The 109,366-nt window shown below is 63.9% G+C and carries 115 protein-coding genes, 3 tRNA genes and 1 pseudogene; 76 read left to right on the top strand and 43 right to left on the bottom strand.

Annotated elements, in window-relative coordinates; translation table 11 throughout:
• Positions 1 to 88 precede the first annotated feature (88 nt).
• Positions 89 to 580 carry a hypothetical protein gene (locus JL37_RS11145; protein ID WP_043544063.1) on the bottom strand — a complete coding sequence of 164 codons (492 nt, stop codon included), beginning with the start codon at positions 578 to 580 and terminating at the stop codon, positions 89 to 91.
• A gap of 239 nt (positions 581 to 819) precedes the next feature.
• On the opposite strand from JL37_RS11145, the gene JL37_RS11140 reads away from it, so the two are divergent.
• The 4 genes from JL37_RS11140 to JL37_RS11125 all read left to right on the top strand — a co-directional run bounded on the left by JL37_RS11140 (position 820) and on the right by JL37_RS11125 (position 4,146).
• Positions 820 to 1,020 (top strand): hypothetical protein, encoded by a 201-nt coding sequence (locus JL37_RS11140; protein WP_043544061.1) that lies wholly within the window; start codon positions 820 to 822, stop codon positions 1,018 to 1,020.
• 111 nt (positions 1,021 to 1,131) lie between these two features.
• Positions 1,132 to 1,449, top strand: a complete 318-nt coding sequence (locus JL37_RS30665; protein WP_165359207.1) for a hypothetical protein — start codon at positions 1,132 to 1,134, stop codon at positions 1,447 to 1,449.
• A gap of 10 nt (positions 1,450 to 1,459) precedes the next feature.
• Positions 1,460 to 2,422, top strand: coding sequence for a replication protein (locus JL37_RS30050; RefSeq protein WP_197064595.1), 963 nt, complete (start codon positions 1,460 to 1,462; stop codon positions 2,420 to 2,422).
• A complete protein-coding gene (locus JL37_RS11125) occupies positions 2,419 to 4,146 on the top strand; it encodes a toprim domain-containing protein (RefSeq protein WP_052097086.1) in 1,728 nt (575 codons plus the stop codon). Before JL37_RS30050 ends, JL37_RS11125 begins: the two co-directional genes overlap by 4 nt.
• Positions 4,147 to 4,178: 32 nt before the next feature.
• Here JL37_RS11125 and JL37_RS11120 read toward each other — a convergent pair whose 3' ends face one another.
• Positions 4,179 to 4,445, bottom strand: a complete 267-nt coding sequence (locus JL37_RS11120; protein WP_043544056.1) for a hypothetical protein — start codon at positions 4,443 to 4,445, stop codon at positions 4,179 to 4,181.
• Between the two features lie 224 nt (positions 4,446 to 4,669).
• Here JL37_RS11120 and JL37_RS11115 point away from each other — a divergent pair, with 224 nt between their 5' ends.
• From JL37_RS11115 to JL37_RS11095, 7 genes are all read left to right on the top strand, one after another.
• On the top strand, positions 4,670 to 5,041 hold the full coding sequence (locus tag JL37_RS11115) for a hypothetical protein (protein WP_129528817.1): 372 nt from the start codon (positions 4,670 to 4,672) through the stop codon (positions 5,039 to 5,041).
• Positions 5,038 to 5,628 carry a hypothetical protein gene (locus tag JL37_RS11110; RefSeq protein ID WP_043544053.1) on the top strand — a complete coding sequence of 197 codons (591 nt, stop codon included), beginning with the start codon at positions 5,038 to 5,040 and terminating at the stop codon, positions 5,626 to 5,628. The genes JL37_RS11115 and JL37_RS11110 overlap by 4 nt, the downstream gene beginning before the upstream one ends.
• Before the next feature lie 627 nt (positions 5,629 to 6,255).
• Entirely contained in the window at positions 6,256 to 6,462 is a 207-nt protein-coding gene (locus JL37_RS11105) for a cold-shock protein (RefSeq protein ID WP_043544052.1), read from the top strand.
• A gap of 36 nt (positions 6,463 to 6,498) precedes the next feature.
• Complete coding sequence (locus JL37_RS30875) at positions 6,499 to 6,756, top strand: hypothetical protein (RefSeq protein ID WP_081955035.1); 258 nt, start codon at positions 6,499 to 6,501, stop codon at positions 6,754 to 6,756.
• 69 nt (positions 6,757 to 6,825) lie between these two features.
• The gene (locus JL37_RS11100; protein WP_043544050.1) at positions 6,826 to 7,059 is read left to right on the top strand and encodes a hypothetical protein; all 234 of its coding nucleotides are present in this window, start codon (positions 6,826 to 6,828) and stop codon (positions 7,057 to 7,059) included.
• 65 nt (positions 7,060 to 7,124) lie between these two features.
• Positions 7,125 to 7,242: transfer RNA gene (locus JL37_RS30420), tRNA-OTHER, on the top strand.
• Positions 7,243 to 7,317, top strand: a tRNA-Gly gene (locus JL37_RS11095).
• A gap of 221 nt (positions 7,318 to 7,538) precedes the next feature.
• On the opposite strand, the gene JL37_RS30415 is transcribed toward JL37_RS11095, so the two are convergent.
• On the bottom strand, positions 7,539 to 7,805 hold the full coding sequence (locus tag JL37_RS30415) for a hypothetical protein (RefSeq protein ID WP_156124280.1): 267 nt from the start codon (positions 7,803 to 7,805) through the stop codon (positions 7,539 to 7,541).
• 194 nt (positions 7,806 to 7,999) lie between these two features.
• On the opposite strand from JL37_RS30415, the gene JL37_RS11085 reads away from it, so the two are divergent.
• Positions 8,000 to 8,072, top strand: a tRNA-Ile gene (locus JL37_RS11085).
• Between the two features lie 3 nt (positions 8,073 to 8,075).
• Here the strand turns inward: JL37_RS11085 and JL37_RS11080 are convergent.
• Positions 8,076 to 8,354 carry a BrnA antitoxin family protein gene (locus JL37_RS11080; RefSeq protein ID WP_043544046.1) on the bottom strand — a complete coding sequence of 93 codons (279 nt, stop codon included), beginning with the start codon at positions 8,352 to 8,354 and terminating at the stop codon, positions 8,076 to 8,078.
• The gene (locus JL37_RS11075) at positions 8,341 to 8,607 is read right to left on the bottom strand and encodes a BrnT family toxin (RefSeq protein ID WP_043544044.1); all 267 of its coding nucleotides are present in this window, start codon (positions 8,605 to 8,607) and stop codon (positions 8,341 to 8,343) included. Before JL37_RS11075 ends, JL37_RS11080 begins: the two co-directional genes overlap by 14 nt.
• Positions 8,608 to 9,058: 451 nt before the next feature.
• Here JL37_RS11075 and JL37_RS11070 point away from each other — a divergent pair, with 451 nt between their 5' ends.
• From JL37_RS11070 to JL37_RS30030, 29 genes are all read left to right on the top strand, one after another.
• A complete protein-coding gene (locus JL37_RS11070; RefSeq protein ID WP_052097080.1) occupies positions 9,059 to 9,847 on the top strand; it encodes a hypothetical protein in 789 nt (262 codons plus the stop codon).
• A complete protein-coding gene (locus tag JL37_RS11065) occupies positions 9,844 to 10,341 on the top strand; it encodes a terminase small subunit (RefSeq protein ID WP_043544043.1) in 498 nt (165 codons plus the stop codon). The genes JL37_RS11070 and JL37_RS11065 overlap by 4 nt, the downstream gene beginning before the upstream one ends.
• A 77-nt stretch (positions 10,342 to 10,418) precedes the next feature.
• A complete protein-coding gene (locus tag JL37_RS11060; RefSeq protein WP_081955045.1) occupies positions 10,419 to 12,407 on the top strand; it encodes a phage terminase large subunit family protein in 1,989 nt (662 codons plus the stop codon).
• A 31-nt stretch (positions 12,408 to 12,438) separates the two neighbouring features.
• Positions 12,439 to 12,645: a phage head-tail joining protein gene (locus JL37_RS11055; protein ID WP_043544039.1), complete on the top strand. Its 207-nt coding sequence runs from the start codon at positions 12,439 to 12,441 to the stop codon at positions 12,643 to 12,645.
• Positions 12,642 to 14,162, top strand: a complete 1,521-nt coding sequence (locus JL37_RS11050) for a phage portal protein (RefSeq protein ID WP_052097077.1) — start codon at positions 12,642 to 12,644, stop codon at positions 14,160 to 14,162. The genes JL37_RS11055 and JL37_RS11050 overlap by 4 nt, the downstream gene beginning before the upstream one ends.
• 11 nt (positions 14,163 to 14,173) lie before the next feature.
• The gene (locus JL37_RS11045) at positions 14,174 to 15,322 is read left to right on the top strand and encodes a head maturation protease, ClpP-related (RefSeq protein WP_043544037.1); all 1,149 of its coding nucleotides are present in this window, start codon (positions 14,174 to 14,176) and stop codon (positions 15,320 to 15,322) included.
• Between the two features lie 11 nt (positions 15,323 to 15,333).
• Entirely contained in the window at positions 15,334 to 15,684 is a 351-nt protein-coding gene (locus tag JL37_RS11040; RefSeq protein ID WP_043544036.1) for a head decoration protein, read from the top strand.
• A 76-nt stretch (positions 15,685 to 15,760) separates the two neighbouring features.
• A complete protein-coding gene (locus tag JL37_RS11035; RefSeq protein ID WP_043544034.1) occupies positions 15,761 to 16,762 on the top strand; it encodes a major capsid protein in 1,002 nt (333 codons plus the stop codon).
• Positions 16,763 to 16,784: 22 nt separating this feature from the next.
• Positions 16,785 to 17,072 carry a hypothetical protein gene (locus tag JL37_RS11030; RefSeq protein ID WP_156124278.1) on the top strand — a complete coding sequence of 96 codons (288 nt, stop codon included), beginning with the start codon at positions 16,785 to 16,787 and terminating at the stop codon, positions 17,070 to 17,072.
• Positions 17,069 to 17,488, top strand: coding sequence for a hypothetical protein (locus JL37_RS11025; protein ID WP_043544031.1), 420 nt, complete (start codon positions 17,069 to 17,071; stop codon positions 17,486 to 17,488). Before JL37_RS11030 ends, JL37_RS11025 begins: the two co-directional genes overlap by 4 nt.
• A gap of 15 nt (positions 17,489 to 17,503) precedes the next feature.
• Complete coding sequence (locus tag JL37_RS11020) at positions 17,504 to 17,698, top strand: hypothetical protein (protein WP_043544030.1); 195 nt, start codon at positions 17,504 to 17,506, stop codon at positions 17,696 to 17,698.
• 54 nt (positions 17,699 to 17,752) lie between these two features.
• Entirely contained in the window at positions 17,753 to 18,688 is a 936-nt protein-coding gene (locus JL37_RS11015) for a phage tail tube protein (protein WP_043544028.1), read from the top strand.
• An 83-nt stretch (positions 18,689 to 18,771) separates the two neighbouring features.
• Positions 18,772 to 19,182 carry a hypothetical protein gene (locus JL37_RS11010; RefSeq protein WP_043544026.1) on the top strand — a complete coding sequence of 137 codons (411 nt, stop codon included), beginning with the start codon at positions 18,772 to 18,774 and terminating at the stop codon, positions 19,180 to 19,182.
• A gap of 68 nt (positions 19,183 to 19,250) precedes the next feature.
• A complete protein-coding gene (locus JL37_RS11005; RefSeq protein ID WP_043544025.1) occupies positions 19,251 to 19,568 on the top strand; it encodes a DUF1799 domain-containing protein in 318 nt (105 codons plus the stop codon).
• 20 nt (positions 19,569 to 19,588) lie between these two features.
• Entirely contained in the window at positions 19,589 to 22,588 is a 3,000-nt protein-coding gene (locus JL37_RS11000) for a phage tail tape measure protein (protein ID WP_043544024.1), read from the top strand.
• A gap of 2 nt (positions 22,589 to 22,590) precedes the next feature.
• Positions 22,591 to 22,923, top strand: a complete 333-nt coding sequence (locus JL37_RS30035) for a phage tail protein (protein WP_081955032.1) — start codon at positions 22,591 to 22,593, stop codon at positions 22,921 to 22,923.
• A 112-nt stretch (positions 22,924 to 23,035) separates the two neighbouring features.
• Positions 23,036 to 23,692, top strand: coding sequence for a hypothetical protein (locus JL37_RS10995; protein ID WP_043544022.1), 657 nt, complete (start codon positions 23,036 to 23,038; stop codon positions 23,690 to 23,692).
• On the top strand, positions 23,689 to 25,026 hold the full coding sequence (locus JL37_RS10990) for a hypothetical protein (protein ID WP_043544020.1): 1,338 nt from the start codon (positions 23,689 to 23,691) through the stop codon (positions 25,024 to 25,026). The genes JL37_RS10995 and JL37_RS10990 overlap by 4 nt, the downstream gene beginning before the upstream one ends.
• On the top strand, positions 25,023 to 25,367 hold the full coding sequence (locus JL37_RS10985; protein WP_043544019.1) for a hypothetical protein: 345 nt from the start codon (positions 25,023 to 25,025) through the stop codon (positions 25,365 to 25,367). The genes JL37_RS10990 and JL37_RS10985 overlap by 4 nt, the downstream gene beginning before the upstream one ends.
• A 93-nt stretch (positions 25,368 to 25,460) precedes the next feature.
• Positions 25,461 to 26,201: a phage minor tail protein L gene (locus JL37_RS10980; protein WP_255352893.1), complete on the top strand. Its 741-nt coding sequence runs from the start codon at positions 25,461 to 25,463 to the stop codon at positions 26,199 to 26,201.
• Positions 26,202 to 26,204: 3 nt separating this feature from the next.
• Positions 26,205 to 26,990 carry a C40 family peptidase gene (locus JL37_RS10975; RefSeq protein WP_043544018.1) on the top strand — a complete coding sequence of 262 codons (786 nt, stop codon included), beginning with the start codon at positions 26,205 to 26,207 and terminating at the stop codon, positions 26,988 to 26,990.
• A gap of 5 nt (positions 26,991 to 26,995) precedes the next feature.
• Entirely contained in the window at positions 26,996 to 27,637 is a 642-nt protein-coding gene (locus JL37_RS10970) for a tail assembly protein (protein WP_043544016.1), read from the top strand.
• 2 nt (positions 27,638 to 27,639) lie between these two features.
• Positions 27,640 to 33,213, top strand: a complete 5,574-nt coding sequence (locus JL37_RS29700; RefSeq protein WP_052097074.1) for a phage tail protein — start codon at positions 27,640 to 27,642, stop codon at positions 33,211 to 33,213.
• Between the two features lie 2 nt (positions 33,214 to 33,215).
• Positions 33,216 to 33,782 (top strand): hypothetical protein, encoded by a 567-nt coding sequence (locus JL37_RS10960; protein WP_043544014.1) that lies wholly within the window; start codon positions 33,216 to 33,218, stop codon positions 33,780 to 33,782.
• A gap of 61 nt (positions 33,783 to 33,843) precedes the next feature.
• On the top strand, positions 33,844 to 33,987 hold the full coding sequence (locus JL37_RS10955) for a hypothetical protein (protein WP_156124277.1): 144 nt from the start codon (positions 33,844 to 33,846) through the stop codon (positions 33,985 to 33,987).
• Between the two features lie 28 nt (positions 33,988 to 34,015).
• A complete protein-coding gene (locus tag JL37_RS10950; protein ID WP_043544012.1) occupies positions 34,016 to 34,363 on the top strand; it encodes a putative holin in 348 nt (115 codons plus the stop codon).
• Position 34,364: 1 nt separating this feature from the next.
• Entirely contained in the window at positions 34,365 to 34,664 is a 300-nt protein-coding gene (locus JL37_RS10945) for a phage holin family protein (RefSeq protein ID WP_052097072.1), read from the top strand.
• On the top strand, positions 34,661 to 35,158 hold the full coding sequence (locus JL37_RS10940; RefSeq protein WP_043544009.1) for a hypothetical protein: 498 nt from the start codon (positions 34,661 to 34,663) through the stop codon (positions 35,156 to 35,158). The genes JL37_RS10945 and JL37_RS10940 overlap by 4 nt, the downstream gene beginning before the upstream one ends.
• Positions 35,142 to 35,408, top strand: coding sequence for a hypothetical protein (locus JL37_RS30030; protein WP_081955031.1), 267 nt, complete (start codon positions 35,142 to 35,144; stop codon positions 35,406 to 35,408). Before JL37_RS10940 ends, JL37_RS30030 begins: the two co-directional genes overlap by 17 nt.
• A 194-nt stretch (positions 35,409 to 35,602) precedes the next feature.
• Here JL37_RS30030 and JL37_RS31025 read toward each other — a convergent pair whose 3' ends face one another.
• Positions 35,603 to 35,836: a CrpP-related protein gene (locus JL37_RS31025; protein ID WP_081955030.1), complete on the bottom strand. Its 234-nt coding sequence runs from the start codon at positions 35,834 to 35,836 to the stop codon at positions 35,603 to 35,605.
• A gap of 58 nt (positions 35,837 to 35,894) precedes the next feature.
• Entirely contained in the window at positions 35,895 to 36,071 is a 177-nt protein-coding gene (locus JL37_RS30410; RefSeq protein WP_156124276.1) for a hypothetical protein, read from the bottom strand.
• 199 nt (positions 36,072 to 36,270) lie between these two features.
• Between JL37_RS30410 and JL37_RS31050 the strand changes: the two genes are divergently transcribed.
• The gene (locus JL37_RS31050) at positions 36,271 to 36,408 is read left to right on the top strand and encodes a lysis system o-spanin lipoprotein Rz1 (RefSeq protein WP_129528847.1); all 138 of its coding nucleotides are present in this window, start codon (positions 36,271 to 36,273) and stop codon (positions 36,406 to 36,408) included.
• Between the two features lie 105 nt (positions 36,409 to 36,513).
• Positions 36,514 to 36,741 carry a DNA-3-methyladenine glycosylase gene (locus JL37_RS30400; RefSeq protein ID WP_156124275.1) on the top strand — a complete coding sequence of 76 codons (228 nt, stop codon included), beginning with the start codon at positions 36,514 to 36,516 and terminating at the stop codon, positions 36,739 to 36,741.
• A gap of 48 nt (positions 36,742 to 36,789) precedes the next feature.
• Here JL37_RS30400 and JL37_RS31020 read toward each other — a convergent pair whose 3' ends face one another.
• Positions 36,790 to 37,008: a CrpP-related protein gene (locus JL37_RS31020; RefSeq protein ID WP_304413497.1), complete on the bottom strand. Its 219-nt coding sequence runs from the start codon at positions 37,006 to 37,008 to the stop codon at positions 36,790 to 36,792.
• 1,633 nt (positions 37,009 to 38,641) lie between these two features.
• On the bottom strand, positions 38,642 to 39,109 hold the full coding sequence (locus JL37_RS30865) for a hypothetical protein (protein WP_081955043.1): 468 nt from the start codon (positions 39,107 to 39,109) through the stop codon (positions 38,642 to 38,644).
• Between the two features lie 520 nt (positions 39,110 to 39,629).
• Here JL37_RS30865 and JL37_RS30005 point away from each other — a divergent pair.
• The 3 genes from JL37_RS30005 (at position 39,630) to JL37_RS30395 (ending at position 43,253) form a co-directional block, all read left to right on the top strand.
• Positions 39,630 to 39,932, top strand: a complete 303-nt coding sequence (locus JL37_RS30005) for a hypothetical protein (RefSeq protein WP_081955028.1) — start codon at positions 39,630 to 39,632, stop codon at positions 39,930 to 39,932.
• Positions 39,933 to 40,978: 1,046 nt separating this feature from the next.
• The gene (locus tag JL37_RS10925) at positions 40,979 to 42,097 is read left to right on the top strand and encodes a hypothetical protein (RefSeq protein ID WP_043544006.1); all 1,119 of its coding nucleotides are present in this window, start codon (positions 40,979 to 40,981) and stop codon (positions 42,095 to 42,097) included.
• Between the two features lie 244 nt (positions 42,098 to 42,341).
• On the top strand, positions 42,342 to 43,253 hold the full coding sequence (locus tag JL37_RS30395) for a hypothetical protein (RefSeq protein ID WP_129528850.1): 912 nt from the start codon (positions 42,342 to 42,344) through the stop codon (positions 43,251 to 43,253).
• Between the two features lie 16 nt (positions 43,254 to 43,269).
• Here the strand turns inward: JL37_RS30395 and JL37_RS10915 are convergent, their stop codons facing one another.
• Positions 43,270 to 44,694, bottom strand: coding sequence for an integrase arm-type DNA-binding domain-containing protein (locus tag JL37_RS10915; RefSeq protein WP_043544002.1), 1,425 nt, complete (start codon positions 44,692 to 44,694; stop codon positions 43,270 to 43,272).
• 671 nt (positions 44,695 to 45,365) lie between these two features.
• Between JL37_RS10915 and JL37_RS10910 the strand changes: the two genes are divergently transcribed.
• The 3 genes from JL37_RS10910 to JL37_RS10900 are packed head-to-tail and all read left to right on the top strand — an operon-like array spanning position 45,366 to position 49,860.
• Positions 45,366 to 47,486 (top strand): AAA family ATPase, encoded by a 2,121-nt coding sequence (locus JL37_RS10910; RefSeq protein WP_156124274.1) that lies wholly within the window; start codon positions 45,366 to 45,368, stop codon positions 47,484 to 47,486.
• On the top strand, positions 47,483 to 49,366 hold the full coding sequence (locus JL37_RS10905) for a hypothetical protein (RefSeq protein ID WP_043543999.1): 1,884 nt from the start codon (positions 47,483 to 47,485) through the stop codon (positions 49,364 to 49,366). The genes JL37_RS10910 and JL37_RS10905 overlap by 4 nt, the downstream gene beginning before the upstream one ends.
• A gap of 44 nt (positions 49,367 to 49,410) precedes the next feature.
• Positions 49,411 to 49,860, top strand: coding sequence for a YbjN domain-containing protein (locus tag JL37_RS10900; RefSeq protein ID WP_052097070.1), 450 nt, complete (start codon positions 49,411 to 49,413; stop codon positions 49,858 to 49,860).
• A gap of 14 nt (positions 49,861 to 49,874) precedes the next feature.
• Here the strand turns inward: JL37_RS10900 and JL37_RS10895 are convergent, their stop codons facing one another.
• Positions 49,875 to 50,141, bottom strand: a complete 267-nt coding sequence (locus JL37_RS10895) for a hypothetical protein (protein WP_043543998.1) — start codon at positions 50,139 to 50,141, stop codon at positions 49,875 to 49,877.
• Between the two features lie 129 nt (positions 50,142 to 50,270).
• On the opposite strand from JL37_RS10895, the gene JL37_RS10890 reads away from it, so the two are divergent.
• Positions 50,271 to 50,606, top strand: a complete 336-nt coding sequence (locus JL37_RS10890) for an outer membrane protein assembly factor BamE (RefSeq protein WP_052097069.1) — start codon at positions 50,271 to 50,273, stop codon at positions 50,604 to 50,606.
• A 141-nt stretch (positions 50,607 to 50,747) separates the two neighbouring features.
• On the opposite strand, the gene JL37_RS10885 is transcribed toward JL37_RS10890, so the two are convergent.
• The 3 genes from JL37_RS10885 to JL37_RS10875 form a co-directional block, all read right to left on the bottom strand.
• Entirely contained in the window at positions 50,748 to 51,677 is a 930-nt protein-coding gene (locus JL37_RS10885) for a transporter (protein ID WP_052097067.1), read from the bottom strand.
• Between the two features lie 79 nt (positions 51,678 to 51,756).
• Positions 51,757 to 52,914, bottom strand: a complete 1,158-nt coding sequence (locus JL37_RS10880; RefSeq protein ID WP_231570331.1) for an NAD(P)/FAD-dependent oxidoreductase — start codon at positions 52,912 to 52,914, stop codon at positions 51,757 to 51,759.
• Between the two features lie 45 nt (positions 52,915 to 52,959).
• Complete coding sequence (locus tag JL37_RS10875) at positions 52,960 to 53,952, bottom strand: hypothetical protein (protein WP_043543997.1); 993 nt, start codon at positions 53,950 to 53,952, stop codon at positions 52,960 to 52,962.
• 262 nt (positions 53,953 to 54,214) lie between these two features.
• On the opposite strand from JL37_RS10875, the gene JL37_RS10870 reads away from it, so the two are divergent.
• On the top strand, positions 54,215 to 55,360 hold the full coding sequence (locus JL37_RS10870; protein ID WP_052097065.1) for a hypothetical protein: 1,146 nt from the start codon (positions 54,215 to 54,217) through the stop codon (positions 55,358 to 55,360).
• Positions 55,361 to 55,374: 14 nt separating this feature from the next.
• Here JL37_RS10870 and JL37_RS10865 read toward each other — a convergent pair whose 3' ends face one another.
• From JL37_RS10865 to JL37_RS10845, 5 genes are all read right to left on the bottom strand, one after another.
• Positions 55,375 to 56,256, bottom strand: coding sequence for an alpha/beta hydrolase (locus tag JL37_RS10865; protein WP_043543996.1), 882 nt, complete (start codon positions 56,254 to 56,256; stop codon positions 55,375 to 55,377).
• Between the two features lie 217 nt (positions 56,257 to 56,473).
• Positions 56,474 to 57,631, bottom strand: coding sequence for a porin (locus tag JL37_RS10860; RefSeq protein WP_197064593.1), 1,158 nt, complete (start codon positions 57,629 to 57,631; stop codon positions 56,474 to 56,476).
• Positions 57,632 to 57,666: 35 nt separating this feature from the next.
• The gene (locus tag JL37_RS10855; protein ID WP_043543993.1) at positions 57,667 to 59,322 is read right to left on the bottom strand and encodes a 3-(methylthio)propionyl-CoA ligase; all 1,656 of its coding nucleotides are present in this window, start codon (positions 59,320 to 59,322) and stop codon (positions 57,667 to 57,669) included.
• A gap of 103 nt (positions 59,323 to 59,425) precedes the next feature.
• A complete protein-coding gene (locus JL37_RS10850; RefSeq protein ID WP_043543991.1) occupies positions 59,426 to 60,973 on the bottom strand; it encodes a PA domain protein in 1,548 nt (515 codons plus the stop codon).
• A 144-nt stretch (positions 60,974 to 61,117) separates the two neighbouring features.
• Complete coding sequence (locus JL37_RS10845) at positions 61,118 to 61,918, bottom strand: helix-turn-helix transcriptional regulator (protein ID WP_081955026.1); 801 nt, start codon at positions 61,916 to 61,918, stop codon at positions 61,118 to 61,120.
• Here JL37_RS10845 and JL37_RS30390 point away from each other — a divergent pair.
• Positions 61,917 to 62,066: a hypothetical protein gene (locus JL37_RS30390; RefSeq protein WP_156124273.1), complete on the top strand. Its 150-nt coding sequence runs from the start codon at positions 61,917 to 61,919 to the stop codon at positions 62,064 to 62,066. The two genes, JL37_RS10845 and JL37_RS30390, sit on opposite strands and share 2 nt — an antisense overlap.
• 12 nt (positions 62,067 to 62,078) lie before the next feature.
• Here JL37_RS30390 and JL37_RS10840 read toward each other — a convergent pair whose 3' ends face one another.
• Both JL37_RS10840 and JL37_RS10835 read right to left on the bottom strand, forming a co-directional pair.
• Positions 62,079 to 62,681, bottom strand: coding sequence for a LysE/ArgO family amino acid transporter (locus JL37_RS10840; RefSeq protein WP_043543987.1), 603 nt, complete (start codon positions 62,679 to 62,681; stop codon positions 62,079 to 62,081).
• Between the two features lie 84 nt (positions 62,682 to 62,765).
• A complete protein-coding gene (locus tag JL37_RS10835) occupies positions 62,766 to 63,707 on the bottom strand; it encodes a LysR family transcriptional regulator (protein WP_043543986.1) in 942 nt (313 codons plus the stop codon).
• 115 nt (positions 63,708 to 63,822) lie between these two features.
• On the opposite strand from JL37_RS10835, the gene JL37_RS10830 reads away from it, so the two are divergent.
• From JL37_RS10830 to JL37_RS10820, 3 genes are all read left to right on the top strand, one after another.
• Positions 63,823 to 64,776 carry a hydroxymethylglutaryl-CoA lyase gene (locus JL37_RS10830; protein WP_043543984.1) on the top strand — a complete coding sequence of 318 codons (954 nt, stop codon included), beginning with the start codon at positions 63,823 to 63,825 and terminating at the stop codon, positions 64,774 to 64,776.
• Between the two features lie 31 nt (positions 64,777 to 64,807).
• Entirely contained in the window at positions 64,808 to 66,031 is a 1,224-nt protein-coding gene (locus tag JL37_RS10825; RefSeq protein ID WP_369798538.1) for a CaiB/BaiF CoA transferase family protein, read from the top strand.
• An 81-nt stretch (positions 66,032 to 66,112) separates the two neighbouring features.
• Positions 66,113 to 67,099, top strand: coding sequence for a tripartite tricarboxylate transporter substrate binding protein (locus tag JL37_RS10820; protein WP_043543983.1), 987 nt, complete (start codon positions 66,113 to 66,115; stop codon positions 67,097 to 67,099).
• Positions 67,100 to 67,105: 6 nt separating this feature from the next.
• Here the strand turns inward: JL37_RS10820 and JL37_RS10815 are convergent, their stop codons facing one another.
• Entirely contained in the window at positions 67,106 to 67,330 is a 225-nt protein-coding gene (locus JL37_RS10815) for a YdcH family protein (protein WP_043543981.1), read from the bottom strand.
• Positions 67,331 to 67,587: 257 nt separating this feature from the next.
• Between JL37_RS10815 and JL37_RS10810 the strand changes: the two genes are divergently transcribed.
• On the top strand, positions 67,588 to 68,736 hold the full coding sequence (locus tag JL37_RS10810) for a sterol desaturase family protein (protein WP_043543980.1): 1,149 nt from the start codon (positions 67,588 to 67,590) through the stop codon (positions 68,734 to 68,736).
• Positions 68,737 to 68,782: 46 nt separating this feature from the next.
• Here the strand turns inward: JL37_RS10810 and ycaC are convergent, their stop codons facing one another.
• Both ycaC and JL37_RS10800 read right to left on the bottom strand, forming a co-directional pair.
• A complete protein-coding gene (gene ycaC, locus JL37_RS10805; RefSeq protein WP_043543979.1) occupies positions 68,783 to 69,409 on the bottom strand; it encodes an isochorismate family cysteine hydrolase YcaC in 627 nt (208 codons plus the stop codon).
• A gap of 178 nt (positions 69,410 to 69,587) precedes the next feature.
• Positions 69,588 to 70,526 carry a LysR substrate-binding domain-containing protein gene (locus tag JL37_RS10800; RefSeq protein ID WP_043543978.1) on the bottom strand — a complete coding sequence of 313 codons (939 nt, stop codon included), beginning with the start codon at positions 70,524 to 70,526 and terminating at the stop codon, positions 69,588 to 69,590.
• A gap of 134 nt (positions 70,527 to 70,660) precedes the next feature.
• Between JL37_RS10800 and JL37_RS10795 the strand changes: the two genes are divergently transcribed.
• Positions 70,661 to 71,479, top strand: coding sequence for a 2-keto-4-pentenoate hydratase (locus JL37_RS10795; protein ID WP_043543976.1), 819 nt, complete (start codon positions 70,661 to 70,663; stop codon positions 71,477 to 71,479).
• A 50-nt stretch (positions 71,480 to 71,529) separates the two neighbouring features.
• Here JL37_RS10795 and JL37_RS10790 read toward each other — a convergent pair whose 3' ends face one another.
• Positions 71,530 to 72,492, bottom strand: coding sequence for an AraC family transcriptional regulator (locus tag JL37_RS10790; RefSeq protein WP_043543975.1), 963 nt, complete (start codon positions 72,490 to 72,492; stop codon positions 71,530 to 71,532).
• A 288-nt stretch (positions 72,493 to 72,780) separates the two neighbouring features.
• On the opposite strand from JL37_RS10790, the gene JL37_RS10785 reads away from it, so the two are divergent.
• Both JL37_RS10785 and JL37_RS10780 read left to right on the top strand, forming a co-directional pair.
• Positions 72,781 to 73,827 (top strand): aldo/keto reductase, encoded by a 1,047-nt coding sequence (locus JL37_RS10785; protein ID WP_043544138.1) that lies wholly within the window; start codon positions 72,781 to 72,783, stop codon positions 73,825 to 73,827.
• Between the two features lie 81 nt (positions 73,828 to 73,908).
• A pseudogene (locus JL37_RS10780) lies at positions 73,909 to 74,661 on the top strand (YoaK family protein); the annotation flags it as partial.
• A 12-nt stretch (positions 74,662 to 74,673) separates the two neighbouring features.
• Here JL37_RS10780 and JL37_RS10775 read toward each other — a convergent pair.
• Positions 74,674 to 75,444, bottom strand: a complete 771-nt coding sequence (locus JL37_RS10775) for a hypothetical protein (RefSeq protein ID WP_043544137.1) — start codon at positions 75,442 to 75,444, stop codon at positions 74,674 to 74,676.
• A gap of 142 nt (positions 75,445 to 75,586) precedes the next feature.
• Here JL37_RS10775 and JL37_RS10770 point away from each other — a divergent pair, with 142 nt between their 5' ends.
• Positions 75,587 to 76,246 (top strand): thiopurine S-methyltransferase, encoded by a 660-nt coding sequence (locus JL37_RS10770; RefSeq protein ID WP_043543972.1) that lies wholly within the window; start codon positions 75,587 to 75,589, stop codon positions 76,244 to 76,246.
• A gap of 6 nt (positions 76,247 to 76,252) precedes the next feature.
• Here the strand turns inward: JL37_RS10770 and JL37_RS10765 are convergent, their stop codons facing one another.
• The 6 genes from JL37_RS10765 to JL37_RS10740 form a co-directional block, all read right to left on the bottom strand.
• A complete protein-coding gene (locus JL37_RS10765) occupies positions 76,253 to 77,047 on the bottom strand; it encodes an SDR family NAD(P)-dependent oxidoreductase (protein WP_043543971.1) in 795 nt (264 codons plus the stop codon).
• The gene (locus JL37_RS10760; protein ID WP_052097063.1) at positions 77,044 to 78,039 is read right to left on the bottom strand and encodes an NAD(P)H-quinone oxidoreductase; all 996 of its coding nucleotides are present in this window, start codon (positions 78,037 to 78,039) and stop codon (positions 77,044 to 77,046) included. Before JL37_RS10760 ends, JL37_RS10765 begins: the two co-directional genes overlap by 4 nt.
• A 19-nt stretch (positions 78,040 to 78,058) precedes the next feature.
• Entirely contained in the window at positions 78,059 to 78,763 is a 705-nt protein-coding gene (locus tag JL37_RS10755) for an ABC transporter ATP-binding protein (RefSeq protein WP_043543970.1), read from the bottom strand.
• Positions 78,756 to 80,537, bottom strand: a complete 1,782-nt coding sequence (locus tag JL37_RS10750) for an ATP-binding cassette domain-containing protein (protein WP_043543968.1) — start codon at positions 80,535 to 80,537, stop codon at positions 78,756 to 78,758. The genes JL37_RS10755 and JL37_RS10750 overlap by 8 nt, the downstream gene beginning before the upstream one ends.
• A gap of 22 nt (positions 80,538 to 80,559) precedes the next feature.
• The gene (locus JL37_RS10745) at positions 80,560 to 81,426 is read right to left on the bottom strand and encodes a branched-chain amino acid ABC transporter permease (protein WP_043543966.1); all 867 of its coding nucleotides are present in this window, start codon (positions 81,424 to 81,426) and stop codon (positions 80,560 to 80,562) included.
• Between the two features lie 110 nt (positions 81,427 to 81,536).
• Positions 81,537 to 82,736: an ABC transporter substrate-binding protein gene (locus tag JL37_RS10740; RefSeq protein WP_043543964.1), complete on the bottom strand. Its 1,200-nt coding sequence runs from the start codon at positions 82,734 to 82,736 to the stop codon at positions 81,537 to 81,539.
• A gap of 326 nt (positions 82,737 to 83,062) precedes the next feature.
• On the opposite strand from JL37_RS10740, the gene JL37_RS10735 reads away from it, so the two are divergent.
• Genes JL37_RS10735 through JL37_RS10725 form a run of 3 tightly spaced genes read left to right on the top strand, consistent with a single transcriptional unit; the run spans position 83,063 to position 85,729 of the window.
• Positions 83,063 to 83,845 carry an SDR family oxidoreductase gene (locus JL37_RS10735; protein WP_043543961.1) on the top strand — a complete coding sequence of 261 codons (783 nt, stop codon included), beginning with the start codon at positions 83,063 to 83,065 and terminating at the stop codon, positions 83,843 to 83,845.
• On the top strand, positions 83,845 to 84,801 hold the full coding sequence (locus tag JL37_RS10730) for a 3-hydroxyacyl-CoA dehydrogenase (RefSeq protein ID WP_043543959.1): 957 nt from the start codon (positions 83,845 to 83,847) through the stop codon (positions 84,799 to 84,801). The genes JL37_RS10735 and JL37_RS10730 overlap by 1 nt, the downstream gene beginning before the upstream one ends.
• Positions 84,794 to 85,729 carry a 3-keto-5-aminohexanoate cleavage protein gene (locus JL37_RS10725; RefSeq protein ID WP_043543958.1) on the top strand — a complete coding sequence of 312 codons (936 nt, stop codon included), beginning with the start codon at positions 84,794 to 84,796 and terminating at the stop codon, positions 85,727 to 85,729. Before JL37_RS10730 ends, JL37_RS10725 begins: the two co-directional genes overlap by 8 nt.
• A gap of 51 nt (positions 85,730 to 85,780) precedes the next feature.
• Here JL37_RS10725 and JL37_RS10720 read toward each other — a convergent pair whose 3' ends face one another.
• On the bottom strand, positions 85,781 to 86,851 hold the full coding sequence (locus JL37_RS10720) for a glycerol dehydrogenase (RefSeq protein WP_043543957.1): 1,071 nt from the start codon (positions 86,849 to 86,851) through the stop codon (positions 85,781 to 85,783).
• Between the two features lie 9 nt (positions 86,852 to 86,860).
• Positions 86,861 to 87,565 carry a GntR family transcriptional regulator gene (locus JL37_RS10715; protein WP_043543953.1) on the bottom strand — a complete coding sequence of 235 codons (705 nt, stop codon included), beginning with the start codon at positions 87,563 to 87,565 and terminating at the stop codon, positions 86,861 to 86,863.
• Positions 87,566 to 87,690: 125 nt separating this feature from the next.
• Between JL37_RS10715 and JL37_RS10710 the strand changes: the two genes are divergently transcribed.
• From JL37_RS10710 to JL37_RS10695, 4 genes are read left to right on the top strand one after another with little or no spacing between them, the layout of a single operon-like run.
• On the top strand, positions 87,691 to 88,548 hold the full coding sequence (locus tag JL37_RS10710) for a transketolase (RefSeq protein ID WP_043543952.1): 858 nt from the start codon (positions 87,691 to 87,693) through the stop codon (positions 88,546 to 88,548).
• Entirely contained in the window at positions 88,549 to 89,535 is a 987-nt protein-coding gene (locus JL37_RS10705) for a transketolase family protein (protein WP_043543950.1), read from the top strand.
• A gap of 15 nt (positions 89,536 to 89,550) precedes the next feature.
• A complete protein-coding gene (locus JL37_RS10700) occupies positions 89,551 to 90,354 on the top strand; it encodes a shikimate dehydrogenase (protein WP_043543948.1) in 804 nt (267 codons plus the stop codon).
• A gap of 34 nt (positions 90,355 to 90,388) precedes the next feature.
• A complete protein-coding gene (locus JL37_RS10695; RefSeq protein WP_043543947.1) occupies positions 90,389 to 91,984 on the top strand; it encodes a GMC family oxidoreductase in 1,596 nt (531 codons plus the stop codon).
• Between the two features lie 202 nt (positions 91,985 to 92,186).
• Here JL37_RS10695 and JL37_RS10690 read toward each other — a convergent pair whose 3' ends face one another.
• The 5 genes from JL37_RS10690 to JL37_RS10670 are packed head-to-tail and all read right to left on the bottom strand — an operon-like array spanning position 92,187 to position 96,989.
• Complete coding sequence (locus JL37_RS10690) at positions 92,187 to 93,200, bottom strand: proline racemase family protein (protein WP_043543946.1); 1,014 nt, start codon at positions 93,198 to 93,200, stop codon at positions 92,187 to 92,189.
• A 37-nt stretch (positions 93,201 to 93,237) separates the two neighbouring features.
• Positions 93,238 to 94,029 (bottom strand): ABC transporter permease, encoded by a 792-nt coding sequence (locus JL37_RS10685; RefSeq protein WP_043543944.1) that lies wholly within the window; start codon positions 94,027 to 94,029, stop codon positions 93,238 to 93,240.
• A complete protein-coding gene (locus tag JL37_RS10680) occupies positions 94,026 to 94,874 on the bottom strand; it encodes an ABC transporter permease (RefSeq protein ID WP_043543942.1) in 849 nt (282 codons plus the stop codon). The genes JL37_RS10685 and JL37_RS10680 overlap by 4 nt, the downstream gene beginning before the upstream one ends.
• Complete coding sequence (locus JL37_RS10675) at positions 94,871 to 95,923, bottom strand: ABC transporter ATP-binding protein (protein ID WP_043543941.1); 1,053 nt, start codon at positions 95,921 to 95,923, stop codon at positions 94,871 to 94,873. Before JL37_RS10675 ends, JL37_RS10680 begins: the two co-directional genes overlap by 4 nt.
• A gap of 13 nt (positions 95,924 to 95,936) precedes the next feature.
• Positions 95,937 to 96,989 carry an ABC transporter substrate-binding protein gene (locus JL37_RS10670; protein WP_043543940.1) on the bottom strand — a complete coding sequence of 351 codons (1,053 nt, stop codon included), beginning with the start codon at positions 96,987 to 96,989 and terminating at the stop codon, positions 95,937 to 95,939.
• Between the two features lie 137 nt (positions 96,990 to 97,126).
• Between JL37_RS10670 and JL37_RS10665 the strand changes: the two genes are divergently transcribed.
• From JL37_RS10665 to JL37_RS10645, 5 genes are all read left to right on the top strand, one after another.
• On the top strand, positions 97,127 to 98,209 hold the full coding sequence (locus JL37_RS10665) for a GlxA family transcriptional regulator (protein ID WP_052097062.1): 1,083 nt from the start codon (positions 97,127 to 97,129) through the stop codon (positions 98,207 to 98,209).
• A 24-nt stretch (positions 98,210 to 98,233) separates the two neighbouring features.
• Positions 98,234 to 98,944 carry a glutathione S-transferase gene (locus JL37_RS10660; protein WP_043543937.1) on the top strand — a complete coding sequence of 237 codons (711 nt, stop codon included), beginning with the start codon at positions 98,234 to 98,236 and terminating at the stop codon, positions 98,942 to 98,944.
• Positions 98,945 to 99,055: 111 nt separating this feature from the next.
• Complete coding sequence (locus JL37_RS10655; protein WP_043543935.1) at positions 99,056 to 99,280, top strand: DUF1653 domain-containing protein; 225 nt, start codon at positions 99,056 to 99,058, stop codon at positions 99,278 to 99,280.
• Between the two features lie 4 nt (positions 99,281 to 99,284).
• Positions 99,285 to 99,905 carry a PolC-type DNA polymerase III gene (locus JL37_RS10650; protein ID WP_081955025.1) on the top strand — a complete coding sequence of 207 codons (621 nt, stop codon included), beginning with the start codon at positions 99,285 to 99,287 and terminating at the stop codon, positions 99,903 to 99,905.
• A 27-nt stretch (positions 99,906 to 99,932) separates the two neighbouring features.
• Complete coding sequence (locus JL37_RS10645) at positions 99,933 to 100,292, top strand: nucleotide pyrophosphohydrolase (protein ID WP_043543933.1); 360 nt, start codon at positions 99,933 to 99,935, stop codon at positions 100,290 to 100,292.
• Positions 100,293 to 100,295: 3 nt separating this feature from the next.
• Here the strand turns inward: JL37_RS10645 and JL37_RS10640 are convergent, their stop codons facing one another.
• On the bottom strand, positions 100,296 to 100,586 hold the full coding sequence (locus JL37_RS10640; protein ID WP_043543930.1) for an antibiotic biosynthesis monooxygenase: 291 nt from the start codon (positions 100,584 to 100,586) through the stop codon (positions 100,296 to 100,298).
• Positions 100,587 to 101,053: 467 nt separating this feature from the next.
• Here JL37_RS10640 and JL37_RS10635 point away from each other — a divergent pair, with 467 nt between their 5' ends.
• Together JL37_RS10635 and JL37_RS10630 are read left to right on the top strand one after the other, a co-directional pair.
• Positions 101,054 to 101,524: a hypothetical protein gene (locus JL37_RS10635; RefSeq protein WP_043543926.1), complete on the top strand. Its 471-nt coding sequence runs from the start codon at positions 101,054 to 101,056 to the stop codon at positions 101,522 to 101,524.
• 44 nt (positions 101,525 to 101,568) lie between these two features.
• Positions 101,569 to 102,231 (top strand): hypothetical protein, encoded by a 663-nt coding sequence (locus JL37_RS10630; protein ID WP_043543923.1) that lies wholly within the window; start codon positions 101,569 to 101,571, stop codon positions 102,229 to 102,231.
• A gap of 27 nt (positions 102,232 to 102,258) precedes the next feature.
• Here JL37_RS10630 and JL37_RS10625 read toward each other — a convergent pair whose 3' ends face one another.
• Both JL37_RS10625 and JL37_RS10620 read right to left on the bottom strand, forming a co-directional pair.
• Positions 102,259 to 104,676: a DUF3772 domain-containing protein gene (locus JL37_RS10625; protein WP_043543921.1), complete on the bottom strand. Its 2,418-nt coding sequence runs from the start codon at positions 104,674 to 104,676 to the stop codon at positions 102,259 to 102,261.
• A 235-nt stretch (positions 104,677 to 104,911) separates the two neighbouring features.
• Complete coding sequence (locus tag JL37_RS10620) at positions 104,912 to 105,829, bottom strand: LysR family transcriptional regulator (protein ID WP_043543914.1); 918 nt, start codon at positions 105,827 to 105,829, stop codon at positions 104,912 to 104,914.
• A 246-nt stretch (positions 105,830 to 106,075) separates the two neighbouring features.
• Between JL37_RS10620 and JL37_RS10615 the strand changes: the two genes are divergently transcribed.
• Complete coding sequence (locus JL37_RS10615; protein WP_043543913.1) at positions 106,076 to 107,593, top strand: acetyl-CoA hydrolase/transferase family protein; 1,518 nt, start codon at positions 106,076 to 106,078, stop codon at positions 107,591 to 107,593.
• A 43-nt stretch (positions 107,594 to 107,636) separates the two neighbouring features.
• Here JL37_RS10615 and JL37_RS10610 read toward each other — a convergent pair whose 3' ends face one another.
• Positions 107,637 to 108,575, bottom strand: a complete 939-nt coding sequence (locus JL37_RS10610) for a LysR substrate-binding domain-containing protein (RefSeq protein WP_043543912.1) — start codon at positions 108,573 to 108,575, stop codon at positions 107,637 to 107,639.
• Positions 108,576 to 108,699: 124 nt separating this feature from the next.
• On the opposite strand from JL37_RS10610, the gene JL37_RS10605 reads away from it, so the two are divergent.
• Positions 108,700 to 109,029, top strand: a complete 330-nt coding sequence (locus tag JL37_RS10605) for a hypothetical protein (RefSeq protein ID WP_231570330.1) — start codon at positions 108,700 to 108,702, stop codon at positions 109,027 to 109,029.
• Positions 109,030 to 109,366: the final 337 nt, after the last annotated feature.

The raw sequence follows: 109,366 nt of genomic DNA, 5'->3' as shown, positions 1-109,366 counted from the left end.
GCTTATCGGCCGTGCGGAAGAGGTCGGCGTGTTGCTCGCACCTCGACATCGAGTATGCCGCCCGTTCGGGAGGCGCGTGCGCCGTACGTTAGGCAATCCAGCAGGCCAATCGGCCAAGGAATGGAACGTCGACCACCCAATCGTCAAATCCGTTCGTGCGCAGATTGGCATTGTGGGCTGGGATAGCCAGCGCGGTGATCGTGTCAGGGCCATTCGCCTGAAGGCGCCGCAATTCGCGGTCGATCTCGGCCAAAGTCATCTCAGGGGCCCGCGCGGCCAAGTCACCGAATTTCTCTCGTTGGACAGCGCAACGGACAGCCTTTTGCGCGGGTCGGATCTCTCGCTCGAGGTATGCCGCGGCAGCGATTACGCCGCCGATTACTCCGGCAATCACCCCCCGGCCGCCTGCGACCGCCGCCACTGCTGCCGAGCCGCCGACCATGTTGATCAACGAAAAGACACTATCGATTCGCCGATAAAAGCGCTCGTTCATGTCGTTGAACGTCACGCCGTAGAGGACATCAAGGACCGCCTCGGCGTGGTTCCTTTCAACGGTCGTTATGGCCTGCTTGGTAGTCATTCCGCATCCTTTGAGGTTGAGGCTGCGGCGTCGGATTGCGCCGCGGGGGTGCCTGATTTCTCTTTTCCATGGTCAGTCCCTTGTGAGCAGGTTGGGGGTGTAGGAGCCAACATTCTGTCACAAGTGGACTCGACCGCCCATATCGAGTCGGAGGATGTGGCCGAAGTGCACATCCCCGGCGTCACCACCACGCCGCCGGCACCGGGTGCCGTCCGCATCGGCCCGGAGGACGTGTAGCCATGAACACGGCAGTTTCCATCTTGATCCTAATGGCCGCGTTCACGTGGCTGCTGATGCTGATCGTCGGTTGCTGCGTGGGCCTCTGGCTTCTGTGGCGCCGGCGCGGCATGCGCAAGTGGATTGCCGATTTCGATCGAGGTCTGGAGCGCGAAGAACGCACCCGGGTCAACTTTCAACGCCGCCACCGGCTCAGGCCGTAGGCGGATAACGGTGTGCACACGGCTAGGGTAGCTCCCGAAGAGATGGACTCCTCCACCCATCCTGCCGAAGTGCCTTCTTTGTGGAGTGATGGAGGTTCTATGGCCCCTCGCATGATCGTGCCTTTGCTGCGCTACACGGACGCACGTGGCACGGAACGGGAAATTTCCCTGGTGCAGCACCAGCCCGACCAGCCGCCCAGGATCGTCAGCGGCTCAGGCCCCGACGCGCTCGATGTGCCGCTGTCGGCCTTGTTCGGCGTTCAGATCACGCACGATCCCATCCGCCAACTGATCGGTGATGGGCCGGAGTTCGCAGAACTGCCCGCCGACCGAGTACGTGAGGCCGCTGCCCTGGCACTACGGGCGCTGCCCGCGTCCGCAGGCTGCTTCCGCGTTGTGTGGATACCCGACGACGGATTGCCGTTCTGAGGCGCACACATTGACACACGACAACACGTCGCCGCAGGTCGAGGACGGCCATACGCGCATCGCAAACGAGCTCCTTGAGGGCTTGTGCCGTGCCGGCCTTTCAGCGCGCCAGTGGGCCGTTGTGATGGCCGTGGTTCGCAAAACCTATGGGTATGGAAAGAAGGCTGACGACATCAGCCTGGGACAACTCTCATCTATGACTGGCATCGCCAAGCCCCACGTCAGCCGTGCTGTAAACGACCTCATTGCCGCAGGCGTCCTACGCCGGACGGCCGGCACATTCAGCAACTCGCTGTCCCTCAACAAGCGCTACAAACAATGGACGCTTGGGGGCGCTGCTCAAACCGTTACGGATTCGGTTGCGGAGGGGTTACCGAAAGAGCAACGGGGGTTACCGGAACAGCAACCCCTTGATGGGGTTACCGAAACGGCAACCCAAGTTACTGATTCGGTAACCACTACTGGGGTTACTGATTTGGTCACTGGGGTTACTGATTCGGTAAGGGTTACCGATTCGGTCACGCAGGGGTTACCGATTCGGGAACCACAAAAGGAAACTATACAAAAGAAAGAAAAACCCTTGTCGGGCAAGCCCGACTCGGCGGCTCATCCCGAAGCCGAAAGCGACGCCGCCAAGACCATCATCGCCCATCTCAACGAGGTGACTGGATCGGCGTTTAAGCCCGTAGAGTCCAACCTCCGCCTCGTGCGCGGCAGACTCGGCGAGGGCTACACCGCGGAGGAAATTCGCGCGGTGATCGACGCCAAGCGCGCCGAGTGGTTCGGAAATCCGCGTTGGGGGAAGTACCTGCGGCCTGCGACCTTGTTCAACGCGACGAACTTCGCGCAGTACGCGGGGCAGCTGAGCAACGTCGTGATGCCCGAGGATGGGCGCGTCGATCTGGGCAATGGTCGCTATCGGCTCAATGGCCGAATTTTCGGCGCTGATGGCCGTCCGGAGGTGGTGCTGTGAAGACCTTCGATGACTTCGGGATCGACCTGCGGGGCCGCACGGGCGTGGAGGTCAAGACCACGTGCCCGAAATGCTCGCCCAGTCGCCGGAAGAAAAACTATCCGTGCCTGTCGGTCAACACCGAGAAGGGCCTGTGGAACTGCCACCACTGTGGTTGGGGCGGGTCGCTGGGCCACGGCGAAGAGCGCCGGCCCGAGGCTCCGAAGATCTACCGCAGGCCGGACTACGTGCTGAACCGCACCGATCTGCCCCAGGCCGTCGTGGACTACTTCGCCGGGCGCGGGATCAGCCAGGGCACGCTGCTGCGCAATTGCATCGGCTACGGCTCACAGTACTTCCCACAGGTCGAAGAGGAACGCACCTGCGTGATGTTCCCGTACTTGGACGGCGACGAGGTGATCAACGTCAAGTACCGCACCGGCGACAAACTGTTCCGTCTGGCCTCGGGGGCGCAGCGCGTGCTGTACGGCTTGAACGATGTGGATGCAGTCCTGATCTGGGTCGAAGGCGAGATGGACAAGTTGTCGGTGGAGGAGGGCGGTTTCAAAAACTGCGTCTCGGTGCCCGATGGCGCGCCCACGCCGGACACGAAGAACTACGACAGCAAATTCGATTTCCTGGATTGCGAGCAGTTGGCCAGCGTCCGCGAACACATCATCGCTGTGGACGACGACGCGCCGGGCCGGCGCCTTCAGGAAGAGTTGGTTCGCCGCCTCGGTCGCGATAAGTGCCTGATCGTGACCTGGCCAGAAGGCTGCAAAGACGCAAACGACGTGCTGATCAAGCTTGGCCCCGAAGCCTTGCAGAAGTGTATTGAAGACGCACAGCCGGTGCCGATCGAGGGAACGTACTCCGTGACGGACTTCCGCTCGGAAATTCTGCGCCGCTACGAGGGTGAGGTCAGGCGCGGTGTGTCGACCGGCTGGCCCGGCATGGACGGGCACTATACGGTGCTGGAAGGGGAGTGGACCCTGGTGACCGGCATCCCCGGCCATGGCAAATCCGAATGGCTGGATGCCCTGGCTGTCCATCTTGCGCAGCAGCATGGTTGGAATTTCGGAATGTTCTCGCCCGAGAACTTCCCTGCGGACTATCACAGCGAGAAGCTGATGGAGAAGTTCATCGGCAAGCCGTTTGCGGCGGGGCCGAACGACCGTATGGACGTGGCGGAGTTGGACAGGGCAATGGATTTCTTGGCCGACCACTTCACTTTCATGATGCCGGAGTCGCCCAGCCTTGATGCGCTGCTGGAACAGGCTAGCCGGTTGGTGACCCGCAAGGGCATCCGCGGGTTGATCATGGACCCGTGGAACGAGATCGAACACGGGCGGACCGCCGGACAGACGGAGACGGACTATATCTCCCTAGCTTTGTCCAAAATCCGCAAGTTCTGCTGGGCGCACGGCGTGCACACATGGGTCGTGGCGCACCCGGCGAAGCTCTACAAGGACAAGGATTCGGGCGACTACCCGATCCCCACGCCATACGACGTGTCAGGTTCCGCGCATTGGCGCAACAAGGCCGACAACTGCATCACTGTGTACCGGCACGTCAAGGACGAGAACAAGCCGGTGGAGATCCATATTCAGAAAATCCGCAAGAAGTTCGTCGGTCGCGTGGGTATGGTGGAACTGCAGTATGACCGGGTGACAGGTCAGTACCGCGATTATGCGCATTTCACGCGGGCGCCCATCTACTCGCTGCAAAACCGGGGATCGGCGTGATGACTGTTCTGCCATATCGGACGGTCGTCAATCTAGAAACGAGAATGCTTGCCGAACGGCACCTCTTCGTCACTCGGCTTTTCAAACGCCGCGGTATCCCCGTTCAGATCCGCGACATGGATCTGCGCAAGGCGAGTCGCTTCGTCGATAGCGATTTGTGCGGAAGGGTAGCGCTCCTCGATGGCGATGCGTTCGCCGGCAGTTCCATCTGTGCCCGGAATCAACGTGTAGCCAATGCGCCAGTGCCCGTCATCCTGGAAAGGGCGTTCTATCTGGAAGTCCCATTTTGCTTTTTCCATAGCATCTCCTGGTCGGGCCTTCATGCTACTGCGGTCAATCCGGCCCTGAAAAATCTGCGGGTATTCGCCTGATGGCGATTGCCTGCCGCAATACATCGTCCCCGCTTGCCGGAGGACGTTGCGCTTCACCGAGAGCACTGTTCACGACGGCTCTGCGGTTGAGCTTGTGGCGCGCTTGCTGCGCGTCCCTCCCTACAACCCTGGAATCGTTTGAGGACTTGATCATGCTCGATCACAACGACCCCGAAACTTGGCTGGAGCTCCCTGTTGAGGAGGCAGCCGGCGCGATCATCGCGCGAACGCATCAAATCGCGGACCCGATCTATGACACAGGCATGACGTATGCACCGTGCCGCTGCTGGCGTTGCCGTGGGGGCGTGGCGCTTGCGGACCGCGCCACCCTTGACCGTCTGCTGGCCAAACACCTGATGACGCTGAGCGAGTCCGAGCGCGGCCAATGGATGCTGTTGTGGGCCGGGCACCCGCGCCACGATGCTGACGCGCGCGAGCAGCTGAACACCTGGCTGCGCATAGCGGGTGGCAGCAATGAACCGGCGCCCTTGTATCCCGTCTACGCGATGCCGGAGGAAGCATGACCGAACGCAATGCGCCGTTTCCGCGGCTCGCCGTGGCCTTGGCCTACGCATTCAGCGAAGAACGGCATACCCTGAACCGGCCGGCTGTGGCCCGTGCGGCAGACATGCGCTTGGGCGAGCCGGGACCCCTTGCGGGCGTCGATGGATGCGCCGAAATCGCCCAGGTCCGCCAGTTCCTGGAGCGCGGCTTGGAGCCATTGCACTTGGCTGTGCTTTGGGCGCGCTATGGACAACGCAAAGTTTGTTGCAAGCATTGCCAGTCCGAGGGTGACCATCCGGGCTGGGTGGGCGCTTTGCAAAGGATCGCGGTAGCGCTGGGCGCGCATCTTTCGATGCGTACCGCACATAGCGCGCTCCTGCACGCTCTTGTACGTCGGTACTACGACAGAGGCAGTGTACGCACCTTGCAAGCGATCGCTGACGAGTACGCTTGCAACGTTCGAAGCGTGGAAAGGGCTAGCGCTAAGGCCAACGAATGGCTGCGCGGCGCACGAGAGAAGAAGGGTGCGGAACCGATCTACGGTATCGAGCAAGCGGCGCATGCCGCTGCAGAAATGCTGCTGCGCGGCGGGGGGTTTATCCCGTAGCGCTTCCTCGCCGCATCCCATGGCAAAAAACAGCGTCCTGGACCGGGAGGCCATTTCATGGAGTCGAACAAATGAAAATGTACGAAGTCGAGGTTTCGATCATGGGCGGAAACATCTATATCACGTAGCAGGACAGCGGCAGTGACGATCCCAATACAGTAGTGATCACAGCAGACCAAGCTGACTTTGTCGCTGCAGGGATAAAAGGAGCTGCAGCGAGCCTGCGGAAGGTGGAAGTCTAGCCGCACCAAGATGATCCTTGACGGTGCGGAAAACCACCGCCATAATTAGCAATAACGGATTTCCTAAGAAGTCCGTCCCGCAAAACCCGTTACGCGAAAGCTGGCGGGTTTTTTTGCGCGCAATGCTCGTAGTGTGGCTTGATTAGAGGTTCTGCTCCGAATTCGGACAGACACAGCGACATGCGTGCCATGTTCCAAGTCTGCTCTGGCGCTAAATGGAAACGCTGGTTGACTTTCTGGGCGGGTGCGCCCATAGTGAATTAGCGGCTTTTCGAGCATCGCGATTTTCGTCCGGTTTTGCGCCCTCAAGGGTGCTTCATTGTTCGCAGTCCTTTCCTTGACTAGCTCCCTTTCGGGCGATGCCCGCGATTTAAGGAGTAGAAGAATGGAAACCGGAATTGTTAAGTGGTTCAATGACGCAAAGGGCTTTGGATTCATCATGCCTGAGAACGGCGGCAAGGACCTATTTGCTCATTTCTCTGAGATAGTCAGCGACGATGGCCACAAGGTTTTAGTTGAAAACCAACGCGTCAGCTACGTTTCGGCGCCAGGCGCCAAAGGCCCACAGGCTACGCAAATTCGCGCGTTGTGAAACAGAGCCCTAGGTAAGTGAAAGATAGGAGGGCTTATGTTTCACAACAACATGATCTACAAAGGGTATCGTCTAACGGCAAACGTCTCCCGTATATCGGTTGGGAGAAGCCGTCGGCCAGCGTTCACAGCCACTGTGGCACTGGACGTCATTGCGGATCAACATGGGTTGAACGTACCCGAAGAAGTGCCGCTGTTTGCGTCAGGAGGGTTTGTTTCAAGCCCTGTAATGGCCGTAGATGCTGCTATAAATCATGGGCGTCATCTGGTCGATGCTCATGTGCGACCTTCCTGAGCAACATTCGCTAGATTGCCCACGCGTGAAAGTGGACGGTATTTTTCACATGTGCCGAAAGGCGGCGCAATGCTGATTCAGCAAATGAGCAGGTACGATCTGGCAAATCGGCTGCGCGAGATGGCAGATGCGATAGAGCGAAACATACTCATTCATTGGGCCACGCTTGAGATGAGCGCGATGTCTGCTGGGGAGTTTGCGTCGGGTGAATGCCCCGGGGCTGAAGGGCAAATGCAAGGTCCAACAATGCCAGAGAGCTTGGCCGAGCAAACTATTACGATCAGGCTGACACGCGAAAACTGAGTGCTTTGCCTGCCTAAACCACAGTGCTAGATCTGAATCCGCCAAGCGCAAGCTGGCGGTTTTTTTGCGCGGTGCCCGAGATGCCGAAAGGTCTGGACGAAGGGTGAGGCCGCTACAAACAGTTCAGTGGGGCGCACACCCAATACTGGGAGTCCCTGGGTTCGAATCCCAGCCGCGCAACCAGCGGGCTTGGCCGAGTGGTCAGGCTGCGGCCTTCCAAGCCGCCTACGCGGGTTTCGATCCTCGCAGCCCGCTCCAGATAATCGAAAGCCCCGATACGGATATTCCGGTCGGGGTTTACTACTTGGAGATCTCAATGCTGAAGAAATTCTGGGGGCGCGTCGTCCTCTTTTTCATTCGGCCAGGCTTGGACGCCTTGGAAGAGGAGCGGCGCCCGTTGCGCGAACAAATGATGGCCGCAGTAATAAATACTGACGGCCACGTAGTGCTTTCGAAGAGCTCAGTGGAGCGGGCAGCGGTCAAGAATTGCCAGATTGCTGACGCTTGAGCAGTTCAGCATATGCCTCATCGCTGAGCGCGATCGGTAGTGGCGAGCCAGGGAATGTTTTTTGGTACACCTCTTCCAAATAGGCGCTACTAATTCCCTGTTGCTGGGCTGCCAAAACGGCACGGCCAATGTACCCCATCGTGATATCCCGGTTCGAATGTGCTTGAGCTTGGGCTAAGGCGAGCCCAAGCATAGAAATCTGGGGGATGATGTCTTGCAGACTTTGTTCCTGAGTCATACGTCCGTCCTATGGTTGTTGAAGTGTAGGAACTTGTAACCATAGCAGATGATGATCAACATCTGCCCCGACCAGGAAACTGGCCGGGGCTTCTTCATTGGAGCTCCATATGTTTGGTGGACACGACCCCGAAAACTGCCCCTTCACGCCCAAGCGTAAGCGTGGTCTGGGCGGGCAGTAGCAAGGCTAGCTTTCGCGGCGTAGCTCAGTGGCGGAGCGCCGGGTTTATACCCCCGGAGGTCGCAGGTTCGAATCCTGCCGCCGCAACTATCAGCGAGGCGCGTGCGTCTTCAGCCAGTCCCGCAGGGCCGCATCTACGCGCGTCTGCCAGCCATTGCCCGTAGCGCGGAAGCTCTCCAGCACGTCGGGCGACAAGCGGATGGTGATACGTTCCTTCGTGACTTCAGCCTTAGGCCGGCCGATCTTCTTCATGTGCTTCAGATCAGCAGCGCCCAGTTCATAGGTGTCAGGATCGGCAGCAATGCCGCGGCTGATGGCTTCGTCCTCTTCGCGGGTGGGGACAATGGTCCCCGGCTTAAGCTTCGGCATAAAGATTCACCTCTCTCGAATTTGCCTTGCGCAGGCTGATGATGCGCCGTTCGTTGTTGCGGTCCACGTACACCACGCAATACAGGCGCACATCGATATAGCCCAGGGCGATCATGCGGCGCTCGCCGTACTCGCGGCGCATGTCTTCACGCACCAGGGCGTCATCCCATTCGAACTCTTCGGCTTCGGCCAGCGAAACGCCATGCTTGCGCTGGTTGCTCAGGTCTTTGGCGGCGTCGAATGTGATGTCCATATAGTTATTGTATGTACATTAATTCGATTCCGCAAGGACTTTTTGTGCATACGTTTATCTGTTTACCTTCTCGCTACCGCGGACCGGACGCTGGACATGGCGTGTGGGATTCGGCCATCGCGGTCGGGTGGTGTGCAATAGGTTGCACCCGCCATCGGCGCGTGCACGGGACGGGCTTACAGGGCGTAAGCCTTACACCGTATAAGCGCGAAAACGGCGCAGAAGCATGGCGGAAAAAAAGCCGATACGGCGAGGGCTTAAGCCGGGGGCCCCTAGGAAAATCGGTCCGGTAAGGGTAATTCGAACCCCGAACGCTCGCTAGTCACGGGCGCGCTAAGGGGGGTAATAATAATTTCGGCCTCCAAGCCGCGATTCGTGCGGGTTTCCGGCCGCTGTTGAATGTGTTCCGCCGAGAATTTCCCTCGGCGGCGGGCTTATATCTGAGGGCTTTATGAAGCTGCGCCATCACTCGTCGATGAGGGAGGGTGTGGATTTCTTCGGCCAGGCCCAGCGCCAGTTGCCATATGCCACGTCACTGGCTTTGAACCGGGTTGGGCAGCACATCCTGGAAGCGCTGGCTCGCGTCACCGGCGAGGTATTCGACCGGCCGACGCCGTACACGATGCGCGCCTTGCGGTTGGCCCGGGCCACCAAGGACAACCTGGTGGCCACCGTCGACTACCGCGACGGCGCCGGCAAGGGCCTTTCTGCTGATAAGTACTTGCCGCCCCAGGTATTGGGCGGCGGCCGCCGATTCAAGCGCTCTGAGAGGGCCCTTTCTCGGGTTGGATTGCCTGCCGGCGCCTATACGGTGCCGGCGGCGGCCGCCGAGATCGACGCCTACGGCAACATGTCGCGCGGTCAGATCGTGCGATTGCTGTCCTACCTGCAGGCCTTCGGCGAGCAGGGCTATCGGGCGAACTCTACGCCCCGCAGCCGCGCGCGAACGGCGAAGGTGAGAAGGACGGCCGAAGGCTACAAACGCGTCAACGGCGTGCAGTACTTCGTTTCCCGTGGCAAGGGGTCTATGTCTGGCAACCGTGAACAGCGGCTGCCCGCCGGCGTGTGGCAGAAGACCGGCACGCATGGTGCCGATGTGAAGCCGGTTCTATTGGCGGTGGCCCTGCCTTCGTATACGCAGCGATTCCCCTTCTACGAAACGGCCGAGGCGGTCTACAGCGAACGCTACGACGCCGAGTTTTCCACCGCCTTAGACCTGGCCCTGTCCACCGCACGATGATCGACCTTGAGAAGAAGACGACCCAGGCCCGGTTCGGGCAACTGGTCGGTATCACACAGCCTGCGGTAAGCGGCTTGCTCATGCGCGGTGTCATGGTCGCGGGCGACACGCTGGGCAATTGGCTGCTTTCGTACTGCGGGCACATACGTGACATTGCGGCTGGCCGCCAAGCAGGGGAGGACGCCAGAACGCTGGATCCGGCTGAGGAAAAGGCGCGGCTGTATGCCGCGCAGGCGGACAAGATTGAGATGGAGAACGCGGTCGCGCGCGGCGAGCTTGCCCCAGTCAGCGTGCTGGAAGATGTGCTGACGCGGGCCGGAACTAAGGTCAGCGCCGCGATGGATGCGATTCCGACGGCGTTGAAGCGCCGGCTGCCGAATCTGACTGATGCGGATTTGACCATTGTGCGGCGCGAGCTTGCCAAGACCCGCAATGCGGTTGCATCCCTGTCGCTGGAAGACCTGGAGGCTGACGAAGAGAACGAGGGTGAGTAATGCTCGTAGAGTCCAATCGCGCCGCGGTCGCGCGCGCGCTGAGACGCGGGCTTGCATCCTTCGCCGCTCCGGAGCCCATGACGCTGCGCGAATGGGCCGAGCGCCATTTCTATCTATCTGCGGAATCGTCCTATGTCGAGCAGCGCTGGGAGGCCTGGCCGTTTCAACGAGGCATTCTCGCCTGCGTCGGCAGCGACGACGTGCACGAGGTCGACGTAATCAAGTCGGCCCGCGTCGGCTACACCAAGATCCTGTTGGCCGCCGTCGGCTATTTCGCCGAGCACAAACGGCGAAATCAGGCGCTGTGGCAGCCGACCGACAGCGCGCGCGACGAGTTCGTCAAGACCGAGCTGGAGCCGATGCTTCGGGATGTGACGGTCATGCACCCGATCTTCCCGACGCGGCTGGCACGGCACAAAGACAACACGCTGCTGGTGAAGAAGTTTCGCGGCAGCGTGCTGCATCTTCGCGGTGGCCGGTCGGGCGACAACTACCGGCGACTATCCATCGGCGTGGCGTACCTGGACGAGTTCAGCTCGTTCGATTCGAACATCGACGGTGAAGGCGATCCCGGCCAGTTGGCAGCCAAGCGCCTCGAAGGCGCAACCTTCCCGAAGATGGTGGTCGGATCCACTCCGAAGCTGAAAGAGACCTGCCTGATGGATAAGCGCGCAGCCGGCGCCGACGCGCGATACGAGTATCACATCACCTGCCCCCACTGCGACGAGCATCATGCGCTGACCTGGGGTGGCAAGGACGAACCGCACGGGCTCAAGTGGGTCGACGGCGATCCGGAATCGGTGAAGCACCTATGTCCGCACTGCGGTTGCCTTATCACCCAGAGCGAATATCTGGAGGCATCGGAGTCCGGATTCTGGTACGGCTCGGACGGCACCACCATCGACCGCGATGGAGTCTTCCGTAATGCGGCTGGCGAGGTAATACCGGCTCATCGGCGCGTCGCCTTCCACGTGTGGACTGCGTACAGTCCCATGGTCAGCTGGGCCAAGCTGGTCCGCGAGTTCCAGGAGGCCTACGCCAAGGCAAAGCTGGGCGACGACGAGCCCCTGAAGACCTTCTGGAATACCACCCTGGGCCAGGCCTGGGAGGGCGAGGTCGAGAAGATCGAGGCGGACGAGCTGAAGCGCCGGGCAGAGATTGAGGCCTACCGTCTTCCAAGCTTGGCCGAGAACCTCGTTCCGATGGGCTGCACGTTGTTGCTCGCAGGTTGCGACACGCAGGGTAATCGCGTGGAGGTCGGTGTCTGGGGATTCGGCCGTGGCGGACAAATGTGGACCGTGGATCACCAGATATTCCACGGCAACCCGGCGGAGGACGAGGTCTGGTCCAACGTGGCGGCATACCTGTTCGAGCGGCGCTTCCAGCATGAAGGCGGCCAGCAGATGAGCATCTACGCTACGGCTATTGACAGTGGCGGCCATCATTCGAATGCGGTTTACGACTTTGCGCGCCGCAACAAGGCGCGCCGGGTCTTTGCCGTCCGTGGTCGCCCCTTCGGCGAGAAGGCCATCAAGGATGGCGCTGGCCAGGTGGATATCGACTGGCGAGGCAAGCGGATCAAGAAGGGCGTGATCTTGTGGCATGTCGGCACGAACCTGGCCAAGGATCTGCTGCACAGCCGCCTGGCCATCGAGACGCCGGGCCCAGGCTATGTCCACCTTTCCGAGGACTTGTCGGACGAATGGTTCCGCCAGTTTTCGGGCGAGGCGCGGGTATCGCGCAAGACGGCTACCGGCGTTCGAACGCTCTGGACGGCGTTGCGCAAGCGCGTCGAAGCACTGGACTGCGCGGTGTATGCGCTATGGGTGGCGGAGCATCTGAGCCTGTCTCGCAAGACGGACACCTGGTGGGACGCCATGGCGGCAAAACTCGATGCGCTGCCGCCACCACGGGACGAAGAGCCGGACCCGCCATCGCCATCAACCACGCGGCCAGCCGCCCCGGCGAAGGTCGCGCCTGCGGCGCCAGTGGCGCGTGCCGTGCCGGCCGTCAAGCCGGCGCGCCGGCGAGTTGCGGCTTCCAGCTACCTCCGGGGGCGCCGGTAGGCCGCAGAACAGAAACCAATAAGGCAAGGTCATGGCATACACCCAGGCGGACCTGGAAAGGCTGGATCGCGCGATAGCGAACAGCCAATTGGAGGTCCAGTACGACGGCAAGCGCGTGCGCTTTCGCAGTACGGACGAATTGATGCGCGCCCGCGCCCATGTGGAGCGGGAACTCAGCAAAGGAAAGGGGCGCTCGCGGCAGTTCAGGCTGCGCAACGCCGGCAAGGGGATCCGATGAGCTATCTGAAGCATCGTGGTTCCAACTTGCTTTTGCCTCGTCGCCTTAGCGCGCAGATGAGCAGCAGCTACGAAAGCGGCAGCGCCACGGGCAGCCGGGCCCGGAATTGGAATCCCTCGGGATCGGGGCCGAACGCCGCGGCGACGCAAAACCTGAGCTTGCAGCGTCGCCGCGCGCGCGACGCCGTGCGCAACGATCCGTGGGCGCTGACCGCGACCACACGTTGGGTATCCAACGTGATCGGCACGGGGATCCAGCCGTATCCCAAGCACCCGGACCCCAACGTCCGGCGGGCGCTGAAGGAACTGTGGGCTGACTGGGTACAAGAGGCTGACGCTGACGGCCGACTGGATTTCTACGGGATGCAGGCTCTGGCTGTGCGCAGCATCTTCCAGGATGGCGAAACCTTGTTCCGTTTGCGCCCTCGGCGGCCTCAGGACGGATTGTCCGTGCCTCTGCAATTGCAGCAGATGGAGGGAGACCAACTGCCGGTCGAGCGGTCGCTTACCTTGCCGAACGGTGGCGAAATCGTGAATGGCGTGGAGTTCGATGCTATCGGACGGCGCGCTGCCTATCATATGTGGCGCCGCCATCCTGGCGAATTCGGCCGAAACGCTGCCGGGCAGGACATGGTCAGGGTACCAGCCGAGCAGGTCATCCACGCCTATCCGATGCTGCGTCCAGGGCAGGTGCGGGGAGTGACCGCTCTGGCGACCGTCCTGCTCCGATTGAAATCCATCGACAACTTGGACGATGCCGTCATGTATCGGCAGGAGGTGGCAAACCTCTTCGCTGGCTTCATCACCAAGCCCGACCCCGACGCCGATCCGAATAATCCGCTTACGGGCGAGGCCGATGGCTACGAGATCGATGACGATGGCACGCCGCTCGTCTCCATGGAGCCCGGCACCATGCAGGAATTGGCGCCAGGGGAAACGGTGACTTTCTCCAGCCCGCCGGATGCTGGCGATAACTACGAGGGGTTCATGCGGCAGCAGTTGATGGGGGCGTTTGCCTCTGTCGGCGTGCCCTACGAGATCGCGACAGGCGACCTGCGCGGCATCAGCGATCGGACGCTGCGGGTGGTGGTCAACGAGTTCCACCGGCTCATCGAGCAATACCAGTGGCACTGCGTGGTTCATCAGCTTTGCCGCCCAGTCTGGAATGCCTGGATCGATGCGCTGGCGCTTTCGGGCACGTTTTCCATGCCAGATTTCCACCGCCGCCGCCGTGAATGGTTGCGCGTGCTGTGGGTTCCCCAGGGATGGCCGTACTTCAATCCCGTGCAGGACGTGCAGGCCGACAAGGAGTCGGTGCGAAGTGGCTTTGCCAGCCGGTCGTCAATCATCCTCAAGAAGGGCGACGATCCGGACCACATTGCGGCGGAGATTCGCGCCGACAACGAAACGGCCGACGCCGAGGGCTTTGTATTCGATAGCGATCCTCGGCACACGACCAGCGCCGGCAAGGCGACGGGATCTGACGGGGGAGGCAACCCCGACCCTCTCAATCAATGAATGGAGCCAATATGGCAAAGAAGGCTTGGTATTCGATCACCGTCAATGCGCAGGCGGATAAACCCGTGGTCGAGATTCGCATTTATGGCGAAATTGGATTCTGGGGAACTACGGCCGAAGCGTTCGTCGCAGAACTGGACGCAGCAGCGGCAGGTGGTGCCGACATCTTGGTGTCGCTGAACAGCCCAGGGGGCGACGTTTTCGACGCCTTTGCAATCTACAACGCGCTTCATCGGTACGCCGGTCGGGTAACCACGCGGGTGGATGGCGTCGCCGCCTCTGCTGCCTCATTGATCGCGATGGCCGGCAAGCCGACGATCATGCCCGAGAATACGCAGATGATGATCCACAACGCTTGGATCATCACTGGTGGTACGGCCGAGGATCTGCGTACTACCGCAGAAATGATGGACCGGATCCGAGATGGTGTGGTCGCAGCCTACTCCCGTAAGAGTGGGTTGGACAGTGACAAGATCATCGAAATGATGGACGCGACCACGTGGATGTCCGCGCTCGAGGCGCAGGCGTTGGGATTTTGCGACCTGATCGAGGAGCCCGTTCGACTGCAGATGTCGGATAGTGCAGCGGCTGTGCTGCAAAAGCACAAGAATCTGCCCGACGACGTGAAAGCCATGCTCAAGTCCCTGGAAGAGGGCGACCCCGAGCCCGCGCCGGATCCGAAGCCCGAGCCGAAGCCCGAGCCGAAGCCTGAGCCCGAACCCGAACCCGAACCCGAACCCGAACCCGCGCCAGAGCCGGAGCCGGAGCCCGTCCCGGCTCTTCCGGCGGATGTGCCGACGGCATCTGCGCTGGCCGCCCGTGTCTACGCATCCTGCCGGCAAGAGGGTATTGCCGAACTCGCGGAAGGCGTTCTGCTCAGCGGCGCGCTGGAAAGTCGCGAACTGGCGGATCAGCGCGTAGCCCAAGCCAAAGATATCGCTGGCATCTGCCTGGCCGCCAAGTTGCCGGAGAAGGCCGCTGGGTTTGTGTCCGCAGGTCTCAATGTGGAGCAAGTTCGCGCGCGTTTGTTCGATCAGCTTCTCGCCAGTGAGGCTGCCCCAATCAACAACCGTCAACCCACCAATTCATCGGCCCCGAAGCAGAGCGGGCCGAATCCTCAGGCGATCTACGCCAAACGAAAAGCCCTCTCTGCCAACTAGGAGCTAGCACCATGCCCTTCATCCATCAACAGGCCCGAACGGCTGATTTCATCCTCTCCGAAGCTAACGGCCAACGCTCGCGCGAAAACGCGCTGCTCGCCGCCACCCTCGTCACCCTGGCCGCGGGCCAACTCCTCACGCTGGGGGGCGACGGCAAGTATGTCGTTTACTCCGGGCCGGGGGCGGACCCCGATGCACCGATCACCGCCGACGCCGTGCTGTACAGCAATGTCCCCGCGTCCGACGCGGATCAGCAAATTGTCGTCATCGCGCGTGACGCGGAGCTGGCCGGCGAGCTGCTCGTCGGCGTGGACGCGCCCGCGCGCGTAGCCCTGGGGGCGGCCGGCATCATCGTTCGCTGATCCTCACCTATACAAATCCATCTTTCCAACATCTGCGGCCGCCTCCGGGCGGCCGTTTCTATTTCTGGAGCCTGACATGGCCGATATCAATATCTTCCAAGACGAGAAATTCACGGTTTCCGCCTTGACCGCCGCCATCAACGAGCAGGAGAGCATCCCGGGCCGCATCGGCAAGCTGGGCCTTTACTCGGAAGAGGGCGTTTCGTCCACCGTCGTGCAAATCGAATACGACGGTCAGAAGCTGGGTCTGGTCTCGGCCAAGCCCCGTGGCGGCGTCGGCGAATCCGTCATTCTGGCTGGCCGCAAGATGATTCCGTTCAACACCGTGCACTTGCCGGCACATTCCACGATGCTGGCGGACGAAATCCAGGGCATCCGCGCGTTCGGGAGCCAATCGGAGCTGGAATCGGCCGAAGCGCGGGTCGCCAAGTACCAGAAGAAGCACCGCCAGCAACTGGACCTGACGCACGAATATCAGCGCGTGGGCGGCATCAAGGGGCAGATCCTGGATGCCGATGGCACGTCGGTGTTGCTCGACGTTTACCATTCCTTCGGCATCGTCCAGCAGGAATTCCCGATGGAGCTCACGAGCGCAACCACCCTCGTTCGTCAGAAATCGGACGATGTCGTGGATCTGGTCGAGGATGCCCTGGGCGCGACCCCGGCCAGCGGCGTTCGCGCGCTGTGCGGCAAGGACTTCTGGAAGACGCTGATCAACCACAAGAGCGTGCGCGAGACGTACCTGAATACCGCGCAAGCAGCCGAGCTGCGGGGCAAGCCGGCCGATTCCTTCGAGATCGGCGGCATTACCTACGAACGCTACCGCGGAAAGCTGGGGGGGACCCCTTTCATCGGCGACGAGGTTGCCTACGCCTTTCCCGACGGCGTGCCCGAGTTTTTCATCACGCGCTTCGCGCCGGCCGACTATATGGAAACCGTCAACACTGACGGCCTGCCGTACTACACGCGGGTCGAGCCGCTGCCGTTCGGGAAGGGGCTCGAGATCGAAAGCCAGTCCAATCCGCTGCACCTGCCGACCCAGCCCAAGGCCATCATCAAGCTGAAGATGGGCGCCTAAAGCCATGGAGTGGGATAACTCCGTGTTCGACGAAGCCTTCGATGCGGTGGGTCTGCGCGAGCCGGCGTTGCTGCTGGATACGGAGCCTCCCGTTCCATTCAAGGTTCGGTTCGATCGCCCGCAGGTCATCGATGAAGGGGAGTTGGTGCACTCGACCGACTACGAGATCGAGTACACCACTGCCGATGTCCCCGACATTACGTACCACAGCCAGGTGGAAATCGGGGGCGTCCGCTACCGGGTCCGCCAGGAGCCAACCGCGATAGGCGACGGTTTCTGGTCGCGCGCGATGCTGGAGCGTCTGCCATGACCACCCTAGCAATGCAATACGTCGAGGACCTGCGTGCCTCCCTTGAGGAGGCGCCAGGATTCCTCGCGGAGGTCGAGCCATCGCCTGTACGTGCAGTCGCCAGGGAGGCCTCGATGGTGATCTCCGTGCAGTTGGGCGGGGAGTCCGTGGAGAGCGTTCACCCGCCGCGGGCCACCCGCGTACGCGAGATCCACCTCCTTGTCCACACCGCAGGCGATGACCATCAGGCCCTGGCCGAGATGGTGTTCGAGCAGGCCCACCCGGTCGTCATGGCATACGCCGGCCCTAATGTGGTCGAGGTTGCCGAGTTCGGTACCGATGAGCCCAAGTACGTCAACGGCGACCTGCGGCGGCAGGTTGTGAACAAGCGATACCGGATCACCTATCAGACCGACGAGCACGCGCTGGACCGGTGACTTCCTGGAGAAAACATGAGCAAAACCAAGACGGTGGCCACCGGTGGAAAGGGCGCGCCTGTCGAGAGCACATCGGCTGCGCCGGCGCCCGAGTTCGCTACCCCCGACGAACACCACGGCCGCGGCGGCACCTATCTGCGCGATCCGGTCACCGGCGAACGTGTCTTGGTCCAGCGGACTGCGCCCTGCGCTAATTGCCAGGCCCGGTAGGGCTGGCGCTTCACAATCAGGCCCCGCCGGGGCCGTCATTCTTTGGAGCCCATGATGGCTAAGAAAACCCGAAAGTCCGTCGTGCTGGCGAAGCTGCAGGCCTCCGGCGGAACCGACGCCCAACCGGCAGGCGCCACCGACGCCGTGTTGGTACGAAACCTGACTGCAACGCCGTTGTCGGCCGAGTTCGTCGAGCGTGAACTGCTGCGGCCTTACATGGGCAATTCCGGTCAGGTCGCCGTCACGCAGTACGCGCAACTGGAATTCGAGGTCGAACTGGCAGGTTCTGGCACGCCCGGTACTCCGCCGGGGTGGGGCCAACTCTTGCGTGCCTGCGGCTTCGCCGAAACTGTCACTGAAGATACCGACGTTCGCTATCTGCCCATCTCGGACGATTTCGAGCTGATCACGCTGCACTACTTCCTGGACGGGTTGTTCCACAAGATCGTAGATGCCCGTGGGACAGTGGCGTTTGATCTGACCGCCAAGAGCATCCCGGTCTTGCGATATCGCTTCATGGGCGCCTACCTGCCGATCACCGACGGGGCGATGCCGGCGGGCGTGGATTTCAGCGCCTTCCAGATCCCGAAGGCGGTCAACAAAGCGAATACCCCGGTTTGGTCCCTCGGTGCTTACACGGGCTGCTTGCAGTCCATGTCGTTCGATATCGCGAACCAACTGGTATGGCGCACGCTCATCGGGTGCGAGGGCGCCGAGATCACCGACCGCAAACCGACCGGCAAGCTGGTTCTGGAGCTTCCGCGCATCGCCGATTTGAACTGGCCGACCATGGTGCTGTCCGGTGCGGGTTCTCCGCTCTCGGTTACCCATGGGGTGGCCGCAGGCCATATCGTGCAGATCAACGCGAGTGCCGCCCAACTGACCAACCCGACGTACTCCGACCAGGACGGCGTGGCGATGCTCAACCTGGATACGAACATCAACCCCGGCGCCGTCGGCAACGACGAGCTGGAGATCGTCGTCAAGTAGCAACTCGCCGCATCGGCATCCATTCCTCACTTATTCAATGGCGCCCGGCCTATGCCGGGCGTTTCTCATTCTGGAGAGCATTCATGTCTTTCGTCGTTACGCGTCGCCCCATTGCTGCCATCGAAGTGGACGTTAGCGTCCACGGAGCGGATGGCAAGCCCGTCGCAATCAATTTCGTCGCGCAATATCACCGCCATTCCCCGGAGCAGTTGGCCGATTTGCGGGACGGCATGGTGAGCAAGGCCCGTGCGGCCCAGGGCTTGGGCCCCATCGTTCGCGAAGATGGCAGCGTCCCGGCCTACTCCTATGCCAGCGATATCGATTTCATCAAGGAAAAGATGGCCGGCTGGCTCGGCGTCAAAGACGCGTCCGGCGATTCGGTTCCCTTCAGCGCGGGATCGCTGGGCCAGGTGCTGGAAGATTGGCCGGAACTGGTGATCCCCCTGCACAACGGATTCTTCGCCGCCCATGAAGGGGCAAAGAAAAAAAACTAATCGAGGCCGCCAGGTACTGGGCCGGCGGGGCTCGCTCATCGGGCGATGAATTCGATACCGACGATCAGGTGCTGGCGGCACTGAGGGCGGCCGGAGCGTCGCCGGAAGTCATCGAAGCGGCCCGGCCGGCTGGCGAGTCCCAGGCGCAGGCCTTCGAGATCTGGCCAGAGAACTGGGCGACGTTCGAAGCGTTTCTAGCGCTTGGGCGGTGCTGGACCTGGGTCGCACCCGCAATGGGCGATCCCGTTCGGGTTGGCATCGCATCGGCAGAAATCGAGGCCACGCTGCGCTTGCTACAGGTGAAGCGGCGCGCGCGCCGCGAGATGTTCATGGAGCTCAGGGCGATGGAACAGGCCGCCATAGAGGTCTTTGAGAACAAGGGATAGGCGCAACGCCGGAAATCAAAATGACGGATAAGACTCTTGGCGTTCGGTTGACGGGCGACGAGGCGGATCTGTTGCGCGCGTACGGCGCGGGCAGTGCCGCATCGGCGCAATTCGCCGCCGCGACGGAGACTTCGCTAGGTCGGGCTGCCGCCGCCGCGGAGCGCATGGGAGCATCCTCCTCCCAGATGTCAGTCTCGGTGAACGCAGCCTCCGCCGGCGCGCAGGCATACGCCACCGCCGGTGGGCGCTTTCTTCAGAGCCTCGAGCGGCAGGCACAGGCGATTGGGAAGACTCGCTCCGAACTGCTGGAGTTGCGCGCCGCGGAACTGGGTGTGGCCGGCCGGGCTGCGCCGCTGATTAATCAGCTGAAGGCCCAGGAAGCTGCATTCAACAGCGGCGCGGAAGGCTTGAACCGCTACGGGATGTCGGCGAAGCAGATGGACGCGGCCATGCGTGGCGTGCCGGCGCAGCTCACCGACATTTTCGTATCGCTGCAAGGCGGGCAGCAGCCGATGACCGTCATGCTGCAGCAGGGCGGTCAGCTGAAGGACATGTTCCATGGCGTCGTGCCCGCAGCCCAGGCCCTCGGTTCTACGCTGCTGAAGTTGGTAACTCCGTACACAGCCGCGGCGGCCGCTGCGGTCGCACTTGGCTTTGCGGCGTATCAAGGCCACGAAGAGACTGAACGGTTTAATCGGACGATCAGGCTCACGGGCAACTACGCTGGAGTCACTGCGGGCGGTATCCGGGAAATGTCAGCGGCCGCCGCTGAGCTGGGCGGCGGAGGGCTGGGCAAGGCGCGTCAGGCGGTGGAGTCGCTCGTCGCTACTGGCCAAATCTCGAAGGACACCATTACCAGTCTGAGCGCCACGATGGTGGAGCTGCAGCGCGCGTCTGGCCAGTCCATGGATGATATATCCAAGGACTTTGCACGGATGCCGGAGGGCGTCACGAAGTGGGCGGAAGAGCACAACCGCTCCATGAATTTCATGACGCTTGCCCAGTGGGACTACATCCGCACGCTGGAGGAGACCGGTAACCGCGAAGCTGCGATGCAGGCAACGTCACGTGCCCTGCATGACTACCTGGGTACGGAGGCACCCCAGAAGCTGGGTTTCCTTGAGCGCGCATGGAGGGGCGTTAAGAAGGAGGCCGAGGGCTATTGGGAGGTGCTGAAGTCTGTTGGCCGCGATGCGACGCTGGGCGAGGACATCCGAGAGGTCGAGGAGCGTATTCGGCAGCGGGAACAGCGGTTGGAGCGTGGGGCGCTCTCCGACGTGAACCGGCGGCGTACCGAAATGAACTTGGCAGCCGATCGCGCCGAGCTGGCCTCGCTCCAAGATAAGAAAGGCATAGAGGATGCCACGGCACAGGTCAAGGGTCTCAACGCAGCGGCCAATGCCGCGGCCATAGCGGCTGGCAGGGCCCTTGACGATCTGGACGCCGCGGCCGACAAGAAGCGACAGTTGGCCAAGGCGCTGGAGGAGAACGCCAAGTACGAGAAAGACATTCGGTCTGTGGATCCGAATGACAAACGGATTTCCGCCGAGAATATCAAGGCGCGTGAGGCTGCGACCCGAAAGCGGTTCGAAGACAAGGACGCCACCTCGGCCGGCCAGAACGGCATTTCTGCCCAGTTGGCTGCGATGCAGGCGCAGGCGCGCCTTCGGGAAGAGGCGCTGCGGCAGGAAAACACTCGCCTGGAAGGTGAGCGTGCCCGCGGCCTGTTGTCGGAAGAGCAGTTTATTCACCAGCGGGCCGAGGCCCAGCGCGCCGCCTTGCAGGACGAACTCGAGGTCGTACGCAAGCAGGCCGAGCTCGCCGGCGGGAAGAAGCAGCTGGCGGAGCGGGAGCGTTACCTCGGTAGGGTGAAGGAGCTCGAGGCCCAGATTGTGCGTTCGCACGCGCAAGAGGCGACGGAGATCGAGAAGTACCAGGAGAAGATCCGAGGGGCGCTGCGCGCCACGCAGCTCGATATCCAGAACTACCGTGAGACGCGCGATCTGCAGGCCGGCCGGCAGATCAACGCGATGACGCTGGGCGCGAACGACCGTGCGTTGGTCGATTCGATCAATCAGGCGCAAGACCGCTTTCGGCGTATCCGTGATGGTTTCACGGACAAGATGCTGCGCGAGGGTGGGGCGGGCGCGCTGGACTCCGAGCAATACCTGCAAGGGATTGCTCAGATCGATGCGGCGATGCTGGAGCAGGTCGAGCGAGAGCGCGGCTATATGCAGCAGCGCGTTGCTCTGCAGGCCGATTGGAAGAACGGCGCGCTGCTGGCCGTCAATGAATGGGTCGATGGCGCCGCCAATCTGATGGGCCAGTCCCAACAGGTTTTTTCATCCCTCTTTTCAGGGATGGAGAACCTGGTCGCCAACTTCGCAATCTCGGGCAAGGCCAATTTTGCCGAATTTACCCGGAGCGTCCTGGCCGATTTGGCAAAGATTGCCGCGCGCCAAGCCATGATGGGGCTTGTCACCAGCGTTGCCGGAAGCCTCTTCGGCCTTGGGTCAGGAGCTGCCGCTGGAACTGAGGCAATGGCCAGCAGTGTTCAGGCTGCTGGAGGGGATGGGATTGGATCCCTGATCGCCTCAAACGGTTGGGTGGCGAACGCAAAAGGAAATGTCTACTCGTCGCCCAGCTTGTCCGCCTATTCGAACGGGGTCTATGACACGCCGCAGGTTTTCGCTTTCGCGAAGGGCGCCGGTGTGTTCGCGGAGGCAGGCCCCGAAGCAATCATGCCGCTCCAGCGCGCGCCGGACGGGAGCCTAGGCGTCCGTGCGCAGATTCCGAACTGGCAAGGCCAGTCGCAAGGTGGATTGGGGGCAGCCGAGATCAACATCATCACCACGATCACGATTGCCGACGGCGCAACTACACAGCAGACAAGTGATGGGCTCGGTTCCCAGGAATCCGCCAGGCAGCTGGGTGATCTAGTGGCGGCGCAGGTGAAGGCCACCATCTCCAACGAAATGCGATATGGCGGTCTGCTTTACCACGCGACAAAAGGGGGCTAGCGATGGAAGTGTTTACGTGGCTCCCGAGGACCAAGGCTAGAGGAAAAGTCGAATTCAACACGCTGAGTGCCCAGTTTGGCGATGGATACGGGCAATTCGCGCCGGATGGACTTAATCCTAGGAGAGAGACCTGGCCGCTGGAGTTCTTCGGAAAGGAATCGGAAATCAAACCGATAAAGGACTTCTTGGACCGCCATGGAGATTGGAAACGGTTTCTGTGGTCGCCGCCTCTGGGAAGCCAGAGGCCGTTCCGGGTGCGCGGAGGGTATGAAGCGGTGCCGCTGGGAGGCGGCTGGTACACGCTTTCGGTGGTCTTCGTGATGCATCCGGCGTGAGCGAGCAGAGGGCACCAGCGGCGCCCAGTCAACTGAAATACAAAAGCGATTTTGAGGGAAATATGGCCAGTATTTGCATTTGCTCGTGGCCCGCGCCCAAGGAGGTAACGCCGTGATCACGGACTACAGCATCATGGGTGCCACCACCGGCGGATCTGTCGCGCTGGTCATTGCCAGCGCCGGTCAGATGCCGACCAGCATCCTTGCCACGGCAAACGCGGGATCGGATGCGGTTATTGAAGTGGGCTGGATCAATACGGCCGACGCAGCCTTGTGGATCCCCATTCTGGCTCCCAGTATCCTGCCCGGCGGCCTTAGCACGCGCATACGCATCCCGGCGATGCGGCCACCCCAGGGTTCGTCATTTCGCTTCGCGGTTCGCTCCAGTCAGCCGGTGGACTGGGTGGCGACCGGGGTGGAGTTCTCCACGCCGAACACTGCAACAACAACACTGCGTGTTGCGACCGTGCGCCCCGGAATTCGGACGGCCATATTCGGGCCGTCTACCGGGAGCCCGCGGTGGCGCGGCGTGTCGTGCATGTTCAGCAACGCCAGCGCCGCGTCCAGCCTAGTGAAACTGGCCGTTCGCTACCAGCTTGCGGACAGCTCCCTGGTCTACAAGGATTTCGCCGGCCCCGTGCTGGTGCCGCCATACGGCAGCGTCCGAATCTCTCCGTTCCCCGATGTGGACTTCGACCTCAGCAGCGCGCTGTATGGGCAGTCCGAAACCGTGGGCACGTTCTTTTCCTATGGGGTGCAAAAGCCATGATTGCCTCAGCTTTCGGGGCGGTGAGCAACCTGGCTCCGGCCATTCGCGCGGACTACGTGCTGGACTTCTCCAATGGCAACCAGCCGGCTGAACTGATCGGCCCCGACGCCGACAGCGTGGGCCCGCGTACGTACTGCGATCAGGAGCGCATGTACATCGCTCATCCTGGTCAGCCCCGGATCGGTTACGACCACGACCGCATGAGATGGGGTCTTCGCCGCGACGTGGGGTCGGTCAACTTGCTGCCGCGCTCGCAGTATGCGCAGGGTTTTTGGACGGGGCACTCCAACGGCCTGACCGCTACCACCTGGGAGGCCGCGCCATTCATCCTAGCGGGTGAAATGGCCTGCATGATGGATTACCAGGCCCAGCCTTCCTGCTACATCCTGTTCGGCTCCAGCGCGAACGCGCAGGCGTACGAGGCGGGGAAGCGCTACACGGCGTCCATGTTTTTCAAGAACCTGGATCCCATCGGCGTGGATGTCCGTCTGCGCTTGCATCAGAACGCATTCGACGGATACCAGGGCGCGGTTTTCGTCGCGGCCACTGGCGCGGTGGTAGGCGAGTCCACGAACAAATCGGATACGGTCATCGGCGTGGAGAAATATCCCGATGGCTGGATGCGCCTGTATGTGACGGCGTTGTGCGCCACTTCCACGAGCACCTCCCCGCCGATGTTGTGGCCGGGCGGCTCGCGGACGGGGCGCTTCCTGTTTGGCGGCCCGCAACTGGAGGCCCTGGGCTTTCCCACTTCCTACATCCCCACCAAAGGCGCGGCAGTTACGCGCGGCAACGAGCGCGGTGTCATGGCCAGCATGCCGAAGGATTTCTTCCTTGGCGGCACCGCTGGCCAGCCGGTCACATTGTGGGCCGACTACCAAATTCAGACTCTTTTCCATGGCAGCGCAACCGGAATCTTCGGCCTGGATCGCTTCAGCTCTACTGGCGACCCTTACGCCTCGCTGGCCGTGACCGTCAACAGTCAAGCGGCTCAGCAGGCCTGCCGGACCTACTACACGGCCAGCTCCACGTCCACCGGTAGTCCCGCGGTTAACGGGTATATCCCGACGAACCAGCGCAGCGTTCATGCCTCCACATGGCAGAACGACCCGCCCATTCTGAAGCAATCCCACCTGGGGGCCTCGGCCAATCCGAATCCGATTGCCACCTGGGGCAGTTTCCCAGGGATGGCCGCAGGCATGACTACCCCTCGCGTGCTGCTGGGCTCCATGATGAACCCAACCACCTACATTCTGACCGGGTGGATTTACGAGGCCCGCGCCTATCGCCGTTTCATGACGGACGATCAACTGAAGGAGCTTGTTGGAATATGAGCGAATTTCAAAACCCGAAAGGCCGATTCCTCCTCATCCAGTGCGAAGACATGACCGAGGTCGTCCGCATCGGCCAGGCCAACGGCCTGCTGCGCGAAATCAATCCCGGCTTCGGGATGGAGTGGCCGCCCGAAATCATGGTGCTGCCTGAGCAGCGCGGATTCCGCAAGACGGGCCGACAGCTGTTCGTAGAAGGCGAGGGCTATCAGGACGAGCTGCAATTCTCGCCGCACCTGTACGTGGTGATCCTTGACGCTGATATGTCGGATCCACGCTGGCAGGACTTCCGCATCGTCCGCGAACAGCCGGAGTGGGAAGTCGATCACTTCTGGGGGCAATAAGCCTTCGTCGAGGGGCGATGGTAGGAACTGCCGCCCATTAGGCACGGGCCAGCAGCCTGAGCCGGCAATGACGGCAAACTGAGGAGTACTGGGGTGGCAAAGCGCATATATGCCGAGATCCAGAAGCTGGATATGGATGGCCCGGTGGATTTATACACGCTGGACCTGACCCAATTCGGTGGGGAGTTCTTGCGGTTTCATGGGTATTTGAAGATCGGGCCGATTTACTGGCAGGGTGAGGAATACAACCCATGGCCGATTGTCCTGGATGGGCTTGAAACAGTTGGTGAGGGGCCGCCGCCCAGTCCGACGCTTTCGGTCGGCAACATTGGTGAGGATCACGAAGGCAATCCATTGCCCGGTCTCATATCAGGCCTGTGCATTCAATATCAGGACTTGGTCGGCGCCAAGGTGGCGATGATCCGCACCCTGGCTCAGTTTTTGGATGCGGAGAACTTCCCTGAAGGGAACCCGTCCGCGGATCCTACGGAATATTTGCCGCCTGAGGTGTGGGAGATCGAATGGAAGCAATCCGAGACTCCCCAGATGGTCGTATTCGAGCTCTCCAGTGTGATGGACGCCGAGGACATTCAGGTGCCGGACCTGGTAGTCCAGACGAGTGTCTGCGCCTGGACCCGGAAGGGCGGCTATCGCGGGCCGTACTGCGCTTACGCGGGTGCGGCTATGTTCGACGAGGACGACAACCCAACTACGGACCCGGCCAGGGATAAATGCCCTGGCCTTTTTTCATCTTGCAAGGCGCGCCGTCAGGGGTTCCCTGATGCGGTGATGAACTTCCTCGCATTTCCCGCCGCTGATCGAGTGCGGAGCTAGACAATGTTGAAATCAACTATTCAGGCCATGCAGGCGCATGCCGTGGCCGAGTTTCCGCGCGAGAGCTGTGGCTTCGTTATGCGGACGATGGCCGGCGAGGTGTACCGTCCTGTCGTTAATGAGTCGGCCACGCCCGAGAAGTCTTGTCGGATCAGCGGCGAAGCATACATCGCAGCGGAAGAAGAGGGAGAGATTCTTGCCGTCGTGCATTCTCACCCGAACGGCCCTAACGGGCCAACAATCGCTGATCGTGTCGCTTGCAACTGGTCAGAGCTTCCTTGGTATGTCGTCCCCGTGCACTGCGACGCCCCAGGAATCGGGCCCCGTGCCCTTGCTCCGGTGGGGTTTGTGCCGGATGGCTACGAGGCGCCGCTCATTGGTCGCCCATTCGCCCACGGCGTTCTCGATTGCTACACCCTGATCCGTGACTGGTTTCAACGTGTTCGCGGTGTCACGTTGATGGACTTCGACCGCGCGGACGATTGGTGGCATCACGGCGGTGATCTCTACGAGCAGAATCTGGCCCGAGCGGGCTTTCGGAAAGTCGCCAAAGGGGAGCCACTGAAGGCCGGCGACATGATCGTCATGCAGGTGCGCAGCCCAGTCGGGAACCACGGCGGCATCTACCTCGGCGACGAAGGGTTGAGCGAGCCGCATGCGGGCGGCGCGTTCATTCCCAAGCCGGGCGTACTTCATCACTTCTACGGCCACCATTCGGAGGTCACTGTTTACGGCGGAATGTGGGAGCAGTGCACGCTGTTCGCCGCGCGCCACAGCAGCCAGGAGTAAATGCGATGCAGATTCATAAAACGGGCTTCAGTTTTGATCGCCCGGTGGTCAACGTTCGCCTGTACGGCCCATTAGGCGCGCGCTTTGGTCGGTTGCATCGCCTAGCTGTATCGAGTGTAGGGGAGGCCGTAAGGGCGTTGTCGGCGATGGTGCCGGGATTTGAGCAATACATGGCAAGGGCTGCGGCACTGCGACAGGAATTCGCTTGTCTGCACGGGACGCGGCGCATCGGTGAAGCTGAGCTGAAAGATGATCTTCCCGCCGATGCGGACATTCGCATCGCCCCAGTAATCAAAGGGCACAAGCGGGGCGGTCTGTTTCAGGTGATTTTGGGCGCTGTGCTCATCGTCGCCGGTGCAGCCATCAACTATTTTTCGATGGGTTCGCTGTCATGGCTCGGCACACCGATGATGCAAGCCGGATTTGTCTCGGTTGCTGGCGGAGCGATTCAGATGTTGTCTCCGCAAGCCAGAGGCCTCTCCGCAAAGGATAGCCCCGAGAACGGCGCGTCTTACAACTTCAATGGCCCCGTCAATACACAGGCTCAGGGGAACCCAATTCCGATTGTTTACAGCGATCCGGACGGATATGCCTGGTGTGGGAGCACCGTGGCATCGCAAGCCATCATGGCAGAGGACAAGGTATAGGAATGGATAGCACGGTGCGCGACTTGATCGGGTACGGTGGGGGCAAAGGTGGTGGTGGTGGCCGCGTGGCTAAAGAGGCACCGGACAGCCTTCACAACACCCAGTACGCCCGCATTCTTGATCTGATCACGGTGGGGCCATCGGGAGGGCCATATACCGGAGACATCCTACGGGACACGTTCCTGAACGGAACGCCAATCCGTAACGAGGACGGCTCGGAGAACTTTCCAGGCGTCGAGGTCCACTTCACGCTTGGCACGCAGAACCAGGATCCTATTCCTGGTTTCCCAGGCGCGGAGAACACCGTGCCTGTGGGTGTGCGGGTAAAGCAGGCTCAGGCTTGGACGCAGCAGATAACGAACCGCGATCTGGACGCGGTGCGCGTCACACTGATGACCGACCGCTTGATGTCACAGAACACCAAGAACGGCGATCTTGGCGGTGCTCGCGTGGACTATGCCATTGACCTTGCGGTGGATGGGGGCGCGTTCCAGGAAGTGCTGCGGGAGGCGATGGACGGGAAGACCACGCAGCGTTACGCACGCCCCCGCCGAATCGACTTGCCACCTCGTGCCACACAATGGTCGATCCGCGTTCGCCGCCTCACCGCGGACTCTAACAGCCAGGCGCTGTCGAACGATCTTTATATCGAGTCGTACACGGAGGTGGTCGACCAGAAGCTGCGATACCCGATGATCGCAATGGTCGGGTACAAGATTCCCGCGACGCTATTTACGCAGGTCCCAAACCGGGCTGTGCGCTGGAGAGGGCGCGAGATTCGCGTGCCCAGCAATTACGACGCCCTTACGCGTACTTACGTTGGCCAGTGGGATGGATCCTGGAAGCTATCGGTGTGCGCGAATCCGGCCTGGGTGCTGCTGGATCTAATCACGAACGATATTTTTGGGCTTGGGAGCCGTGTCAATATCGGCATGGTCGATCCCTGGGGCCTCTATCGCATCGCACAATATTGCGACGAGATGGTACCGGACGGCCAAGGGGGAATGGAACCGCGTTTTCGGGTGGTCGGTCAGATCGCTAAGAGGCAGGATGCATATCGGGTGCTCCAGGACGTGGCTGCGGCATTCCATGGCATGAGCTACGTGTACGCCGGCACGATTTCGACCATTGCGGATATGCCCGGGACCCCGGTTCACACCTATACCCAGGCGAATGTCACGAAGGAAGGGTTTGTCTATAACGGTACGCGGCGACGCACTCGCTACACGGCTGCTCGCGTGTCGTACTCAAACATGGATGACTTCGGCCGCGCCAAGGTAGAGCCTGTGGACGACCTTGAGGGCATTGCACGCTACGGGGTGCGGGCAGTTGATGTGTCAGCATTTATGTGTCCATCGCGGGGTCAAGCTCAGCGTATGGGTCGATGGATGCTGATGACCTCGCGTGCGCAAACACGCGGTGTGCGTTTTTCCACTGGGATGGAGTACGCCACGGTGCGTCCTGGCTCCATCATCGCCATCGCCGATAACGTACTGGCGGGCGCCAACATTGGTGGCCGTGTACGAGAGGTGGTTAGCACAACCACCTTGATGCTTGACCGGCTGGCACGTGTAAAGACTGGCGACTTTATTACGGTCAACCTCCCATCGGGGCTTTGCGAGGAGCGCAGAGTGTCCGGGGTGGAGGCGTTGACGGATGTGACCAAGATCACAGTGGCGTCGGCATTCAGCGAAGCGCCGCAGGTTGATGCCGGCTGGAGCGTGTCTGCAGACGATCTGAAGCCGCAGTTGTTCAAAGTCACGAATACTGTCACGAAGGATCGGATTACCGCAGAGATCACGGCGGTGGAAGACAATCCGGGCAAGCATTCCTTTATTGACAGCAAGACAAAGCTGGATCCTCTGCCCATCACCGTCATTCCCTCGCGGGTGATGAAGCCACCGCGTAATGTTCGAATTTCTTCGTTCACGTTGGTGGACCAGAACCTTGCCATCCATGCGCTCCGTGCTGAATGGGAGGGAGCGCCGGACGCCAAGGGATACAACGTGCAGTGGCGCCGGGAGGGCGGCAACTGGATTGCGCTTCCGGGCACGACGTTGACCTCCGTCGACGTGGAGGGCATTCGCGCGGGACGCTATCAGGCCCGCGTGCAGGCGGAAAGCGCAACGGGCGTTGTGTCGGAATGGGCGGTTTCGGAGTTCGAAGACCTCGAGGGCAGCCTGGAGCCGCCGCCTACGGTGGCATTCCTGACGGCCTCGGACAACGAGCTGTATGGCATCACTGCGCGATGGGGCTATCGTGACTCGATCAGCCCTGTACGGCGCGCTGAGCTGTGGTTTTCGCCGAATCAAGGCTTTCAGGATGCCGCGCTTCTGTCCGAAATTGCCTACCCGGGCGATACCTTCAAGCTGCCGGGCCTGCCGGCGGGCACCGAGTACTGGTTCTGGATACGCTTGGTGGATTCTCTGGGTGAGAAAGGTCCTTTCTACCCGGCTGAAAATGTTACGGGTGTCCACGGCATCACGAACACGAACGCCGGCGATTACCTGGAAGCCATCAAGAACGAGGTGATGGCCCACGAGGCGGGACAGCAGCTCATCAGCGAAATGGAGGGCCTGGATGAGCGGCTGGGGAACCTTGGTCAAGTCGTTGATGACCAGGGAACGACGCTGACGCAGCACACCCAGGAGCTGATCGCGCAGGGCGAAGATCTGCGCAGCGAGGCTCAGGCTCGGATCGCGGGCGACCAGGCGCAGGCGGCTGCACTTGCCCAACAGGCCGGCGATCTGTCCGAAGCCATCGGGCAAGTATCACAGGACCTTCAGACCGAGATTCAGAACCGGGTTCAGGCGGTGGACACGACTAACCAGTCGCTCCAGGCGCAGATCGACGTTCTGCAATCGCAGGTCGCGGACATTGAAGGCATCCAGCCTTGGGACGCGGAAAAGGCTTACGTCAAGGACGATATCGTTTCTTGGAACGGCGGCCTATATCGGGCGAAGGGTCCGAGCACGGATGTGCCGCCCAGCAGTGCCGCAAGCTGGGAAAAGATCGGCGATTACTCCAGTCTGGCGGAAGCCGTCGGGCAAAACACGTCGGAAATCTCCGGCATGAAAATCGTGCAGGCCGGCCAGGCCACACGACTGGATACGCTGGAGACGAGCGACGGGCAGCAGGGCAGCAAGATCCAGACCCTGGAACAAACGACGGCGACCCAGGCCCAGCGGTTGGACACACTGGAAACTACGCAAGGGGAGCACGGCAGCAAGATCCAGACGCTGGAAACGACCACCACCGAGGTGGCGGCCCGCACATCGACGCTGGAGACCACGACCGCCGAGACCGCCAGCAAGGTCACAACGCTGGAGCAAACCACGGACGGCCTGGCGCAACGCACCAGCACGCTGGAAACGGTGCAAGGGCAGCAGGCCACGAAGATCACCAATCTGGAGGAAACCACCACCGATTACGCGCTTCGAATCTCGGAGCTCCGTGCCACCGCCACCGACCAGGACGCCAGTATTTCGTCCATGGAGAAGGTGACTGCTTCTAACGTCCAGAGTATCCGTCGTGTCCAAGTGCGACAGGACGGTATGGCCTCGTCCATCGAGCAGATCGAAACGGTGAGCGCCGGGATGGCTCAGCAACTCACGACGCTGGAGACGACGCAGGGTGAGCAGGCCAGCAAAATCACCGGCGTCGAACAGACACAGGCCGACCAGGCCCAGCGCCTGACGACGCTGGAGACGAGCGACGACGAGCAGGGCGGCAAAATTCAGGTTCTGGAGACCACGACCGCGGATCTTGCCCAGCGAACCAGCACGCTGGAGACGACCACCGTCGACAACAGCAACCGGGTGGCCTCGCTGGAAACGGCCACCACGGACATGGCGCTGCGCATGGCGGAGGTTCGGGCCATGACGGCCGATACGGACGCCTCCGTTTATGAGGCCATGCAGGCCACGAAGAACAACGCGCAAATGTCCATCCGCCTGTCGGCGCGGGCGGACCAGAACGCGGCCGACATCGTGGTCGAACGCGAAACGCGGTTGACCGAAAAGGCGGCCACGGCCACAGCGCTGCAAAATCTTGACACCAAGTTTGAGCAGAATGAGGCGGCCATTCGGGATGAGGCGCTGACGCGCACCACAGCCGATAGTGCTCTGGCCAGCCGCATTGATGTGATGGAGGCGAAAACCGCTGATGGCTTTGACTCCGAGCGGTCCTGGTCGTTCGACTCAGGCCTGGATGGCTGGACGGCATTTAACCCAGCCAATGCGGCCATTTCCTGGCTGGACCAGTCTCCGTACTTCATCCGTGCCACGAAGTTGACGGACGCAATCGGCCGTGTCGATCGCATCATGGCTGTGGCTGAACGGTACGACCCGCGCCAGTTCCCCATCGTGCGTGTGCGCGTTCGGTTTCCCAGCACCTATGCGGCCAACCTGTTCACGTTGTACGTGGGCATGGATTCCACCGGCACGGGGACGAACGTTATCCAGCGTCCGGTTGATGGAAGCAGTACGGCTTGGCAGGTCGTGGACTTCGATCTTTCGTCGCTCGCCGGCTTTGCCACCACCGCCACTGTCCAGCGGCTCATCCTGGGCGATACCCGCTCAGGGGCTTATGAGATCGACTATGTGGCCGTGGGCCGCTACGGCGTGCCGATCAGCCGCGGGGTGTACTCGCAAGACATAAACGTCCTCAGCACGGCGACGCAAGCGAATACGCAGGCGGTGCAGCGGCTGGATGCGGAAATGGGCGATGTGACCGCATCGGTTCAGACGACCAACGAGGCGGTTGCACAGTTGGACGGCAGGGTAGCCGCCAACTGGGGCGTCAAGACGCAAGTTGTGGATGGCGAGCGTGTCGTGACAGGCGCAGTCAGCCTGGGCGCGGATGGCGAATCCAGTGTCTTCGCTGTTGCGGTTGATAAGTTCGTCGTGTTCAACAGCACGGGCACTACGCCCGCCGCAAAGAGGGTCTTGCCGTTCGCGATAGTTGGCAATCAGGTGTTCATGCAGTCCGCCTTGATACAGGACGGCACGATCACCAGCGCCAAGATCGGCGACGCCCAAATCACGGGCGCAAAGATTGCCGACGCTACGATCGATGGGGCGAAGATTGCCTACGCCTCGATCCACGCTGCGCACATCATTGATGCTCAGATCAACACCGCCAAGATTGGGATCGCACAGATTGATACCCTGCGCATCGCTGCCGGAGCTGTTGTGGCTGGCACGGCCAGTTCCTGGTTGATGCAAATCGGTGCATCAAGCGGTAGCGGGCTGTCTGAGTTTAGCCATTGGTCCCCTAGCGGAGTTGGTGGCGCCGTCATCTTCTTCTGCACGGTGAATTGCACTGAATCTGGAGTCAATACCGGAAATAAGCGAGTGCAGATCACGACTAGCACGGACGGGCTCATCTACGACAAGGTGATGCTGGGCAACGCGGATACCCAAGCTCAGATGAAAGATTTTTACAGCCCAAATCTTTCTTGGATAGGCGGCTGGGTGGGGTCTGCGGGAGCTTCGATAACGCTGTCTATGCCACGGCCAAGCAGCGGATACATCTACGGAATCGTACGGCTCGCTGCGTTTACTTTTCAGAGGTAGAAATGACGCAACTTTGTAGGACCTTTCCAGTTCAGGAAATCAAGGAGCAATCCTATTGGGATGGGTGGGACGCCGACGCCCCTGTCATCCCAGTTCGGCTGACCGTTTTTCGCGATGGGTTTCCTTTCGGTGTTGCCGCTTTCGACTACACCCCGAGGGTAGAGGATGGGGTCCGCGTCCTCGATGACGGGGACAAAGAATTCATCCGGAGTTCACTGGCCTCTGGTGTGCAGATGACCCTGAAGAATTCTGGGCTGCAGGCGGACGCTGTGGTCTGCGCTGTTGGGGCGCACAACCACACCGCACCGCCTCGCGCGGCCGTCGATGGCTGGGTAGTGGAGCAGCGGCCGCTGTCCCTGACTGTGAGCGCGGCCGGGGTTGTTTCTGCGCTGGAGAGCGGGGGGCCGCTGAGCATCAGGAATCTCGACACTGGCCTGCAGTACGACGACATGGAGGTTCCCAGTGGCGAGGCCTTCTCGCTGGACCTCCCGGCGGGAAGCTATTACGCGGGGATCTATCCGCGCGATCTGCGCTATGCATTTACGGGGACGAACTTTGAGATCGCTTAAGCCCATTGTCTCTAACGTGGCAGACCTGCGGGCCGGGCAGTATCCGCCCATCGGTGATCAGTTGGATGCGATCTATAAGCTGGCCGCCGCCCTGCAGCAGCAGGGGATTTCGCTGCCCGATGAGGTCCAGCAATGGATCGACCGGTGCGCCGAAGTAAAGCGCAGATTCCCGATCCCGAAGCCCGACGACAACCAGCCCGCCTAGCGCGGGCATTTTTTTGGAGTGCAGATAAATGGCAGAACCTGCAAGCACAGGTGTGGTGGCGGCGGCGGCCGCGGGCGTGACGCTCGCGGGCCTGCTGCCGGGAATTGATGGCAACGCGCTCATCGGTGCGTTCGCCGGGGCGTCGCTGTTCGTCGTGTCGCGCAAGGAAGGTGGTTTGCTGTCGCGCGGCATCTACTGGGCCATTTCTTTCGTGATTGGTTACCTGGCCGCACCGGATGTTGTGGCGCTGACGCCCATCAAGGAAACCGCCATCGCGGCGTTCGGTGCTGCGGCGCTGGTCGTGACTACTGCCCTGGCGGCAATCGAGCGCATCAAGACGTTCGACTTCACCGCGGTCTTCAAGAAGGGGAGCTGAAATGCAACCTGCCGAAATGATCAGCATGGGCCACCAGCATCTGGTGGCCCTTTTGTTTGTGGTGGCGAATTTCGCTTCGGCGGTGCGGCTCCTGCTGTATCGCAGGAAGGGCGCCCGGTTCCGCCGTGGAATGTCCTGGCTGGCCTACCTGCTCATCGTCGGCACGGGCGGTCAGGCCCTGGATGTGCTCGTGCGGCATGAGCCTGTGACGGTATGGCAGGCGGTGGTGGCGGTCTTGATCGCCGTGTTGGTGTATCGCGCTCAGGGGAATGTGGCGTGCATTGTGAGGATCAATTCATGACGCTGAAGGAGGTTATCGCCGGGGCGATCAACCCGGCGCTGGCGCTGCTGCCGGCCAAGATGGACACGGCTGCGGCGCGGGTCCAGCTCCTGGCCATCGGCCTGCAGGAGAGCCGCTTTCTGCACCGCCGACAGCTTGGCAATGGACCGGCTCGCGGGCTATGGCAATTCGAGCGTGGGGGCGGCGTGCGAGGGGTGCTGACCCATCCGGCCAGCCGTGAGCATGCATACAGGATCTGCGGCATTCGCGGCGTGGAGGCAGTTGCTGCGGCTGTGTATCCGGCGCTGGAGGCTGACGACGTTCTGGGGGCGGCCTTGGCCCGACTTCTCATGTGGACGGATGCCTGGCGGCTGCCGGCCGTCGGTGACGTGCAGGGCGCCTGGAACATGTACATCCGTACGTGGCGGCCGGGCAGGCCGCACCCGGAAACTTGGGCGGGCCTGTACGCCCAGGCGGTGACCGAAGTGCGAGGTGCCCATGTTGGCGTGGCTTGAACGTATCAAGGGATGGTTGCTGCTTGCCGGTCTGGCGCTGGCGGCGCTGGCCAGCGTCTTTTACCGGGGGCGAGCGACGGGGAGTCAGGCGGAGCGGCAGGAGCGGCAGGATCAAATCAACGAACAGGCGGCCCAGGCCCGCCAGGAGGTGCGCGATGTGCAGGACCACGTGGCCCGTCAAAATGATGGTGCTGTCGTTGCTGATCTCAAGTCTCGCTGGGTGCGCGGCCCTGGTTCGGGTGGGCGTTGAGTATTGCGACCATGCCCGGCCGATCTACTTTGATTCGGAGACTCAGGTCGATCAGACACCGGCGGCAATTAGACGCGAAGTGCTGGAAGGGAACGAGACTTGGCGCCGCCTGTGTAGTGGGAGGTAAGTCCCTACGATATGTTCGAGACAGCGCTTTTCCTGGAGGCCGACTCATCGGGCGAGGAGTGTGCTGGTCAGTGCAAACGGCGCATGGCGCATAGGGCAGCTGCACGTTCAGCCTTAGCCCGGCGGTTGTCAGTCTCGGCTTGCCAGCCCTGCTCCCAGGCGTCGACCTTTTGTTTCCATGTCGAGATGGATTCACCAGTGTAGCTGGGCAACGCCCTCGCACGAAAGTATGGGCAATCGAACAAAGTCAAACCATCCCACGCCGCCTGTGCTCCAAGCTCTTGGATGTCGTCGCGCGGCATTGGCCGTCCTTCAAAAGTACATTTGGGGGGATTCATTCTCGCGTCCTCGCTGCGTGACTTAGTGCTGACCGGCCGGAGGAGTCTTTTTGTCGTTTTGGCCTGCCTGAGTAGCCTTGCGGGCTGCATCTTCCTTCTGTTGCTGGCTTTGCTGCTCGGCTTGCTTTTGGGTGCGGGTGCCTTGGTCGGGCTGCGTGGATGAATTGGATGATGCATGTTGACGAACGGTCGAAGACATTTTGCTCACCTTTACAGTTGATGTGACGAAGATGCCACCCGTCCAACGTACGCCGGTCTGATGACATTCCCTAGGCTTCAATTGAAACAAGCTCTGTTGAGCCCGGGGCCGGAACATGATGAGGGCGGCGCAGTGCGCAAGTTGAAGATAACTCCCTGCGGGCTGACGTTGATGCCCAGGCGCCGACGGCTGCACGTCCGTGCCATCTAGCCCGCCGTCCGCGGTGGAGTGCCAGAAGCCCGAGCCGCCGCCAGCGTGGTTAACGGAGCCGGCGTCGAACTTGATGCCGCTGCTTAGTCGGATTTCTTCGCCCTCCGGGCGGGAATTCGACGGCTAACGGCGCAGCTGGAGGCTTGTCAAATTCGTTGAAGACCGGGTGACGCATAGTGCGGTTCCGGCACGGCGCTTGCTGCACAAAATTCACATCGTTGGGAGGGATGCCATGACGCGCGACGAATTTGTTTCTAAGATGATCCTTTTGCCCCGTCTGGAAAAATTGGAATTTGGTGACTGGGCAGATGTTTTGGACGCGTATGCGGAGATTCTGGTCCGTATTGAGGGGAGGCTAAGTGCCAGTGAAACTGCGGATTTAATGGGCGTAGGAGCGGAGTTCTATCGCACACTGGCCCGGTGTGAAGACTATAGGCGGTATGCAATTCCCCTCAGATGAAAGAAAGGCGCCCCTAAGATGGAGAGCCTTTTTTGGTGTTGCAGAGAATTATGCCCTCTTAGGGCCGGTCGAGCTTCGGCGCCAGCTCGTCGTGCATCGCTTTTCAACTTCCGATTTCCATCCGTCCTCCCAAGCTTCCACCTTGGTTCGCCACTCCCACGGGCGTTCCCCTGTATGGCCGGGCATGGCCCGCGCACGGAGGAAAGGGCAATCGAGCAACGTTAAACCAACTTGCGCCGAAAGCGCGCCGAGCTTCTGGATGTCCATTTTCATGGTAGTACCCTCCAAAAGTTGCGAGCCTTCAGTATGCAATTCAGGCTACGCCATGCGCAATAGTGTATTCGTACAGAGATGTAGGTATTTTTTTCTAGGCCATCGAGTGTCCGTGCCACAGTTTCAGGCCTGACGAAATAAGGTGTCGCAGCTCGAAGGTGGGACGCCAGGCGGGAGATGCCGATCAGTGTTTTCGGTGGGTGTGTTGCAGCAGGTTAACTAGGTGGCCATAGCCCGGACGGCGGCTCACCTGCCTCATGTGCTGGTGTAGCTCCTCTTCAGCCGACTGGACTTGCACCCTTCCGGCTGGCCTAACAAGCGTGGCGTATGGATCTTGCAGTTTGTCCTTCCATTCTGCCGATTTTTCACCTCGCAAAAAGGGGGAGTGTGGGTCGTACTTGCCCATAGCCATCTCCTAAGTGATTGGTGAAAGCGAGCGTCAAGAAAGGTCTCCCGAATGAAAATCCCACTGCGCCCTCGAGCGCGATGTCAAACCCTTCCGCGCCCGCCACATTGGCGACTCATCTGCACTACCCCTTTCACAAGAAAGAAGGCAGCGGACGCTGCACCAAAGCACATTGTCAGCACCAAGAAAATGCGTGGCGCAAAGCAGGGAAACGGCGTTAACTTTCACTTTCAGGCCGCTTGTGCGCGACGGCGATACCTAGGGTTCCATCGGGCATACGGTATTTGCCGCCGGATAGCCACGTAACGAGGTCTCCGGTTGGCAAGGTACAGACATAGTGTGTGACAGGCTTGCCATCTGCGCTGCGGTTGCTTACGAGCCTTCGCTCAACACGGCAGGTAGAACGATCCGGCATTTTGACAATGACATCCGATAGTCGAGGTCCCGGCGCCATAATGCATTCCTCCAGAAGCCAATCCTCTGAGGCCAATTCGGCCAACGTAGATGGGCGAATCAGAAGTGTCGTCAGTGCGTACGGCTATCTATTTATCACATGTCGTGTCACGACACAATTATCCTTGCCGCCCACAAGTAGCTGGCTCGGGTGCTACGCATCGTTCGCAACTCAAATGTATCGTCCGATACCAATGGTGAGGGTTGACTTCTCGGATTTCCCCGAAGCAAGATTGAGAATTGGACTGTAAATTCTTGTCGAATTGTGCGGCCTCTGTCGGCCTAATGTCTCGGCGAACAATCCGCTTGCGAGGCACCCGATGAAAAAGTCAAATTTGCTTTGCCTGGGAGTTCTCCTGGGCTCAGTCACTCTGTCTATGCCGGTGGTGGCTGATCCTTGGAAAGACGAATCCGGTCATGGGCGCCCCTACTATGGTGGCCACTACGAAGGCGGAGACCATAAGCAGGAGTATTGGGATGGAAACTGCAAGGTCGAGCGCAAGTGGAAGGGCAATGGCGATTACAAAGAAGAACGAAAATGCAAGGGGCCTCGGTACTATGGGCGCCCCGATGTTGCGTACCCAGCCTACCCGCAATCGGGAATCTCTGTTGAGCCTGGGATCATCATCCAGGGGACGGCGGTGATCCGCTAGGTCGTGCCAACGATCTTTGTAAGACGGCCGTGTAGCTAAGCCATTACTCCCCGTTCCGTTTCATCCACCATATCGTAGTAGGACTTCCGACAATCTCCTCAAAGCCCGAGACCAGTTAGCTGCGAATTGGATCAAGTGCTAGCCTATTGCGCGTCAACTTCATCGAGACGTCGGCGTGCGTACCGCGATCCAGATCGGTTCCTGGCCCTGCCGTACACTCGGGTAGGTCAAGCAGTTCCCCCGCAACCTCTCCTGCTTCAATTCGACGAGTGATGTCGTCGAGCAGGAGCGTGCGCGAAGCGAACCCTCGGCCCGTGAGGCCTCGTGCGAACAGGCGGTAGGCCAAATTGGGCTCGGCCCCTTTCATGACGCCGAGGTCAAAAATTCTGCCTTGTTCATTCCGAAGGAAGAGGTGTCCGGGCCGAGCGTAGATTCTGTACACCCGCCAAGGCGACAAGGTCACTGAGTGCGGAATTGGCTGACGTTCTCGGCGGCCATCTTGATGATGAAAAGATGCCGTGGGTGGGAGGATCTTTCTGCAAGCGGTGATGACGCGCGCAAATGATGTACTGACAAGCTTCATCATGATGTAACGGCCTAAAGGAATCGAAGCGCGGCGTAGCCACGAGATAGTAGCGTACAGATGTGGTGGATCGGGATCGGTACACGACAACGCTGGCTCTCGCAACCACGCGACGAGTCAGCGTCTACTCACAAACTTTCCAGCCTCCATCAGCAGCTAGCCAGCTGCGTTTTTGTGGTAGAAATAGGCTGAAAGTGTGTGACTCGCTACTGTGGGGTACGTTGCTTCAGCGGGTCGTTCTGCGCTTGCTTGCGAGCCGCCTCGTCTTTTTGTTCCTGGCTTTGCTGCTCTTGCTGTTTGTTGGGTTGGTCACCCTGGCCAGGTTGGGTAGGAGGGCCTGCAGCGCTGAAGCGGGTAGGGAATGTCATGATGTTTACCTTTTTGGTTGCCGTGGCGAGTGCCACATACCTACAGTACGCCCTGCAGTAGCTCTGACCTAAGACTAAATTGAAACAGGGCTAAGTCGTGGAGTGGTGCTAGGCCTACAATAATTTCGTGCAATCCTGTCGGAGGCCGCGCCATGTCACAGACAACGGGTGCTAAAGCGCTGGAACGCTGGGACGATGAGGGAGGCTCGCAATTGGTTTCGCTAGCCCAGTCGTTCGCCATCGAGGAATTTGAGGTGTCGGAGCGCCGAATACTCGCCTTTCTAGGGGCATCGGTATTGAGCCTATGGGACGAACTCCCAGCTGATGCGCGGCAGCGGGTATTGAATCGCGAGGTCGCTCAAGCAGCATTCGACAGGTCTGCACTCAAGGCGAGGATCGCACGCATTGCCGGGGAAGATCCTCTTTCAGGAGAGAAGCATGACTCGCGATCCTGAGGACTCGGACATTGAGCGCTGGCTTAATGAAGGTGGCGTGCGACTGCCCACGTCAGTTGACATGTTAGATGCAGGGAGGCTTGACGAAGGCGAGCGGCGGGTCATCGCTTGCCTCGGGGCCGCAACCTTGAGCATCTGGCACGAAATGCCGGCTGAAATTCGGAGGAAGGTGCTACAGAGCGCCCTTAGCGCGGCTACCTATAACGCGGCATTGCTAAAAGAAGAGGTTGCGTTGTTCCTAAGGAGAGGCCAAAACTCTTAATAAAAACGGGACGTGCGCGTACAAAGAGTGTGTCTTCACGGTATCCGCCTTGTTCAAGCAGCTGAGAGATTTGACGACCGCGAGGTTTAATTTGCTCGTCGTCCCAATTAATTGCCAGGCGATTGAGAACTTTTCGGTCGATACCACACATTCGCGCCCAGCCACTTTCCGTCAAGTATGGGATGCCGTATCCAGGACTCCCATTTCGACCCCATCAATTTCAGCCTGGGCTTCGACCTTAAATAGGGGGGGCTGCGCCTTCAACGTACCCCGGGACTGGTCCGCCATAACAACCTCCTAAGCCTTTGATCTAAAGAAACTTTGGGGTGGGCCTAAGCCCGTGCAGATTGGGCCACTTCACCCAGTTACTAAAAATTCCCAGCCTTTCAGTATGTGCGAAGCGGATAAGGTCTGTGGACTCTGTCAAAGGTTGGTTCAGCTAGCCTATTGCTACGACCGCGCCCACTGCCCCACCTCATCGTCCCGGAGCCTGGCGCCAGTCTGGACGAAAACGCCCAACCCGTGAGGGGGCTGGGGCGAATGACGTGCAGCCAGCCGGCGTCGGAGTTGCAGGAGTTCAAAATGTAACACTATGAAAAGGTGGGCCAAGCCTGCTTCTTGAGCGCGGCTAGTGGATGCACATCGGCCCTCCAGTTGGGAGTGCCTGCATAGGGCCGGCCTGCCGGTAGACGTCACAAGGAAGCTAGAGTGGCGCCGCGCCGGTGGCTTTGATGTAGGCTTAGTCTTCGCATGAAATGCCGCCGTCATATGGATCGGAGCTGACATGAGGGTATTGACCTACGGCTGGGCCCAATCAATTGAAACGTTGTTAGAGCCGGAGCAGGAAACGTTGGCTCGGCTGATAGCGGCGGAGGCTCGCGTCCCACCATACATCCGTGATGAGCGCAAAGCCGTCCATGTCGCCTTGAAAGAACTACAAGAATATCTTCAAGCGCGCGCCAATGAATTGCTCGAGGCTCAAGCTGTTCATTTGAATGAGGGAAAGAAAAAGCGTAATTCACAAGGCCCCTCCCTTGTGCTCGGCCATACCTGGAAAGCCGCGATACGTGAAGGGCTGCTGCTATTTCCGAAACACAAGGCGCATGCACTGCGGGTCACGCTTCGCGGGTGGGAACGGGCGCTGAATCTCGCTGACGATTTGTTTACCATGGCCTCGCTTCGCGGCTATGAGCCTGTGCCGTGGAAAATGTGGGACAAGACTTTTAAGATTCGCGCGGTGGAGGCTGAGCTTGACCTAAGGATTATGGAGAAGCTGGCGCGAGTCCAGGACGATGGCGAGGGTTCGGCGACGGGGACACCTTACGAAAACTACTTCACAACTACCCGCTCACTGTCGATTTATCTCAACCGCGCCGGCGGGGAAGTCGAGGTGGTCGAAAAGGAAGGGGTACCTCTTGAAGACCAGCTGGAGGAGCTATTTGATCAGATTCCCCGCGAGCTCGTACTCGATCTCGCGCAGAATCGAAAGTGGCAACGAGACAAGGAAGCAGACGCCGAAGCACGTCAAGCAGAGTTAGAGCTGAAGCGGCTGAAGGATGCAGAGGCCGCTAGGCGAAGCAGGTTGGAAGACGAAGCGCAGAATTGGCACCGTGCGATCATGATTCGGCAGTACGCTGAAGAGATAGAGCGGGCCATGCTTCCCGATATGGGTGATGCAGCGAAAGAGTGGGTTAAGTGGGCGCGTACGGTTGCTGATGAGGTCGACCCAACCTCAAAGCGTTGCAATCAACTCAGGCATACGGCAGGGATGACGTCCCCAGATGGCAAGGAGGATGCCAGTGCGTCGAACAATACAGCGCGCGGAGCTATACGACAGGGTATGGAAAGTCCCGATTTCGAAGCTTTGCCAAGAGTATGGCCTCTCAGACAATGGACTGCGTAAAGTTTGCCGCAGGTTGGGCGTGCCTGTACCAGAAAGAGGGTACTGGGCAAAGCAGGCCGTTGGAAAGGCGCGTGCGCGGCCGAAGCTTCCTGCTTTGGCAGGAAAGCCCGCTTCAGAGACCGTGACCACTAGGGATGAGACCGCACCATCTCGTGCTATGAGGTCCGAGACGAAGGCGATTCTTGAAAGGGACCTAGTATTCGAGAAGGATTCAAGCAATCGCGTGGATGCCCATGATCTGCCTATGCATAAAGCAATATTGTCTGTGCAACAGCGACTCGTTCGACGGGTGAAGGAGTGGCAGAAGGCTCGTAAAGATCACGAGGCGGCCCTGCGAAGATCTGAGAATAGGCCTTGGGAGCCGAATTGGTCCGCGTTGAACTCCGGGCTGAGGTGGCCGGATTTTGAAGAAAAGGGCGGCTACCTGTTCTTAAAGAACGAGCCATGCGTGGCAAGGGTGACCGAAAAACAGATAGGCCGCGCGGTGGCAATTTTGAACGCAGTCGCGCATGCGGCTTCCAGCCGCGGGTATACGTTCTTGGTGCCAGAGGCTAAGGCAGGAGCTTTAACTCTAAGACGAAGAGGTGTCGATACGCTCTTGCGATTGACCGAGCATGCAACGGTCAAGGAGGTAAAGGATAAAAGCATCTTCTATGCGCACCTGGGCGGTATACGGAAAGAGCCTCATCCGACGGGGAAATTACGGATTCATTTCAGGATATCGACACGCCCTGAGAAGTTCGTGTCCGATGAAGACGGGCCGCTGGAAGAGCAGTTAAACGACATTTTCGCCAGACTCGCTAAGGCCGAAGCTGCATATGCTGAACATCTTCATCGCGAGGCCATCCAAGAGAAATTGCGCGAGGAGGCGCAAGTTCGATGGATTGAAAGGCAGCAACAGTTGGAGCAGGAGCGGAAGGCACAGCAGCTCATCGAGACGCAGTTGCAGCGGGAAAAAGAGGAGAGGGAAAACTTCTTGCGGGACCTATGCGCAGAAGCTGACGCTTGGCGGAAGTCGCAATCAGTGGAGTGTTATTTGAGACATCTTCGCGAGGCATCGGGGAATTCGGCTTCAAGCGAGTTGAGAGAATGGCTCTCTCGAGCGGAAGAAGCTATGAGAGAGCTTGATCCCACCACTCGGCGCCTTGGTAGTTGAGAGTTTTGGCAGGCGACTACAAAGCGGGTCCTGCGGAAAGCGCCGTTTCCAAAGCTGAGCCGAGCGCCTTCCAAGCCTCGCGCATTTGGCTCGAGTGATCGCTGTGTAGATAGTGCCGTCGAATTTTGGCGCTGCCCGTATGAATGACATGGTTCTGGCAAAGGTCGATAACCTTGTCTTCAATTCCGATTGTCTCCATTAGAGTGGCTCCTGTCCGGCGCAGATCGTGCGCAGTCCAGTTTCCGTTTCGTCCACTCGCGAGAACAAGACTGTTGTCGTTGCGCCGCCCCTTCAGGGCTTTGCGGTTCATGAACATCACCTGACGGTCGCCTATCTGCTTGCCCACAGTCGATTCTGATACGTGCCCCTCTGCTTGCTTGGCTGGGAAGCACCAAATTCCTTTGCCGGTCTTTTCATACAAGCGCTCAAATTGCATTTTCGCGAATGGCGACAGAAACACTGTGAGCGCGCGCTGCCCGGCTTTTGTCTTCTTGACGTTTTCTTTGGGTATATACCAAGTGCCCACGGCCAGGTCGACATGTTCCCAACGGGCCTTGAGCGTTTCGCCGATGCGGGAAAGTGTGGAGAGGCAGATCCATACCGCCACCTGGGTTTCAAGTGCGATAGGACGTATGGCGCGCCGCCTATCCTCGGCGGTGGCGTACTCACACTCCATGCGCTCGAAGATTGCCTGCAACTCTCGGATCTCGTCCAGGCTTAGAACGCGGTCGCGTATGTTCGCCAAGTCGTAGTCCTTCTCCACTATCTTGGGGATCTCGATGAGGTCTGTAGGATTGCCCTCTATGAGTAGGGCTCGCCAGGGCTTTCTTTTTTCGCCCCAGACCAGCATTTGTCGTATGGCGGTAAAGACCACTACAGCAAGCCTGTTCGCTCCTCGCGCCACAATCAGCCTCAGCAGCGCTCTGATGCCGTGCTCATCCAGATTCCGCAGCGCTGTGGTTCCGATCTGTGGCAACACGTCCTTCTGAAAAACGCGCTTGAGTTCTGCATTGTCGTCCGAGCGCCGCACACCGTCGGTGATCCAGGCGTCATAGAGGTCCTTCACTGTAAGGTCATCAGCTTGACGTCGATCTTCTTCGGCGAGGGTTGCTTCAATCTGACGCTGAGCCTCAATCCGAACAACCCGCTTTTGATCGCTTGGATTCACTCCGGTCCTGACCCATTCACGGGCTTGGTCGCGAGTTACGCGGATCTGATCCAGCGATAGGCTTGGCCATGTGCCGCAATAGTGGCGCTTCGTCTTGCCCTCCCACTTATAGGCGTACCTCCAAGCTACGGAGGTTTTTGCGCCGTGCTGTCGAACCTCTCCCTGCAGGCCGTCACCGTCGGCCAACGTGTCGCCTTTCCAGGAAGGTGGGATAGCTTCTAGTTCCTTGACGGTCCAGCGGAAGCCTTTACCTCGTTTCGGATATCTGTTCATCAGCAGAGGGTCGCAAGTCGATTTCTATGGGGCAACTCATGGGGCAACTTTTCGCCGGCTGGTAGCGTACAGTAGCGAACGGTAGCGAACAAGTCGATCCTGGGAAATACTTAAAATTCAATGGCTTATATGTTCGTTGCCGTCCGCTGCCGTTCGTGATTAATTAATTTGGGAGCAGAGGGTCGCGAGTTCGAATCCCGCCGCCCCGACCACATTGCATCATGGGCTTACAGAGACTTTTCTCTGTAAGCCCTTTTGTTTTCTGGCTGCTCCGCTCGGAAGAGCATCCATGCCTCGATCGCCGAGACACCTGTATTTTTTTCCTTTCGTCACATTCAATTTTCAGATGTAATACGGACCTCGCATGATGTCCGCCAGGCCCCCAGGCCTGGAGGCGCGTCCTGCTTGGCAGTTTCTTCACGCATTCGATTTGGGCCGAGGGCCGCCTAGGAGTTGTGTTGGGTCGTATAACGGATTGGATTCAGGGCGACGGCAAGCTGCCGGCAAGCAACCCACCGCCTGGCCGGCCTTCGGCGCCGGCACCGGAATCCGCAGCCGCATCGGCCTCCGTAGACCGGTCCGGTCCGCAGCGCCCGCATCGCGGCCACGCGGAACTGCTGCGCCAGTTGACATCCAGGCCCAGAAGCCAGCCGTCGCCGGCCGAGCCGCCAGTGGAAGCGCCTGCCGCGGCAACGCCTCCGGCCGCCCCCAAGGTCTCGCCCGGGCCCGCCGCCGAACCGCCCCCGCCGGCCGCCGAGGCCCCGGCGCCGGCCAGCGCCGGGGCCGCCAAGGAGCCGCTCCGCACGCCTCCCGCCGCAGCATCCGAGGTGCCCGCTCCCGGGACGCCGCGTGCGATATCGCAACACCTGATGGCCCGGCTGCGCCGCAGTCCGCTGCCGGGCCTGTCGCGCGCGCCGGATGACCCGGATTCGGTGAATGACGCCGACGAGCCCATGGATCCCAACACGCAGGATGTCTGGGAGTTTTTCGTCATGCCGGTGGCGGAGCAGATTCAGCAGCGTTTGCAGGCCAATGCCTTGCTGCCGGTCTTCATCGTCGAAAATCCGTTTCCGCGCTATGCCAAGAACCTGCGCAGCGCGCTGGCCAATCTCTGCCCGGCGTTGAATACCTATCAACTGGACACGCGGGTCACGGCGGATTTCCAGGATCTGGTGATACGCATGGCGGAGCAGCGCGCTTTCGGCATGATCCTGTTCTGCACCTCGCGCAACCAGTTGCCGCGCGAGTTTCTCTCGCTGGTGCGCAGCGATGGCTATCTCAGCATCCCCCTGATGAATGCCGAGCGGCTCGCCGATTATGCCGGCCGCCGCTTTCCCGGAGCCGATCTGAGCGTGATCACGCCCGCATGGGCGCTGGCCATCGGGCCGCAGGAGCTGCTTTGCGTCAATACGCTCAAGGGCGAGCGCGACTGGCTGACCGGCCTGCGCCAGCTTGCCGACCAGCGCACCCAGGTGCAGTCGGCCGGCGCGTCGATCCGCCTCGACGAGCTGCACGGGGTGGAGAGCGCCAAGCGCTGGGCCCGGCAGCTGTTCAACGATCTGCGGCTGGCAATGCGTGGCGAGATCCGCTGGAAGGAGGTGGACCGGGGCGCCCTGTTCGCGGGGCCGCCGGGCACCGGCAAGACGACGCTGGCGCGCGCGATCGCGCTGGAATGCGGCATCGCCTTCACGGCGGTGGCGCCGGCCAAGGACTGGATGATCGGAAACGGGCTCGACGAGTGCATTCAGCTGATGTCGGCGACCTTCGCGGCGGCGCGCCAGCAGGCGCCCAGCATCCTGTTCGTCGACGAGATCGACACCCTGGGCAACCGGGACAGCTTCCAGGGGCAGAACGCCTCGTGGAACACCGCTTTCCTGAATGCCCTGCTCAGCGAACTCGATGGCTTCGACGACCGCAGCCAGGTGATCGTGATTGGCGCGACGAACTACGCCGACAACGTCGATCCGGCCCTGCAGCGGGCAGGTCGCCTGGACAGGGTGATTCCGATCAGCCGTCCGGATGTCGCCGCGCTGCAGGCCATCTACCTTGCCAAGCTCAAACCCTATTCCCATGCGATTTCGGCGGAAGAGCTGCGAAGCTGCGCAAGCCTGTCGCTGGGGCTGACGGGCGCCGATGTAGAACTGCTGGTGCGGGGCGCGCGCCGGCGCGCCCGCATGGATGGAAACCGCGCCATCACGGCGGATGACCTGCAAGGCGAGATTTTCCGTATTCCGCCACAGGCCGTCCGCAATCCCCTGCATGGCCCGCAGCTCGCGCGGACGGCCTACCACGAAGCCGGCCACGCGGTCGTCGCGCTCGTGCTGCCCAGCTTGCGGGAACACCTGCAGCTGGCTTCGGTCGTCGCGGACGACCAGGGGGCGTTGGGCTTCGTCGGCATCAAGAATGCCGACCATAACCAGACCCGCGCCGAATTGATGGACCGGATCTGCATGGTGCTGGCCGGCCGTGCCGCCGAAGCCCTGGTTTTCGGGGAGGACGAGGTGAGCACGGGCGCGGGCGGCTACGGTTCGCACAACGACCTTTCCGTGGCGCGCAGGCTGGCGGAGGCGGCTCTCGGCGTATACGGTTTCAGCACGGCGCATCCCAATTGGCATACGGCCACGCCCGACGAGGCGGAGACGAAAGCGCTCGTTGCCGAGCAGTACGCCCGGGCGAGGGCTTTGCTGGAAACCCGGCGCGCCCTGCTTGTCGCCCTGAGCGAGAAACTGCAGGCCGAGCACGTGCTCGACAGGTTCGCGCTGCTAGCGCTTCTTGAGGATCAGGCCGCATGAACCCCGACGTCGCCGATGGCGCCACTCCCGTGACGAAGTGGCTCGATGAACTGGCCGCCTGGTACAAAGGCATCGCCGAAAACAGCCACTACCAGGAGAAGGTCTATTGCTATTTCGATTCGGCGGAGGGGAAGCCGGATCTGAAGTTTGCCGTTGTGCTCGAGCCTACTCCCGCAGCGGGAGAGAAGGCGGCGGATGTTGAACCGCCCGCGCAAGAAAAGCGGGGCGCGGCCGAAAACACGGCCAAGCGGACTGCCGAGCTGCCGTCTGCCGTCGAGCGCTCCAATCTCAAGAATCTTCTGCCGACTCGGGCCGAGGCGCGGGGGCGCGTGGCGCTGCGCGCGCTGCCGCCCGCGGTCCGGACCCCGCAGCAAGAGGCGAAAAGTCCGCCGCCCGACGGCAACAAGGCGCTGCGCATGCCGCAGGCGGGGGGCGGCGCTTCGGTCAGCGATTTCAAGAGCACTGCGGCCCGCAGCTTCTCGATCAACAATACGCCGATCGATTATGCGTTCCACATGGCCAGCAGCTCAGCCTTGAACGAAGACCTGCTCAAGTTGCTGGTGCGTTCTCCTCCTCCGGCCAATTCGCCCAACTGCATTTCGCTTGCTGTGGACCTGGCGTCCGACGGCCTCAGGCAGGATCCCTGCCTGCGGACGGATGCGGGGCGCTACGGCATTCTGCTGCGCGCGGCGCTCGTGGCCAAGGTTGCCGGCAGCAAGGGCAACCTGGCCCTGTACATCAATCGCCTGGAAGACTTGCGGGAGATGTTCGGCAAGGCCGAAGAGCTGCCCCTGTCCGCCATCAAGCGGGCCCGCCTGACGCGCGCATTGTGGAACCTGCTCGAAGACGTGCGCGAGAAAGCCCCTGTCATTCCTGCCGCGCTCCAGCAGCTGCCCGCGGAGCTGCGCCCGGCGCTGACAGGTTCGTCGCGCTCCAAGCTGCGCGACCTGGGCGATCTGGCTTGGTATCGCTGGAACCTCTCCCTTCCGGTCTGGATCGGCAGGCATGTGGGCCGGCTCACGAAGCTGGGGCACTTGCTGGCCTACGCGGCGTTCGCGTCGCTTTTGCTCCTGTCCTTGCATCCGGCCCTGGCGCCCGTCGATGGGGCGTTCGCCGATTGGCTGGCGCATGTCGCGGCCTGGCGCAGCCGCGTGCTGCCGGACGGGGCCACCCTGGCCATGACATTCGCGGCGGCGGCCGGCGTCATCTACGCCTTGACGACGCAACGGCTCACCATGCCCGAGCGGGTCGCCCTGTCCATCAACGACAAGATCGAGGCCGTTCTGGACAGCGCCATCGCCGACCTGATGAAAGCGAACATGGACGTCCAGATCGGCCGCCTGGGCCGCGGCGAGCCGCCCGGCCTGATCCCGGAAAGCGTCGCGCGCAGGCTGGACGACGCCTTCGCCCTCAAAGAACTCGTCAACAGCTACGAAAGCACGGTTCGAGCGCGCCTGCGCCATGTCGCGCACGAGGTGCGGAAAGCGCAGAACATCCGCCTCGAAAGCCACCAGCGGGTGCGCAACGCCGCGCTCGGCGTCACGGCGAGCTTCGTGTTGCTGGAGATCGGCAGCCGCATCCAGGACCATCGCGATCTGCAGGCGGGCACCGACGCCATGTCGTACGCCTATTGGCTGCATCGGCAGGAAGCGGGCGCGGCCGGCGGCGGTCCGCAGGCACAGGCCGCGCCGTCGGCCATCCTGGACTGCGCGCGCACCGAGATCGTCCAGCACAGGCCTTCCAGCCCGGAATGCCTTGATCAATGGCGCGAGAGCTCCCTGGCCTCGTCGTCCCAATTGCTGTTTCTGGTATTTTTGATTGCCTTGCTCATGTTCGTCGTCCGCGTCATGCGCCGCGCCGGCAATCAGGATGAGTCCTGAACAGTACCTTTTCCAATCATCCACCCAACGGAGTTTCCATTCCAATGAGCCGTGAATCCGCCGAACGCATGACACGCTATTTTCAATCCTTGCTCGAAAGCGAAGGATTCAATCGCGGCCAGATCCAATGGGACGACCAGTCCCAGACCTCGGACCTGATCTTCAAGGTCGAGGGCCGCAACTACCTCCTGATCTCCGACGCCGACGACGAGGATTTTGCGCGCCTGGTGTTTCCGAATTTCTGGCCCCTGGACAGCGACGAAGAGTTCGCCGCGGCCCTGCAGGCCATTTCCCTGGTGAACGGCCGTTGCAAGGGCGTGAAGATCTACGCCTCCAACAAGAACGACAACGTCGTGGCGGCGGTGGAATTCCTGATCTCGGCAAGCAACCCGCAACTGAGCGCAGCCCTGTTCATCCGTTATATCCGCATGCTCAACAGCGGAGCGGAAGAGTTCGCCCGCATCATGCGCGAGTTCGCCAACCAGCAGTCCTGAAGGCGCCTGGCGCGCTAGAAACGCGGATTCTTGCCGAAGGGGACCTCGGTCTCCGTCGGCTTTTCGAAGGCGGCCGTGTCGCCGTTCAAGTCCGCAACGTGAATCTGGGCCAGGCGCGTGGCCTCGTCGATCGCGATCTGCGCCGACGAATAGCGTTCGTCTATGGCGATCCGCTCTTGTTCGGCTCCTCCGGCGAGCGGAATCAACGTGTATGCGATGCGCCATGACCCGTTGTCATGGAATGGGCGCTCTATCTGGAAGTCCCACTTGGCGTTTTCCATATGGCCTCCTGCTTTGACACTACATGCTACCGCCGCCGAACCGGCCCCAGAAAGCCCCGGGCGCGCCATGTCCGCTAGAATCCGCAATTGCGCCGGCCTTGCGGCGGCCTACGAAACCAGGGGAATCGAATGAGAATGTCATTGCTGTTCGTGGCAGCCGTGGTGGCGGGATGCGCCAGCGGTTCCAGCAACTTGATCACGGAAGCAAAGGTGCAGGCGATCAAGCTGAACGTCACCACCTATGACGAGATGCTCCGGGATTACGGGCCGCCCCGGTCCCAGCATTTCGGCCAGGACGGCCTGCTGACCGCGACCTGGTTCTATTTCTACGACGGCGATTACGATGCGATGGACGATCAGCAGAAGCTGACCGTGATTTTCAACAAAGACCGCACCGTGAAGGACTACATGAACGCCTCGGCCGCCGGGCTGGCCGAAGGCAAGGGCGCGGGTAGGCGCCGCTAGCGGTCAGCGGCCGAGTCATGGACGTGGCCCATCTTGTTGCGCTGTCGCGCGTGACCATGGCCAACATTCACCAGAACGTGGTCTTCGCGCTTGTGCTCAAGGGCCCGTTCCTGATCATTGGTCGCGCTGCCGCCTGCCGGTTCAGAAGCTCGCGGCCAGGCGCAGCGCTGCCGTGTAGCCCTCGGCGCGGTTGCGCGCGCCGAATTCCTTATAGATGTGCAGCCAGACGGGCGGCAGGCCCGGTTTGTAGAAATGGACGGCGGGTCCCAGGGCTATCACCCGTGAACGGTTGCCGCCTTGAAGGCCGGGCGCGTCGTCGTCGGTGAACTGGCGGCTGTAATAGCCGCCCACCCCCAGGGTCCACGGCCCCATGTGCTGACCCAGCGCGAACTCATGGCGGTACTCGATGCCGTTGCGGTAGCCGGTGGCTTGATTTCGCGTGCTGATGTCGATCTCGAAACTGGAGGACACCTCGAAGCCGCTGTCGGTGACGTAGGTGAAGTTAAAGATGGGAGAGAAGGCCCAGTGGTTCAGGCCCGGGTTCACCAGGCGCTTCCTGTCATAGTCGCCAGTTGGGACCAGCACTTGGAACTGCGTATTCAAGTGCAGGTTCGGCGAGGGATTCCATTGCAGGATTAGGGGCAGCAGCAGGGTGTCGGCGATCCGGAAGGTTTCACCGCGTAATCGCAGTGGCCCCCCGGCCGTCGGCACGTCGAAGGCCGCGTCCATCTTGAAGAACGGCTGCACGATGCCGAAGCCATAGGCGCCGCCCAGCAGCGTGGCATGGGTCATGCGAAGATAGGCTGCGCTTACGGTGAAGACGCTGAGCGAGAAGTTGTCGTCCAGCGACTCGCCATACTGGTTCTTGCGGACGGTGGCATGGTTGTACGAGGAACGCAGCGAGATCGTTCCGAACGGCGTCGGCGGCGGCGACATGCCGGCACCGAAATCATAGAAGCCGTTGACCGTGGTGGGTATGCCGTTCTCGGTGGCGCCTGCGTTCCCGGCCAGACCCAGCGCAGCCAGGATCAGCGGCGCCGCAGCAGCCGGCATTGTATTGCGGATGTTCATGGAATTCCTCTTGTGCCCGGATGGCGGACATGGCGCCGCCCGGGCCGGAAAAGGCCAGGCCCTAACTGGGGCGCAGGCTTCAGCGGGCGGCCGCCGGTTGCCAGTCGGTGGCGCGGATGGGGGTGGAGGCGGATGCCACCGTCACTTTGGACAACACCCAGGGCTCGCTGAACACGCCCCGCACGATGCGCGGACGCACCTCGTTGGGCAGGTTGGCGAGTTCGCCCCACAGGCAGGACCAGCGCTGGCATTCCTCGGTCAGCGGCCGTGTCGCGGCCTCCCACGCGCCCAGCGCTTCCGGTATGTCCCGCCGGTCCTTCACCCTGTCCATATAGGCGGCCAGCGCCAGGCCGTTCTGCATGGCCATGCCGCCGCCCTGGCCCAGGTTGGGCGGCTGGGCATGGGCGGCGTCGCCGAGCACACAGGCATGGCCAGCGGACCAGCGCTTGCACCGCACCACGGTGTAGACATTCCAGAGCACGCTGCCATGCGCGATCCGGTCGAGCAGGAATGCCCAGTCCGGAAAGGCCTCCCGCCAGCACGGCAGCACGCGCGTGTCGCGCGCCGCGTCGTCGTCCTCGCGGCAGGTCAGCGCCAGATAGATTTCCCGGGCGTTGATGGGGGTAATCAGCAGACGCCGCGTGCCATTCCAGATTTCGACGCACTTGCCGCGGGCGGCCGGTGGCAGTTCGTCCTGGGTCGCCTGTACGATGGTCCGCAGCGCGCCTTCCTCGGCCCGTTGGTGCACCTGTTCAAGACCCAGCGCGCGGCGCACGGGCGACCAGACGCCGTCACATCCAATGGCCAGGTCGGCTCTTGCGCGGTCGCCGTTTGCGAACGTCAGGGTGCCGTCGGTGTCGGCCTCGACGACCTCGGCGCCGGTGACGATGCGCGCGCCGGCCGCGCGCGCGGCCGACTCCAGGCCCGCGTGCAGTTCGCTGCGCGCGATCGCGACCACGCGCAATCCCGGCGGAAGCAGCGCGGGAACCAGCACTTCGCCGGCATGGTCGCGCTGCTCGATGCCTTCGGGCAGGAAGGCGTTGCGCATGGAGCGTTCATAGGCACCTATCTCGGATAGCGCCGCCAGTCCGTTCGACCACAGATAAATGCCCGAGCCCGAGACGCGCAGTTCCGGCCGGCTTTCATAGACGGTTACGTCCCAGCCGCGCCGGGCGAGCGCCGCTGCGGTCGCCAACCCGCCGATGCCGCCGCCGCTGATGATGGCTTGCATGCTCATGGTGTGTATTCCCCTTTTTCGTTGCGTGCGCGCTTGTGGCCGCACTCAGGCGCGGCCCAGGCTGCGCGCGTAGCTGAGTACGCCTACGCCTCCCATCCATTCGGGCACCGTTTCGTAGGTCACGATGTCCGCCTGCGCGTCGCGCATCGCGCCCATGAGCGCCGTCCACATCAGCATTTCGGCGCCGCCCGGGCCGGCTTGCGCGCGGACCGTCTCGTGCGTGAGCGACAACAGGAAATCGCGATCGCCGACGGCCAGCTTCTGCAGGATGTTCCGGTCCCATTCGGCATTGACGAGTTCGCGGCCGGACGCGGCCATCGCGGCTTCGCGCTGCAGGATGGCCAGCGGCAGCCCGGGATCGTCACGCAGGGCGGCCGCGCCCAGGATCTGCCATCGCTGCACGCGCTGCATCAGCGGATCGTCCAGCGCGTCTTCGTCCACGGTGATGGGAGGCCAGTGCGACAGGCCGCCGCTCGCCATGAGCGCGATGCGCTCCGGCCGCCGGTCGAGAACATTGCGCACGCTGGCGCCCAGTTCGTACGCGCGGCGCCACGTGGGCAAGGGGGGCGCGAAGCAGTTCAGGAAGATGGGCACCACCGGAATGCTGACGCCGGGCCATAGGTACTTGGCCGGCATCAGCACGTTGTGCACGAGTTCAGCCGATTCGCTGCGGAACAGCTCGAAGCCGTCTTCCACGGCACCCCGGTAGATGTCCCAGGCCAGCGCCGCGTGGCCGGAGCGCGGCGCGCGCGGCATGCCGATCCAGTCCTGCGTGGCTTCGGTGGGCCCCCAGTGAGTGTCGCCGAGCGCGATGGCCATGCCCGGCATGGCGTGCAGCGTGTACATGTCGAAATGGTCGTTGACGAAGGCGACGATCACATCGGGCCGGGCGGCCTCGATCTGCCGGCGCACGATGTCGAAGCCGTCCAGGATGCGGCGCAGCGTCTCCGGCTGCGCAAGCCCGGTCTGGTTGCCCAGCCCCGGTGTGTGCGTCATCGCGAATGCGGCGACGATCCGCGTGTCCGTGTTGTCTCTCATGGCGGTTCCTGTTCTTCCTGCCCTCGAAGGGCGGTGAGTGGGCGTGCCTTCCGCGCCGCCCGCTCCTCCTCGAGCGGCGCGGAATCCGGCGCGGGCATAGCCATCCCGGATGGGCACGCAATGGAGTATGGGAGCCGGGCCGAAGGCGCGTCATCTCTCAAATGCGATATGCCGGGCCTGTTTCATGGCAAACCCCAGTTGCCGTGCCGGCATGCTTGCCGGACGATGAGCGCTTTTCATTCAGATAGTGTGGGTGTCTTCCATGGCTCTCGGCGCAGCATCTGATTCTTTCCTGCTGGACCTCTATGCCTGCTGCGCGGACGCGAGCCGCTGGGCCGGCGTGCTGGACCAGTTGTGCAGCGATGTCGGCGCGCATTCCGCCGTGCTGCAGTGCCTGGACATGGAGGGCGCGCGCGCCGTTCCCTATTGGGGGGCGTACGACACGCACATCGATATGGATGCCTATCGGGCGGAGGTATCCGATGCCCGCAATCCCCGGCTGGAAGCCTGGCGCCTGCAGCGGGTGGCGCGACGGCCGGGCCGAATGGCCACCGACGGCGAACTCTTTTTGCCGGAAGAGGCGCCTGTGCGCGACCGCCTCCATCTGCAATTGCGCCGAGCAGGGCTGGGACGTTTCATGGGAGCCATGGCGCCCATGGGCGGCACGCGCTGGGTGGCCATCGCGGTGCACCAGGATCCGCGCGAAGAAGGCGGTTTTTCGCCGCGCCGCATGGAGCGGCTGCGCAAGCTCACGCCGCACCTGCTGCAGGCCGCCACGCTGGCGCAGTCGGTGGGGCTCGATCGCTGCGTGTCCTCGCTGGTCAGCCGCTACCTGGAGGCTTGGCCCTGTGCGCTGCTGCTGTGCGATGGCTCTGGCGGGCTGTTCTGGTCGAACCGCCGCGCCCGGGAAGGGCTGGACGGCCGCGGACGCCTGCTGTTGCGCGACCGACGGATCTGCGCGGACGCCGCAGGGCAGCCGCGGTTCGCGCGCGCTCTTGCGCAGGCGTCGCAGGACGCCGCGCCGGTATTCCTGAGGCTGGAGAACGGGCAGGGTCGCACGCAGCTCGCTCTGCAGCGCCTGGAAGCGCCACAGGCGGACGGTGCCGGCCTGGTGCTGGTGTCGCTGGTGGACGAGTCGCAGGCCGGCGCCCGGTTTCCCGTGGCGGCGTTGCGCGCGCTGTTCGACCTCACCGAGGCCGAGGCGAGGCTCGCGAGCGCGCTGGTGGCGGGAAAGACGGTGGAGGAATACGCGCGGAGCCGCGGCATCACGGTGGGCACCGCGCGCTACCAGTTGAACCAGGTGCTGGGCAAGGCAGGCGCGCACCGGCAGGCCGATTTAGTGCGGCAGGTCCTCTGTTCGGCCGCCGCCCAGATGATGGGCAGCCACGAGGGCGAAACGCAGGCCTGAGCGGGCGCGCGCCTTTACATCGGGCTGCCGCTGCGCAAGAAGGCGCGCGCCCGCGCGATCCACGGGTGCCCATCGTCCACGCAGCGGCTGCTGGCGGCGAAGTGGTCGTGGCCTGCATAGACCTCCGCTGCCGCCGCCACGCCAGCCTGACGCAGCAGATCCTGCATGGCGAGCGCTTCGGTGGCGAGCGCGCCCAAATCATGTTCGCCTGCGCCGAGATAAAAGGGAGGAGCCTGCGGTCCGACATGCCGTATCGGGCAGGCGGTCGGCACGTCGGCGTCGTCCGGAATGAAGCGCCGCCGTATGGCGAGCGCTGCGGCGCCGATCGCGGTGCCGCCGTCGTAGTCCAAATCGTACAGGCCGCTGATGGGCAGCGCGCCCTTGAGCACGCGTGCGGGCAGGCCGCGTTCGTCCAACCAGCGGCGGTCCAGCGCTACCAGGCTGGCCAGGTGGCCGCCCGCGGAGTGGCCGCCAAGAAACAGACGCTCGGGATCGCCGTCATATGCGCTGACGTTGCGCCAGGCCCAGTCCACCGCGGCTGCGACGTCGCGCACCGCGGCGGGATACACATGTCCGGGCGCGAGCCGGTACGAGATTGAGATGAAGAGGGCCGGGGTCGCCGTCACCGCCGGCGCCATGAATCCCATCCATTCCTTGCAGCCCAGCGAGAACGCTCCCCCGTGCACGAAGATCAAGCAGGGCAGGCCCTCGCGTCCGCCCTTCGGCGCGTAGAGGTCCAGGCAGCAGCCCGTGGCGTCGTCGTAGGGGATGTCGGGATGGTAGTGCAGGCCGCGGTTTGCGGCGGCGAGGCGGGAGCGCTCGAGCACTTGCGCGGCGTAGGCGTCGCCGCCGGGAAAATTGGCGCGCGCGGGCGCTTGGGGAAGATCGAAGGCCATGGCTTTCCTCAAGGTCAAGAACGGGCAGAAACCCCGCGGGCCTTGCGGCCACGCGGCGAGACGTTGGGGCCGGCCTGTGCGGACGGCCCTCTGGCTGTCGGTCTTGCGGCAGGAGGAGAGCGGCGCGCCGTGGAACTGCCGAGCGGCGCCGTGCCGTCGATGACGTAGCGGCAATTTTAGGCTTGAAGCATTTTGCCCGCAAGACCTGCGCGAGGGCTCAGAACACATAGCGCATCCCCACGCCCAGCGCCCGGATGTCCCCGCCGCGCGCCGCCGGCGCGACTGCGGTGTCGCTCGACAGCAGCGAGAAAGCGCCAGCGGCGCCGTTGTTGACCATGCCGTAGGATGCGTACAGGGAAACGCGCCGCGAAAGCGCGTGGATGTAGCTGATGCCCAGCACCATCGCCTCGCCTGGCCGGCTTCTTCCCGGCACGTCCTGCCGCATGTGCTGGACGTTGAACGCCAGCACGCCCGCGCCCAACCGCAAGGACGCGCCTGCCCAGATATCGCTGCCGTCGCCGCTGCGGCCGGGATGGCTCACCCGGAAATAGCCGCCCGCAAGGGTGTAGTCGCCGCTGGTGTACTTGAGCCCGACCAGCATGTCGCGGCGCAGCCCCGTGGCGCCGGTATAGGCGGGCGGGGAGCCACCGATTTCGGGCAGGCGTAGCAATTGGTAGGAGCCGTTGAACGTCAGGGCGCCCTGCGTGTAGTCCAGGGATACGCCGATCATGCGGCTCGCGCTGCGGGGCTGCCCTGGCGGCGAGCCTTGTGATGCGCCGTGCGCCGCCGCGGGCCCCAGGCTGACCATCAACCGGCCCCGCAGCCCGGCGACGCGGGGCGACGTGTAGAACACGGCGTTGCTGGCGCGCCCGAACCGGTCCGACCCGGTGCCAGATAACAGCACGATCTGCTGCATGTTCCCGTAGGATCCCAGTTTCAGCGGATCGCTGTCCAGCACCGCCCAGTACAGCGGCGTGTAGTCGCGGCCCAGTTGCAGCATGCCGTAGCGGCCTTCCAGGCCGACGAACGCGCGGCGGTTGAAACCCTTGCCGACCACGCCGTTGGGCGCCTGCGGCGTGGCGCTAGACGGGTCGCCGAAGTAGGGTTTGTAGGCGCCGGAATTGGATTCGAAGCTGGTTTCGAGCTGGAAAAAGGCGCGCAGCGACCCGCCCAGGTCTTCCGTGCCGCGCATGCCGAACTGCGATCCGCTGACGATGCCGGACTTCATGGAGGCGGACGTCGCGGATCCGTTGTCGATCAGGTTCAGGGCCGCGTCCACGACGCCATAAAGGGTCAGGCCGGGTTCTGCGCGGCAGTCGGCGCCGGCCGCGGCGGCGCAGAAGATCGTCGCGATCCGCAGGGCGCGCACTCTCATGGCCTGCCCCTTCCGGTCCTGGCGTTCTGCCAGCATCAGCCGGCCGCAGGCCGATAGCCGCTGTATTGCTCGCGCAGCTGTTTCTTAAGCACTTTGCCCGTGGCGCCCAGCGGCAGGGCCGGCACGAATAGCACGTCATCGGGCATCCACCACTGAGCGATACGCCCTTCGATGAAGCGCAGCAGTTCCTGTTTGCCGATTTCCGCGCCTTCGCGCGGCACCACCAGCAGCAAGGGGCGCTCGTCCCATTTGGGATGTGCAATGGCGATGCATGCGGCCTGCTGCACGCCGGGATGTTCCATGGCGGCGTGCTCGATCTCGACCGAGCTGATCCATTCCCCGCCCGACTTGATCACGTCCTTGCTGCGGTCGACGATCTGCATGTAGCCGTCCGCGTCTATCGTGGCCACGTCGCCGGTGGCGAACCAACCCGCGCCGGCGGTTCCGGCGCCATGGTCCTCGCCGAAGTAGCGCTCCATCACCCAGGGGCCGCGCACCAGCAGCTCGCCCCGGGTTTTGCCGTCCCAGGGCAACTCGTCGCCGCGTCCGTCCGTGATCTTCATGTCGATGCCGAAGACGGCGTGCCCCTGTTTACCCAGGATGGCCAGCCGCTTGTCTTCCGGCAGCGCGAGATGCTTGCGCTGGACCACAGCGGTCGTGCCCAGCGGCGACAGTTCCGTCATGCCCCAGGCATGCAAAACTTCCACGCCATGGCCGTCGCGCAGGCCGCGCAGCAACGCGGGCGGACACGCGGCCCCGCCGATGACCGCGTGGCGCAAGCCCGACAGGATCAGGCTGTTGCGTTCCGCGTGGGCGAGCAGGCCCAGCCACACGGTCGGCACGCCGGCCGCCGACGTTACGCCTTCGTCCGTCATCAGCGCATGCAGCGAGGCGCCGTCCAGCGCGGGGCCGGGCAGCACCAGTTTGCAGCCGGCGAGCGGGGCGGCATAAGGTATGCCCCACGCATTGACGTGGAACATGGGCACGGCAGGCAGCACCGCCGTGCGCGAGGACAGATTGAGCGCGTCGGGCAGCGCCACCGCGTAGGCGTGCAGCACCGTGGACCGGTGCGAGTACAGCACGCCCTTGGGCTGGCCCGTGGTGCCGGACGTATAGCACAGGCCGCAGGCGGATTCTTCGTCCAGCGCCGGCCAGTCGTAGGTTTCCGGCTGGGCGGCCAGCAGATCCTCGTAGCACAGCAGATCGGGCAGGGCGGCGGAGGACGGCATGTCCTCGCGGCCGCATAGGGCGACATAGCCTCGCACGCCGGGGCATCGCGTCGCCACTGCTTCCAGGAGGGGAAGGAAGCCCACGTCAAAAAAAACGTATTGGTCGTCCGCGTGGTTGAGCAGGTAGGCGATCTGGTCGGCGTGCAGCCTGGGGTTGACGGTGTGGACCACGGACCCGGTGCCGGACACGGCGTAATAGAGCTCCAGGTGCCGGTAGCCGTTCCAGGCCAGCGTGGCCACACGCTGGCCCGGACACACGCCCAGCGCCGCCAGCGCATGGGCCAGTCGCTGGCAGCGCCTGTGGCAGTCGGCATAGGTGTAGCGGTGCACGTCGCCCTCCACGCGGCGCGACACGATTTCCACCGCGGCGAAATGGCGGGCGGCATGGCGCAGCAGGTTGGAGACGAGCAGGGGCTGGCGCATCATCAGGCCGGCGAGCGCAAGCGGGGGATTAGGGGGCATGTGGAGCTCCATATCGTGGGCGGCGCGCAGACGCGCCGGGGCCGGCGGCGCCGGGGCCGACGGGGGCATTGCACAGGGAAGCGGGCGAGGAAGGCCCGCGCGTTCACGGAGCGGGGGGCTGCTCGTCGCGCAGCGCCTCGTAGGGCTCGCGCGAAAGGTCCAGCAGGAGCTGCGTGATGGCGGCGGTCTCCCGGCGCATGCGGCCGTAGTCCACCTTGTCGGCCGTGGTGACGCCGTAATTCAGCAGGTAGTCCGGCCCGGTGATGTAGTTGAGCGTGGGCAGGCGGGCGCCGCCCCAGAAGTACTGGCCTTCGCCCGGCCATGAGGCCGAGTTGGGGCCTCCATCCGCGTCCGGATTGAGCGGGGGCATGACGAAGGCCGGCGCCGCCTGCGCGTTGCGCAGCATGGCCGAGGCGGCGCGCACCAACGCGGGAATGCGGGGCAGGAAGATCGCGGCGGGTTCGTCGCGGCCGGTCGGCGCCAACCTGCCGTCGGGCCCGGGCAGCCATTCCGTGGCGCCCAGGTGTTCGATCGTGACGATGCTGGCGATGCGCCCACGCAAGCCATCCTCGCGGTGCCGGGCCAGGAAGCCCTGTATGCCCACGCCGCCCGCGAAGTGGCCGCTGGAGAGCATGATCATGATGCTGCGGGGCAGCGCCTCGCGCGGGAGGCGGGCCAGGTACTGAGCGATGTCGACGATGGCGTTGGGGCCGTTGTCCTCGATGCCGTTGGTGCCGTCGGTATGGCTGTTGATCACGGTCAGCTCGCTGCTGGCGCCGGGAATGATGCCGATCAGGTTGCGCGTGACGACCTCTTCGGCCTGCGCGTCCAGCACCAGGCGCAGCCGGGCGCCGGACGCCGCCAGCGCTTTCAGGCGCGCGCCGGCCTCGCGGTCCACGTATACGCCGGGCAGTTTGCGCAGTTCGCGGTCGTAAGGGGCGTACAGGCCCGCGGCGAGATCGGCGGGCTCGTCCAGGACGGCGACCACGCCCGCAGCGCCAGCGGCCTGCAGCGCATCCAGCGTCTGCACCAGCACTTCCAGTACCTGGTAGGGACGCGCATACGGCGCGCCGGGCGGCAGTGCGTTGGCGGGGTCGTGTTTGTACAGCGCCATGGCATGGAAGAAATCGCTGGTCAGCGCGGGCTTGGGCAGCTCTACCACCACGATGCTGCCTGCTACGCCGCGGTCCGGGTGCTGGCCGGCCGACAGGTAGCGCATCGGCGCCACCAGGCCCTGCGCGCCAGTGCTGCCGGAGTAGGGGATATACCCAGCCGTCCGGATTCGGTCCGTGCCGTCGGCTAGTTCCAGTGACCAGCGCCGCGCCTCCCAGCGCGTCATTGTCACCGGTTCGAAGTACAGCTCCGGCACGCCCGCTTCGCGCAGGCGCTGGTGCAGCGTGTCGACGTAGGCTTCATGCGCGGGCGAACCTGTGTCGCGCAGGCCGCGCCGGTCCAGGTCCTCCTGCCATGCGCGCAGGCGAGCCTCGGAATGGAACTGTGTCCGGTCCACCTCTATCGCCGCCCGGGGCGGCAGCGCGCCGGCCGGTGCACGGGGCTCCCGGCCGCTGGCGCAGGCGGTCAGTCCGCAGATCAGCAAGGCCGCGCCCACCGCGCGGCGCAAGCGCCATACCCGCCCTGGTGCATAGAGCATGCGTGTCTCCGTGGTCTTTGTCGTTTACGCTGGCGCGCCGTCGAGGGCGCACAAGCCGATTATTCCCGCGGGCGGTCCTCGGGGGCAGACCTCCAACGAGGGGTATTGGCCCCCCGAAAGCGGGAATCGCGGCGCTTGTGCCCTTCAGGAGGGCGGAGCGATCAGGCCGAGCTTGATGGCGCAGGCCACGGCTTCGGCGCGCCGCTTCGCGTTCAGGCGCTGCATGATCTTCTTGACGCTGTCCTTGACCGTATGCGGGCTGCGGCAGATGATGTCCGCGATCTCGCTGTTGGAGTGCCCTTGCGCCAGCAAACCGAGGATGCGCAGGTCGGCCACGGAGAGCCCGTGCTTCTGGGCCGCGAGCTGGTCGAACGCATGCTGTACTTCCTGCAGCATCTCGCCGCCCGCCGGCCCTGTGCCGGGGTCGGCGTAGACCAGCTCGGCGATGCGCGCATACATGGCCATCGCGATGCGCGTGCGTTCTTCCAGCAGGGTCACGCGCTGCGACTTTTCCGTCACCAGCGTCTGCAGCGCCTTGATCGCGTTGATGTCCCGGGCGATGCCCTGCCTGCCCACCATCTCGCCATCCCGGACCAGCGCGCCGGCGCGCACTTCCAGGTGCACGACGCTGCCGTCGGGCCGGCGCGCTTCTACTTCGAAAAAAGGCGTCCGTTCCTGGCCGAGCAAGCCTTGATGGTAATGGCGCGTCGCGACCAGCGCGGACTCCGCGGTCAGGATCTCGGTGAAGGGGCGGCCCAGCAGGGCGCAAGGCTCATAACCCAGCACTTGTTCGGACGCCTGGTTGAGGTAGGTGAAACACCCTTTGAAGTCGAGGGTATAGATGAGATCGCCGGCGGCTTCGATCAGCGCCTCGAAGTCGGGCGCCTGGAAACGCCGCGGCTGGCCGGGAAGGGAACGGGGCTGCGTCATGGAGTATGTCTTCATGGCTGTGGTCCAGGCGGGGAGCGCGGGGCTGCCGCTACTTTTACCCCAACTGGCGCAGCTTGGGCAAAGCGCGCGCACCGTGAAGGACTACATGAACGCCTCGGCCGCCGGGCTGGCCGAAGGCAAGGGCGCGGGTAAGCGCCGCTAGCGGTCAGGCCGGTCAAAGCAGCAGCTTCAGGCCGATGATGAACATGACCGCGGCGACGAAGGCGTCAAGCGCCTTCCAGGCCCGGGGATTGGCAAAGACGGGCCGAAGTAGGCGCGCGCCATAGCCCAGGCCAAAGAAGAAGGCAAACGAGGCGCAGATCGCGCCCAGCGCGAAGGCCAGCTTGTGGCCGTCGTACTGGCTGGATACGGAGCCCAGCAGGACGACGGTATCCAGGTAGACATGCGGATTGAGCCAGGTGAACGCAAGGCAGGCCGCAAGCGCGGCCCATCGCCCCGCGGTCGCCCGGGACGATGGCGCCAGGCTGTCATGGCGGCGGCTCAGCGCGGACTTCAGGCTGCGGGCGGCATAGATGAACAGGAATGCCGCGCCTCCGTAGCGCAGGGCGGGTTCCAGCCAGGGCAGGGCGGCGACGGCCAGTCCGAACCCGGCCACGCCCGCCCCGATCAGGACGGCGTCCGATAGGGCGCAGGTCAGGCATACGGCGAATACGTGTTCCTGCCGCAGGCCCTGGCGCAGGACGAAGGCGTTCTGCGCGCCGATCGCCATGATCAGGCTCAGGCCGAGCAGGAAGCCGGGAAGAAAGGCGGTCGTCATGGATACCCTTGTGCGAAAGGGCGACAGGCTAGCCGCTGCGGGATAATTAGAAAAACTAAAAAAACTAATCTGTATTTAGCCAGGCTAATTATTTTCACCGGAAGCCGCTTGCGCCGAATCCAAGCCCTTTCGCCCTGCCGCCGCCAGATGTTCCAGCAGCAGGCCGGCCGCCGCCGGCAGGCTCTTCTCGTCGCGCATGCAGACGGCGAAGCGCCTGCGGCTCCATGGGTCCTTCAGCGGCAATACCCGCAGTCCATGCGCCAGGGCATAGGGCATGGCCACTTCCATGGGCGCCACGCTGATCGCCAGGCCGGCTAGCACCACGCGAAAGGCGGAGTCGAAATTGCTGACCGTCACCCGGTGCCGCAGGGGTTTGCCGCTCTGGCTGGCGGCGGTTTGCAGCATCCGCAGCACGGCGCCGGCGGCGGGCATGTTGACGTGTTCGTATTCCAGCGCTTCTTCGAACCAGACCTCGTCGCGCCGGGCCAGGGGGTGTTCGGGGCCCGTGACCACGGCAAGCCGGTCGCCCCGGTAGGGGCGGGTGTCCAGTCCGTGGAAATCGGCGGCGTCCCAGCAGATGCCCAGGCTGGCGATGCCTTCCTTGACGCCGCGCACCACCTCGTGGCTGACGCGCTCCTCCATGTCGACGCGGATATTCCGATGGGGCGCGGCCTGCAGGAACGCGGCGATGTCCTCGGCCAGCGATTCGGCCAGGACGGACGCGGTGGCCAGAATGCGCACCTGGCCTTTCACGCCGCTGGCGTACGCGGCCATGTCGCGCTCGACGCGGCCCGCGCTGGCCAGGATGGCGCGCGCATGCTCCAGCAGCGTTTCCCCGGCGGCGGTCGGCTCGACGCCGCGGCGCTTGCGCGTCAGCAACTTGGCGCCCACGGTGTCTTCCAGCTGCGCCAGCCGCTTGCTGATGGCGGAACCGACGATATTGGCATGCTGGCCGGCGCGTGCAATGTTGCCGGTCTCGCAGACGGAAATGAACAGGCGCAGCGTCGTGATGTCCAGGTCGCGCATGGGATGGTGGATTCCTGTGATGTTCCAGTTTGGAATTTTAAGCGTTCCTTAATAGCGCTTGTGCATTGAATGAGAATATCTAAACTGGCTTCAACCCGACCGACCAGACGCCGCGATGCAGCCCGATTCCCTTGCTCCCTATCCCCCCGCAGCCATAGTTCGAGAAGTGGGCCTGCGCGATGGCCTGCAAAGCCTGCCGATGGTGCTGCCCACCGCGACGAAGCTCGAATGGCTGGAGGCGGCTTATGCCGCGGGGCAGCGCGAAATCGAGGTGGGGTCCTTCGTGCCAGCCCGCCTGTTGCCGCAGTTGGCGGATACGGAGGAGCTGGTCGCCCATGCCAAGCGCCTGCCGGGCCTGTCCGTTTCGGTGCTGGTGCCCAATCTGAAGGGCGCCGAACGGGCCTTGTCCAGCGGCGCGGACTTGATGTTGGTGCCGCTGTCTGCCAGCCACGCCCACAGCGTGGCGAATCTGCGCAAGACGCCGCAGGAGGCCGTCGCCATGCTGCGGGAGATGCGCGCCGCGCGCGATGCCGCCGGTTCGCCCATGCTGATCGAGGGCGGCGTGGGCACGGCCTTTGGCTGCACATTGCAAGGCGAGGTGCGTCAGGACGACGTGCTGCGCCTGTTGGGAGACTTGCTGGACGCGGGGGCCGACCGCGTGAGCCTGGCGGACACCGTGGGCTACGCGGATCCCGCCGCGGTGCGGCGCCTGTTCGGACAGGCGCGGCGCCTCGCTGGCGACCGTCTCTGTTGCGCGCATTTCCACGATACGCGAGGCCTGGGGCTTGCCAATGTGCTGGCGGCCCTGGAAACCGGCGTGGCGCGGTTCGATGCCTGCCTGGCGGGCATCGGGGGCTGCCCGCATGCGCCGGGCGCCAGCGGCAACGTCAGCACCGAAGACCTGGTGTTCATGCTCGAGAGCATGGGCATCCGCACCGGCGTGGACGTGGACCGCCTGCTGGCGCTGCGCGACGCCGCGGCCCGTTGGCTGCCCGGCCAGCCCTTGCATGGCGCGCTTTGGCGCGCCGGCCTGCCCAAGACTTACTCCCCGCGTTTCCGCGCCGCCTGAGCGCACCGCCGAACTCCACCCGAGCCGTTCCATGCCGAATATGCCTGACGCTTCTTCCGCCCAATCCTCCCGCCCGCTGCCGCTGACCGGCCTGCGCGTGGTCGAATTCACCCACATGGTCATGGGGCCCACCTGCGGGATGGTGCTCGCCGACCTGGGCGCGGAGGTGATCAAGGTCGAGCCGGTGCAGGGCGACCGGACGCGGCACCTGTTGGGCGTGGGGGCGGGATTCTTCCCCATGTTCAACCGCAACAAGAAGAGCATCGCCCTGGATCTGCGCAGCGCTGCGGGCGCCGAGGCCGCGCGGCGGCTGGCGGCGAGCGCCGATGTGGTGGCCGAGAATTTCCGCCCCGGCACGATGGCCAGGCATGGCCTGGATTATGCCTCCCTGTCCAGGGACAACCCCCGCCTCATCTATGTGAGCCACAAAGGCTTCCTGCCCGGCCCCTACGCGATGCGCACCGCGCTGGATGAGGTGGTGCAGATGATGGGCGGGCTGGCCTACATGACGGGGCGCCCCGGGGACCCGGTGCGCGCGGGCACCAGCGTGAACGACATCATGGGCGGCATGTTCGGCGCGATCGGCGCGATGGCGGCGCTGATCCAGCGCGGCATCACCGGGCGGGGCCAGGAAGTGCAGTCGGCGCTGTTCGAGAACAACGTCTTCCTGGTCGGTCAGCACATGCTGCAGTATGCGATCACGGGCCAGCCTTCCGCGCCGATGCCGGAGCGGGTGTCGGCCTGGGCCCTGTATGACGTGTTCACCGTCAGGGACGGCGAACAGATATTCCTGGCGGCAGTCAGCGATTCGCAATGGCAGACCTTCTGCGATGCCTTCGGGTTCGACGATCTGAAGCTGGATCCCGGTTTGGCGACGAACAATGACCGCGTGCGCATGCGGCCGACGCTGCTGCCCGAGTTGCGCAAGCGCCTGGCGCCGCGCGGCGCGGCCGAGCTGGCGAGCGTGTTCGAGCGCATCGGTCTGCCGTTCGCCCCCATCGTCAAGCCGGAAGAGCTGTATGACGATCCGCACCTGCGCGCCACCGGCGGGCTGGCGGACATCCGCTTGCCGGATGGCGAACGGGCAGGGCAGATGGCGGGCGCGGCCTTGTTCCCGCTGATGATGGACGGCGAGCGCCTCGGGGTCAGGCAGCACCCCCCCGTGCTGGGCGCCGACACCGACGAGTTGCTGGAGAGCCTGGGCTATGCGGCGGCCGAAATCGCCGCGTTGCGGGCGCAGGGCGCGGCGGCGTGACGCATTGGATCCCCGACGGGATCCGCAAAGGGAAGCGCACCGCGGATGCGGGCGGCAAAATAAGACAGAAAGGAGACAGACATGGGCAAGCAAGGCGCGGGTTGGAGCCGCAGAAGGATGCTGGGCGCGTTCGGGGCAGCGATGCTGGCCGCGCCGGGCCTGTCGTGGGCGCAGGGCGACCGGCCCGTGAAATTCATCCTGCCGGTGGGCGTGGGCTCCGGCGTGGATACGATCACCCGCTCGGCGGGGCCGGCCCTTTCGGCCGCCCTGGGCCATACGGTGGTGGTCGAGAACCAGCCCGGAGCGGGCGGCATCGTCGGCACGTCGGCGCTGGTGCGTTCCGCGCCCGACGGCTACACCCTTTCCATGCTGTCGAACAACCACGTCATTTTCCCCAGCGTGTACAAGTCCCTGCCTTTCGATCCGCTGGCGGACATCACGCCGATCAGCATGGTGGGGATGACGCCCTTTCTGCTGGTGGCGAATCCGCAGAAGATACCGGCGCAAGACATCCGGGCGCTGACCGAGCTGCTGCGCCGGCAGCCGGGCCGCTATAACTACGCATCGTCGGGCAACGGCACCATCCTGCACCTGGCCGCGGAAATGTACGTGCAGCAGGCGGGCGTCAAAGCCCGGCATATCCCGTACAAGGGCGTCGGACCGATGATGGCGGACCTGATGAGCGGGCAGGTGGATTTCGGCGTCTTGTCCCTGCCTTCGGTTCTGCCGCAGGTGAAAAGCGGCGCCTTGAAGGCGCTGGGTGCATGCGGCGGCGAGCGCATGACGGCGCTGCCGGACCTGCCCACCCTGCGCGAACAGGGCTTGCGGGATTACGAAATAGGCGGGTGGTTCGCCGCGGCGGGCCCGGCCAAGCTGCCGGCCGCCGAGGTGCGCCGCATCTATGGCGCGCTGGATCGCGCATTCAATTCGCCCGAGGTCAAGCAGGCGATGGCGGTGCAGAACAACAGGATCGTGCTGATGCCGCCGGAACAGACGGTGGCGTATTTCCGCTCGGAGATGGCGAAATACGCCACGGTCGTCAAGGGAGCAGGATTGGAACTGATGTAGCCGGGCTCAACTGCTGCCCTGGTCCGCCGCGCGCAAAATGCCGTACAGCTTGTCCTTCAGTTGCAGCTTTTCCTTCTTGAGCACTTCGACCTCGTTGCCGGAGGCTGGCTGAATGCCGGCCTCCATATTCTTGATTTCCTGGTCCAGGTCGTTGTGACGCTGGAAAAGCGCGGAGAAGTGCGCGTTCTCGGATTTCAGGCGGGTGATGAGTTGGCGGTATTCAGGGAACATAAGGGCCTCTTGAAAAAACCGGTTGGCGGGTACTGCGAAAGAGCTGTGAGCCAGAAGATCCTTGTGTTGTGGCTACCATGACACGCCAACGCCGGACGGTTGTCAACCGTCCGCCCGGGCGCAGCCGGCCGGCGCCTTGATGCGGCGCAAACAGATATCCAGAGGGCTGGTGATTCTGTCCTGTTTGGTCGCAAGTGATTACATATGGATCCCGGCCCGGGGATACACTCGCTTCCCCGTCGTCCCATAAAAGTGAAATGAAACAGCGCGCGCCCATTTACCGGCAGGTCTTCGAGCTATTCAGGCAAGACGGGCGCATCCGCCCCGGCACGGGGATGATCAGCGGCGTGATTGCGCTGTTCCTGGCGATCCTGGCCGTCCTGGGCGTGCTGGCCTTCCATTTTCCAGCCTACCTTACGACGCCGGAACTGCGCAGCTTCTACTCCGTGGACGCGATGCGGGCCCTGCTGTTCGGCGCGCTGCTGGTGTCCGGCACGATCGCGCTCGCCAACACCATCCTGGGCCGCCAGCGCTGGCTGAACATCGCCGCCTTCGTCCTGGTCTGCGGCGCGGTGGCCGCCGGCGGCAGCGACGTAGTGGTGACCACGTCCAACAAGGGCAACCATCCCTACCTGGGCCTGGATTGGTTCATCCTGGACCTGCTCGCCTCCAGCACCGTGTTCATCATCTTCGAAAAGCTGTTTCCGCTGTACCCCGGCCAGCCGGTGTTCCGCGTGGACTGGCAGGTGGACATGAAGCACTTCCTCTTCAACCACCTGTCGGTGGGGGCGGTGCTGCTGTGCATCAATTTCTTCGTGCACCGCCTGTTTTCCTGGGCTGCCTACGAGCCCCTGCAACAGGCGATCGTGTCGCTGCCCTATCTGGTGGAACTGTTCCTGGCGGTGCTGGTGGCCGATCTGGTGCAATACGCCGCGCACCGCGCCTACCACGAGGTGCCGTTCCTGTGGCGCATACACGCCGTGCACCACAGCACCCGCACGCTCGACTGGCTGGCCGGCTCGCGCCTGCATATCGTCGAATTGCTGATCACCCGCGTGGCGGTGCTGGGCGTGCTGTTCGCGCTGGGCTTCTCGAAGGCGGTGCTCGACGCCTACATCATCATCGTCGGCTTCCAGGCGGTGCTGATCCATTCCAACGTGAAACTGCCCTGGGGTTGGTTGCGCTACATAATCGTGACACCGGATTTCCACCATTGGCATCACTCGTCGGATACCGAGGCGATCGACAAGAACTACGCAGCCCACCTGTCGTTCATCGACTACTTTTTTGGCACCGCGGTGCGCGGCGTGCGCAACCGCCTGCCCGAGAACTACGGCATCCTGGACAACGACATGCCGGCCACCTTCCTGGCGCAGCAGGCCTACCCGTTCGTTCGCAAGAAATAGGCCGGCGGCGGGCGCCGCGCGCCACCGGCCCGGGTTTCCGGGCGCGCTACCTGCCCGCCTTGACGGTCGAGTACGCCGCCATCAGGTTGCGGTAGTCCGGAATGTGGTTCGAGAACAGCGTGCCCAGGCCCTCGATATCGTTGCGCCAGTCGCGGTGCAGCTCGCAGGCCACCCCGAACCAGCTCATCAGTTGCGCGCCGGCCTGCTCCATGCGGCTCCAGGCGGCGTGGCGGGTCACCTCATTGAAAGTGCCGGAGGCATCGGTGACGACGAACACATCGAAGCCTTCCTCAAGCGCGGATAGCGCGGGAAAGGCCACGCATACTTCGGTGACGACGCCCGCGACGATCAATTGCTTCTTGCCCGTGGCCTTGACGGCCTTGACGAAGTCTTCATTGTCCCAGGCATTGATGTTGCCGGGACGGGCGATGTAGGGAGCCTTCGGGAATTTGTCCTTCAGTTCCTGTACCAGCGGGCCATTGGGGCCATCTTCGAAACTGGTTGTCAGGATGGTGGGCAGCTTGAAGTACTCGGCCAGGTCGGCCAGCGCCAGGACGTTGTTCTTGAACTGATCGGGCTGGAAATCCCTGACCAGCGATAGCAGTCCTACCTGGTGGTCGACCAGCAGCACAGCCGCCTGGGTCTTGTCGAGTTTCACATAAGGCTTGGTCATAACGTTCTCCAGAGAATGGGCGCCCGCGGTGATCGGCGCCCAGCGGCCGACCGCCCTGAGCGCCGAGCTGAATCCGAGGGTTGGGCCAACCATCCTAGGTGCAACTCATGCCGCTGTGTAGGCGCAAAAAATGGGTTTCTGCGTCCTACCCGTCGAACGATGCGGGGCCTGGCCGGCGTTACGAGGCCGGGCGTCCCCTGTGCGCGTCGTATTCGCGCCTGGCGACCTCCTGGTATTCCGTGCTCATGAAATCCAGCAGGTCCCGCACGCCGGGCAATAGGCCCCGGCGCGATGGAAAGACGGCATGGACGCTGCCCGATTCGGGCTGCCAGGGGGCGCCCACGTCCACCAGCGTGCCGGCCTCCAGTTCCTCGCGGATCATCAACAGCGGCAAGGCCACCACGCCCACGCCGCGCAACGCCGCCTGCTTCAAGGCCAGCATGTCGTCGGTTACCAGGCGGGGAGTGAGCGGCACGATCTGGCGGGCTCCATCCGGGCCTTCCAGATGCCAATGCGATTCGCGCTGCTCGGTGCCCAGCGCCAGGGTGGGGCCTTGGCTCAAGGCTTCAGGATCGCACGGCCGCGCAATGCTGCTTGCCAGCGCCGGGCTGGCCACCAGGCTCTGGCGGCTGGTGCCCAGGGGCTTCATGATGAGGTCGCTGCTTTCCAGGGGGCCGAACCGCACCCGCACGGCGATATCGAAACCCTCGCGCATCACGTCCACCGGGCGGCTGAAGCTTTTCAGGTACACGTGAACCTTGGGGCACTGCACCATGAACCGCGCGACGAGGTCGCCCAGGAAGTAGTAGATCAGCGCGGGCGGCGCGCTCATGCGGATCGTGCCCTGGGGCTCGGCGCGGGTGCGGTCGACGACCTCCTGGGCAGCCTCCGCGCCAGCCAGCATCGACAGGCACTGTTCGAAGTACTCCTGGCCCAGCTCGGTGACGGTAAAGCTGCGCGTGGAGCGTTGGATGAGCCGAACCCCCAGGCGGTCTTCGAGCAGGGCGATGCGCCGGCTGAGCCGGGACTTGGGAATGTCCAGTGCGCGGCCGGCAGGCGCGAAGCCGCCATTCTTGACGACCTGGACGAAGTAATAGAGATCATTCAAGTCGTGCATGCGAAGGTTCCCGGCCGTTCTGAAAATAGGACATTGGAAAGAGCATATAACGGCAATGGCCGGAGTGGCAGCTTCCCGCCAGCTGCGCCGGGAAGGCCGTTTTCCCTATACAGTAAGCACATCCAGGAGCCCCCATGCCAGCTTCCGACCCCGCGGCCCTCGCCCGCGACATCAAGGCGGCGCAGGACCGCGCCGCTTCCATCGCCCCGGTCACAGCGAGACACCCGCGCTTCGGCCTGGACGAAGCCTACGAAGTAGCCGCGCGGATCCATCGGGCGCGGCTGGCCGAAGGCGCGCAGGCGGCCGGCCGGAAGATCGGGTTCACCAATACCGCGATGTGGGCCGCGCTGGGGGTGGATTTTCCTGTCTGGGGCAGGGTCTATGCGCATACGGTCGTCCAGGACGATGGCGGCGAGTTCCGTTGCCGGCTGGACCGCTACGTCGAACCTCGCATCGAGCCGGAAATCGTGCTGCATTTCGGCGCCCAGCCGCCGCAAACGAGCGAGCCGGCCCGCATCCTGGACTGCGTGGACTGGATCGCTCACGGTTTTGAACTGGTGCAATCGCATTACCCGGCGTGGCAGTTCCAGGCCGCCGATACGGTGGCGGACAACGCCCTTCATGGCGCGCTGTACGTCGGCCCGCCGAAAGAGCCGGCCGGCCTGGGTCCCGGGCTGGCCGAGCGCCTGGCGAGTTTCCAGGTCGGGCTGTCATGCAACGGCGTCCTGCGCGAAACGGGCTACGGCGCCAATGTGCTGGGCAGTCCGCTGGCGGCCCTGGCCCATCTGCTGGCGGCGCTGGCCGACCGTCCGGCGGACGAGGCGATCCAGGCGGGCGAACTGGTTTCCACCGGCACGCTGACCCGGGCCTATCCCGTGCATGCGGGCGAGACCTGGACCACCGCGCTGGACGGCATCGGCCTGCCAGGCATGCGTATCGTGTTCGAGGACTGAGAGGCAAGCGCGCTTAGGGTACTAGCCTCGGTGGGCGCCGCGGGAATGCCTCAGGCGGCCACCGAGGCGGTTTCGTCCTTCCAGCGCTGTTTGTCGCGCAGGGGAGGCGTACCGAAAAGACGGCTGTACTCGCGGCTGAACTGAGACGAGCTTTCGTAGCCCACGGCATGCGCCGCCAGCGCTACCCCAGCGTCGTCGGTCAGCATGAGCCGGCGCGCTTCCTGCAGGCGCAGGTGTTTCTGGTATTGCAGCGGGCTCATGGCGGTCGCCTGCTTGAAATGGTGGTGCAGCGACGACACGCTCATGTGCACGTCGCGCGCGATCTCCTCGACTCGCAAAGGCTGCGCGTAGTTGTCCCGCAGGATGCGGATGGCCTTGGCCACCCGGTTGAGCTGGCTGTCCTGCAGCACGGACTGGCGCAGCACCATGCCCTGGCCGTTCATCAGCAGGCGATACAGCAGTTCGCGCTTGACCATGGGCGCAAGAATGGGAATGTCGCGCGGGGTGTCCAGCAGGCGCAGCAAGCGCAACACTGTGTCCAGCAGCGGCCCGCCCAGCGGGTTCACGCTCAGGGCGCGCGACGCTTCCGCGGCCACCAGCGGTGGCAGGTTTTCGTCGCTGATCAGTTCCGTGATCTCTTCGGCGTTCAGGTCCAGCCGCAGCCCCAGATAGGGCAGTTCCGGGCTGGCGACGGAAACCTTGGCCACCACCGGCAGGTCGACCGACGAAATCAGGTAGTGGAATGGGTCGTACTCGAAGGCCTCGTCACCGATGAGCAGGCGCTTGGAGCCCTGCGCGATGACCGCCAGCGCGGCGCGCTGCAGCCCGGGTTTTGCGCCGGTCGGTTGCGAAAGGCGATGCAGGTACAGGCCTTCGATGGGCGTATCCAGCGATCCCTCCAGGTTGCCGGTCATGCGTTCCAGCGTGCAGAGCAGCTCGCGCCGCGCCGGTTCGTATTCGGCGGTTGCCGGCATGCCGGCGCGATCGGCGGGAAGTACAGAGGTCAGGGGCATGGGAGGCTCCGGGCGCGTGCCGTCCGGCGCGCGGGGGCGGCGGGGCAGCAGAGGATTAGGCGATTGCCAGTGTAGGCCCAAGCTGGCCGTGCAAACAGATGCGGCGCTTCGGCGCGTAGAAATAGGCAAAAAAATTGGAGGAATGTGCGCTCGGGGGCTATGCCGGGATATTGCCGGAGAATCAGGCAAAAAGCGGGCAGCATCGAGCAGCGCATGGACGGGCCCCGAGACGCATACTGTCCCGATCCCGGCTGGCAGACCGCCCGCCGCGTCCCCAAGGAGTCCATCATGCGGTACAAGAAATTCGGAAGCACCGGCCTGTTCGTATCGGAACTATGCCTGGGAACCATGACCTTCGGCGGCGAAGGCGAGTTGTGGAGCAAGATCGGCAGCCTGCAGCAGGAGGACGCCAACCGCCTGGTCGGCAGGGCACTGGACGCCGGGGTCAATTTCATCGATACGGCCGACGTCTATTCCGAGGGCCGATCGGAAATCATCACCGGCCAGGCACTGCGGGACCTGAAAGTGGCGCGCGAGGACGTGGTCATCGCCACCAAGGTCTTCGGCCAGACGGGCGCCGGCGTCAATGCCCGCGGCAATTCGCGCGTGCATATCATGGACGGCATCAAGAAGAGCCTGTCGCGCCTGCAGCTGGACTACATCGACCTATACCAGATCCACGGTTTCGACCCCGCCACGCCGGTCGAGGAAACGATCCGGGCGCTGGACAATCTGGTGCAGCACGGACACGTCCGCTATGTCGGCGTGTCCAACTGGGCGGCATGGCAGATCATGAAGGCGCTGGGCATCGCCGAGCGCCTGGGGCTGGCGCGCTTCGAATCGCTGCAGGCCTATTACACGATCGCGGGCCGCGACCTGGAACGCGAGATCGCTCCCATGCTGCAAAGCGAAGGCGTCGGGCTGATGGTGTGGAGCCCGCTGGCCGGCGGCCTGCTCAGCGGCAAGTACCGCCGCGGCGGCAAGGCGGAGGAGGGCAGCCGCCGCGCCATGTTCGACTTCCCGCCGGTGGACCAGGACCGCGCCTATGACAGCATCGAGGCCCTGCGCCGGATCGCCGACGCGCGCGGCGTGTCCGTGGCGCAGGTGGCACTGGCATGGCTGTTGCACCAGCGGGTGGTGACCAGCGTCATCATCGGCGCCAAGCGCGTGGACCAACTGGACGACAACCTGGCCGCCGCCGGCATCCGGCTGACGGACGAGGAACTGGCCGCGCTGGACGAGGTAAGCGCCTTGCCGCCCGAGTATCCGGGCTGGATGCACGTGCGCCAGGGAGAGTACCGGCGCAAGCAGCTGAGCGAGGCCGACGCGGTCTAGGACGGTTCCAGACTGCCTGGCTCATGGTCCGGGGGACTAGAATGCTCGCTCTGATAGCGTGCATCTATACAAGGGACCCGCGTGGCCATTCCTTACCTGCGCAGGCTGACGGCGGTCAGCCGAAGCCCACAGGCCAACCGGCAGCTGGCCTACTTCCTGACCTTCACCGCCGGCGCGGTCAACGCCGGCGGCTTCCTGGCGGTCCAGCAATACACCTCGCACATGTCCGGCATTGTTTCGATGATGGCCGACCACATGGCGCTGGGCGGGCTGGTGGTGGTATTGCAGGGGCTGGCGGCGCTGCTGTCCTTTCTGGCGGGCGCGGCAAGCTCGGCCTTTCTGATCAACTTCGGTCGCCGTTCGCGCCTGGCCAGCGAGTACGCGCTGCCGCTGCTGTACGAGGCCATGCTGCTGCTGGGCTTCGGCCTGCTCGGCGCCAACCTGGAAACACTGCGCTGGTTTTACGTGCCGGGCACCGTCATGCTGCTTTGCTACATCATGGGCCTGCAGAACGCGATGATCACCAAAGTCTCGCGCTCTGAAATCCGCACCACGCACGTCACCGGCATGGTGACGGACATCGGCATCGAACTGGGCAAGCTGTTCTATTGGAACGTGGCCCAGGCCGACACCCAGGCGGCGCCGCCCGTGAGGGCGGACCGCGGCAAGCTGATCGTCCTGGGCCTGCTGGTCACGCTGTTCTTCATCGGAGGCGTGGCTGGCGCCTATTCATTCTTCCATTTCGGGTTCGGTTCGACCCTGCCCCTGGCGTTGATGCTGATGCTGCTGGCCGTGGTGCCCATCGTGGACGATATCCGCACATTCCTCCAGCGCATCTAGCGCGCTTCATCGGCGCAGCGGCCGGGAGGGCTTGCGCGCGGAGGAATACGCCAGGAATACCTGCAGCGCGGCGAATGTCTCGCGGTGCAGCCGCTCCATGCGGGCATCCTTGGCCGGATCGGCAAGAGCGTAACCTTGGGCGTCCAGCGGATAAGGCTCTCCCAGCAGGCGCGCCATATCGATCTGGTAGTAGCTGCTGTCGCCATATGGCCGCTTGCCGTCGATGTAGGGCATGGGCCAGTAGCGGGCGCCTTCGCGCAGCACGGATTCGATCGAGTCCTTGTCTACCGTCCGCCAAACGGCTGCGCGCAATAGCGTGAGGTGTTCCTCGCGCAGCACGAACCCGCCGCCGGCGTCCACGCCGCTTTCCGGGAAATCGAAAGCCGGCGTCATTTCCGCGGGCAGCGCGTAGCGCCCCGGCGCCAGCCCGCCCATGGCCGCGACGTAGCGCGGGACCAGCAGGCCCACTTCCGCCAATCTGCGGATCGCCCGGGCGTCGTCGGACGTCTTCAGCGCCGCCCGCGCAATGGACAGGGAGTCCGGGCCCAGCGGATCCTCGAACTCGATCCCCGGAGCGCCGGATTCCACGGGCACCCACAGCACGCGCAGCAGGCGCATCAGCGCCGCATGCTCGGGGCCGTAGGGTACCGCGGCGGCCGGCGTCTTGAAGACCCGCCGGATGATGGCGGCGCGGTCGAGAGGCGCGGCCTGGAGGCGCGGCGGCGCGCACAGCAGCGAAGCCGGCAGGATCAGCAGGGAACGGCGTTTTGGGGACATGGCTGCAACCATAGCCGACTCGCCACGGGAGCGGAACCCGCAGGCGGGGCGGACTACAATGCTCGACACCCGCAAGCGCAGGAAACAGGACGGGGCGAAGCGCCCGGCGCGGCGCGGGCTCACAAGGAGGAGCTGACTAGGTATGGACGCGGAATTCTGGTTGGAGCGGTGGCGGGAAGGCCGCACGCACTTTCATCAATCGCGGGTGACGCCGCTGCTTCAGAAGTACTGGCCCACGCTGGGCGTGCCCAAGGAAGGCCGGGTGCTGGTGCCGCTTTGCGGCAAGTCGCTGGACATGATCTGGCTCGCCGCGCAGGGCAATCCGGTGCTCGGCGTCGAGCTCTCGGAACTGGCGGTGGAGCAGTTCTTCCAGGAGAACGAGCTCAAGCCGCTCACGCACCAGTCCATCTACGGCAAGCATTACGTGGCGGGCAACATCGAGATCATCTGCGGCGACATTTTCAAACTGGACGCGCAGATCCTGTCGCATTGCGTCGGCGCCTACGACCGCGCGGCGCTCGTGGCCTTGCCGGAAGCCATGCGAGCGGACTACGTGCGCCATGTCTACGGCCAGCTGTCGCCGGCCTACCAGGGATTGCTGATCACGCTGGATTATCCTCAGGAAGAAATGCCGGGCCCGCCGTTTTCCGTCGTCGACGCCGAGGTCCAGGCGATATTCGCGGACGTATCTCCCGCCCGGATCATCGACCGCCGCGACATCCTCGAAAAGGAGCCCAAGTTCCTGGCCGCGGGCGTCAGCCGGCTGGACACGGTTGTGTACCACCTGGGCGCACAACCCTGATCCCCCTCAGGTCATCAGCCATCCGCCGGCCACGTCCAGCACCTGGCCGGTGACGAAGCGCGCCTGGTCCGAAGCGAAAAACAGGCAGGCGTCCGCCACTTCTTCCGGCGTGCCCAGGCGCCGCAGGGCGGTCACCTCCGCCACCGCATCGTTGATTTCCTTGGGCACGGTTTTCAGCAAGGGCGTGCTGATGCGGCCCGGAGCCAGGGCGTTCACCGTGACCCGGTGTTCGCCCAATTCCGCGGCCCAGTGGCGCGTAAGGCCGATCAGCCCGGCCTTGGTCGCCGCGTAGTGCGCGGCCACGATATCGCAGTATGCCTTGCCGGCCACCGAGGACATATTGATCACCCGCCCCTGGCGTTGCTTGACCATGTGCGGCGTGGCCAGGTGCGTCATGTAGAACACGCTGTTCAGGTTCACGGAAACCACGGTTTCCCATTCCTTCGGCGGCATCTCCCATACCTTCAGCGCGCGTCCATCCGTCTTCGGCGAGATGCCGACGTTGTTAACCAGGATGGAGGCCGCGCCGAGTTCGTGGGTGATGCGCTCGTAAGCGGCCTGGCATTCCTCGAAGCGCGCCACGTCCGCGTGCACGAAGCAGACGTCGTGGCCGCGCTTGCGCAACTCCTTCTCGTAGGCCTGGCCGCCTTGCGAATTGAAGTCGACGAGCCCGACGCGTCCGCCTTCGGCCAGGAAGCCTTCGACGATGGCCGAGCCGATGCCGCCGACGGCGCCGGTCACGATGGCGACCTGGCCTTTGAAGCGCTCGCTCGCGGGGTTGCCTCCAAGCTGCGCGCTCATGCGGCCACCTTCAGCATGATCTTGCCGATGTGCTTGCTGCTTTCCATCAGCGCATGCGCCCGGGCGGCTTCAACCAACGGGAACACTTCGTGTATCAGGGGCAGGCATTGCCCCTTTTCCATCAGGGGCACGACCTTCTCGGCCAGAGACCGGGCGATCTCTCCCTTGTCCTCGTCCGACCTGGGCCGCAGGGTCGACCCGGTGAACTGCAGGCGCTTGGTCATGATGGGCATGGCGTCGATCTCGGCCTTGCTGCCTTCCAGGAAGGCGATCTGCACCAGCCGGCCATTGACTGCGAGCAGCCGCAGGTTCTTGTTGATGTAGGCCCCGCCGACCATGTCCAGGATCACGTCCACGCCCGGGCCGCCGCTGCCCTGGCGCACCTCGGCCTCGAAATCCACGTCGCGGTACACCAGCGCATGGTGGGCGCCCGCAGCCACGCAGGCCTTTGCTTTTTCCTGGTTGCCGACCGTGGTCCAGACTTCGGCGCCGAAGGCGCGCGCCAGCTGGATCGCGGTCAGGCCGATGCCGCTGGAGCCGCCGTGCACGAGGAACCTTTCGCCGGCCGCGAGGCGGGCGCGGTCGAACACATTGGTCCAGACGGTGAAGTAGTTCTCGGGGATGGCGGCCGCGGACAGCAAGTCCAGGCCGCGCGGCACCGGCAGGCAATGGCGTTCATCGGCAAGGCAGTACTGGGCATAGCCGCCGCCGGGCGTCAGCGCGCAGACCTGGTCGCCCACTTTCCAGGCGCTGGCATCAGGGCCCGTGGCGATGACGGTGCCCGACACCTCCAGGCCCAGGTAGGGCGAGGCGCCCGGAGGCGGCGGGTAGGAGCCGGAGCGTTGCAGCACGTCGGGGCGGTTGACGCCGGCGTAGGCGACTTCGATCAGCACCTGGCGCCCAACGGGCGCCTCCATGTCGCGCTCGGCGACGCGCATGCAATCGGGCGCGCCGCCCTTGCCATGGTCGATGAATGTGCAGCGTAAAGACATAGAAAATCGTTCCTTGGGTTCAATGGCCCAGATAGGCCTTCTTCACGTGGGGGTCGCTGAGCAGCTCGGCGCCGGTTCCCGTGCGCACGATGGCGCCGTTCTCCAGCACGTACCCGCGGTCGGCCAGCCGCAGCGTTCGGAACACGTTCTGCTCCACCAGCAGCACTGTCACGCCGTGCGAGGTGACGTTGCGGATGACGTCGAACATCTGCTGCACGAGCAGCGGCGAAAGGCCCAGCGAGGGTTCGTCGAACACCAGCAGCTTGGGATCGGCCATCATGCCGCGCGCGATCGCCACCATCTGCTGCTCACCGCCGGAGAGCGATCCGGCGTACTGGTTCAGGCGCTCCTTGACGCGCGGGAAAATGTCCAGCACCTCATCCAGCTTGCGCTGCACGATGGGACGGGCAGCGCGCTTGTACGAGCCCATCAGCAGGTTGTCGCGCACGGTGAAGTGCGGGAACAGCTGACGGCCTTCCGGAATCATGGTGATGCCGGCGTCCACGATGTCGTAGGGCTTGCGGTTGGTCAGGTCCTGGCCTTCGAATTCAACCTTGCCTCCCATCGCGCCGATGACGCCGCACAGCGCCTTGAGCGTGGTGGTCTTGCCGGCGCCGTTGGCGCCGATCAGCGTGACGATCTCGCCGGCGTTGACCTCGAAGTTCAGCCCGTTCAGCACCTGGCTCTTGCCATAGCCGGCGGACAGGTTCGAAACCTTAAGCATCCTGGTACTCCTTGCCCAAATAGGCTTCGATGACGGCGGGGTTCTCGACCACGTCCTTGGGCGCGCCGCTGACCAGCACGGCGCCCTCGTTCAGCACGATGATGCGGTCGGAAAGCGCCATGGTGGCCTGCATCATGTGTTCGATGAGCAGCACCGACACGCCCGAGTCGCGGATGCGCCGGATCATCTGGATGGATTTTTCGATGTCGGTGGGGTTCAGGCCCGCCATCACCTCATCCAGCAACAGGATGCGAGGTTTGATCGCCAGCGCGCGGGCGACCTCCAGGCGCTTCATGCCGCCCACCGTCAGGCTGCGCGCCTCGGTGTTCAGGTACTTCACCAGGTCGGTCTGTTCGGCGACCTTGAGCGCGATCTGCTCGGCCTCGTCGCGGTCCGATGTGCGGATGAACGCGCCCAGCATGATGTTTTCAAGCACGGTCAGCCCGGTGAACGGCTTGGCGATCTGGAAGGTGCGGCCCAACCCCTGGTGCGCGAATTCGTCTGGCGTCTTGCAGGTGACCCAGTTGCCGTGGGAGTCCAGCATCGATATGCCGCCCTTGTCCGGAGACAGGAACCCAGACAGCAGGTTGAACACCGTGGTCTTGCCCGCGCCGTTCGGCCCGATCATGCCCAGGATCTCGTTCTGGTTCAGCGTCAGCGACACGTCGTTGGTGGCGCGCAGGCCGCCGAAACTCTTGAACAGCTTGTCGGCCTTCAGCACGGGCTGCTCGGAACGGACCGCGCTGTGCAGGCGCACCTCGTCCGCCAGCTTGCGCTTGGCGCGCGGCGTTCCCAGGTAGGGCAGGCGGGCCAGCCAGCGTTCGATGGCGGGCCCGAAGGCGCCCGCCAGGCCGCGCGGGATGGTCAGCACCACGCCCACCAGGATCAGGCCGTAGATCAGGCCATGCATGCCGTTGCCCACGCTGCTGAGCCAGCCGCGCGCCAGTTCGGCGATGGGCAGGACCAGGAAGGTCCCGGCGATCGGGCCGGTCACGGTGCCCAGGCCGCCGATCAGCGCGAACATGGCAACCTGGATCGACAGTTCCAGCGAAAACGCGGAGCTCGGGTCGACGAAGGTCAGGTAGGTGATGTGGAAAGTGCCGATGATGCTGGTCAGCACGGCCGACACGACGGCGGCGATGATTTTCATGCGCACGGTATGGATGCCGACGGCGAGCGCGGCGTCCTCGCGTTCCCGGATGGCGATCAGGTAGTGCCCGATGCGCGACTTGCGGATGTACCAGGATACCCAGGTCACCAGCAGGAACAGGCCGAACGCGATGATCACGTAGTTGATCTTTTCGCGGAACACGATCCAGGTCCAGCCGATGTTCAGCGGCAGGCTGATGCCGCTGGACCCGCCCGTCCAGCTTTCCTCGTGGATGACCAGCAGGCGCACCACTTCGAGAATGGCGATGGTCGCAAGCGCGAAGAACGGGCCGCGCAGGCGCAGGGTGGGGTAGCTGATCAGGATGGCGACCGCCGCCGAAATCGCGGCGCCCGCCAGCATGCCGAACCATGGGGAAATGCCGAAGTTCTGCGTCAGCAGCGTGGCGGTGTAGCCGCCGATGCCGTAGAACACCGCATGCCCAAGAGAGAGCTGGCCGGCGTAGCCGCCCACGATGTTCCAGGCCACCGACAGGGCCGAGAACACGAACAGCAGGACGAAGAGATTGGTCCAGAAGGGCGTGCCCATGACGGCGGGCACGAGGAACATTACGGTCAGCAGGATGAGGCTGACGTAGGTTTTGGGATGTCGAAAATCGGGAAACACGTCTCGCTCCTTGTTGTTCTGATCACTCGGTGCCGACGCCGAACAGCCCGTTCGGACGCAAGACAAGGATCAAGAGGAAGATCCCGAAATACACGACCTCTTTCAGGTCGGGAGCGATGTAGAAGCCGGCCAGCGTATCGACGATGCCGATGATCATCGACCCAGCCACCGCGCCGTACAGGCTGCCCAGCCCGCCCAGCACGACGATGACGAATGCCGTCAGCACGAAATAGGTGCCCACCGTGGGGAAGACCGGATACTGCGGCGCCAGCAGGCCCGCGGCGATGCCGACGAAGGCCGTGCCCAGGCCGAACGCGATGGCGTAGACGTTATTGACGTTCACGCCCATCAGGGTGGCCGCGTAGCGGTGCTGCGCCACGGCCCGCAGCGCGCGGCCGAGATAGGTGCGGTGCATGAAGATGTGCAGCAGCACCGCGAGGCTCAGGCCGACCACGAAGGTGATGAGCTGGCCCGTCACCATGGAGAACGGGCCGACGTCGATGGCGCTGGTGCCCAGTTCCACGGGCGCGCGATAGACGTTGGCGCCGAATATGACCAGGGCGAGATTCAGGAGTATGGTGGACACGCCCACCGTGGCGAAAATCTGGATGTGCTGATCGGCGTTGAGCAGCGGCTGGATGATGCCCTTCTGCGTCAATGCGCCTAGCGCGAACAGGATGATGGCGACCGGCACCAGCCCGGCATAGGGATGGACGCCAAGCTGCGCGGCGATCAGATAGACCAGGTACATGCCTATCATCAGGAATTCGCCGTGAGCGAAATTCACGACGCGCACCACGCCGAAGATCAGCGTCAGCCCCAGGCTGATGATGGTGTAAGCGCCGCCCAGCAACAGGCCGTTGATGACCAGTTGAATGAATAGTTCCATATTGCAACCTCTTAGTGGCGGCCCCGGCCCGCCGTGCTGCCGGCGAGGCCGGGGCGCGCGGACCCCGGAATACGTCGGGCGCCCCCGAGCGCCCGAGCACTGGCCTAGGCTTATTTTTTGAAGACGGGCTTGCCGAGTGCGAGGTTGCCGGGCGCGATGGTGACGAGCTTGCCGTCTTGCCACTGCATCACGTAGAACGTGGATGCATTGTTCTGGCCGTCTTCGCCGAAGTCGAAGGCCCAGCCGTTGGCGGTTTGGCCAGCCGGCTTCTTATAGGCCAGGACGGCGGCGCGGATTTTGTCCTTGTCCGTGGACTTGGCGTTGCCGATGGCTTCGAAGAAGGCCTTGGCGCCGACGTAGTTGGTCAGGCTGTGGCCCGATTGCGGGTCGCTCTTGTAGGTTGCCTTGTAGGCTTCCAGGAACTTGTCCAGGCCGGGGGCGCCGGCCGGATTGATGGAGGCCTGGGGGAAGTCCAGGTCGAACACGCCGTTCATGTCGGCGCCCACCGCCTTGGCCGTGTCGGCCAGCGAATAGCCGCCGCCCGCGCCGATGATCACCTTGGGCTTGAAGCCCGCGGCGCGCGCCTGGCTGAAGAACAGGATGGCGTCGTTCTGGTAGGCCGTCTGCAACACCACGTCGACCTTCGAGCCCTTCAGGCGCAGGATCAGCGAAGACAGATCGACCGCCTTGGCGGAGTAGGGCAGCACTTCGGCCACGGTGTAGCCCAGCTCCTGCGCGCGCTTCTTCTCGGTGGCCGCCACGTCGGTGCCGTAGGGGCCGTCTTCGTGGATGATGCCGATCTTGATGTCCTTGGGGTTCAGCCCCATGCCCGGTGCGATCGTGTCGTGCAGCGCGTTCACCACCGAAACGCCGTACAGCGCCGTATTGGGATTGCTGCGGAACAGATACTTGTAGCCGCGGGTGGTGATCTTGTGCGCGGTGGCGCCCAACTCGAAATACGGCACGCCGGCCAGTTCCGTGACGGGCGAGGCGGCGTACGAGATTCCCGATGCGTAGCTGCCGAAGACGCCCACCACGTCGGACGAGATCAGGCGCTTGGTTTCCGACACAGCCTGCGTCGGGTCGACGGCGTCGGCCTTGATGATTTCGATCTTTTCGCCGTTGACGCCGCCCGCGGCATTGATCTCGTTGACGGCCAGTTCCAGGCCGCGATAGCTCTCTTGCCCGAGGAGCGCGAGCGCGCCGCTGAACGGAAAGAGGGCGCCCACCTTCATGTCTGCCGCCGCGTTGCCGGCCGCCAGCGCGCTGCACACGCCCAGCGCCAAAACAATTTTGTTGAACTTGAACACTGTCTACGCTCCTTTGTCGGTATGGGATGCAGGCTCTTACATTGCCTGTCTTTTTTAAATATATGATATATCTGCCGGCCGGGTAAGAAACCCCGCCTTGGATTCTAGTTGGGGTCGTAACCCAAAGAATCGGGGAATTCCCTAAAGCCGCATGAATAAAGACTTAGCGGGCGATTCCTAGGGTTAACGATGAGCGCTTTTCCTCTATCTTATGGCGTCATCCGATGAGCGGAATCATCGCTTAAAGAGCTGGAAAGTGCTTGCCTTTTTCATATATCGTATATCATCAAACGCGCGCTTTTCATAAGAATCTAGGAGACAGACGCATGTTCGAGGAAGTGGATTTCGCCGGGAAAAAAGTGCTGATCACCGCCGGCGCGGATGGGCTGGGCCTGGAAATGGCCAAGGTGTTCCACCACGTGGGCGCCACGGTGCTCGTGTGCGACGTGAACGAAGCCCGCCTGGCCGCGCTGCCGGCGGAACTGCCCGGCGTGCACACGGCCCTGGCCGACGTGTCGGACGAAGACAGCGTGGCCGCGCTGTTCGCGGCGGTCCGGCAGAAGCTGGGCGGGCTGGATATCCTCATCAATAACGCGGGCGTGGCGGGCCCGACCGGCTATGTCGAGACCCTGTCCAAGGCCGATTGGGACCGGACGCTGGCCGTCAATATCACGGGCCAGTTCCTGTGCGCGCGGCAGGCGATCGCCCTGCTCAAGGAATCCAAGGCGGGAGTGATGATCAACCTGTCTTCGGCCGCCGGCCACCTGGGGTTCGCCGGGCGTTCGGTGTATTCGGCGTCCAAGTGGGCGGTGATCGGGTTCACCAAATCGCTGGCGATCGAGCTGGGCGCCCATGGCATCCGCGTCAACGCCATCCTTCCCGGCGCCGTCGAGGGGCCGCGCATCCGCGCCGTCATCGCCGCCAAGGCGGACACGCTGGGCCGCCCGGTGGAGGAGATTGCCGCGCAGTATGAAAACCAGGCCGTGCTCGGCCGCATGGTCACGGCGCGCGATATCGCGAACATGGTGCTGTTCAACGCCAGCGAGGCCGCCCGCAGCGTGACGGGGCAGGCCATCGTGGTGGACGGCTTCACGCAGAAGCTCTACTGATGGGCGCCGGCGAATCGGCGCGCTGCGCCGCCATAGTCGGCACGGGCCTGATCGGCCAGGGCTGGGCGATCGTATTCGCCCGCATGGGCTGGGACGTGCGGCTATACGACGTCAATGCCGCCATGCTGGCCGAAGCCCGGGGCCTGATACGGCAGCAGCTGATCGAACTGGAAAGCCAGGGGCTGCTGACGGGCGCGGACGTTGTCATCGAGCGCGTCCAAGTCGCGGGCAGCCTGGCCGAGGCCTTGGCGGGCGCCAGCTACATCCAGGAAAACTCTCCGGAGAAGCTGGAGATCAAGCGCGCGCTGTTCTCGGAGCTGGATGCCGCGGCCGACCCGCAGGCCATCATCGGCAGTTCCACCTCCAGCATCCCGGCCAGCCAGTTCACGGAGCATCTGCCGGGCAGGCACCGCTGCCTGGTGGCGCATCCGGTCAACCCGCCTTATCTCATCCCGGTCGTAGAGCTGTGTCCCGCCCCCTGGACCAGCCAGGAAGCGCTGGACGGCGCGCGCGCGGTGATGGCGGGTATCGGCCAGAAGCCCGTGCTGGTCAAGCGGGAGATCGAAGGCTTCGTCCTCAATCGCCTGCAGGGCGCGTTGCTGCACGAAGCCTTCCGGCTCGTCAGCGAGGGCATCGCCAGCGCCGAGGACATCGACGCGACCGTGAAGGACGGCCTGGGCCTGCGCTGGTCGTTCATGGGGCCGTTCGAAACCATAGACCTCAACGCGCCCGGCGGCATCGCCGACTATTGCGCGCGCTATGGCGGCCTGTACCAGTCCATCGGCGCCACCCAGGGCGAGTGCGTCGCCTGGGAGGGCGCCTTGGTGGACTCGCTGTCGGATGAACGGCGTTCCCTGCTGCCCACCGAAGATCTTGCCAAGCGCCGCTTCTGGCGCGACGAAAAGCTGATGCGCCTGATGCGCCACAAGCAAACCAACGGAGACGACAATGGCTAAGCCCAAACAGAAAGTCATCATCACCTGCGCCGTGACGGGCGCCATCCACACGCCCAGCATGTCGCCGCACCTCCCGGTCACGGCCGACGAGATCGCGGAAGCGGCCATCGGGGCGGCCCAGGCGGGGGCCGCGGTGCTCCACCTGCACGCCCGCGATCCGCAAACCGGCAAGCCTTCCCAGGATCCCGCCCTGTTCAAGCCGTTCCTGGAGCGCATCAAGAATGAAACGGACGCCATCATCAACATCACCACCGGCGGCAGCCCGCACATGACGGTGGAAGAGCGCATGCGTCCGGCCACCACCTTCAAACCGGAGCTGGCGTCGCTGAACATGGGATCGATGAACTTCGGCCTCTTTCCCATGCTGGGCCGCTTCAAGGAGTTCAAGCACGACTGGGAGCGCGAGCATCTCGAGAACAGCCGTTCGCTGATCTTCCGCAACACCTATCAGGACATCGAGTCCATCCTGACGCTGGGCAACGCCAACGGCACGCGCTTCGAGTTCGAGTGCTACGACATCAGCCATCTGTACAACCTGGCCCACTTCGTGGATCGCGGACTGGTGAAGTCGCCGCCTTTCATCCAGTCGGTGTTCGGCATCCTGGGCGGCATCGGCCCGCATCCGGAAGATCTGATGCACATGAAGCGCACGGCGGACCGCCTGTTCGGCGACGAGTACGAGTGGTCGATCCTGGGCGCCGGCCGCGCGCAGATGCAGTTGGCGACCATAGGCGCCGCCATGGGATCGAACGTGCGCGTGGGCCTCGAGGATTCGCTGTGGATCGGCCCGGGCCAGATGGCCGAATCGAACCGCATCCAGGTGGAACGCATCCGCACGATCCTGGAGGCCCTTAACCTGGAGATCGCCACCCCGGACGAGGCGCGCGCGAAGCTGGGCCTCAAGGGCGGGGACAACGTCGCGTTCTGACGGCGTCGCGGCGGGCGGGCCGGGGCGCTTGCCCCGGCGGCCGCCGACGGGTCAGGCGTGGCGGCGCAGGGCGGCCGCCAGGGTGCCGGTGTCCAAGGCGCGATCGAAATTGGCGGCGTGGCGGGCCTTCAGGCTCAGCTCCGCGGCCAGCGCCAGGTCCGCGTCGGACGGCGTGCCGGCGGCGCCCAGCTCGCGCAACGTGGTCGGCAGCCCCACCTGGGCGTACCACTGCTTCAGGTCGGCCAGCATGCCGTCGGCGCGCTGCTCCAGGTCCAGCTGCACCAACAGGCCGAGCGCGACCTGCATGCCATGCGGCGAGGTAGCCAGGCCGTCGATCTTGGGCAGTCCGCGCGTCAGGGCATGGGCGATGGACAGGCCGCCGCTTTCGAAACCGAGACCGCTCATGAGGATCATCGCTTCCACCACGCGCTCGAACGCCGGCGTGGGCTGGCCGCTGCCGGCCGCCGCCACGGCGTCCGCGCCATCGGCCAGCAGGGTGCGCAGGCAGCCGTCGGCGATGAATTGCGCGGTAAGCGGGGGCGCGGCGTCGTACATGTTTCTGCCGCCGTTGCGCTGGCACTGCTCGGCCTCGAATTTCTTCGAGATCGCGTCGCCCAGGCCCGCGCGGAAGAAATGCGCGGGCGCGGTGGCGATGACGGCGGTATCCACCAGCACGATCGTGGGGTTGAACAGCATGTGCTCCACCGCCAGGAGATTGTGATGGGCGTCGTACAGAACGTAGTTCTTGCTGGTCGGAGCGTCGTTGGACGCGACGGTGGGCACGGTAATCAGGTGGCAGTGCGAGGACTTGGCCACCGCCTTGCCGGCGTCCAGCGATTTGCCGCCGCCCACCGCGATCACCATGTCCACGCCTGCCGGCGCCGCCTGCGCGCGCAAGTGCGCGATGACCTCCGGCGTCAGGTCGCCTTCGACGAGCAGGGGAACGAGCGCCACCTGGTGGGCGGCGCAAAGCGCTTCGATTCTTGGCCCGAGCACGCCATGGACATAGCTGTCTATGACCAGGGCGGCGCGGCGGCCGAACAGGGCGGCATATTGGCCCAGGGTGTCCAGGGCGCCGGCCCCCTGGAGGTAGCGGCCGGGGGCGCCAAAAATCTTCAGCATCGGATCTTCCTATTTGCGGGACTGGGGAGGGCGGTAGTCGAGTTCCTTTTCGCGCTCGACCAGCCAATCGATCATGATCTTGCCGCCCCAGACCAGGTCGGCCTGGATGGCCTGCCTGGCCGCTTCGGAATCGCGCGCTTCCAGGGCCTGGAGCACCGCCTCGTGGCGGTGTTCGTCTTGCGAGTAGTCCAGCCCCGACGTCTTGACGTGGAACACCTTGAGGATGGGGCCGGTGATCACCCAGAACGACTCCACCGTGTTGCGCAGGATGGGCTTGTTGCTCGCTTCCAGGATGGCGAAGTGGAACTTCCGGTTCAGGTAGCTGGCGCGCTTGGGGTCCGTGGAGGTGCAGGAGATGAAATCCCGCTGCAGGGCGATCAGGTTGTCCAGCTGCTTGCGCGTGATGTTCTGCGCGGCCTCCGCCGCGCCCATGCCTTCCAGGTGGAAGCGGATCTGCTGGATCTCGCGCAGCTTTTCCGAATTGACGTAGGGCACGTAGACCGCGGTGGCCGCCTGCATTTCCAGGCCCTGCTCGCTGATGAGCCGGAAGATGGCCTCGCGCACGGGCGTGATGGAAACGCCCATCTCCTGGGCAAGTTCGCCAATGATGAGACGCTCTCCGGGTTCGTACTGCCCGTTGATCAGGGCATTGCGGATTTCGTTGTAGACCCTGACGGAGAGGTTCTCTTTCTTTACCGGTTTAAGGCTCGACATAGCGGTTGCTGGCTTGCTGTATTGATGGATAGGGCGGATTCGGGATGAATTCTAGCCCGCCATGGCCAATTCAAGCTCAATGGGTATATTATATATCATATATCCTAACAAAGGCAGGAGACGCCATGCGCCAGGAAAGGGAGGCTCCCTCGGAAGAGGAGCTCCGGCTATTGCGGGAAAAGGCCCGCTTTATCCGGTTGGAGACGATCCGGTTGATCGAGATCGCCAAGGTCGGCCACTACAGTTCGGTGTTTTCGTGCGCGGAAATCTTCGCCGCGCTGTACTACGACGTCATGCGGCTGCGTCCGGGCGAGCCCCAATGGCCCGACCGCGACCGCTTCCTCATGGGCAAGGGGCATGCGGCCGTCGGCCTGTTCCCGGTGCTGGCCGACCACGGCTTCATCGGCCGCGAGCTGCTGGACGGCTACACCCGCCTGGGCAGCCCGCTGGGCGACCACCCCGACATGAGCAAGGTGCCGGGTGTGGATTTCAGCTCCGGCTCTATCGGCCACGCCCTGTCCAACGGAGTGGGCATGGCGATCGGCGGCCGCATGAGCCGGCGCGACTTCAACGTGTTCGTCATGCTGGGCGACGGCGAGATGCAGGAAGGACAGGTCTGGGAGGCGGCGCTGTTCGCGGCGCACAATCGCCTGTCGCGCCTGATCGCCATCATCGATCGCAACGGCTATCAGCTGGACGGCAAGGTCGACGACGTGATGGGCGTGGAGTCGCTGCGGGACAAATGGCAGGCTTTCGGCTGGGAGGTGCACGAAGTGGACGGCCACAACCTGGCGGAGCTGACCGCGCTGCTGCGCCGCCTGCGCGCGGACGAAGAGCGCGACAGGCCGGCCTGCGTGATCGCCAGGACGGTCAAGGGCAAGGGTGTTTCCTTCATGGAGACGGAACCGGGCTGGCACCTGGGCTACCTGGCGCCGCAAGACGCGCAAGGCGCCATCGATGAAATCATGTCCCGCGAGATCTGAATGGCAAACTCACAGACGCTTTCCCCCGATTCCTGGCAGTATCGCGCGCTGAACGCGGTGAACCCCGGGCTTTCCTACCTCTCGGACGCGCTGATCGAGTTGGCCGCCCAGGGCCATCCCGTGGTGGCGGGATCGGCCGACCTGCAATACTCCAACGGACTGAATCGCTTCGCGCAGGCCTATCCCGACCGCTATATCCAGTTCGGCATTTCCGAACAGAACATGGTGTCGGCGGCGGCCGGGCTAGCGACCACCGGCATGATGCCGTTCGTCGCGACCTTCGCCTCCTTCCTGGGCCTGCTTTGCTGCGAACAGATTCGCATGGACGTGGCCTACACCAAGCTGCCCGTGCGGCTGATCGGCCATCACACCGGTATCAGCCTGGGCTTTTACGGCACCTCGCACCACGCCACCGAAGATATTTCGACGATGCGCGCCCTGGCCGGCCTGACGGTCGTATCGCCGGCCGACGGGCCGCAGCTGGCTTCCGCGATCAAGGCCTCGGCCGGCTGGCCGGAACCCATTTACTTCCGCATCGGGCGCGGGCGCGATCCGCAGGTCTATGAAGACGGCGCGCCTTTCGAGTTCGGCCGCGCCATCGTCCACTCCACCGGCAGCGACATGAACATCATCGCCTGCGGCATCACCGTGCATGCCGCGCTCGCCGCCGCCGAGCAGTTGCGCGGAGAGGGGCTGTCCGTGGGCGTGATCGACATGCCCACCATCAAGCCGCTGGACCGGGACGCCGTGCTGGCGGCCGCAGGGCGCTCGCCCATGCTGATGACGGTGGAAGAACACAATGTACTGGGCGGTCTGGGCTCGGCCGTGGCCGAAGTGCTGGCCGACGCAGGCACCGGCACCCGCCTGCGCCGCCACGGCATCTACGATGAATACAGCCTGATAGCGCCTCCCACCACCCTCTATGCGCACTACAAGCTGGATGCCGCCGGCATCGGCGAGGTGGCGCGTGAATGGCTCAAGGCCTGAACGACGGAGAATGACATGAAGGAAATCAGCGGAAACACCCGCCTGTTCGGCATCCTGGCCGATCCCATCCATCACGTGAAGACGCCGCAGCGCATGAACGAGCATTTCGCCGGCATAAGTTTCGATGGTGTGTGCGTGCCGTTCCACGTCCGGCCGGAAGGCCTGGCGGCCGCGGTCGAAGGGCTGCGCCGGCTGGAGAACCTGGGCGGCGTCATCGTCACCATTCCGCACAAGACGGCCATCCTGGAGCTGGTCGATGACGCGACCCCGGTGGCCCGCAAGATCGGCGCCGCGAACGTGGTGCGCCGCGAGGCCGACGGCCGCCTGGTGGCGCACATGCTGGACGGCGAGGGCTTCGTGCGCGGCCTGCAGACGGCCGGCGTATCGCTCGAAGGGAAAAGCGCCTACCTGGCGGGGGCGGGCGGCGCGGCCAACGCGATCGGCTTCGCGCTGGTGCAGGCCGGCGTGTCGCGGCTGACCATCGCCAATCGCACGGTGTCCAAGGCGGAAGACCTGAAGGCGCGGATCCTGTCCCTGCATCCCGGCGCCGCCATCGCCATCGGTACGGCCGATCCGTCGGGGCATGAACTGGTGGTCAACGGCACGTCGCTGGGCATGAAGCCCGACGATGCGCTGCCGCTGGACGCCGGCCGGCTGACGCCGGACCAGCTGGTATGCGAAGTCATCATGCAGCCGCGCGATACCGCGCTGCTGCTGGCGGCGCAGGCCCGAGGCTGCAAGGTGCACTACGGCGCGCCAATGCTGGCCTGCCAGATCGAACTGATGGCGCAGATGCTGGGCGTGGCCGGCGCCGAATAGGGCCGCGCAGCCGTAATCCGGACTCTGGACAACAATGGACGACTACGATTTCATCATTGCGGGCGGCGGCACGGCCGGCTGCATCCTGGCCAACCGGCTGAGCGCGGACGGCAAGCACCGAGTGCTGATGCTGGAGGCGGGGCACGAAGCGCGCAGCATGTGGATTTCCATTCCGGCGGGCTTTTCCAAGCTCCTGGTGAACCCGGACTACAACTGGCGCTTCGCCACCGAACCCGAGGACAACGTGTACGGCCGGACCATTGCCGTGCCCCGAGGCAAGGGCGTGGGCGGGTCGACGCTGATCAACGGCATGATCTACGTGCGCGGCCAGCCGCAGGACTACGACGGCTGGGAGGCCGCCGGCGCCACCGGCTGGGGCTCCGCGCAGGCCGAGCGCCTGTTCCGCAAGATCGAACACTACGAGCGGGGCGGCGACGGCCGAGGCAAGACCGGCCCCATGCGCCTGGAGGAAGTGGCGGAGCGCTTTCCCGTGTCGGACGCGTTCCTGCGCGCCGCGCAGGAAGACGGCCAACCCCTGAACCCCGATTACAACAGCGGCAGCCAGGAGGGTGTGGGCTACTACCAGGTGCTGCAGCATCGGGGCCGGCGCTGGAGCGTGGTGGACGGCTATCTGCGTCCGGCGTCCGGCCGCAAGAACCTGCGCGTCGAATGCGGGGCGCACGTGACGCGGCTGGTCTTCGAAGGCAAGCGCTGCGTGGGAGTGGCCTACCGCCAGAATGGGCAGGAGCGCACGGCGCGGGCGGCGCGCGAAACGCTGCTGTGCCTGGGGGCGGTACAGTCGCCGCAGCTCCTGGAACTGTCCGGCGTGGGCAATCCGGCGCTGCTGCAATCCTTCGGGATTCCATTGGTGCATGCGCAGGCGCAGGTGGGCGAGAACTACATCGACCACTACGCCACGCGGATGAACTGGCGGGTGAAGGGAACGGTGACGCTGAACGAGATGTCGCGCGGATGGCGGCTTGCCCAGCAGGTTGCGCGCTACTACACGAGCCACACGGGCATCCTGACCCTCGGCACGGGGCTGGTGCACGGTTTCGTGAAAAGCGCGCCGGACCTGCCCGCGCCCGACGTGCAGTACTTCTTCGTGCACGCCAGCTACGCCAACGCGGCGGAGCGCATTCTGGACCGGCATCCCGGCATGACGATCGGCGTGGCGCAGTTGCGGCCGGAATCGGTCGGATCCATCCACATCAAGTCCGCCGATCCGTTGGCGGGGCCCTCGATCCGCCCGAACTTCCTGTCCGCCCAGGTGGACCGCGACAGCCTGGTGGGCGGCATGCAGGTGGCGCGGCGCATAGTCGGCCAACCGGCGCTGCGGCCCTACGTGGATGCGGAGCTCAGCCCCGGTTCGGGCGTGGAAAGCTACGATGAATGGCTCGATTTCGCGCGGCGCAACGGCCAGACCATCTACCATCCCATCGGCACTTGCCGCATGGGCTCGGATGCCGCGGCGGTCACCGATCCGCGTCTGCGCGTGAACGGCCTGTCGGGCCTGCGCGTGGTGGACGCGTCGGTCATGCCGAAGATGGTGTCCGGCAACACGCAGGCGGCCGTCATGATGGTGGCCGAACGCGGGGCGGAGATGATATTGGAGGATGCCGAGCGGTAGTGCTTATTCCCGTGTCTGACACCCGTACGAGATGATGCCAGGTGTCTGACACCCGAGGAGATGGCCCGCACTCTGCTCCGGTGCCGCGTGGGTGTCTGACACCCGGGAACGCCGCTTCAGCTTGACGAGCATCTCGTACGGGTGTCAGACACTGGCATGTCGGCATCGCCATCGTGCCCGACACCCGGATCGAGCCGAACGCTCAGCGGATCAGGAACCCGGCCCCCACCGGATCGTTCTTGTCGATGACCCAGCGGGCCGTGCCCAGGATGCTGGCCGTTCCCTTGACTGTCGGCCGTACGGCCCGGGTGCCGTTCAGGTCGACTTCGCCCAGCAGGCAGCCTTCGAACACGCCGCTGCCCAGCAGGCCTTCCGATTTGATCGGCTGGTTCAGTCCCATCTTCCCGCGCGCCTCGAACATGGCCATCATCGCGCTGGTGCCGGTGCCGCCAGGCGAGCGGTCGAGCTGGCCGGCGCTGAACACGTGCACGTTCTTGTAGAACGCGCCTTCGATGGTCGGCTGGTGCCAGAAGGTGATGAAGTTCAGATTATTGATGTGCGCCTCTGTCGGATGCTGGATGCGCTGGCGGGCGTTGAGCTGGTCGCGCACGATCAGGCCCATGCGGGACAGCTCGCTACCGTTGTCCGGCGAAATCCGCAGGTCGCAGCCCGAAAGGTCCACGATGCCGAAATAGTTGCCGCCCCAGACGATGTCGGCGGAGAGCTTGCCGTAGCCGGGGAGCTCCACGGGGATGTCCTGGGCCGCCACATAGGCCGGCACGTTCTCGAAGCGCGTCCACAGCACGTTTTCGCCCTCCGACGCCACTTCCGACACCACCAGCCCGGCCGTGGTTTCGAAGCGGATCTTGGTAATGCCGTCCTTGCCGCGCGCGACCAGGCCGTGGGCGACCATGGCCATGCTGACGGCGATCGTGCCGTGGCCGCACATGTGCGAGTACTCGGTGCCGTCGATGTAGATCAGGCCGGCGTCGTACTCGGGACTGGACGGGGGCGTGAGGAAGACGCCGAACATGTCCTTGTGGCCGCGGGGTTCGCGCATGAGGGCCTTGCGCAGCCAGTCATAGTTCTGTTCCAGGAACGCCCGCTTTTCCAGGATGGTGGACCCGGCGGGGTAGGGAATGCCGCTGTGCACGATGCACAGGGGCTCGCCTTCGGTATGGGTATAGATGACATCGAACGCGTCTTGCTTGCGCATGACTGTGGCTCCAGACAAGTAGGAAAGAGAGGAAGGGTTATTTGCCGCGTTCGGACAGCATGTCCAGCCCGACGGTCAAATCCAGGATGACGATGGCGATCACCGCGGCCGCGATCGTGGCGCCCGATACGGCCGCGATGGTCGGATCTATCGTGTATTGCACATAGTTGAAGAGCTTCACGGGGATCGTGTTCAGGTCCGCCGTGGTGTTGAAAATGGATAGCTCCACGTTGATCCAGGAGGAGATGAACGCGAAGATCGAGCCGGTGACGATGCCCGGCCGGATCTGGGGCAGCACCACCAGGAAGAATGTGGTCCACGGATTGGCTCCCAGGTCCGCGGAGGCCTCTTCCAGGGCGCGCTGTTCGGGCGTGAGCAGGGTCAGCGTGGACCGCAGCACGAAAGGAGCGATGATGACGATGTGCCCGATCAGCAGGGACAGGAAGCTGCGCGTCAGGCCGAAATAGGCCCCGTATTGCAGCAGCGCCGCGCCCAGGACGATATGGGGCAGCACCAGCGGCGACATCAGCACGGAGGTCAGCGCCGCCTTGCCCGGGAATTCGTGCCGCGCCAGCGCCAGCGCGGCCGGCACCGTCAGCAGCACCGCCGCGGCCGTGGCCGCCAGCGCCAGCACCGTGCTGGTCGTGAACGCGGCGACATAGCCGGCTTCGACGAGCAGCGTGCGGTACCACTCCAGTGTCCAGCCGTGCGGCGGAAATGCCAGATAGGGCGTGGCGGTGAAAGAAGACCCCAGGATGACCACGAGCGGCAGGGCCAGGTAGACGAGGACGCCGAGCGCGAACAGGCGTATCAGGTGGCGGAGTATCATCGCGCGGCTCCAGGCAGGACGGCGGCGCGGTTCGCCAGCGCGACCAGGATCAGGGTGAACGCCAGCAGCACCATGCTCAGCGCGCCGCCATAGTGGAAGTCGAACACCGTGCTGTACTGCTGGAAGATCAGCATCGACAGCACCGACACGCGTCCGCCCGACAGCAGGGCCGGCGTGACGTAGGCGCTGACGGCCAGCGTGAATACGATGATGGCGCCCGATACCACGCCAGGCAGCGTCAGCGGCCAGGTGATGTGGAAGAAGGTGGCGGCGGGGCTTGCGCCCAGGTCGGCGGAGGCCTGTTCGCAGGCGGGATCGACGCGGGCCAGCGCGTTGCCCACGGCCAGCACCACGAAAGGCAGCAGCACGTAGACCATGCCGATCAGAATGCCGGTTTCCGTGCCGATGAAGCGCACGGGACGGTCCGCGGCGCCCATTCCCACCAAGGCCTGGTTCACGAGGCCGTTGCGGCCCAGCAGCACCATCCAGCCGAAGGCGCGCACGATGTTGCTGGTGAATAGCGGCACTACCAGCAGGATCACGCAGAATCGCCGCCAGGCTTTCCAGCGCACGACGCGCACCAGGTACCAGGCCAGGGGATAGCCCAGGATCACGCAGGCGACCGTGGTGAAGAAGGCCAGCCGGAAGGTCACCAGGATGACGTCCCAGTGATATTGGTCGGCCAGCACGCGCATGTATTGCTGCGCGGTCAAGGTCAAGCCGTCGGGGCCGCCAGTGAAGCTTGCCAACGCGACCACCGCAAGGGGGGCCAGGAAGAAGGCGGCGAAGAACAGGACCGGCGCCGCCAGCAACAGGCAGGGCGATTGCCAGGAGCGGGCGTTCATGGCCGTTCACCGATCAGGTGCAGATTTTCCGGCTCGAACGCCAGCGTGGCGGCGACGCCGGGGCCGAGGCTCGAGGGCGCGATGCCGCCGTGGCGCGCCACCACGGTCTGCCCGCCAATGTCCACGTGGATCATGCTGTGGCTGCCCACATTGATCACGTCGGTCACCGTTCCGGTCAGGCTTGGCCCGGCGCCGCCGCCGCTCAGGCGCAGGTCCTCCGGGCGCAGCACTGCAACGCCGCGCGCGGGCGCGGTCTTGCCGCGCAGCGGCACGCGCAGGCTCTGGGCTTCCAGCAGCAGGGTGTCGTCGCCCGATGCGGAATAGGCCAGGAAGTTGGCCTCGCCGATGAATTCGGCCACGAAACGCGTGGCGGGCTGCCGATAGATATCGGTGCCCATTCCCACCTGTTCGATTTTGCCCGCGTGCATGACCACCACCTTGTCGGCCATGGTCATGGCCTCTTCCTGGTCATGCGTTACGAAGATAAAGGCGATCCCCAGTTTCGCTTGCAGGTGCTTGAGCTCCAGCTGCATGCGCTTGCGCAGCTTCAGGTCCAGCGCGGACAGGGGTTCGTCCAGCAACAGCAGCTTGGGCTGGTTCACGATGGCGCGGGCCAGGGCCACGCGCTGCTGCTGCCCGCCCGACATCTCGCGGGGATAGCGCGGGCCGAAGTCCGCCAGGCCCACCATGTCCAGCGCCGAGCGGGCGCGCGCCGCGGCCTCTGGCCGCGAGGCTCCCTGGCGCCGGGGGCCGTAGGCCACATTCTCCAGCACGCTCATGTGCGGGAACAGGGCGTAGTTCTGGAAAACCGTGTTCAGCGGCCGGTGGTGGGCGGCCAGCCGGCTGATGTCCTGGCCCTCGATCAGGATGCGGCCGGACTCGGGCTTCAGGAACCCGGCGATCGAGCGCAACAGCGTGGTCTTGCCGCAGCCGCTGGGGCCCAGCAGCGCCACGAATTCTCCCTGCTGGACTTCCAGGTCGATGCGGTCGAGGGCCTGGTAGGCGCCAAAGCGCATCGATACGGCGTCGATGGTAAGCAATGCGGACATGTTCGGCCCCGGTCTAGCGCTTGCGGGCAACCTGGCGGTTCCAGGCGTCCGTGACCTCGGCGCGGCGGCTGTTGATGATGTTCCAGTCGAACAGGCTGAGGTTCTTGACCGAACCGTCCGCGCCCCATGGCAGCTTGCGGGCGACGTCCTTCGGCACCTGGACGTCCTTGACTGCGGGGCCCAGGTAGAGGCGCGTGGCCAGGCAGGCGGCGGCCTCCTGAGTCAGGGCGGTGTCGATGAATTTCTGCGCGGCGGCCTTGTTCGGCGCGCCCTTGACCAGGTGCAGGCGCGCGTCGGTGGCCCAGGCGCCTTCCTTGGGCACGGCGAAGCCGATGGGCAGGCCCTTGTCGATCAGGTCCCAGGCGCCCACGTTGAAGTGCGCGCCGATGATGGCCTCGCCGCTCTGATAGGCGTTGGTGGCGGCGCCGGAACTGTCGAAGAACAGCGCCGTATCAAGGCTGGCGAGCTTGGAATACAACGGCGCCAGGTTGGACGGGTCGACGGAGAAGACCCGGGCGAGGAAGAACACGAACGGCACGCCGGACGAATTCGCCGGCGAGGGTATGGCCACGGCGCCGGCGTACTCGGGCTTCCACAGATCCTTCCAACTGGTCGGCGGCTGCGGCACGTCCTTGGTGTTGTAGGCGATGCCCAGCGAGTAGTAGCCGGAACTGACGGCATAGGCTGCGCCGCCATTGCGGTACAGGCCCTGGTCGATAACGTTCTTCATGTTGGGAATGGCGCCGGGATCCAGCGTGTCCAGCACGCCGGCCTCGGCGGCCAGTTCGCTGATGCCGCCATCCATCCAGGCGACGTCGATCGTGGGCGCGCCTTTCTGTTGTTGCAGTTTCGCCAGCGTCGTGGTGGAAGTTCCGACCTCCGGCACCACGGTGACGCCCGTCGCCTTGGTGTAGGGCTCGGCGACGCAGGTGCGGAAGGCGTCGCCCCAGTTGCCGCCGTACCAGGCGACGGTGATTTTCTGCTGCTGCGCCAGCGCCTGGCTGGCCACGAGCAGTCCTGCGCCCAGCAGGGCGGCGCGGACGGCGCTGCGGGTAAGTGTTGCCATGTCGGAATCCCCTTGTGAATTTGTCGGCCCGTTCCGGCGTATCCCGGAGGGCGCGCATACGGTGCCACAAGCGAATCTTGGGGATCCCAGGGAAAACCAGCTTGAAGGCGCGGGACATAAACTTGAATAATTGCGACATGGATACCGCAACGCCCGCCGCGCCCGCGCCGTTTCCCTATGGAGACGGCTTGCCCAAGCCTGCTCAGGGGAAACCCGCGCTGACGATCGGCATCGTGTTGCTCGACCAGTTCACGCTCGCCGCCTTCGCGGGTTTGGTGGATGTGTTGCGGCTGGCGGGCGACCATGGCGGGCGCAGCCGCCAGATCCACACGGCCTGGCGCGTCATGAGCTGGGACGGCAAGCCGCGCCGCTCCAGCGCGGGCCTGACGATCGACGTGGCGGACAGCCTGCCCGACGACCTGTCGCAGTTCGACTATGTGGCCGTTTGCGGCGGCAACGACTATTTCAATGAACGCATGCCCGAACGGCTGCGCGACTGGCTGCGGCAGGCGGCCGCGCAACGTGTCCGCCTGCTGGGCATCTGCACGGGCACGTTCGCGCTGGCGCAGGCGGACGTGATCGGTCCGCGCACGGTCTGCGTGCATTGGAACGTGCTGGATACCTTCCGCGAACGGTTTCCGCAGACGCGTGTGGTTGTCGACCGGCTGTTCGTGGACGAGGGCGACCTGATTTCCTGCGCCGGATCCACCGCCGCCATCGACCTGGGCCTGTACCTGGTGGCCCGGCATTGCGGGCGCGACAAGGCCCAGCAGGCCGTGCGGCACATGATGCTCCAGGGCGTGCGGCCGGGGCGCGTGCCGCAGGCGCATTTCCATACGGACCTGTCGGGCATCCAGGATCTGCGCGTCCGCCAGGCCGCGCATTTCATGGAGCAGCGCATCGACAGTCCGCCTCCGCTGGACGCGATCGCGCGGTATGTCGGAGTGGGGCGCAGGCAGCTGGAGCGCGCATTCAGGGTGGCTACCGGCATGTCGCCCATGGCTTTCCAACGCCAGCTGCGGCTGGAATACGGCAGTTGGCTGCTATTGAACAATCCATGCAGCATCACCCAGATTGCGCTGGACTGCGGCTTTGCGGATGGCGCGCATTTTTCGCGCGACTTCCGCGCGCATTTCGGCCTGTCCCCCAGGCAGTACCAGCAGGCCCGCGGCGCGCCGGCCGCCGGACACGAAGGCGAGATCAGCGTATTCCCGGCTTAGCCTTCATCGACAGAAGGAGACAGCATGACTTACGACCTTTGGTATTGGGATGGCATTCCCGGACGCGGAGAGTTCGTGCGCCTGGCGCTGGAAGCGGGCGGCATTCCGTACCGCGATTGCGCGCGCGAACGGGGCGCGGACGAAAACACCCTGATCGAGGATCTGAGTTCCCCCCGCAGGCATCCGCCGTTCGCGCCGCCCTATCTCGTCGCGGGGAAGATGACGCTGGCGCAGACAGCCAACATCCTGCTGTTCCTGGGTGAAAAGCACGGCCTGGCGCCGGAGTCCCTGGAAGGGCGCCTATGGGTGAACCAGCTGCAGCTCACCATCGCCGATATGGTGGCCGAAGCGCACGACACCCACCATCCCATCTCCGCCAGCGAATACTACGAAGAGCAGAAGGAAGAGGCGGCGCGGCGCGCGCGCAGCTTCCGCGAAGAGCGGATGCCCAAATTCCTGGGGTACTTCGAATCGGTGCTGGACGGGCACGATGCCTGGCTGGCAGGCGGCAAGGGCTGGACCTACGTGGACCTGTCCTTGTTCCATCTGGTCGACGGCCTGCTCTATGCCTTTCCCAAGCGCATGGCCACGCTGGCCGCGGGCTATCCGAAAGTCATGGCGCTGCATGCGCGCGTGGCGGCGCTGGCGGAATTGCAGCCCTATTTCGAAAGCGGCAGGCGCCTGCCTTTCGGGGAAGGCATCTTCCGCCGCTATCGCGAACTGGATGCGGCGTGAGGTGCCGTCCCGGCGCCGCCGCTCCGATGCGCTATAAAGACGGTATTGTCTGAACCCGCAGGCCCGGGCAGGAACCTTCCCGCCCGGGCCGCGCCATTTGCGCGATCTTCCATGACCGAATCCGAAGCCCTGGCTCTTGCCTCGCACCGCCACTACAAGGGCGGCCTGTACCTCTACGTGGGCACCGCCCGACACTCCGAAACCGAGGAATCCATGGTGGTGTACGAGCACCTGTGGCCCCACGAGCGCGGGCTGTGGGTGCGCCCCGCGGCGCTGTTCTTCGGGAAGCTGGCCGACGGCTCGCCCCGTTTCGCGCCGCTGCGGCCGGCGGAGTAGGGCCGTGACGTTTTTCTACCGGCGGGCGCGCTCGGGCGCCGCCGCGCCCGTCCGGGCGGCTGCGGGGCGCAAGGCTGGCGCCGAGGCCCTGGGCGAAGCGCTGAGGGCATTGCGCGGCCCGTTCATCGTCGCCGACCTGGAAACCACCGGCCTGTCCACGGCCACCTGCGAGATCCTGGAATTCGCCGCGGTGCGCGTGGACGCTGGCGGCTCGATGGAACGGGAATACACGCAGGTGGTGCGCACGCGCGGTCCCGTCCCGTCTTTCATCACGCGATTGACCGGCATCACGCAGGCGGAAGTCGATCGCCATGGCGTGCCGGTGGTGCAGGCGTTTTCTTCCTTCCTGGAGTTCGTGGAAGACCTGCCCGTGTTCTTCCACAATGCGTCGTTCGACCGGCGCTTTCTGGGCGCTGCGGCGGATCAGACCGGAATGCCGTTTTCGAACGCCACCCACTGCACGCTGGCGTTGGCCCGGCGCGCCTGGCCCGAACTGCCGTCGCACAAGCTGGAGATCCTGGCGCGCCATGTCGGCGCCTCGGACCCCACTCACCGGGCATTGGCCGACGTGCGCACCACGGTAGCCGTGGCGCTCGCGGCAAGCGCGCGGCTCGGGGCGGCCTGAAGCGCCTATTTCATATCAGGAGGCGGGATGTCCGACCTGGAACAGATCAGATTGGCCGTCCGCCGGTTCACGGCGGAGCGGGATTGGCAGCCCTATCATTCGCCGAAGAACCTGGCCATGGCCCTGGCCGGCGAAGCGGGGGAGCTGGTGTCGCTGTTCCAGTGGCTGACCGAGGCCGAGTCGCGCAGCATGCCGCCCGAGCGGCTGGCCGATGCGGCGGACGAGATCGCCGACGTGCAGATGTACCTGGTCGCGCTGGCGGATCAGCTGGGCATCGATATCGCCGAGGCGGTGGCGGACAAGATGGTGAAGAACGCGCGGAAATATCCGGCGGACCGTTTTCGCGGCAGCGCGCGCAAGTACGACGATCCGCCCGATACCCCCTAGGCTTCAAAGCACCTTCTGTTCATGGTGCACTTGCGGCGGCTCGACGAAAAAGCCCGCCACCAGCTTGCGCCATTCCTGGAAATCCGTGGACTCGCGGAAATCCACCATGTGGTTCTCCACGGTTTCCCAGTCCACGACCAGCGTATAGCGCTGCGGCTGTTCGATGCTGCGGTACAGCTCCATGCCGTGGCATCCGCGGGCTCGCAGGAACAGCGGCTTCGCCTGCGCCACGCCGGCTTCGAACAACGCTTCCTGCCCTTCGCGGACATGGATGCTGGCAATCTCCTGGATCATGATTCTGTCTCCGTAAGACGAATGGAGCCGGGTAGCGCCCGGCGGCCGGAATAGTATGGCCGAAAAAACCTCATTCAGCCTTTTGACAGGCTTGCAAAAATCCGGGCCCGCCGCGTCGCTCGGGTGCGCTAGGGAAGTTGCCCGAGCCGCGGGCAGGCATCCCCATCCATTGAGTTGAGTTCTTCAGCTTGCGCGTTTCCTCCCAGGCATTCCGCTTCGTCCATATGCATGGTCCAGTTTGCGTTATCCGCATATTTGGCCGGACTTGTTACGGCCCAGGTTCGTCCTCCCGGATCCGGTCGCCCGTTTAGCCGATATCGATGTGCCTAGGACGGCGCAATCATTCCGTACCAATACGAAAGTCCCACGCCTTTCGTCATTGTCCGGAGGGCTGGGGGGTAACGGTCCGCGCCGGTCGGTCACCGGCAACCAGGTATCCGTGCAAGTACGGAGCAGGAGGAGCTCAAATGAAAAAGCTCGCAGCAGTCGCCGCGTTGTCCTTGTTTGCCGCAACGGCCTACGCCACCGGTCCGGTCGGCGGGTCCGTGACGGGGCACGCCGGCGCGATCAACGGCACCGCGTCATCGGTTTCCACCGGAAGTTCGGTGGTGGCCACCCAGATCAATGGCTACGGTTCGTCCAGCCAGACCTCGTTCGGCAGCACCGGCGGCATCGCGGAAGTCGGCGGCACCTTCGGCCGCGACGGCACGCAAGTCGTCACCAGCACGCGTCAATACGCCAACAGCGAGTCCTATGGCAGCGTGTCGGGCAACGCGCCCATCATGGTGGGAGACAGCATCGCCAATGGCGGCGCCACGTTCGGAAAAACGGACACCAACGCGTCGGCTACGGGTTCGTTCCATGCGGTGAATGTGGGTGCGTTCGGGTCGATACACGGCATTGGCGCGGTGGGCCATGTCGCAGGGTTCAATCACTGACCCAATTATCCGGACGGCTTCGGCCGTCCGGGCGAGGGGACATCATGAAGACCATTGTGTTTGCCATTTCCCTGTCGTTGGCGGCGTTCTCCGCCAGCGCCCAGACCAGCAGTTCCAGCGCCACGACCTCGGCGTCATCTGGCTCGACCAATGCGGGCAACAACCAGGGCATTACGTTCAATTCCAGCAACAACGGATCCAGCACGCTGCGCACCGCGCCGCCGGTGGGCGGCCAGAGTTTCTACGGTTCGTTCTCGTCGGATAGCTGCATGGTGTCCGCGGGCGGAGGCGGTTCCGTCGTCGGCTTCGGCATGAACCTCGCGATCCCGATCGAGGATCAGAAGTGCAGCTTGCGGCGCAACTTCGAACGCACGATGCAGGCCGCCGCTTCCACCAAGGACGCCGACCGCGCGCGCCGCCTGGAAACCGCCGCCATCGACATTCTGTGCCAGACGGACGACCGCACCAAGGCCGCGCTGGTGGCGCAGGGGCTGTGCACCAATCCCGCGCTGACCACGGCCGATCATCGCTTTGACGGAAGCGCGGTTGCGCAGGTCGCGCCGCCTTCGGCGCCGGTGCTGGCCGAGAGGCCGACGGCGCAGGCCTATCCCGTGCGTTCGGTGCAGAGCGCCGCGCTGGCGTCTCCTCCGCTGCGCAACCCCCGCTATGACAGGCAGACGTTCGCCGACCTGTATTCACCCGGTTGAGGCCGGGCGTCATGTCCGGCCGGAACGCTACCGCGCGGCCGGCGGGGGGACCGCGGCGGGAGCCGCCTCCGGCACCGCCGGCAGCTGCGGGGCCGAAGCCAGCAGCATGGTGGGCGGCGACGACACCTCCAGCCCTGCGTCGTGCAGGCGCTTGAGGACGGTGAACAGCAGGGCGCTGCGCACGCCATAGGCCGCCCGCGGCGAAGACACATAGCCTTTGGCGTTGAAGATCAGGTGGCCGCCTTCGATACCATCGAGGAAGACGTCGGGCGTCGGCGCGTCCAGCACACCCTCGTGGTCGGCGAAGGCCTGCAGAATCAGTTCGCGCACATGCTCGGCATCGATGGACAGCGGCATGGGCAGCTTGATCTGCACCAGCCCCAGCGGATTGGAGCGGGTGACGTTGCGCACGGTTTTGGTGACGAATTCCGAGTTCGGAACGATCACGGTCGAGCGGTCTCCCATCTGGATTTCCGTGGCGCGCACATTGATGCGCAGGATGTCGCCCTCCACGCCGCCCAGCGATACCCAGTCGCCGACCTTGACCGGGCGCTCGGCCAGCAGGATCAGGCCGGAAACGAAGTTCTGGACGACAGCCTGCAGGCCGAAACCGATACCCACGGACAGCGCGCTGGCGATCCACGCCACGCGTTCCAGGCCTATGCCTGCGGCGGATAGCGACAGGGCGACGGCAATCACGAAGCCGGCGTAGCCGAACAGTGTGGCGGCCGACAGCTGCATTCCCGGATCGAGCTCGGTCGTGGGCAGGTAGCGGTTGGACAGCCAACGCTTCAGCAACTTCACGCTGAGCAGGGACAGGCCCAGCACCAGCAGCGCTTGCAGAACGGCCCCGGGACGGATCTGCGCTTCGCCGATGGCCAGGCCCTTGCGCAATTGATCGAAGCGTTGCACCAATTCCATCGGCGCCTCGCCAAACGGGGCCAGCAGCAGGGTGACGGCAAGCAGGCCGACCGCGACCCGGCCGACGCCGGACAGCAGCACCGCCGCCTGGTCGCGCATGCTCGGCGTTTCGTGTTCGCCTCCATCGCGATGAGAGGTGCCCAGCAGCGTGCCGAAGCCGTCCTCGATCAGCGTCGAGGCCAGATAGGCGGAGGCCAGCACGATCAGCGTCCACAGCACCTGCTTGACCAAGAAGCTGCCGAAGGCGACATAGCCGGCCAGCAGGCTGGCCAGACTCAGGATCAGCACCGTCCAGATGGCGGTCAACAGCAACGACAGCCAGAAGGGAATGGGTGTGTCGTTCTCCTGCATGGCCTGCCGGCGCAGCCGGCGGCTGATCGCCAGCACGGCGCCTATCATCGCCATGGTCATGACGGCGACAATGCCGGTCAGCGTGATCGTCGTGGTCAGGCTGGCGTTGAGCAGCACGGGCAGGCGCTCGGCCAGCCAGATCATCACCACGAGCACGCCCAGCACGCCGGGCAGCCAGCGCAGCCGCGTGGCGACGATATCGCTGACCGGGGGGAGGCGCCACGACGGCCGGTTCGAGGACAGAAGGGCGTAGCCCAGCCCGGACACGTATCCGCCGAAACAGACCGTCGCCACCAGGTTGGCCAACAGGGATGCGGTGTTGTCGGTCAACTGGGAATTCCAGTCCAGCCCGATATGGATGAGCAGCGCGATGACGCCGGGCGTGGCCACGGCCAGCACCACGTGCGTGACCGCCAGGAAGGAGCGCCGCAGGCGGCCGGGAGGGACCCGCGTGGCGGTCAGGCGCAGCAGGATGCGGCCGACCCAGATGCGCAGGGCGATGGCCAGCACGGCAGCCGCGGACAGTAGCAGCCAACCCCATTTGGGCGTCTGTTTCACCGCGGCCGCAAGATCATCGCCCAGGGCCTTCAGGCGCTCGAGATCGCGCGGGAACTCTTCCCGGAACTCCGTCCAGAACGGCTTGGAGAGGAAAGAGTCCCGCCGTTCGCCCAGGCGCGCCTGGAACTGCGTGCGGCGCTGGGCCGATATCTGTTCCGCGGCCTGGCCGGCGTCCACGGACAGCAGCCTGGCCAACTTGATCTGCGCATCCAGCGCCCGGTTGCTCTTTTCCAGTTGCGTGCGCTGCGCGGCCACGTCGGGCGCTTCCTTGGCGCCTTCCGGCGGCGTGCCCAATTCGCTCAGCTTGGCCGCCACGCTGGCCAGCTGCGGCGCCAATGCTTCAGCCGCCGCATCCGCCTTGGACTGGATGTCGAGCGCGTCGGCGCGTTGCCGCAGCAGCGCGGCGTCATCGGTTTCGTCAGCGACGCGCTTGCGGATATCGTCGATCTGCTTGCGCGCCGCGGTCAGCATCGTTTCCGTGTCGGCCGGCGTGGGCGGCTGCGCTGCGAAAGCGGGGATCAGGAACAGCGTCAGCAGCAATGCCGCGGCCAGCGCGGCGAACGACGAGCGCTTGCGGCAGGCGCGCAAGGGCGGGGAGTGGGGTTTTGGTGTCATGTTCTTGGGCGAATGACTCGCATCGAGGCGGCAGCATATCAAGCCGGCGCCCGGCCCATTGCAACAAAAACTGGTGCTATGGCCCCAATAGAATCGGCGCGCGATTTGCGTTGAACGCCCGCCCGCGCGGGCGTACGAAACGGGGCCGGATCAAGGCCGGGGCCTGCACGCGGATCGGATGACGCGGCTGGCCGCAATCCAAGTTTACGAGGCCAACGTTTGGATTCAACTCCGGTTAGCGCGCAGCGCTCCGGGCGGGCCCCTTTTTAGGTTTTCCAAGCACCTCGTCGCACACCTCCAGCCAGGCGCGGGCAGCGAAGGACAGGTATCCCGATTGCTGCCAGATGTGGCCCACTTCCCACTGCATGCCCGACTTGGCCAGTTTCGCGGTGCTCAGCCCGCGTGTTTTCATCCGCTGCATCAAGGGCTCGGGAAGCAGCGCCACCCCGAGGCCGGCGGACGCCATGGCCACCAGGAAGTCCCAGTGGGCGCTCTGGGCCGCGATGCCGGGCTGGAAGCCGGCATCGGCGAAGGCTTGGCGCAGGCGGCGCGTGATGGCGAAGTCGTCGGTGGGGATCAAGAGCCGCGCATCGCGCAACGCGCTCAGCGGCAGCGAGGTCTTGCCCGCCCAGGGGGCGTCGGGAGGACCGATTACCCATATGGGGTAGCTGCCGAAGGGCTGGGCGGCCAGCCCGCCGTCGGGTGCGATCGGCAGGATGGTGGCGCCCACTTCCAGCTCTCCGCTCGCGACCAGGCCTTCGACCGCTTGTCCCGTGCCTTCGCGCAAGGTCAGGTGTATGCCGGGATGCCGTTCTCGGAAGCGCTTCACCACCGGGGTGAACAGCAGGTTGATCATGGGCGGGATGCCGACCTCCAGCGCGCCGCGGCGCAGGTCGGTGGTCTGGCGCAACTCTTCGGACAGCTGGCGCATCGTTTCCAGCACCTGCACGCCGCGCAGATACATGACCCGGCCGGTGTCGGTGGGGCGGGCGGTGTGGCCATCGCGGATAAGCAGCGGCGTGCCCGCTTCCTCCTCCAGTTGCCGGATCATCTTGCTGACCGTCGATTGCGTCACGAACAGGGCCTTGGCCGCCTGCGTGAAGCTGGCATGCCTGACGGTTTCCACGAAATACCTCAGCGCGCGCACGTCCATGGCCCCGCATCTCCTTCGCGCGCCGCGCGAAAAACAAGCAAATAATGAAAAAAACGACTTATTTGAATGATTTTAAGTCATTACGAGATTTGAGCAGGCCTTCCTATACTGCGGAAAAATCGTCCCGGCGCCGGCATGGCCGGCCTTGGGACCTCGGGAAACGCCGCGTCAGACGGCGCCTGGGCGCAGAGGCGGCATATCGCCGCGCCCCGCCGCGAGCCGTTGGCCCTTGAATCTGGAGACACCATGCATCTCGACCGTATCCGCCACCCTGGGCTGCGCGCCAAGATCACGTCCGCCGAACAGGCGGCTTTGCTGGTTCAGGACGGCATGACCGTCGGAATGAGCGGCTTTACCCGCGCTGGCGACTGTAAGTCCGTGCCGGCGGCGCTGGCGGCACGCGCCGAGCGCGATCCGTTTTCCATCACGCTGATCACCGGGGCGTCCTTGGGCCACGACACCGACAAGATGCTGGCGCAGGCCAACGCGCTGGCGCGCCGCATGCCGTTCCAGGTCGATACCACGTTGCGCCGCAAGATCAACCAGGGCGAGATCGCCTTCATCGACCAGCACCTGTCGGAAACGGTCGAACAACTGCGCGCCGGGCACATCGGCCCGATCGACGTGGCCATCATCGAGGCCGCGGCGATCACCGAGAGCGGCGCCATCGTGCCGACGATGTCGGTGGGAAACTCTGCCTCGTTCGCGCAACAGGCGGACCGGATCATCATCGAACTGAACCTGGGAGTGCCCGCCGCCATTGAAGGCTTGCACGACATCTACGTGCCCGCCGACAGGCCCGCGCGCCAGCCCATCGGGCTGGTTTCCGCGGACCAGCGCATCGGGCAGCCATTTATCGAGGTGGATCCCTCCAGGATCGCCGCCATCGTCATCACGCACGAACCGGACAGCCCGTCCAACGCCCTGCCGCCCGATGAAGAAACCAACGCCATCGCCGGCCATATCGACGCCTTCCTGCGGCGTGAAGTCGAGGCGGGCCGTCTGAGCAACTCCCTGCTGCCGCTGCAGGCCGGCATCGGAACCATCGCCAATGCCGTGCTGCACGGATTCGAGTCTTCCAGCTTCGACCAACTGACGATGTACTCGGAAGTGCTGCAGGACAGCGCCATCGAACTGCTGGACCAGGGCAAGCTGGCATTCGCATCGGCGTCCTCCATCACGGTGTCCAAGCCCGTCTACGAAAAAATCCTGGCGAACATGGAGCACTATCGCGAGCGCATCGTGCTGCGTCCGCAGGAGATCAGCAATGCGCCGGAGATCGTCCGCCGCCTGGGCATCATCGCGATCAACACCGCGCTGGAATTCGATATTTACGGCAACGTGAACTCCACCCACGTGGGGGGCACCCACATGATGAACGGCATCGGCGGATCGGGCGACTTCGCGCGCAATGCGCATCTCGCGATTTTCGTATCGAAGTCGATGGCCAAGAATGGCGACATTTCCAGCGTGGTGCCCATGGTGTCCCATGTGGACCATACCGAGCATGACGTGGATGTGCTGGTCACCGAATGCGGACTGGCGGATCTGCGCGGCCTCGCGCCCCGCGAACGGGCTCGCGCCATCATCCGCAATTGCGTGCACCCGTTCTACCGCGATGCGCTGCAGGATTATTTCGACCGGGCCTGCGAACGCGGCGGCCAGACTCCGCATTTGCTGGAAGAGGCGTTCTCGTGGCACCAGCGGTTCAATGAAACGGATTCCATGCGGCCTGCGGCGCCCGTCGCGCGCAAGGTCGCCTGAGATCCGTTGTCCGTTGTCCGTTGCACGGCGGCCTGGGCTGCCGTTATCGCGCCTGCGATTCTTCCCCTGTCTGCGCGTCGGGGGGGACCAGGCTGCGGCGGGACATCTCCAGTTCGTCGCGCAACCATTGCTTCAGCGCAACCAGCGGCCCCCAGTCGCGCAGGCTGGGGCGATAGACCAGGTGATACGTTTGCGCCTGCTCGTAATGGACGCTTACCGGAGAGACTTGCACCAGCCGCCCGGCGCATAGCGCGTCCGCCGCAAGCAGTTCGCGTCCCAGCGTGATGCCCAGCCCCTGTTCGGCGGCCTGCAGCATCATGCCCGCGTCGTTGAACGAAGCCACCGGCGTGACCGGGGTGCGCAGTCCGGCGGCATTGAACCAATGCTGCCAGACCTCGCGCTCGCCCAGCAGGGGCTGCCGGGCAAGCGTTTCGGGCGTGCAGTCGGGAAGCGCGGCGGCCGTATCCGGCGAGGCCAGGACGATAAGGGGCAAGGGCATGTCGAACAGGGGTTCCGACTCGACTCCTGGCCAGGGGCCCCGGCCGAAACGCAGCGCTGCGTGGAAGCCGTCGCGCAGCAGATCGGCGACTTGCTGCGAGGAATCGATCTCCAGCGCCAGCCCGGGATGGCGCGCCCGCCAACGGGCCATGCGGGGCAACAGCCAGCGCTGCGCGAATGAGGGCAGCACCGACACTCGCAAGCGTTGCTCATCGCCTGCCGCCATCGCCGACGCGGCGAGCACCCCTTCATCCAATTGCGTCAAGGCTCCCTGGACCGCGCAAAGCAGGGCGGCGCCAGCGCTGTTCAGGACGATGCCCCGCCCGCTGCGCTCGAACAGGGGGAAACCCAGCTGTTCTTCCAATCCCTTGATCTGCTGACTGACAGCGCTGTGAGTGAGGTGCAAGCGCTCGGCCGCCGCACGCAGGTTCTGCAACTCGGCGACCGCGCGGAAAGCGGGAAGGGTATTCAGAGGCAAACGCATGGCGGCAAACCGATTTAAGACTTATTGGTCATCATAGCTTACCGATAACCCCAGAACAATTCGATTTTCATCGGGTGGTTGGGCTATTACGCTTACCAAACGCATATCCCATACGGAGCCCGTCATGTCAGCGCAAACTTGTTCCTCATCTTCCGTTTCGTTGGTATCGCTGCCCATGGGGCGGAAACTGTCCCCGGCGCCGGCCGAAAGCGCCATTGGCTCGGCCGGCCGCCAAATCCAGCGAAAGACCGAAGCTCCCTCGGGTAACGGTTTTCTCGCAAAGCTATGGTCTGCCTATAGGAAGTATCGCAATGTGGCGCGCTTGCGCAGCCTGGCAGGAGAACTGGACGAACATATGCTGCAGGACGTTGGGGCTCCCAATTGGCTGATCAACGAAGTCAGCGTGAATCGTGAGCTGACGCGGCTTCGCGACGCGAACTATCTGCGCTGGTGAAAGGGCTGCAAGAACCTGCGGCCCCGCCTGCTCGTTTCCCTCTCACTCTATATATAGAGGAGGGGGCCGGGCTGGCGGGGCCGCTTGCGTGCCGAAAGTTGTGCTATAGTCTCGCTCCTTCGCGATTCGGGCAGTTGATTTAGACCGATTCGGATCGCGGGGCCAGGCAAGCATTCATTGCATGGATCGCGCAAATCAGGCAGAAGCCAGTTGCGTAATTCGAAACAGTGTGCTATAGTCTTGGGCTTGGCTGATGAATCGATAAGGGTTTACCCTTAGACTAATTGGCCGCCTGAAGCGACTCGACTTCAGATAGGTGCAAGTCAGGCAGAAGCCG

Source organism: Achromobacter sp. RTa (assembly GCF_000757485.1).
Classification (GTDB): domain Bacteria; phylum Pseudomonadota; class Gammaproteobacteria; order Burkholderiales; family Burkholderiaceae_B; genus Achromobacter.
This window is presented reverse-complemented; position numbering and strand designations above follow the sequence as displayed.

What these genes read in the sequence shown, in the direction of transcription:
- JL37_RS10755 (WP_043543970.1), bottom strand. Translation starts at nt 78,763, where the DNA reads ATGCTTAAGGTTTCGAACCTGTCCGCCGGCTATGGCAAGAGCCAGGTG.
- JL37_RS11120 (WP_043544056.1), bottom strand. Translation starts at nt 4,445, where the DNA reads ATGGAAAAAGCAAAATGGGACTTCCAGATAGAACGCCCTTTCCAGGAT.
- JL37_RS10950 (WP_043544012.1), top strand. Translation starts at nt 34,016, where the DNA reads ATGGCAGAACCTGCAAGCACAGGTGTGGTGGCGGCGGCGGCCGCGGGC.
- JL37_RS10685 (WP_043543944.1), bottom strand. Translation starts at nt 94,029, where the DNA reads ATGATACTCCGCCACCTGATACGCCTGTTCGCGCTCGGCGTCCTCGTC.
- JL37_RS11010 (WP_043544026.1), top strand. Translation starts at nt 18,772, where the DNA reads ATGTCTTTCGTCGTTACGCGTCGCCCCATTGCTGCCATCGAAGTGGAC.
- JL37_RS11115 (WP_129528817.1), top strand. Translation starts at nt 4,670, where the DNA reads ATGCTCGATCACAACGACCCCGAAACTTGGCTGGAGCTCCCTGTTGAG.
- JL37_RS11110 (WP_043544053.1), top strand. Translation starts at nt 5,038, where the DNA reads ATGACCGAACGCAATGCGCCGTTTCCGCGGCTCGCCGTGGCCTTGGCC.
- JL37_RS10865 (WP_043543996.1), bottom strand. Translation starts at nt 56,256, where the DNA reads ATGGCCTTCGATCTTCCCCAAGCGCCCGCGCGCGCCAATTTTCCCGGC.
- JL37_RS10655 (WP_043543935.1), top strand. Translation starts at nt 99,056, where the DNA reads ATGACCGAATCCGAAGCCCTGGCTCTTGCCTCGCACCGCCACTACAAG.
- JL37_RS11100 (WP_043544050.1), top strand. Translation starts at nt 6,826, where the DNA reads ATGCTGATTCAGCAAATGAGCAGGTACGATCTGGCAAATCGGCTGCGC.
- JL37_RS10840 (WP_043543987.1), bottom strand. Translation starts at nt 62,681, where the DNA reads ATGACGACCGCCTTTCTTCCCGGCTTCCTGCTCGGCCTGAGCCTGATC.
- JL37_RS10835 (WP_043543986.1), bottom strand. Translation starts at nt 63,707, where the DNA reads ATGCGCGACCTGGACATCACGACGCTGCGCCTGTTCATTTCCGTCTGC.
- JL37_RS10850 (WP_043543991.1), bottom strand. Translation starts at nt 60,973, where the DNA reads ATGCTCTATGCACCAGGGCGGGTATGGCGCTTGCGCCGCGCGGTGGGC.
- JL37_RS29700 (WP_052097074.1), top strand. Translation starts at nt 27,640, where the DNA reads ATGGATAGCACGGTGCGCGACTTGATCGGGTACGGTGGGGGCAAAGGT.
- JL37_RS10615 (WP_043543913.1), top strand. Translation starts at nt 106,076, where the DNA reads ATGCATCTCGACCGTATCCGCCACCCTGGGCTGCGCGCCAAGATCACG.
- JL37_RS10890 (WP_052097069.1), top strand. Translation starts at nt 50,271, where the DNA reads ATGAGAATGTCATTGCTGTTCGTGGCAGCCGTGGTGGCGGGATGCGCC.
- JL37_RS11040 (WP_043544036.1), top strand. Translation starts at nt 15,334, where the DNA reads ATGCCCTTCATCCATCAACAGGCCCGAACGGCTGATTTCATCCTCTCC.
- JL37_RS11050 (WP_052097077.1), top strand. Translation starts at nt 12,642, where the DNA reads ATGAGCTATCTGAAGCATCGTGGTTCCAACTTGCTTTTGCCTCGTCGC.
- JL37_RS10720 (WP_043543957.1), bottom strand. Translation starts at nt 86,851, where the DNA reads ATGCTGAAGATTTTTGGCGCCCCCGGCCGCTACCTCCAGGGGGCCGGC.
- JL37_RS10725 (WP_043543958.1), top strand. Translation starts at nt 84,794, where the DNA reads ATGGCTAAGCCCAAACAGAAAGTCATCATCACCTGCGCCGTGACGGGC.
- JL37_RS10945 (WP_052097072.1), top strand. Translation starts at nt 34,365, where the DNA reads ATGCAACCTGCCGAAATGATCAGCATGGGCCACCAGCATCTGGTGGCC.
- JL37_RS10870 (WP_052097065.1), top strand. Translation starts at nt 54,215, where the DNA reads ATGGCTCTCGGCGCAGCATCTGATTCTTTCCTGCTGGACCTCTATGCC.
- JL37_RS11015 (WP_043544028.1), top strand. Translation starts at nt 17,753, where the DNA reads ATGGCTAAGAAAACCCGAAAGTCCGTCGTGCTGGCGAAGCTGCAGGCC.
- JL37_RS10765 (WP_043543971.1), bottom strand. Translation starts at nt 77,047, where the DNA reads ATGAGCGCGCAGCTTGGAGGCAACCCCGCGAGCGAGCGCTTCAAAGGC.
- JL37_RS10635 (WP_043543926.1), top strand. Translation starts at nt 101,054, where the DNA reads ATGAAAAAGCTCGCAGCAGTCGCCGCGTTGTCCTTGTTTGCCGCAACG.
- JL37_RS30390 (WP_156124273.1), top strand. Translation starts at nt 61,917, where the DNA reads ATGGCTGTGGTCCAGGCGGGGAGCGCGGGGCTGCCGCTACTTTTACCC.
- JL37_RS30415 (WP_156124280.1), bottom strand. Translation starts at nt 7,805, where the DNA reads ATGACTCAGGAACAAAGTCTGCAAGACATCATCCCCCAGATTTCTATG.
- JL37_RS11075 (WP_043544044.1), bottom strand. Translation starts at nt 8,607, where the DNA reads ATGGACATCACATTCGACGCCGCCAAAGACCTGAGCAACCAGCGCAAG.
- JL37_RS10940 (WP_043544009.1), top strand. Translation starts at nt 34,661, where the DNA reads ATGACGCTGAAGGAGGTTATCGCCGGGGCGATCAACCCGGCGCTGGCG.
- JL37_RS30030 (WP_081955031.1), top strand. Translation starts at nt 35,142, where the DNA reads ATGTTGGCGTGGCTTGAACGTATCAAGGGATGGTTGCTGCTTGCCGGT.
- JL37_RS10845 (WP_081955026.1), bottom strand. Translation starts at nt 61,918, where the DNA reads ATGAAGACATACTCCATGACGCAGCCCCGTTCCCTTCCCGGCCAGCCG.
- JL37_RS10715 (WP_043543953.1), bottom strand. Translation starts at nt 87,565, where the DNA reads ATGTCGAGCCTTAAACCGGTAAAGAAAGAGAACCTCTCCGTCAGGGTC.
- JL37_RS30005 (WP_081955028.1), top strand. Translation starts at nt 39,630, where the DNA reads ATGTCACAGACAACGGGTGCTAAAGCGCTGGAACGCTGGGACGATGAG.
- JL37_RS10990 (WP_043544020.1), top strand. Translation starts at nt 23,689, where the DNA reads ATGATTGCCTCAGCTTTCGGGGCGGTGAGCAACCTGGCTCCGGCCATT.
- JL37_RS11080 (WP_043544046.1), bottom strand. Translation starts at nt 8,354, where the DNA reads ATGCCGAAGCTTAAGCCGGGGACCATTGTCCCCACCCGCGAAGAGGAC.
- JL37_RS10795 (WP_043543976.1), top strand. Translation starts at nt 70,661, where the DNA reads ATGCCAGCTTCCGACCCCGCGGCCCTCGCCCGCGACATCAAGGCGGCG.
- JL37_RS11070 (WP_052097080.1), top strand. Translation starts at nt 9,059, where the DNA reads ATGAAGCTGCGCCATCACTCGTCGATGAGGGAGGGTGTGGATTTCTTC.
- JL37_RS10625 (WP_043543921.1), bottom strand. Translation starts at nt 104,676, where the DNA reads ATGACACCAAAACCCCACTCCCCGCCCTTGCGCGCCTGCCGCAAGCGC.
- JL37_RS11055 (WP_043544039.1), top strand. Translation starts at nt 12,439, where the DNA reads ATGGCATACACCCAGGCGGACCTGGAAAGGCTGGATCGCGCGATAGCG.
- JL37_RS10900 (WP_052097070.1), top strand. Translation starts at nt 49,411, where the DNA reads ATGAGCCGTGAATCCGCCGAACGCATGACACGCTATTTTCAATCCTTG.
- JL37_RS10810 (WP_043543980.1), top strand. Translation starts at nt 67,588, where the DNA reads ATGAAACAGCGCGCGCCCATTTACCGGCAGGTCTTCGAGCTATTCAGG.
- JL37_RS10790 (WP_043543975.1), bottom strand. Translation starts at nt 72,492, where the DNA reads ATGCCCCTGACCTCTGTACTTCCCGCCGATCGCGCCGGCATGCCGGCA.
- JL37_RS10960 (WP_043544014.1), top strand. Translation starts at nt 33,216, where the DNA reads ATGACGCAACTTTGTAGGACCTTTCCAGTTCAGGAAATCAAGGAGCAA.
- JL37_RS10630 (WP_043543923.1), top strand. Translation starts at nt 101,569, where the DNA reads ATGAAGACCATTGTGTTTGCCATTTCCCTGTCGTTGGCGGCGTTCTCC.
- JL37_RS10895 (WP_043543998.1), bottom strand. Translation starts at nt 50,141, where the DNA reads ATGGAAAACGCCAAGTGGGACTTCCAGATAGAGCGCCCATTCCATGAC.
- JL37_RS10830 (WP_043543984.1), top strand. Translation starts at nt 63,823, where the DNA reads ATGCAGCCCGATTCCCTTGCTCCCTATCCCCCCGCAGCCATAGTTCGA.
- JL37_RS30395 (WP_129528850.1), top strand. Translation starts at nt 42,342, where the DNA reads ATGCATAAAGCAATATTGTCTGTGCAACAGCGACTCGTTCGACGGGTG.
- JL37_RS10800 (WP_043543978.1), bottom strand. Translation starts at nt 70,526, where the DNA reads ATGCACGACTTGAATGATCTCTATTACTTCGTCCAGGTCGTCAAGAAT.
- JL37_RS10670 (WP_043543940.1), bottom strand. Translation starts at nt 96,989, where the DNA reads ATGGCAACACTTACCCGCAGCGCCGTCCGCGCCGCCCTGCTGGGCGCA.
- JL37_RS10730 (WP_043543959.1), top strand. Translation starts at nt 83,845, where the DNA reads ATGGGCGCCGGCGAATCGGCGCGCTGCGCCGCCATAGTCGGCACGGGC.
- JL37_RS31020 (WP_304413497.1), bottom strand. Translation starts at nt 37,008, where the DNA reads ATGGACATCCAGAAGCTCGGCGCGCTTTCGGCGCAAGTTGGTTTAACG.
- JL37_RS30410 (WP_156124276.1), bottom strand. Translation starts at nt 36,071, where the DNA reads ATGTCTTCGACCGTTCGTCAACATGCATCATCCAATTCATCCACGCAG.
- JL37_RS10880 (WP_231570331.1), bottom strand. Translation starts at nt 52,914, where the DNA reads ATGAGCATGCAAGCCATCATCAGCGGCGGCGGCATCGGCGGGTTGGCG.
- JL37_RS10675 (WP_043543941.1), bottom strand. Translation starts at nt 95,923, where the DNA reads ATGTCCGCATTGCTTACCATCGACGCCGTATCGATGCGCTTTGGCGCC.
- JL37_RS11065 (WP_043544043.1), top strand. Translation starts at nt 9,844, where the DNA reads ATGATCGACCTTGAGAAGAAGACGACCCAGGCCCGGTTCGGGCAACTG.
- JL37_RS11145 (WP_043544063.1), bottom strand. Translation starts at nt 580, where the DNA reads ATGACTACCAAGCAGGCCATAACGACCGTTGAAAGGAACCACGCCGAG.
- JL37_RS10905 (WP_043543999.1), top strand. Translation starts at nt 47,483, where the DNA reads ATGAACCCCGACGTCGCCGATGGCGCCACTCCCGTGACGAAGTGGCTC.
- JL37_RS10875 (WP_043543997.1), bottom strand. Translation starts at nt 53,952, where the DNA reads ATGAGAGACAACACGGACACGCGGATCGTCGCCGCATTCGCGATGACG.
- JL37_RS10860 (WP_197064593.1), bottom strand. Translation starts at nt 57,631, where the DNA reads ATGAGAGTGCGCGCCCTGCGGATCGCGACGATCTTCTGCGCCGCCGCG.
- JL37_RS10710 (WP_043543952.1), top strand. Translation starts at nt 87,691, where the DNA reads ATGCGCCAGGAAAGGGAGGCTCCCTCGGAAGAGGAGCTCCGGCTATTG.
- JL37_RS10925 (WP_043544006.1), top strand. Translation starts at nt 40,979, where the DNA reads ATGAGGGTATTGACCTACGGCTGGGCCCAATCAATTGAAACGTTGTTA.
- JL37_RS10680 (WP_043543942.1), bottom strand. Translation starts at nt 94,874, where the DNA reads ATGAACGCCCGCTCCTGGCAATCGCCCTGCCTGTTGCTGGCGGCGCCG.
- JL37_RS31025 (WP_081955030.1), bottom strand. Translation starts at nt 35,836, where the DNA reads ATGCCGCGCGACGACATCCAAGAGCTTGGAGCACAGGCGGCGTGGGAT.
- JL37_RS10775 (WP_043544137.1), bottom strand. Translation starts at nt 75,444, where the DNA reads ATGTCCCCAAAACGCCGTTCCCTGCTGATCCTGCCGGCTTCGCTGCTG.
- ycaC (WP_043543979.1), bottom strand. Translation starts at nt 69,409, where the DNA reads ATGACCAAGCCTTATGTGAAACTCGACAAGACCCAGGCGGCTGTGCTG.
- JL37_RS10770 (WP_043543972.1), top strand. Translation starts at nt 75,587, where the DNA reads ATGGACGCGGAATTCTGGTTGGAGCGGTGGCGGGAAGGCCGCACGCAC.
- JL37_RS30035 (WP_081955032.1), top strand. Translation starts at nt 22,591, where the DNA reads ATGGAAGTGTTTACGTGGCTCCCGAGGACCAAGGCTAGAGGAAAAGTC.
- JL37_RS10605 (WP_231570330.1), top strand. Translation starts at nt 108,700, where the DNA reads ATGTCAGCGCAAACTTGTTCCTCATCTTCCGTTTCGTTGGTATCGCTG.
- JL37_RS11060 (WP_081955045.1), top strand. Translation starts at nt 10,419, where the DNA reads ATGACGCTGCGCGAATGGGCCGAGCGCCATTTCTATCTATCTGCGGAA.
- JL37_RS10610 (WP_043543912.1), bottom strand. Translation starts at nt 108,575, where the DNA reads ATGCGTTTGCCTCTGAATACCCTTCCCGCTTTCCGCGCGGTCGCCGAG.
- JL37_RS10975 (WP_043544018.1), top strand. Translation starts at nt 26,205, where the DNA reads ATGTTGAAATCAACTATTCAGGCCATGCAGGCGCATGCCGTGGCCGAG.
- JL37_RS10700 (WP_043543948.1), top strand. Translation starts at nt 89,551, where the DNA reads ATGAAGGAAATCAGCGGAAACACCCGCCTGTTCGGCATCCTGGCCGAT.
- JL37_RS10745 (WP_043543966.1), bottom strand. Translation starts at nt 81,426, where the DNA reads ATGGAACTATTCATTCAACTGGTCATCAACGGCCTGTTGCTGGGCGGC.
- JL37_RS30665 (WP_165359207.1), top strand. Translation starts at nt 1,132, where the DNA reads ATGATCGTGCCTTTGCTGCGCTACACGGACGCACGTGGCACGGAACGG.
- JL37_RS10705 (WP_043543950.1), top strand. Translation starts at nt 88,549, where the DNA reads ATGGCAAACTCACAGACGCTTTCCCCCGATTCCTGGCAGTATCGCGCG.
- JL37_RS10970 (WP_043544016.1), top strand. Translation starts at nt 26,996, where the DNA reads ATGCAGATTCATAAAACGGGCTTCAGTTTTGATCGCCCGGTGGTCAAC.
- JL37_RS10660 (WP_043543937.1), top strand. Translation starts at nt 98,234, where the DNA reads ATGACTTACGACCTTTGGTATTGGGATGGCATTCCCGGACGCGGAGAG.
- JL37_RS10760 (WP_052097063.1), bottom strand. Translation starts at nt 78,039, where the DNA reads ATGTCTTTACGCTGCACATTCATCGACCATGGCAAGGGCGGCGCGCCC.
- JL37_RS10985 (WP_043544019.1), top strand. Translation starts at nt 25,023, where the DNA reads ATGAGCGAATTTCAAAACCCGAAAGGCCGATTCCTCCTCATCCAGTGC.
- JL37_RS11045 (WP_043544037.1), top strand. Translation starts at nt 14,174, where the DNA reads ATGGCAAAGAAGGCTTGGTATTCGATCACCGTCAATGCGCAGGCGGAT.
- JL37_RS11025 (WP_043544031.1), top strand. Translation starts at nt 17,069, where the DNA reads ATGACCACCCTAGCAATGCAATACGTCGAGGACCTGCGTGCCTCCCTT.
- JL37_RS10855 (WP_043543993.1), bottom strand. Translation starts at nt 59,322, where the DNA reads ATGCCCCCTAATCCCCCGCTTGCGCTCGCCGGCCTGATGATGCGCCAG.
- JL37_RS11105 (WP_043544052.1), top strand. Translation starts at nt 6,256, where the DNA reads ATGGAAACCGGAATTGTTAAGTGGTTCAATGACGCAAAGGGCTTTGGA.
- JL37_RS11140 (WP_043544061.1), top strand. Translation starts at nt 820, where the DNA reads ATGAACACGGCAGTTTCCATCTTGATCCTAATGGCCGCGTTCACGTGG.
- JL37_RS10640 (WP_043543930.1), bottom strand. Translation starts at nt 100,586, where the DNA reads ATGATCCAGGAGATTGCCAGCATCCATGTCCGCGAAGGGCAGGAAGCG.
- JL37_RS10915 (WP_043544002.1), bottom strand. Translation starts at nt 44,694, where the DNA reads ATGAACAGATATCCGAAACGAGGTAAAGGCTTCCGCTGGACCGTCAAG.
- JL37_RS30865 (WP_081955043.1), bottom strand. Translation starts at nt 39,109, where the DNA reads ATGAAGCTTGTCAGTACATCATTTGCGCGCGTCATCACCGCTTGCAGA.
- JL37_RS10820 (WP_043543983.1), top strand. Translation starts at nt 66,113, where the DNA reads ATGGGCAAGCAAGGCGCGGGTTGGAGCCGCAGAAGGATGCTGGGCGCG.
- JL37_RS10665 (WP_052097062.1), top strand. Translation starts at nt 97,127, where the DNA reads ATGGATACCGCAACGCCCGCCGCGCCCGCGCCGTTTCCCTATGGAGAC.
- JL37_RS10785 (WP_043544138.1), top strand. Translation starts at nt 72,781, where the DNA reads ATGCGGTACAAGAAATTCGGAAGCACCGGCCTGTTCGTATCGGAACTA.
- JL37_RS10645 (WP_043543933.1), top strand. Translation starts at nt 99,933, where the DNA reads ATGTCCGACCTGGAACAGATCAGATTGGCCGTCCGCCGGTTCACGGCG.
- JL37_RS10690 (WP_043543946.1), bottom strand. Translation starts at nt 93,200, where the DNA reads ATGCGCAAGCAAGACGCGTTCGATGTCATCTATACCCATACCGAAGGC.
- JL37_RS10695 (WP_043543947.1), top strand. Translation starts at nt 90,389, where the DNA reads ATGGACGACTACGATTTCATCATTGCGGGCGGCGGCACGGCCGGCTGC.
- JL37_RS10735 (WP_043543961.1), top strand. Translation starts at nt 83,063, where the DNA reads ATGTTCGAGGAAGTGGATTTCGCCGGGAAAAAAGTGCTGATCACCGCC.
- JL37_RS11035 (WP_043544034.1), top strand. Translation starts at nt 15,761, where the DNA reads ATGGCCGATATCAATATCTTCCAAGACGAGAAATTCACGGTTTCCGCC.
- JL37_RS30400 (WP_156124275.1), top strand. Translation starts at nt 36,514, where the DNA reads ATGACGCGCGACGAATTTGTTTCTAAGATGATCCTTTTGCCCCGTCTG.
- JL37_RS10885 (WP_052097067.1), bottom strand. Translation starts at nt 51,677, where the DNA reads ATGAACATCCGCAATACAATGCCGGCTGCTGCGGCGCCGCTGATCCTG.
- JL37_RS11000 (WP_043544024.1), top strand. Translation starts at nt 19,589, where the DNA reads ATGACGGATAAGACTCTTGGCGTTCGGTTGACGGGCGACGAGGCGGAT.
- JL37_RS11020 (WP_043544030.1), top strand. Translation starts at nt 17,504, where the DNA reads ATGAGCAAAACCAAGACGGTGGCCACCGGTGGAAAGGGCGCGCCTGTC.
- JL37_RS10815 (WP_043543981.1), bottom strand. Translation starts at nt 67,330, where the DNA reads ATGTTCCCTGAATACCGCCAACTCATCACCCGCCTGAAATCCGAGAAC.
- JL37_RS30875 (WP_081955035.1), top strand. Translation starts at nt 6,499, where the DNA reads ATGTTTCACAACAACATGATCTACAAAGGGTATCGTCTAACGGCAAAC.
- JL37_RS10825 (WP_369798538.1), top strand. Translation starts at nt 64,808, where the DNA reads ATGCCGAATATGCCTGACGCTTCTTCCGCCCAATCCTCCCGCCCGCTG.
- JL37_RS10620 (WP_043543914.1), bottom strand. Translation starts at nt 105,829, where the DNA reads ATGGACGTGCGCGCGCTGAGGTATTTCGTGGAAACCGTCAGGCATGCC.